This window comes from Pseudomonas sp. TSO6 (genome assembly GCF_056098905.1).
In genome coordinates this window covers 1-110,926 of the sequence record NZ_JBLZWV010000026.1, presented here as the reverse complement: position 1 = coordinate 110,926, position 110,926 = coordinate 1, and the positions used below count along the sequence as shown (strand labels likewise).

The 110,926-nt window shown below is 60.2% G+C and carries 109 protein-coding genes and 6 pseudogenes (1 of these 115 cut by a window edge); 57 read left to right on the top strand and 58 right to left on the bottom strand.

Annotation, left to right across the window (positions count from 1 at the left end; genetic code table 11):
* The 14 genes from ACN6NG_RS10275 to ACN6NG_RS10210 all read right to left on the bottom strand — a co-directional run.
* Positions 1–1,236, bottom strand: partial view of a TraB/TrbI/VirB10 family type IV secretion system protein gene (locus tag ACN6NG_RS10275; RefSeq protein ID WP_474313811.1) — the 5' portion only. Its footprint begins 42 nt before the window's first position; 1,236 of the gene's 1,278 nt are visible here — the first part of the coding sequence; the start codon lies at positions 1,234–1,236; its stop codon lies beyond the left edge, outside the window.
* A 2-nt stretch (positions 1,237–1,238) separates the two neighbouring features.
* On the bottom strand, positions 1,239–2,243 hold the full coding sequence (trbG, locus tag ACN6NG_RS10270; protein ID WP_474313809.1) for a P-type conjugative transfer protein TrbG: 1,005 nt from the start codon (positions 2,241–2,243) through the stop codon (positions 1,239–1,241).
* Positions 2,240–2,944: a conjugal transfer protein TrbF gene (trbF, locus tag ACN6NG_RS10265; protein WP_474313807.1), complete on the bottom strand. Its 705-nt coding sequence runs from the start codon at positions 2,942–2,944 to the stop codon at positions 2,240–2,242. The genes trbG and trbF overlap by 4 nt, the downstream gene beginning before the upstream one ends.
* Positions 2,945–2,961: 17 nt before the next feature.
* Positions 2,962–4,356 carry a P-type conjugative transfer protein TrbL gene (trbL, locus tag ACN6NG_RS10260; protein WP_474313805.1) on the bottom strand — a complete coding sequence of 465 codons (1,395 nt, stop codon included), beginning with the start codon at positions 4,354–4,356 and terminating at the stop codon, positions 2,962–2,964.
* On the bottom strand, positions 4,353–4,667 hold the full coding sequence (locus tag ACN6NG_RS10255) for a hypothetical protein (protein WP_474313803.1): 315 nt from the start codon (positions 4,665–4,667) through the stop codon (positions 4,353–4,355). Before ACN6NG_RS10255 ends, trbL begins: the two co-directional genes overlap by 4 nt.
* A 12-nt stretch (positions 4,668–4,679) precedes the next feature.
* Complete coding sequence (trbJ, locus tag ACN6NG_RS10250; protein WP_474313801.1) at positions 4,680–5,423, bottom strand: P-type conjugative transfer protein TrbJ; 744 nt, start codon at positions 5,421–5,423, stop codon at positions 4,680–4,682.
* Complete coding sequence (gene trbE / locus ACN6NG_RS10245; RefSeq protein WP_474313800.1) at positions 5,420–7,870, bottom strand: conjugal transfer protein TrbE; 2,451 nt, start codon at positions 7,868–7,870, stop codon at positions 5,420–5,422. Before trbE ends, trbJ begins: the two co-directional genes overlap by 4 nt.
* 12 nt (positions 7,871–7,882) lie before the next feature.
* On the bottom strand, positions 7,883–8,152 hold the full coding sequence (locus ACN6NG_RS10240; protein WP_474313799.1) for a VirB3 family type IV secretion system protein: 270 nt from the start codon (positions 8,150–8,152) through the stop codon (positions 7,883–7,885).
* Complete coding sequence (locus ACN6NG_RS10235; RefSeq protein ID WP_474313798.1) at positions 8,149–8,535, bottom strand: TrbC/VirB2 family type IV secretion system protein; 387 nt, start codon at positions 8,533–8,535, stop codon at positions 8,149–8,151. Before ACN6NG_RS10235 ends, ACN6NG_RS10240 begins: the two co-directional genes overlap by 4 nt.
* The gene (gene trbB / locus ACN6NG_RS10230) at positions 8,532–9,602 is read right to left on the bottom strand and encodes a P-type conjugative transfer ATPase TrbB (RefSeq protein ID WP_474313796.1); all 1,071 of its coding nucleotides are present in this window, start codon (positions 9,600–9,602) and stop codon (positions 8,532–8,534) included. The genes ACN6NG_RS10235 and trbB overlap by 4 nt, the downstream gene beginning before the upstream one ends.
* Complete coding sequence (locus ACN6NG_RS10225) at positions 9,599–10,075, bottom strand: CopG family transcriptional regulator (protein ID WP_474313795.1); 477 nt, start codon at positions 10,073–10,075, stop codon at positions 9,599–9,601. The genes trbB and ACN6NG_RS10225 overlap by 4 nt, the downstream gene beginning before the upstream one ends.
* A complete protein-coding gene (locus tag ACN6NG_RS10220) occupies positions 10,072–12,078 on the bottom strand; it encodes a conjugal transfer protein TraG (protein ID WP_474313793.1) in 2,007 nt (668 codons plus the stop codon). The genes ACN6NG_RS10225 and ACN6NG_RS10220 overlap by 4 nt, the downstream gene beginning before the upstream one ends.
* Positions 12,079–12,313: 235 nt before the next feature.
* Positions 12,314–12,586, bottom strand: coding sequence for an EexN family lipoprotein (locus ACN6NG_RS10215; RefSeq protein WP_474313792.1), 273 nt, complete (start codon positions 12,584–12,586; stop codon positions 12,314–12,316).
* A gap of 25 nt (positions 12,587–12,611) precedes the next feature.
* Positions 12,612–13,526 (bottom strand): LysR family transcriptional regulator, encoded by a 915-nt coding sequence (locus ACN6NG_RS10210; protein WP_474313790.1) that lies wholly within the window; start codon positions 13,524–13,526, stop codon positions 12,612–12,614.
* Positions 13,527–13,692: 166 nt separating this feature from the next.
* Here ACN6NG_RS10210 and ACN6NG_RS10205 point away from each other — a divergent pair, with 166 nt between their 5' ends.
* Together ACN6NG_RS10205 and ACN6NG_RS10200 are read left to right on the top strand one after the other, a co-directional pair.
* Positions 13,693–14,163 carry a MarR family winged helix-turn-helix transcriptional regulator gene (locus ACN6NG_RS10205; protein WP_474313789.1) on the top strand — a complete coding sequence of 157 codons (471 nt, stop codon included), beginning with the start codon at positions 13,693–13,695 and terminating at the stop codon, positions 14,161–14,163.
* Between the two features lie 65 nt (positions 14,164–14,228).
* Entirely contained in the window at positions 14,229–15,395 is a 1,167-nt protein-coding gene (locus ACN6NG_RS10200) for an MFS transporter (RefSeq protein ID WP_474313787.1), read from the top strand.
* A gap of 34 nt (positions 15,396–15,429) precedes the next feature.
* Here ACN6NG_RS10200 and ACN6NG_RS10195 read toward each other — a convergent pair whose 3' ends face one another.
* From ACN6NG_RS10195 to ACN6NG_RS10155, 9 genes are all read right to left on the bottom strand, one after another.
* Positions 15,430–17,436 carry a DUF3363 domain-containing protein gene (locus tag ACN6NG_RS10195; RefSeq protein WP_474313786.1) on the bottom strand — a complete coding sequence of 669 codons (2,007 nt, stop codon included), beginning with the start codon at positions 17,434–17,436 and terminating at the stop codon, positions 15,430–15,432.
* 448 nt (positions 17,437–17,884) lie between these two features.
* Positions 17,885–18,484, bottom strand: a complete 600-nt coding sequence (locus ACN6NG_RS10190; RefSeq protein ID WP_474313784.1) for a S26 family signal peptidase — start codon at positions 18,482–18,484, stop codon at positions 17,885–17,887.
* Positions 18,481–19,011 carry a DUF2840 domain-containing protein gene (locus ACN6NG_RS10185; protein WP_463531440.1) on the bottom strand — a complete coding sequence of 177 codons (531 nt, stop codon included), beginning with the start codon at positions 19,009–19,011 and terminating at the stop codon, positions 18,481–18,483. The genes ACN6NG_RS10190 and ACN6NG_RS10185 overlap by 4 nt, the downstream gene beginning before the upstream one ends.
* A gap of 11 nt (positions 19,012–19,022) precedes the next feature.
* A complete protein-coding gene (locus tag ACN6NG_RS10180; RefSeq protein WP_198833932.1) occupies positions 19,023–19,310 on the bottom strand; it encodes a chromosome partitioning protein ParB in 288 nt (95 codons plus the stop codon).
* The gene (parA, locus tag ACN6NG_RS10175) at positions 19,307–19,945 is read right to left on the bottom strand and encodes a ParA family partition ATPase (protein WP_198833954.1); all 639 of its coding nucleotides are present in this window, start codon (positions 19,943–19,945) and stop codon (positions 19,307–19,309) included. Before parA ends, ACN6NG_RS10180 begins: the two co-directional genes overlap by 4 nt.
* Before the next feature lie 289 nt (positions 19,946–20,234).
* Complete coding sequence (locus ACN6NG_RS10170; RefSeq protein ID WP_198833931.1) at positions 20,235–21,083, bottom strand: replication initiator protein A; 849 nt, start codon at positions 21,081–21,083, stop codon at positions 20,235–20,237.
* Between the two features lie 26 nt (positions 21,084–21,109).
* Positions 21,110–21,391, bottom strand: a complete 282-nt coding sequence (locus tag ACN6NG_RS10165) for a helix-turn-helix domain-containing protein (RefSeq protein WP_014995090.1) — start codon at positions 21,389–21,391, stop codon at positions 21,110–21,112.
* 75 nt (positions 21,392–21,466) lie between these two features.
* Positions 21,467–22,273 carry a DUF2285 domain-containing protein gene (locus ACN6NG_RS10160; RefSeq protein ID WP_339519189.1) on the bottom strand — a complete coding sequence of 269 codons (807 nt, stop codon included), beginning with the start codon at positions 22,271–22,273 and terminating at the stop codon, positions 21,467–21,469.
* A 321-nt stretch (positions 22,274–22,594) separates the two neighbouring features.
* Entirely contained in the window at positions 22,595–22,942 is a 348-nt protein-coding gene (locus ACN6NG_RS10155; protein WP_339519191.1) for a DUF2958 domain-containing protein, read from the bottom strand.
* A gap of 265 nt (positions 22,943–23,207) precedes the next feature.
* On the opposite strand from ACN6NG_RS10155, the gene ACN6NG_RS10150 reads away from it, so the two are divergent.
* Positions 23,208–23,498 carry a helix-turn-helix domain-containing protein gene (locus tag ACN6NG_RS10150; RefSeq protein ID WP_034018414.1) on the top strand — a complete coding sequence of 97 codons (291 nt, stop codon included), beginning with the start codon at positions 23,208–23,210 and terminating at the stop codon, positions 23,496–23,498.
* Between the two features lie 52 nt (positions 23,499–23,550).
* Positions 23,551–25,062: a hypothetical protein gene (locus ACN6NG_RS10145; protein WP_474313783.1), complete on the top strand. Its 1,512-nt coding sequence runs from the start codon at positions 23,551–23,553 to the stop codon at positions 25,060–25,062.
* 39 nt (positions 25,063–25,101) lie between these two features.
* Here ACN6NG_RS10145 and ACN6NG_RS10140 read toward each other — a convergent pair whose 3' ends face one another.
* The 4 genes from ACN6NG_RS10140 to ACN6NG_RS10125 form a co-directional block, all read right to left on the bottom strand.
* Complete coding sequence (locus tag ACN6NG_RS10140; protein ID WP_198833927.1) at positions 25,102–25,416, bottom strand: DUF736 domain-containing protein; 315 nt, start codon at positions 25,414–25,416, stop codon at positions 25,102–25,104.
* Between the two features lie 776 nt (positions 25,417–26,192).
* The gene (locus ACN6NG_RS10135; RefSeq protein WP_474313782.1) at positions 26,193–26,402 is read right to left on the bottom strand and encodes a hypothetical protein; all 210 of its coding nucleotides are present in this window, start codon (positions 26,400–26,402) and stop codon (positions 26,193–26,195) included.
* 60 nt (positions 26,403–26,462) lie between these two features.
* Entirely contained in the window at positions 26,463–28,547 is a 2,085-nt protein-coding gene (locus ACN6NG_RS10130; RefSeq protein WP_474313780.1) for a ParB/RepB/Spo0J family partition protein, read from the bottom strand.
* Between the two features lie 81 nt (positions 28,548–28,628).
* Positions 28,629–29,456 (bottom strand): DUF932 domain-containing protein, encoded by an 828-nt coding sequence (locus tag ACN6NG_RS10125; RefSeq protein ID WP_339519198.1) that lies wholly within the window; start codon positions 29,454–29,456, stop codon positions 28,629–28,631.
* A 724-nt stretch (positions 29,457–30,180) separates the two neighbouring features.
* Between ACN6NG_RS10125 and ACN6NG_RS10120 the strand changes: the two genes are divergently transcribed.
* Positions 30,181–31,272: a DUF3800 domain-containing protein gene (locus ACN6NG_RS10120; RefSeq protein ID WP_474313779.1), complete on the top strand. Its 1,092-nt coding sequence runs from the start codon at positions 30,181–30,183 to the stop codon at positions 31,270–31,272.
* Positions 31,273–31,311: 39 nt separating this feature from the next.
* Here ACN6NG_RS10120 and ACN6NG_RS10115 read toward each other — a convergent pair whose 3' ends face one another.
* The 12 genes and pseudogenes from ACN6NG_RS10115 to ACN6NG_RS10060 form a co-directional block, all read right to left on the bottom strand.
* Positions 31,312–32,913 carry a hypothetical protein gene (locus tag ACN6NG_RS10115; RefSeq protein ID WP_474313777.1) on the bottom strand — a complete coding sequence of 534 codons (1,602 nt, stop codon included), beginning with the start codon at positions 32,911–32,913 and terminating at the stop codon, positions 31,312–31,314.
* Between the two features lie 153 nt (positions 32,914–33,066).
* Positions 33,067–36,042 (bottom strand): TrlF family AAA-like ATPase, encoded by a 2,976-nt coding sequence (locus ACN6NG_RS10110; RefSeq protein WP_474313984.1) that lies wholly within the window; start codon positions 36,040–36,042, stop codon positions 33,067–33,069.
* Between the two features lie 159 nt (positions 36,043–36,201).
* Positions 36,202–36,586, bottom strand: a pseudogene (locus tag ACN6NG_RS10105) (transposase); the annotation flags it as partial.
* Between the two features lie 198 nt (positions 36,587–36,784).
* Positions 36,785–37,903: a hypothetical protein gene (locus ACN6NG_RS10100; protein WP_339519204.1), complete on the bottom strand. Its 1,119-nt coding sequence runs from the start codon at positions 37,901–37,903 to the stop codon at positions 36,785–36,787.
* Between the two features lie 258 nt (positions 37,904–38,161).
* Entirely contained in the window at positions 38,162–39,958 is a 1,797-nt protein-coding gene (locus tag ACN6NG_RS10095) for a DUF2326 domain-containing protein (RefSeq protein ID WP_474313775.1), read from the bottom strand.
* Complete coding sequence (locus ACN6NG_RS10090; protein WP_103458169.1) at positions 39,945–40,193, bottom strand: ABC-three component system middle component 8; 249 nt, start codon at positions 40,191–40,193, stop codon at positions 39,945–39,947. Before ACN6NG_RS10090 ends, ACN6NG_RS10095 begins: the two co-directional genes overlap by 14 nt.
* A complete protein-coding gene (locus tag ACN6NG_RS10085) occupies positions 40,162–41,142 on the bottom strand; it encodes an ABC-three component system protein (RefSeq protein ID WP_103458168.1) in 981 nt (326 codons plus the stop codon). The genes ACN6NG_RS10090 and ACN6NG_RS10085 overlap by 32 nt, the downstream gene beginning before the upstream one ends.
* A gap of 34 nt (positions 41,143–41,176) precedes the next feature.
* The gene (locus tag ACN6NG_RS10080) at positions 41,177–41,497 is read right to left on the bottom strand and encodes a helix-turn-helix domain-containing protein (RefSeq protein ID WP_103458167.1); all 321 of its coding nucleotides are present in this window, start codon (positions 41,495–41,497) and stop codon (positions 41,177–41,179) included.
* A 3-nt stretch (positions 41,498–41,500) separates the two neighbouring features.
* Complete coding sequence (locus ACN6NG_RS10075; protein ID WP_474313773.1) at positions 41,501–41,776, bottom strand: type II toxin-antitoxin system RelE/ParE family toxin; 276 nt, start codon at positions 41,774–41,776, stop codon at positions 41,501–41,503.
* A 122-nt stretch (positions 41,777–41,898) separates the two neighbouring features.
* Positions 41,899–43,113: a tyrosine-type recombinase/integrase gene (locus ACN6NG_RS10070; RefSeq protein WP_198833919.1), complete on the bottom strand. Its 1,215-nt coding sequence runs from the start codon at positions 43,111–43,113 to the stop codon at positions 41,899–41,901.
* Positions 43,114–43,337: 224 nt separating this feature from the next.
* The gene (locus ACN6NG_RS10065; protein WP_474313771.1) at positions 43,338–44,279 is read right to left on the bottom strand and encodes a p-hydroxyphenylacetate 3-hydroxylase reductase component; all 942 of its coding nucleotides are present in this window, start codon (positions 44,277–44,279) and stop codon (positions 43,338–43,340) included.
* 74 nt (positions 44,280–44,353) lie between these two features.
* Positions 44,354–45,523 carry a p-hydroxyphenylacetate 3-hydroxylase oxygenase component gene (locus ACN6NG_RS10060; protein WP_474313769.1) on the bottom strand — a complete coding sequence of 390 codons (1,170 nt, stop codon included), beginning with the start codon at positions 45,521–45,523 and terminating at the stop codon, positions 44,354–44,356.
* 305 nt (positions 45,524–45,828) lie between these two features.
* On the opposite strand from ACN6NG_RS10060, the gene ACN6NG_RS10055 reads away from it, so the two are divergent.
* Both ACN6NG_RS10055 and ACN6NG_RS10050 read left to right on the top strand, forming a co-directional pair.
* On the top strand, positions 45,829–46,899 hold the full coding sequence (locus ACN6NG_RS10055; protein WP_474313768.1) for an MsnO8 family LLM class oxidoreductase: 1,071 nt from the start codon (positions 45,829–45,831) through the stop codon (positions 46,897–46,899).
* Positions 46,900–46,903: 4 nt separating this feature from the next.
* The gene (locus tag ACN6NG_RS10050) at positions 46,904–47,347 is read left to right on the top strand and encodes a GlcG/HbpS family heme-binding protein (protein ID WP_474313766.1); all 444 of its coding nucleotides are present in this window, start codon (positions 46,904–46,906) and stop codon (positions 47,345–47,347) included.
* A 285-nt stretch (positions 47,348–47,632) separates the two neighbouring features.
* Here the strand turns inward: ACN6NG_RS10050 and ACN6NG_RS10045 are convergent, their stop codons facing one another.
* Together ACN6NG_RS10045 and ACN6NG_RS10040 are read right to left on the bottom strand one after the other, a co-directional pair.
* A complete protein-coding gene (locus ACN6NG_RS10045; RefSeq protein ID WP_474313765.1) occupies positions 47,633–48,226 on the bottom strand; it encodes a TetR/AcrR family transcriptional regulator in 594 nt (197 codons plus the stop codon).
* A gap of 10 nt (positions 48,227–48,236) precedes the next feature.
* Positions 48,237–49,457, bottom strand: a complete 1,221-nt coding sequence (locus tag ACN6NG_RS10040) for a multidrug effflux MFS transporter (protein ID WP_474313763.1) — start codon at positions 49,455–49,457, stop codon at positions 48,237–48,239.
* 289 nt (positions 49,458–49,746) lie between these two features.
* Between ACN6NG_RS10040 and ACN6NG_RS10035 the strand changes: the two genes are divergently transcribed.
* Positions 49,747–51,162 carry an APC family permease gene (locus ACN6NG_RS10035; RefSeq protein ID WP_474313761.1) on the top strand — a complete coding sequence of 472 codons (1,416 nt, stop codon included), beginning with the start codon at positions 49,747–49,749 and terminating at the stop codon, positions 51,160–51,162.
* 43 nt (positions 51,163–51,205) lie between these two features.
* Here ACN6NG_RS10035 and ACN6NG_RS10030 read toward each other — a convergent pair whose 3' ends face one another.
* Entirely contained in the window at positions 51,206–51,784 is a 579-nt protein-coding gene (locus tag ACN6NG_RS10030; protein ID WP_474313760.1) for a TetR/AcrR family transcriptional regulator, read from the bottom strand.
* Positions 51,785–52,128: 344 nt separating this feature from the next.
* Between ACN6NG_RS10030 and ACN6NG_RS10025 the strand changes: the two genes are divergently transcribed.
* From ACN6NG_RS10025 to ACN6NG_RS10010, 4 genes are all read left to right on the top strand, one after another.
* Complete coding sequence (locus ACN6NG_RS10025; protein ID WP_474313758.1) at positions 52,129–52,932, top strand: MoaF C-terminal domain-containing protein; 804 nt, start codon at positions 52,129–52,131, stop codon at positions 52,930–52,932.
* A 114-nt stretch (positions 52,933–53,046) separates the two neighbouring features.
* Positions 53,047–53,811, top strand: a complete 765-nt coding sequence (locus ACN6NG_RS10020) for an SDR family NAD(P)-dependent oxidoreductase (RefSeq protein ID WP_474313756.1) — start codon at positions 53,047–53,049, stop codon at positions 53,809–53,811.
* A 58-nt stretch (positions 53,812–53,869) separates the two neighbouring features.
* Positions 53,870–54,673: an SDR family NAD(P)-dependent oxidoreductase gene (locus tag ACN6NG_RS10015; RefSeq protein ID WP_474313754.1), complete on the top strand. Its 804-nt coding sequence runs from the start codon at positions 53,870–53,872 to the stop codon at positions 54,671–54,673.
* Positions 54,674–54,954: 281 nt separating this feature from the next.
* Positions 54,955–55,041 (top strand): hypothetical protein, encoded by an 87-nt coding sequence (locus ACN6NG_RS10010; protein WP_474313983.1) that lies wholly within the window; start codon positions 54,955–54,957, stop codon positions 55,039–55,041.
* Between the two features lie 8 nt (positions 55,042–55,049).
* Here ACN6NG_RS10010 and ACN6NG_RS10005 read toward each other — a convergent pair.
* Positions 55,050–55,250, bottom strand: a pseudogene (locus ACN6NG_RS10005) (lipocalin-like domain-containing protein); the annotation flags it as partial.
* Between the two features lie 6 nt (positions 55,251–55,256).
* Positions 55,257–55,811 (bottom strand): annotated as a pseudogene (locus ACN6NG_RS10000) (ABC transporter ATP-binding protein); the annotation flags it as partial.
* 245 nt (positions 55,812–56,056) lie between these two features.
* Between ACN6NG_RS10000 and ACN6NG_RS09995 the strand changes: the two are divergent.
* On the top strand, positions 56,057–57,139 hold the full coding sequence (locus ACN6NG_RS09995) for an aromatic ring-hydroxylating dioxygenase subunit alpha (RefSeq protein WP_474313753.1): 1,083 nt from the start codon (positions 56,057–56,059) through the stop codon (positions 57,137–57,139).
* The gene (locus ACN6NG_RS09990; RefSeq protein ID WP_474313751.1) at positions 57,136–58,086 is read left to right on the top strand and encodes a PDR/VanB family oxidoreductase; all 951 of its coding nucleotides are present in this window, start codon (positions 57,136–57,138) and stop codon (positions 58,084–58,086) included. The genes ACN6NG_RS09995 and ACN6NG_RS09990 overlap by 4 nt, the downstream gene beginning before the upstream one ends.
* 6 nt (positions 58,087–58,092) lie before the next feature.
* Here ACN6NG_RS09990 and ACN6NG_RS09985 read toward each other — a convergent pair whose 3' ends face one another.
* Complete coding sequence (locus ACN6NG_RS09985; RefSeq protein WP_474313749.1) at positions 58,093–58,806, bottom strand: GntR family transcriptional regulator; 714 nt, start codon at positions 58,804–58,806, stop codon at positions 58,093–58,095.
* 189 nt (positions 58,807–58,995) lie between these two features.
* On the opposite strand from ACN6NG_RS09985, the pseudogene ACN6NG_RS09980 reads away from it, so the two are divergent.
* Positions 58,996–59,494, top strand: a pseudogene (locus ACN6NG_RS09980) (aldehyde dehydrogenase family protein); the annotation flags it as partial.
* 113 nt (positions 59,495–59,607) lie between these two features.
* On the opposite strand, the gene ACN6NG_RS09975 reads toward ACN6NG_RS09980, so the two are convergent.
* From ACN6NG_RS09975 to ACN6NG_RS09950, 6 genes are all read right to left on the bottom strand, one after another.
* Positions 59,608–60,579: a LysR family transcriptional regulator gene (locus tag ACN6NG_RS09975; RefSeq protein ID WP_474313747.1), complete on the bottom strand. Its 972-nt coding sequence runs from the start codon at positions 60,577–60,579 to the stop codon at positions 59,608–59,610.
* A gap of 233 nt (positions 60,580–60,812) precedes the next feature.
* Positions 60,813–62,138: an NAD(P)/FAD-dependent oxidoreductase gene (locus ACN6NG_RS09970; protein ID WP_474313745.1), complete on the bottom strand. Its 1,326-nt coding sequence runs from the start codon at positions 62,136–62,138 to the stop codon at positions 60,813–60,815.
* Positions 62,139–62,155: 17 nt separating this feature from the next.
* Positions 62,156–63,049, bottom strand: coding sequence for a dihydrodipicolinate synthase family protein (locus tag ACN6NG_RS09965; RefSeq protein ID WP_474313743.1), 894 nt, complete (start codon positions 63,047–63,049; stop codon positions 62,156–62,158).
* Between the two features lie 1,140 nt (positions 63,050–64,189).
* Complete coding sequence (locus ACN6NG_RS09960) at positions 64,190–65,512, bottom strand: c-type cytochrome (protein ID WP_474313741.1); 1,323 nt, start codon at positions 65,510–65,512, stop codon at positions 64,190–64,192.
* An 11-nt stretch (positions 65,513–65,523) separates the two neighbouring features.
* Entirely contained in the window at positions 65,524–67,293 is a 1,770-nt protein-coding gene (locus tag ACN6NG_RS09955) for a GMC family oxidoreductase (protein ID WP_474313740.1), read from the bottom strand.
* Positions 67,294–67,329: 36 nt separating this feature from the next.
* The gene (locus ACN6NG_RS09950) at positions 67,330–68,049 is read right to left on the bottom strand and encodes a gluconate 2-dehydrogenase subunit 3 family protein (RefSeq protein WP_474313737.1); all 720 of its coding nucleotides are present in this window, start codon (positions 68,047–68,049) and stop codon (positions 67,330–67,332) included.
* A 476-nt stretch (positions 68,050–68,525) separates the two neighbouring features.
* Here ACN6NG_RS09950 and ACN6NG_RS09945 point away from each other — a divergent pair, with 476 nt between their 5' ends.
* The 9 genes from ACN6NG_RS09945 (at position 68,526) to ACN6NG_RS09905 (ending at position 75,632) form a co-directional block, all read left to right on the top strand.
* Entirely contained in the window at positions 68,526–69,263 is a 738-nt protein-coding gene (locus ACN6NG_RS09945) for a hypothetical protein (RefSeq protein WP_474313736.1), read from the top strand.
* Positions 69,264–69,376: 113 nt separating this feature from the next.
* Positions 69,377–69,592 carry an AlpA family transcriptional regulator gene (locus tag ACN6NG_RS09940; RefSeq protein ID WP_474313734.1) on the top strand — a complete coding sequence of 72 codons (216 nt, stop codon included), beginning with the start codon at positions 69,377–69,379 and terminating at the stop codon, positions 69,590–69,592.
* 4 nt (positions 69,593–69,596) lie between these two features.
* Positions 69,597–70,475 (top strand): ParA family protein, encoded by an 879-nt coding sequence (locus tag ACN6NG_RS09935; protein WP_474313732.1) that lies wholly within the window; start codon positions 69,597–69,599, stop codon positions 70,473–70,475.
* Positions 70,476–70,489: 14 nt separating this feature from the next.
* Positions 70,490–72,028 carry a ParB family protein gene (locus ACN6NG_RS09930; RefSeq protein ID WP_474313730.1) on the top strand — a complete coding sequence of 513 codons (1,539 nt, stop codon included), beginning with the start codon at positions 70,490–70,492 and terminating at the stop codon, positions 72,026–72,028.
* Between the two features lie 16 nt (positions 72,029–72,044).
* On the top strand, positions 72,045–72,596 hold the full coding sequence (locus ACN6NG_RS09925; protein WP_474313728.1) for a DUF2857 domain-containing protein: 552 nt from the start codon (positions 72,045–72,047) through the stop codon (positions 72,594–72,596).
* The gene (locus ACN6NG_RS09920) at positions 72,590–73,801 is read left to right on the top strand and encodes an STY4528 family pathogenicity island replication protein (protein ID WP_474313726.1); all 1,212 of its coding nucleotides are present in this window, start codon (positions 72,590–72,592) and stop codon (positions 73,799–73,801) included. Before ACN6NG_RS09925 ends, ACN6NG_RS09920 begins: the two co-directional genes overlap by 7 nt.
* 150 nt (positions 73,802–73,951) lie before the next feature.
* The gene (locus ACN6NG_RS09915) at positions 73,952–74,707 is read left to right on the top strand and encodes a PFL_4669 family integrating conjugative element protein (protein ID WP_474313725.1); all 756 of its coding nucleotides are present in this window, start codon (positions 73,952–73,954) and stop codon (positions 74,705–74,707) included.
* Positions 74,704–75,198 carry a DUF3158 family protein gene (locus tag ACN6NG_RS09910; protein ID WP_474313723.1) on the top strand — a complete coding sequence of 165 codons (495 nt, stop codon included), beginning with the start codon at positions 74,704–74,706 and terminating at the stop codon, positions 75,196–75,198. Before ACN6NG_RS09915 ends, ACN6NG_RS09910 begins: the two co-directional genes overlap by 4 nt.
* Positions 75,199–75,203: 5 nt before the next feature.
* Positions 75,204–75,632, top strand: coding sequence for a single-stranded DNA-binding protein (locus tag ACN6NG_RS09905; protein ID WP_474313721.1), 429 nt, complete (start codon positions 75,204–75,206; stop codon positions 75,630–75,632).
* Positions 75,633–75,725: 93 nt separating this feature from the next.
* Here the strand turns inward: ACN6NG_RS09905 and ACN6NG_RS09900 are convergent, their stop codons facing one another.
* Positions 75,726–75,953 carry a hypothetical protein gene (locus tag ACN6NG_RS09900; protein WP_474313719.1) on the bottom strand — a complete coding sequence of 76 codons (228 nt, stop codon included), beginning with the start codon at positions 75,951–75,953 and terminating at the stop codon, positions 75,726–75,728.
* Positions 75,954–76,212: 259 nt separating this feature from the next.
* Between ACN6NG_RS09900 and ACN6NG_RS09895 the strand changes: the two genes are divergently transcribed.
* From ACN6NG_RS09895 to ACN6NG_RS09835, 13 genes are all read left to right on the top strand, one after another.
* A complete protein-coding gene (locus ACN6NG_RS09895; protein WP_474313718.1) occupies positions 76,213–76,440 on the top strand; it encodes a hypothetical protein in 228 nt (75 codons plus the stop codon).
* Positions 76,441–76,537: 97 nt separating this feature from the next.
* Complete coding sequence (locus tag ACN6NG_RS09890; RefSeq protein WP_474313717.1) at positions 76,538–78,505, top strand: DNA topoisomerase III; 1,968 nt, start codon at positions 76,538–76,540, stop codon at positions 78,503–78,505.
* Positions 78,506–79,247: 742 nt separating this feature from the next.
* Positions 79,248–79,787 (top strand): STY4534 family ICE replication protein, encoded by a 540-nt coding sequence (locus ACN6NG_RS09885; RefSeq protein ID WP_474313716.1) that lies wholly within the window; start codon positions 79,248–79,250, stop codon positions 79,785–79,787.
* A gap of 66 nt (positions 79,788–79,853) precedes the next feature.
* Entirely contained in the window at positions 79,854–80,111 is a 258-nt protein-coding gene (locus ACN6NG_RS09880) for a hypothetical protein (RefSeq protein ID WP_474313715.1), read from the top strand.
* A 61-nt stretch (positions 80,112–80,172) separates the two neighbouring features.
* Complete coding sequence (locus ACN6NG_RS09875) at positions 80,173–80,667, top strand: JAB domain-containing protein (RefSeq protein WP_474313713.1); 495 nt, start codon at positions 80,173–80,175, stop codon at positions 80,665–80,667.
* 57 nt (positions 80,668–80,724) lie between these two features.
* Positions 80,725–81,441 carry a DUF5983 family protein gene (locus ACN6NG_RS09870; RefSeq protein ID WP_474313711.1) on the top strand — a complete coding sequence of 239 codons (717 nt, stop codon included), beginning with the start codon at positions 80,725–80,727 and terminating at the stop codon, positions 81,439–81,441.
* Positions 81,442–81,571: 130 nt separating this feature from the next.
* Positions 81,572–82,090, top strand: a complete 519-nt coding sequence (gene pilL2 / locus ACN6NG_RS09865) for a PFGI-1 class ICE element type IV pilus protein PilL2 (protein ID WP_474313710.1) — start codon at positions 81,572–81,574, stop codon at positions 82,088–82,090.
* Positions 82,087–82,755, top strand: a complete 669-nt coding sequence (locus ACN6NG_RS09860) for a hypothetical protein (protein WP_474313709.1) — start codon at positions 82,087–82,089, stop codon at positions 82,753–82,755. The genes pilL2 and ACN6NG_RS09860 overlap by 4 nt, the downstream gene beginning before the upstream one ends.
* Before the next feature lie 10 nt (positions 82,756–82,765).
* A complete protein-coding gene (locus ACN6NG_RS09855; protein WP_474313708.1) occupies positions 82,766–83,482 on the top strand; it encodes a TIGR03759 family integrating conjugative element protein in 717 nt (238 codons plus the stop codon).
* A complete protein-coding gene (locus ACN6NG_RS09850) occupies positions 83,464–84,018 on the top strand; it encodes a lysozyme family protein (RefSeq protein WP_474313707.1) in 555 nt (184 codons plus the stop codon). The genes ACN6NG_RS09855 and ACN6NG_RS09850 overlap by 19 nt, the downstream gene beginning before the upstream one ends.
* Positions 84,015–84,476 carry an integrating conjugative element protein gene (locus ACN6NG_RS09845; protein WP_280340603.1) on the top strand — a complete coding sequence of 154 codons (462 nt, stop codon included), beginning with the start codon at positions 84,015–84,017 and terminating at the stop codon, positions 84,474–84,476. The genes ACN6NG_RS09850 and ACN6NG_RS09845 overlap by 4 nt, the downstream gene beginning before the upstream one ends.
* Positions 84,477–84,485: 9 nt before the next feature.
* Positions 84,486–86,612, top strand: a complete 2,127-nt coding sequence (gene traD / locus ACN6NG_RS09840) for a type IV conjugative transfer system coupling protein TraD (protein ID WP_474313706.1) — start codon at positions 84,486–84,488, stop codon at positions 86,610–86,612.
* 35 nt (positions 86,613–86,647) lie between these two features.
* Complete coding sequence (locus tag ACN6NG_RS09835) at positions 86,648–87,376, top strand: TIGR03747 family integrating conjugative element membrane protein (protein WP_013972296.1); 729 nt, start codon at positions 86,648–86,650, stop codon at positions 87,374–87,376.
* Positions 87,377–87,436: 60 nt separating this feature from the next.
* Here ACN6NG_RS09835 and ACN6NG_RS09830 read toward each other — a convergent pair whose 3' ends face one another.
* Genes ACN6NG_RS09830 through ACN6NG_RS09820 form a run of 3 tightly spaced genes read right to left on the bottom strand, consistent with a single transcriptional unit; the run spans position 87,437 to position 89,573 of the window.
* On the bottom strand, positions 87,437–88,414 hold the full coding sequence (locus ACN6NG_RS09830) for a saccharopine dehydrogenase family protein (protein ID WP_044046990.1): 978 nt from the start codon (positions 88,412–88,414) through the stop codon (positions 87,437–87,439).
* Positions 88,411–88,812 (bottom strand): VOC family protein, encoded by a 402-nt coding sequence (locus ACN6NG_RS09825; RefSeq protein WP_013972294.1) that lies wholly within the window; start codon positions 88,810–88,812, stop codon positions 88,411–88,413. Before ACN6NG_RS09825 ends, ACN6NG_RS09830 begins: the two co-directional genes overlap by 4 nt.
* 17 nt (positions 88,813–88,829) lie before the next feature.
* A complete protein-coding gene (locus ACN6NG_RS09820) occupies positions 88,830–89,573 on the bottom strand; it encodes an SDR family NAD(P)-dependent oxidoreductase (protein WP_013972293.1) in 744 nt (247 codons plus the stop codon).
* Between the two features lie 138 nt (positions 89,574–89,711).
* Here ACN6NG_RS09820 and ACN6NG_RS09815 point away from each other — a divergent pair, with 138 nt between their 5' ends.
* From ACN6NG_RS09815 to ACN6NG_RS09750, 14 genes are all read left to right on the top strand, one after another.
* Positions 89,712–90,605, top strand: coding sequence for an AraC family transcriptional regulator (locus ACN6NG_RS09815; RefSeq protein ID WP_193384129.1), 894 nt, complete (start codon positions 89,712–89,714; stop codon positions 90,603–90,605).
* Between the two features lie 291 nt (positions 90,606–90,896).
* Entirely contained in the window at positions 90,897–91,232 is a 336-nt protein-coding gene (locus ACN6NG_RS09810; RefSeq protein ID WP_044046989.1) for an integrative conjugative element protein, RAQPRD family, read from the top strand.
* Complete coding sequence (locus tag ACN6NG_RS09805; protein WP_013972291.1) at positions 91,219–91,458, top strand: TIGR03758 family integrating conjugative element protein; 240 nt, start codon at positions 91,219–91,221, stop codon at positions 91,456–91,458. The genes ACN6NG_RS09810 and ACN6NG_RS09805 overlap by 14 nt, the downstream gene beginning before the upstream one ends.
* A gap of 15 nt (positions 91,459–91,473) precedes the next feature.
* Entirely contained in the window at positions 91,474–91,851 is a 378-nt protein-coding gene (locus tag ACN6NG_RS09800; protein ID WP_080563769.1) for a TIGR03745 family integrating conjugative element membrane protein, read from the top strand.
* Positions 91,852–91,858: 7 nt separating this feature from the next.
* Complete coding sequence (locus ACN6NG_RS09795; protein WP_044046988.1) at positions 91,859–92,260, top strand: TIGR03750 family conjugal transfer protein; 402 nt, start codon at positions 91,859–91,861, stop codon at positions 92,258–92,260.
* Positions 92,257–92,895 (top strand): PFL_4703 family integrating conjugative element protein, encoded by a 639-nt coding sequence (locus ACN6NG_RS09790; RefSeq protein WP_044046987.1) that lies wholly within the window; start codon positions 92,257–92,259, stop codon positions 92,893–92,895. The genes ACN6NG_RS09795 and ACN6NG_RS09790 overlap by 4 nt, the downstream gene beginning before the upstream one ends.
* Positions 92,895–93,701, top strand: a complete 807-nt coding sequence (locus ACN6NG_RS09785) for a TIGR03749 family integrating conjugative element protein (protein ID WP_013972287.1) — start codon at positions 92,895–92,897, stop codon at positions 93,699–93,701. Before ACN6NG_RS09790 ends, ACN6NG_RS09785 begins: the two co-directional genes overlap by 1 nt.
* Entirely contained in the window at positions 93,691–95,199 is a 1,509-nt protein-coding gene (locus tag ACN6NG_RS09780; RefSeq protein WP_474313703.1) for a TIGR03752 family integrating conjugative element protein, read from the top strand. The genes ACN6NG_RS09785 and ACN6NG_RS09780 overlap by 11 nt, the downstream gene beginning before the upstream one ends.
* Positions 95,162–95,581 (top strand): TIGR03751 family conjugal transfer lipoprotein, encoded by a 420-nt coding sequence (locus ACN6NG_RS09775; RefSeq protein WP_013972285.1) that lies wholly within the window; start codon positions 95,162–95,164, stop codon positions 95,579–95,581. The genes ACN6NG_RS09780 and ACN6NG_RS09775 overlap by 38 nt, the downstream gene beginning before the upstream one ends.
* Positions 95,581–98,322, top strand: a complete 2,742-nt coding sequence (locus tag ACN6NG_RS09770; RefSeq protein WP_013972284.1) for a conjugative transfer ATPase — start codon at positions 95,581–95,583, stop codon at positions 98,320–98,322. Before ACN6NG_RS09775 ends, ACN6NG_RS09770 begins: the two co-directional genes overlap by 1 nt.
* Positions 98,323–98,544: 222 nt before the next feature.
* Entirely contained in the window at positions 98,545–99,516 is a 972-nt protein-coding gene (locus ACN6NG_RS09765; RefSeq protein ID WP_474313981.1) for a TIGR03756 family integrating conjugative element protein, read from the top strand.
* Entirely contained in the window at positions 99,516–100,871 is a 1,356-nt protein-coding gene (locus ACN6NG_RS09760) for an integrating conjugative element protein (RefSeq protein ID WP_044046985.1), read from the top strand. The genes ACN6NG_RS09765 and ACN6NG_RS09760 overlap by 1 nt, the downstream gene beginning before the upstream one ends.
* On the top strand, positions 100,868–101,173 hold the full coding sequence (locus ACN6NG_RS09755) for a hypothetical protein (protein WP_474313702.1): 306 nt from the start codon (positions 100,868–100,870) through the stop codon (positions 101,171–101,173). The genes ACN6NG_RS09760 and ACN6NG_RS09755 overlap by 4 nt, the downstream gene beginning before the upstream one ends.
* Positions 101,174–101,182: 9 nt before the next feature.
* Positions 101,183–102,721 (top strand): conjugal transfer protein TraG N-terminal domain-containing protein, encoded by a 1,539-nt coding sequence (locus ACN6NG_RS09750; protein WP_013972280.1) that lies wholly within the window; start codon positions 101,183–101,185, stop codon positions 102,719–102,721.
* A 4-nt stretch (positions 102,722–102,725) separates the two neighbouring features.
* Here ACN6NG_RS09750 and ACN6NG_RS09745 read toward each other — a convergent pair whose 3' ends face one another.
* Positions 102,726–103,085: a hypothetical protein gene (locus ACN6NG_RS09745; RefSeq protein ID WP_044046983.1), complete on the bottom strand. Its 360-nt coding sequence runs from the start codon at positions 103,083–103,085 to the stop codon at positions 102,726–102,728.
* Between the two features lie 457 nt (positions 103,086–103,542).
* On the opposite strand from ACN6NG_RS09745, the gene ACN6NG_RS09740 reads away from it, so the two are divergent.
* Together ACN6NG_RS09740 and ACN6NG_RS09735 are read left to right on the top strand one after the other, a co-directional pair.
* On the top strand, positions 103,543–103,908 hold the full coding sequence (locus ACN6NG_RS09740; RefSeq protein WP_044046982.1) for a DUF3085 domain-containing protein: 366 nt from the start codon (positions 103,543–103,545) through the stop codon (positions 103,906–103,908).
* A 711-nt stretch (positions 103,909–104,619) separates the two neighbouring features.
* On the top strand, positions 104,620–105,558 hold the full coding sequence (locus ACN6NG_RS09735) for an ArdC family protein (RefSeq protein WP_013972278.1): 939 nt from the start codon (positions 104,620–104,622) through the stop codon (positions 105,556–105,558).
* Positions 105,559–105,644: 86 nt separating this feature from the next.
* Here ACN6NG_RS09735 and ACN6NG_RS09730 read toward each other — a convergent pair whose 3' ends face one another.
* Positions 105,645–106,010 carry a histone-like nucleoid-structuring protein, MvaT/MvaU family gene (locus tag ACN6NG_RS09730; RefSeq protein WP_013972277.1) on the bottom strand — a complete coding sequence of 122 codons (366 nt, stop codon included), beginning with the start codon at positions 106,008–106,010 and terminating at the stop codon, positions 105,645–105,647.
* Positions 106,011–106,137: 127 nt separating this feature from the next.
* On the bottom strand, positions 106,138–106,332 hold the full coding sequence (locus tag ACN6NG_RS09725) for a DUF7740 domain-containing protein (RefSeq protein ID WP_013972276.1): 195 nt from the start codon (positions 106,330–106,332) through the stop codon (positions 106,138–106,140).
* 221 nt (positions 106,333–106,553) lie between these two features.
* Between ACN6NG_RS09725 and mobH the strand changes: the two genes are divergently transcribed.
* The 4 genes and pseudogenes from mobH to ACN6NG_RS09705 all read left to right on the top strand — a co-directional run.
* On the top strand, positions 106,554–108,281 hold the full coding sequence (gene mobH / locus ACN6NG_RS09720) for a MobH family relaxase (protein ID WP_474313699.1): 1,728 nt from the start codon (positions 106,554–106,556) through the stop codon (positions 108,279–108,281).
* A gap of 177 nt (positions 108,282–108,458) precedes the next feature.
* Positions 108,459–108,569 (top strand): annotated as a pseudogene (locus ACN6NG_RS09715) (IS5/IS1182 family transposase); the annotation flags it as partial.
* A 181-nt stretch (positions 108,570–108,750) separates the two neighbouring features.
* Positions 108,751–109,491, top strand: coding sequence for a sulfite exporter TauE/SafE family protein (locus ACN6NG_RS09710; protein ID WP_044046981.1), 741 nt, complete (start codon positions 108,751–108,753; stop codon positions 109,489–109,491).
* 1,269 nt (positions 109,492–110,760) lie between these two features.
* Positions 110,761–110,926: pseudogene (locus tag ACN6NG_RS09705) on the top strand (glycine/betaine ABC transporter ATP-binding protein); the annotation flags it as partial.

The following is a 110,926-nucleotide window of genomic DNA, read 5'->3' as shown; positions in this document are numbered from 1 at the left end:
CCGCAGCACCAGATCGCGGTTGACGATGATGCGCACCGGCAAGCCAGGGCGGCTGGTCAGCGTGGGTTGGATGTTGAGGTTGCGCCGGGTCACTTCCTGGCCGACCTGGTTCACGGTGTCCTGGAGGCTGTCGCGCCCCGCGATGATGACGCGATCACCGTCCTGGCGGTTCTCGGGTGCGGCCAGTTCGGCACCGACGCCCAGCAGCGTGGTCAGCACCGCACCGGCAAAGATACGATCCCAATGCCAGTCCACATCGTCTTCCAGGCCGGCATAGCCTGCGGGGTCGGTGCCGACGAGGTTGTCGAGCGTGAGCGAAGACGTATCCGGCAGGATGATGCGGTTCCACACCACCTGCACGCGGCTCTGGCCGTAGCTGACCTGGCTGTTGTATTTGCCCAGGATGCGCGACCCCTGCGGGATCAGCAGGAACTTGCCGGTGGCCGTGTCGTAGATCGGCTCCGTCACCGTAGCGATCACGTCGCCCGGCAGGTCGGACTTGATGCCCGTGACCAGTGCCCCGGCAATGACCGTTCCGGCCATCACCTGATACGGCGAGGTGGGCATTTGCAGGTTGCCGGAGTTACGGGTTTCCGTAGAGCCGCCTGTCAGGAACGCCTCTTTCTGGTCTTGGCGGTTCTGCACGGCAGTCGGATCAGCAGGCTGGGCCGCCGTCGAGGCCGGGCCAGCGGCCAGCGGGGCGAAGGCGGCATTGGCGGCAAAGCCCGGCGCGGCGGCGATCTGCGACTGCGCCACGGGCGCAGCCTGCGGAGCGCCAGTGCGGAAGAATACCGATGAAGCCGCAGCCGCTTCTGCTTCCTTGCGCAGCGCATCGTTGGGGACATAGCCGGGCGCGGCATAGGTGGCGGCGACCGGCTGCTGCGAATTGACGATGGCTGGCCCCAGATCACCCGGCAGCGGTGGCCCCAGCTCCGGCACATCGGGCGGCAGCGCTGGCAACTTGGAATAGTCCGTGGGAAGCTGGTCGAGCCCTTCCGAGCGCGAGACGCGATCCACGTTGTACAGCTCCGTGGATTCGCCTGCGCCGCGTTGCTGCGGTTGCAGCGACCAGATCAGCGCGCCCATCACGCCAACCGACAGGCCACCGGCGAGGATCGCCAACGTGCGTCGGTTCAGGCGCGTTACCGGACGCGGTTGGGCGCGCAGCGCCACCGCCTCGGGTGCCACTTTGTCCACCTGAGGCGTGGCAAGGTCGGGGGTATCGTCCTGGCTCATGCTCAGTTCCTCCCAGCAATGCCATCCGTGCGCTCGATGCGCACCACGTCGCCCTTGTCAGCCCCCAGGCGCAGTTCAGCCGCACCGAACAGCCGATCCACGATGTAGTACGGCGAGCGGAAACGGTAGTTCACCAGTTGCCCGTCACCCTGCGCACCGATGACGAACAGCGGCGGCAGCTCGCCTTGCGCGATGCCCGGCGGGAACTGGATATAGACCTTCTCGCCGTCATCGAAGGCCCGCAGCGGTTTCCACGGCGGATTGCTGCCCGACACCGCGTAGCGGAAACGGATCTTCTCCAGCGACAGGCCGGTATCGACCGGCGCGGCGGCGCTGGCCGCCTGCGCCTGGCGCTGCAAGGCCAGCATCCGGTCTTTCGGATAGTCCCAGGACACCGACGCCATCCACGCCTTCTCGGTCGAGGTCAACTCCAGCAGGTACGTCCGGCGGCTGGTGGTGATGACCAGATTGGTTTTCAGGGCCGAGCGGATCGGTTTGACCAGCACGTTCACGCGCAGGTCGGCGCCGCTGCCGCTGGACGTGTCGCCGACGATCCAGCGCACGGTATCGCCGGCGGCGACAGTGACAAGCTCCTCGCCTGGCTGGAGCGAAACCACCGTCACACGCCCCGGCGCGGCATAGACCTGATAGAGCGCGCCGTCGCTGTACGGCCACACCTGAATCGCATTGACGTAGCCCTCGCGGGTCGGCGCGATGCGCGCCTCCGCGTTGGCCCGCGACACGCGCACTTTCTCGTCGGCCGGCTCCGGCACGGTCGGGGCCGCGTCTCCTTCGGGCAGCGGCTTCAACTGTGCTGGCAGCGCCAAGGGTTCGGGCACTGCTACTACTTCGATGGGTTTGGGCGGCTCGGGCAATGGGCGAGCCTGCACCGGCTCATCGAGCGAGATCACCCGCGGCGGTTTGCCCTGCGTCGCGCAGCCCGCAAACAGGACAGTCGATGCCAGCAGGATCACAGGCAATGCGGTTTTACGGAAATGTGTATTCATGGTTTGGCTCCTTCAGAAGAATCCAGTTCACGGCTCCACGACAGGCCATTGACGTAGATGCCCAGCGGGTTGCGGCGCAGGCGTTCTTCGGTGCGCGGGGTCTGCTGCACGATGGACACCACCGCCGTCCATCGCTCCAGCCCGGCCGCCGCTCCATTGACGTAGCGGCGTTCCGTCCAGCGCACGTTGAACGACGCATCGCTGGCGCGAACCACACTGGTGATCTGCACCGTCACCGACTCCTTGCCGATGCGGGCGAACGGGTCATTCACCCGCGCATAGTCGTTGAGCACCGCCGCGCCCCGGTCGCTGGTGTAGTCGTAGGCATCGAGCCAGTTCTGGCGCACGACGATGGGGTCGATGGACAGCGAGCGCACCAGCGTCACGAAGCGCGCGATGTGGTGTGCCGTCTGCGCATCGGTAGGCCGGTACGGCGTGGCCGCTTCGCCCACGGTGCGTACCTGGCCGGACTGATCGACCTCGATGACATAGGGCGTGACAATGGACTGCGCCGAGCGCCACACCAGGCCGCCGGCCATCAGCAACGCGAGCACCAGGCAGCCGAAGGCCATCAGCCGCCAGTTCTTGGCCTGCACGCGGGCCGAGCCGATGCGCTCGTCCCAGACCTGTGCAGCAGCTTGATACGGAGTAGCAGGCTGTGGCGTATCGGCATAGCGCACCTGCGGTCGTTTGAATCGCATGGAGTTCTCCTTGAAAGTCAGCTATCGGAATCGCGCAGGCTCGGGCCTTGGCCCGAACCGCCGCCGTCGCCACCGCGCAGCGTGTGCGCGGCCGTGGTGGTGGCCTGGGTGAGTCGTTGGCGACGTTGCAGGTTTTTGGCCCAGCCGGGTTGTTCCTGCTTCTGAGCGTTGGCCGTGTCGCCAGAGGCATCGCCTGTGGTGGTCTGCCCGGAACTGGCAGCGCCACCGCCGGAACCACCACCGGTGCCGGAGCCTTGCCAGCCTGCTTTGAATGGCGCGGCCGCCTTGGCTGCCGCCGCTTTGATGCCAGCACCGGCGCGTTGACCAGCGGCCTGTGCGCCGCCCTTGGCGACACTGCCCAGCCCTGCCATGGCGCCTTTGGCCCCGCCGCCCACAGCGGCAGAACCGGCCTGGAATGCTGACTTCGCGCTGCCAGCCGCCGAGGTCGCGGCCCGCGCGCCAGTCCCGGCGAGCTTGGCGGCAGCCGGTGCCATGCGCGCCCCAGCCATCACCGCACCGCCCACTCCAGTGGCGGCGGCTCCTAAGGCCACCGCCGCGCCTGCGGCACCAATCGCAGCACCGGCCATCGCCCCTGCACCCAACTGCGGTGCGCCGGATACCAGCCCGGTGGCGATGCCTGGCCCGAAGATCCCCAACGCCAGCAGCGTGAGCGAGGCCAGCATGATGACCACCGCATGGTCGATGGACGGCTCGGACGGATGCACCTGGAACTCGGCGAACAGACCCGAGCCGATGCCGACGATGACGGCCAGCACCAACACCTTGATGCCCGAGGACACCACGTTGCCCAGCACCTTTTCAGCGAGGAACGATGTCTTATTCCAGAGTGCGAACGGCACCAGTACAAAGCCTGCGAGCGTGGTCAGCTTGAACTCGATCAGCGTGATGAAAAGCTGGATCGCCAGCACGAAGAAACACAGGATCACCACCGCCCAAGCCAGGAACATGACCACGATGGGCGTCATGTTCACGAACACCTCGGGGAAGCCCGCCATGTCGCTGATCTGCTCAAGGATCGGCGCTGCCGCGTCGATGCCGGTCTTGGCCAGGCGTCCCGGTTGCAGGAATTCGCTCATGCTCATCGTCGAGCCACTGGCCGTCAGGCCCAGGCCCGCGAACGAGCGGAAGACGATGCTGGCCAGCCAATTGAAGTTATTGATGATGTAGGCGAAGGCACCGACGTAGAGCACCTTGCGCAGCAGCTTGGCGATTACGTCATCGCCCTGGCCGGTGGCGTGACTCATCGCCCAGTACAGTCCGGCAATCGTCATGTCGATGACGATCAGCGTGGCGGTGAGGAACGCGACTTCGCCCTGCAACAGCCCAAAGCCCGAGTCGATGTAACGCGAGAAGGTAGCGAGAAATCGGTCGATCACTGTCACGTCATTCATGGCACGCCCCCCTCGAAGGGCATGGCGCCCTGGTCACTGATGGGTGTGTCGAAGCTCGGCGGGATCGGCGGTAGATCGGCCAGCGTGCGGAACTCGTCAGGCCCGGTTTCACCGGCGAAGAAGCGCCGCCGGAAGGCTTCAGCCGCTGCCAGGCAAGCGTCTTCGCCTGCCGTCGTCCGGTCGGCTGCACACTGCGCACGCAAAGCCTTGAGTCGCACGGGATCGGCGGCCAAGGCAGCGGCCAGGTCTTCGGTCGGCTGCTGGCTGCAAGCAACCAGCAGCACGGGCAGCAGCAAGGAAACGCATCGCATGGTCGTCTCCCGTCAGTTGCCGTAGAAATCCACACGCTGCGGCGTGTATGGCGTGCCGTCGCCCAGGAAGCGGCGCGTCACTTCCCGGCCGCGTTCGACAGCCGCTGCTTGGCGTGCCAGTTCCAGCGCGGCGGCGCGTTCCTGCGTGATCTGGAGCTGCTGCGCCTGGATCGACTGCTTGGCCTGTAAGGCCAGAAGCTGGTTGGTCGCCTGCATGGCTTGCAGTGCGCCGGTGGCGGACTGACTCTGGCTGACCAGGTCGGACAGCGCGCTTTCGTCTTGCGCCAGGTTCTGCGACACCTGCGCCTGCATCCGCATCGCGGTGTGCAGACCGTTCAGCGTGTTCTTCCAGCGCTCCTGCGCATCGCGCAGCATCTGGTCGCCGCTGACCGTCGCGGCGTACTGTTCCGGGTACAGGCGCGAGAACGTGGTATCCATGCTCTGCACGTCATAGGCCAGGCCGCGTGCCTCGGCGATCAGGCGTTCGGTGGTCGCCAGCGTCGAACGCAAGCGATTGACGATGTTGAAGTCCAGATTCGCCAGATTGCGCGCCTGGTTCATCAGCATCTGCGCTTCGTTCTGGAGTTGGTTGATCTGGTTGTTGATCTGCTCCAGCGTGCGCACGGCGGTCAGCGTGTTCTGCACAAAGTTGGACGGATCGAACACCGTCAGCGCCGACGCAGGCGGTGAGGCGAGCAGCGATACCGACAGCACGGCGGCGAGCGAGACGGACAGCAAACGGGGTTGGGTCTTCATGGTGAAACCTCCGGTCGTTGAGAAGCGAGGAAAGAAGCCGCCGCCGGCGAGGACGGCAGCAGATCAGCGGCCCAATCAAGGCCACGATGGCGCAGCCACGCACCGGCAAATCCCGGTGTACCGGCGTCCAGCAGCACGCGATCCATGTCGCGTTGGTCTTGCGGGGTGGATGCACCCGCGAAGGCCAGCGTGGCTGGCCCCAGGTCGAGGTCGAACAGGCGATTGCCCAGGCGCGATTGGTAGTAGTAGTCACGCTTGGGCTGCGCGGTCGCCACGATCTCGATCTGGCGCGAGTTCAGCCCGAAGCCTTCGTAGATCGTGCGGATCTGCGGCTCGGTCGCCTGTGGGTTAGGGAGAAAGATCCGACTGGCGCAGCTTTCGATCACCGCCGGGGCAATGCTCGAATCCTTGATGTCGGCCAGCGACTGCGTGGCGAAGATGACGCTGACGTTCTTCTTGCGCAGTGTCTTGAGCCACTGGCGGATGCGGGCGGCGAACACCGGGTCATCGAGGAACAGCCAGGCTTCATCGAGGATCAGCAGCGTGGGCGCACCGTCGAAGCGTTCATCGAAGCGGGCGAACAGGTAGCCCAGCACGGCCAGCACCGCCGCTTTGCTGTGCATCAGTTCTTCCATCTCGAAGCCCTGCACGCTGCCGGAACCCAGCCGGTCGGCATCGGCGTCCAGCAGCTTGCCGTGGGCACCACCCAACACATAGGGCGCAAGCGCCTGGCGCAGTGCGTTCGATTGCAGCAGCACCGACAGGCCCGTCAGCGTGCGCTGCTCCACTGGCGCACCGGCGAGGCTGCCCAGTGCCGACCAGATCGCAGCCTTCTCGTCCGGGCCGATGGCGACACCTTCATGCAACAAGCGGCCTTCCACCCATTCGGCGGCCCAGGTGCGGTAGCCCTCTTGGTCGATGCGGGCCAATGGCTGGAAAGCAATCGTCCCGTCATTGCCCAGGTCGTAATGCTCGCCGCCCAGCCCGAGGATGGTGGCGCGCATCGAGCGCCCCATGTCGAAGGCGAAGATGCGCGAACCGGAGTAACGGCGGAACTGCATTGCCAACGTGGCGAGCAGCACCGACTTGCCCATGCCGGTCGGCCCGGCGACTAGCGTGTGGCCCACGTCGCCAATGTGCGTCACCAGCCGGAACGGCGTCGCGCCATCGGTGCGGGTGACGATCAGCGGCCGGCCATCCAGATGCGCGTTCCTCTCCGGGCCAGCCCACACGGCGGACAGCGGCATCATGTGCGCCAGGTTCAGCGTCGAGACGATGGGCTGGCGCACGTTGGCGTAGGCATTGCCGGGAATGGATGACAGCCAGGCATCCACCGCATTCAAGGTCTCGGGGATAGTGACGAAGCCCCGGCCCTGAATGACGCGCTCCACCATGCGCAGCTTTTCGTCGGCAGCGGCGGCATCCGTGTCCATGACGGTGACGGTGGCCGTCAGGTATCCGAAGGACACCTGATCGCTGCCCAGCTCCTGCAAGGCGGCATCGGCGTCGGCGGCCTTGTTGTTGGCGTCGGTATCGACCAGCGGGCTTTCCTGCTGGAAGATCGTTTCGCGCAGCAGCGCGACGACGTTCTTCCGTTTGGCGAACCACTGGCGACGCAGGCGGCCGAGTTCTTTTTCCGCCTCGGCTTTGTCCAGGCACAGAAAGCGCGTGTTCCAGCGGTATCCAAAGCCCAGGCGGTTGAGGTCGTCCAGAATTCCCGGCCAGGTCGAGGTCGGGAAGCCTCGCACTGACACCACGCGCAGGTGCTGGTCGCCCAGCATGGGCGCGAGGCCACCGACCAGGGCGGAGTCGGCCAACAGTGCGTCGATATGGAACGGCACGTCGGGCACGCCGACGCCATAACGCCGTGTGGACACCGTGGCGTGCAGGTAGGTCAGCGTTTCAGCGTCATCGAGCCAGGCGATCTCCGGCATCACGCCGCCGAGCAGGTCGAACACGCGATCGGTTTCAGCCACGAAGGCTTCCAGCCGACCCTGCCAGTCCACACCGTCGCCCGGCGCATTCTCATAGAGCATCTTGGCGGCACGGGCGCGGGATTCCTCGGGCGGCAGGTAGGCCAGCGTCAGGTGATAGGCACTCTCGAAGTGGTGGCCGGATTCCTCGAAAGCTGCACGGCGTTCTTCTTCCACCAACCAAGACAGCGGTTCGGGAAACTCGGAACGTGGATAGCCCGCCGCTGCGCGGCGCTCGGCTTCGATGAACAAGGCCCAGCCCGATCCCAGTCGGCGCAGTGCGTTGTTCAACCGCGCCGATGTGGCGATCAGCTCGCCCTGCGTGGCGCTGTCCAGATCCGGCCCACGAAAGCGTGCCGTGCGCTGGAACGAACCATCCTTGTTCAGTACCACGCCCGGCGCGATCAGCCCGGCCCAGGGCAACCAGTCGGCCAGCAGCGCGGGCCGCTGGCGGTATTCGGCAAGGTTCAGCATGTCGGCTTCTCCCTATGCGTCCAGCAGCGGCTTGTGCTTGATGTGCCGGGCGAAGACCTGCATGAACTGCGGATCGACGCGCGCACCCCAGACCGCCAGCGAATGGCCGGCGATCCAGAGCGCCACGCCGGGAATCCACAGTTGCAGGCCCAGCCCGACGGCGGCAGCCAACGTGCCGTTGGCAATCGCCACGGTGCGCGGCGCACCGCCCAGCAGGATCGGCTCGGTCAGCGAGCGATGCAGCGGCACTTCAAAGCCCGGAAGATCAGTGGCCGTGCTCATACGACGGCCCCGCCGGAGAAGCTGAAGAACGACAGAAAGAAGCTCGAAGCCGCGAAGGCGATGGACAGGCCGAAGACGATCTGGATCAGCTTGCGGAAACCGCCACTGGTATCGCCGAAGGCCAGCGCCAGGCCGGTGGCGATGATGATGATCACCGCGACGATGCGGGCCACCGGCCCCTGGATGGATTCGAGGATGGATTGCAGCGGGCCTTCCCACGGCATCGAGGAACCGGCGGCCTGCGCCGTTCCCGCCAGCAACAGCATCAGCGCGGCCAGCAGCAGCCCTTGCCCTGCGGGTCGGGCCAGGCGGTGCAGCCGCGCCAGCATGGGCAGGCGGAAAAGCGGATTTACGGAAAGACGGAAAGCATCAACGTGCGTCATGACAGTTCTCCAGGTTGGTCAGGGATTGAGGAAGGCGCAGCGGCAGCGGCTGCAAGAGGAGCCGGCGGGAGCTCGGGAAATGGCGTTTCCAGCGCATCCGCCAGGCGGTAGCCCGCGCCGTCGAAACCGACGACGCGAGAAATGGTTTCGACGTGGCGCTTGCGGCCGCGGCCTGCGATGTGGATCACCACGTTGACCGCCTCGGCGATCAGGGCACGGGGCGGATTCACCGCGACTTCGAGAATCAGTTGCTCCAGGCGCAGCAGTGCGCCCAAGGCAGAGCCAGCATGGATGGTGGCGATGCCACCGGGGTGGCCGGTGCCCCAGACCTTCACCAGATCCAGCGCTTCGCCGCCGCGCACTTCGCCGACGATCACGCGATCCGGGCGCAGGCGCATCGTGGCGCGCACCAGCTCCTGCATCGACACCACGCCCGCACGGGTGCGCAGCGGCACATGGTCACGGGCCGCACATTGCAGTTCGATGGTGTCTTCGAGCACCAGCACGCGATCGCCGGTGGCGGCGATCTCGGCCAGCAAGGCATTGGCCAGCGTGGTCTTGCCGGTACTGGTGCCGCCCGCGATCAGGATGTTGTGCCGCTCGCGCACGGCATGACGCAGAAACTCGGCCTGCCCAGCGATCAGAATGCCGTCGGCCACATAGCGATCCAGGCCGATGATGCTCACGGCCCGCTTGCGCAGCGCGAAGGCCGGGCCGGGTGCGGCGGGCGGCAAGATGCCCTCAAAGCGCTCGCCGGTTTCTGGCAGTTCGGCAGTCAAGAGCGGCTGGCCGCGATGCACCTCCGCTCCAACATGGGCAGCGACCAGGCGGATGATGCGTTCGCCATCAGCCTCGGGTAGTTCGACGCCCAGCGGCGCACGGCCAGACGACAGTCGATCCACCCACAATGTCCGGTCGGGGTTGAGCATCACTTCCACCACGTCCGGGTCTTCCAGCGCAGCAGCGATCACCGGCCCCATCGCCGTGCGCAGCATCTGGATGCGGCGATCCTGGGACGCCGCAGCGGATGAGCGTGGATTGGGCGGGATCTGTGGAACGGCACTCATGACGCACGCTCCGCTGTGCGTTCATGGGCGGCAGCCATCACCGCCGCCTCATCCATGCGCATGGGGTCGGGGTGCAGTTCTTCCACCACGTCGCGCACCAAGCTGCGGCCACGCAGCAGGTGACGGCCCAACTGTTCGACGAACTGCTCGAAACGCGCCTTGCCCTGAGCGCGAGCCGCATCCTGATGGGCTTCGGGCACCGGCGTACTGACGGTCAGGTAATAGCGGATGAACAGCGCCAGCGTTTCGATCTGAATGTTCTGGTCACGCTCCAGACGCTCGGCCTGCCGCGACAGGCGATCCAGCCGCTTGGCGATGGCGGCCTCACGCTGGTCGCCGGCATCGGGCGACAGCCAGGACGCCAAGGCAGCGGCGACGATGCTGGACTTCGAGACGCCTTTCTTGGCGGCCAGCTCGTCCAGACGCTTGGCGTGCTCGTGCTGGATGAACAGGTTCAATCGGTATTGGCTCATAGGTCGATTCCGTCGTTGGGGTCGAGAGAAGCCAGTCGCGCCGTGCGTTGCAGGGCGGGGTCGAGCTGGCCGGGAAGCACCGGGGGCATGTCGTCGTCATCGAGCAGCGACAAGTCGCTGCTCGGGGCATCCATCTCGGGGGCATAGGCGATGGCTTCGGACAGTTCGGGCTGGCGGCGTGGGCCGCCGTCGTCGGTCGAACCCGAGGCCTCCAGGTCATCGGCGGATGCGGTGGCCGGTGCCGCAGGAACCGCAGGTATTGCCAGGCCGCTCCAGTCGTCAGGTCGTGCAGGCGGCACATCGGCATAGCGGCCTGCAGTCACTGCAGGCGGCGGAATTACCCGTTGCTTGAAATTGGCGTCGGCGAAGTAGCGCAGCTTCTTCGCCTTGATCGGCGCGACACTGGACACCATCACCACCGCCTCGTCCGGCGGCAGTTGCATCACTTCGCCTGGCGTCAGCAGCGGACGCGCGGTTTCCTGTCTCGACACCATCAAATGCCCCAGCCACGGTGCAAATCGGTGGCCCGCGTAGTTGCGCTGGGCGCGCAGTTCGGTGGCCGTTCCGAGCGTTTCGGATATGCGTTTGGCCGTGCGTTCGTCGTTGGTGGCGAACGTCACGCGCACATGGCAGTTGTCCAGAATCGAATGGTTCTGGCCGTAGGCTTTGTCGATCTGGTTGAGCGACTGCGCGATCAGAAAGCTGCGGATGCCGTAGCCCGCCATGAAGGCCAGCGCTGTCTCGAAGAAGTCCAGACGGCCCAGCGCCGGAAACTCATCGAGCATCAACAACAGCTTGTGGCGGCGTTGGATGCCGTCACTGCCATCCAGCGATTCGGTGAGCCGTCGGCCGATCTGGTTGAGGATCAGTCGGATCAGCGGCTTGGTGCGCGAGATGTCCGACGGCGGCACTACCAGATACAGCGATACCGGATGCTCCGCCGCGATCAGGTCGGCGATGCGCCAGTCGCAGCGCGACGTGACTTCGGCCACCGTGGGGTCGCGGTACAGGCCGAGGAACGACATGGCGGTGGACAGCACGCCTGAGCGCTCGTTGTCGCTTTTGTTGAGCACTTCGCGGGCAGCGGATGCAACGACGGGATGCTGTGCATCGCCCAGGTGCTTGGTCGTCATCATCCGGTGCAAGGTCAGCTCGAACGGGCTGGCTGGGTCGGAGAGGAAGTTGGCAACGCCACGTAGCGTCTTGTCTTCGCCCGCGTACAATACATGCAGGATCGCGCCGACCAGTAGCGCGTGACTGGTCTTCTCCCAATGGTTGCGCTTCTCCAGCGCGCCTTCGGGATCGACCAGGATGTCGGCGATGTTCTGCACGTCGCGCACCTCATGTGCGCCGCGCCGCACCTCCAGCAGCGGGTTGTAGGCCGCCGAGCTGGCATCGGTCGGGTTGAACAGCAGGCAGTGCGAGAAGCGCGAGCGCCAGCCGGCTGTGATCTGCCAGTTCTCGCCCTTGATGTCGTGGATGACGGCAGACGCGGGCCAACTCAACAATGTCGGCACCACCAGGCCCACACCCTTGCCTGAGCGCGTCGGCGCAAAGGTCAGGACGTGTTCCGGCCCTTCGTGCCGCAGGTAGTGGCCGTCATGCTGGCCGAGAAAGATGCCAGCAGGCTGCGTCAGCCCGGCCTTGCAAATGTCGGCGGCATCGGCCCAGCGGGCCGAGCCATAGGTCGTCACCTTGCGAGCCTGGCGCGAGCGCCACACCGACATGGCGATGGCGACCGCCACGGCCAACAGGCCACTGCTTGCCGCGATCAGGCCGCCGGTGTCGAACACCTGCGGCGCGTAGGCGTCGAAGAAGAACCACCACTCGAACAGTTTCCACGGGTAATAGACCGGCGTGCCGTGGAAGTCGAACCAGGGCGAGCCCAGGCGTAGCTGGTAGCCCAATGCGGCGGCTGTCCATTGCGTGGCACCCCACACACCGGCGATCACGATGCCGAACACAGCGGCGATCTGCCCGAACAACACACCCTGAGCCTGCATACCTTAGCCTCCGATTTCTCCTGCGCTGAATCCCCGTGGAAAACGCGGCACAAAGGCGTGCCGCAGGCGTCAGGATCGGTGCCGGTTCAGTGCCGGTCAAAGACCGTTATCGGCAGCAAGGTGATGCAAAAAGCATGGTTTCATGCAGGGTCGAAACGAGTAAAAACGCCGCAGGCGTGAGCGCACTGCGACGTGTCGAGAAGGAAAAACAGGAAGTGTGGCAAGCCGCCAACAGTCAGAAGTTAGGCTGCGTCTCGGGTGCTGTGTAAGGCACCTTACCATCGCCGAAGAAGCGCTTGTTCGTCACTTCGGCTACACGGTTGCACAGCACATCGTCCATCAGCGGGCGCTCGGTCTTGCATTGGCGGCGTAGTTCTTTCAAACGCTCGGGATTGGCTGCTAGTTCGTCCACGGTAGGGACATTGCTTTGTTTTTTCGGCAGTTCAGTCGGGCCGCAAGCCGTGAGCGAGGCAACCATCAAGAATGGAAAAATCAGCTTTGTGGTCATGGCTCAGTTTCTCTTGTGGATCGCGTTAAACCGGTGGCTTGGATCGGTAGCCATCTAGTGATTCGATCGACCGCACCCGTTCGATGAAGCGAGCCAGCGAATCCGATGGCTCACCCTCCCGATGCAGTACATATGTGGTCAGCATGGGGGAGCGACCCGCCAAGGGGCGTGCAACTACGCCGGACTCGCGATTACTAGCGATTTGCGGCGCTCCGGCAAGGCCCAGAGCGAAGCCCGCAGCGACCAGCGCCATCATTAGGTCGAACGAAGCTACACGTTCAGCGACTAGCGGTTCCAAGTCCATGCGACGCAGCACGCGATCTACCTGGCGGGAGATACCCTCGCAAACCTGTGGATCGCACAACACTAATGGGTGATGCAGTACTTCTTCCAGCGGAATGCGCTTGTGCTTTAGCAGGGGGTGGCGCGCAGGAACTGCCACCATTAGTGCATCGTTCCACACCTCTTGTGCTGTGATGCCTTCGCCTACCTCGTTGGATTGCGCAAACCCTACATCGTAGAGATCGTCATGCAGCCCTTTGATTTGCTGCGACAGAGGCACTTCGAATAACCGGATCTCGATTTCGGGTTCCTCCTGTCGACACAACGCCAGCAAAATTGGCATGCGCGATGGTGTGATGCCGTCAGACAGCGCAATGCGCAACTGACCGTGAAAGCCGTTGGCCGCGGCTTTCACACTTTCGCGTGCCTGCTGCAAGGCAGTGAAGATGCGTGGCACATGCCCAAGGAAGAGCTTGCCCGCCCGTGTCAGCCGAGTGCTGCGGCTGCTACGAATGAACAACGGCTCGCCCAAGTCTTCCTCCAACTCCTTGATCGTGCGCGAAAGCGGAGATTGTTCAATGTGCAATTTTTCAGCAGCGCGGGCGAAATGTAGTTCTTCGGCCACAGCCAGAAAGCAGCGCAGATGTCGAAGTTCCACGTGTCCACTCCTAGATCGAGATGGCTAACAGCCGCTATGTCCGCCGCCACAGACCAACCTCAAGGGAAGGGTGATGCAGCCGCAGTCAACGGCAGTCAGACTTGCTCCGTGCTTGCATTATATGTGTACATGCATATAATGCAAGCGTACCCGTAAGGAGCTTCTCATGTCTTTGATACCCCCCCACGAATCGCTGGCCAAAAATCTTGACCTGATGCATGGGCTCGCCATGCATCGGGTCTTTCCGTATCTAGCGGAAACGCTCCACGGCGGCGATCTATCGTTCAGCCAATTCAACGCTCTCTATCAGCTCTATCACGACGGAGCACAAACAATTGCTAGCCTAGCAACAGCCACACATCTCTCTCATAACGCAGCCAGCCGTATGGTCGACGGACTTGTTAATGCTGGTTTCGCCGAAAGACGAGAGAGCCCGGTAGACCGCCGCCAGAAGCGCGTGGAGCTGACCAACGCAGGAAAGCAACGTTTGGACGAGATGCAGGCTTTTACGATTCAGACATATTCCCAACTGCTCTCAAATGTGCCGGTAGAAGTCCTAGAACAGTTGGCATCAGCTTTTTTGGCGCTCAAGCCGCATCTTCCAGCACATCCTATAGGAGCGTCGCCGTGCGAGTGATTGGGTGCGGAGAATGAAACTGATCGAATGTTGTAAGCGGGAAACCCGGCGAAAGGAAATTGAAAATGAACTCAAAAAAATATGGCGAAGCGAATTTGCTAACAGGGTGGACTCTGTTGAGCGTCGCATGCTTGACGATTATGGTTGGTTGCGTCCTTGTTCCTGGGCTCCCAGAAATTGCTGATCAGCTTGGTGTAACCCGCTTTGCCAGCAGTCTGGTGACAGTTCCTGCTCTAGGAGTTGTTATTTTCGGCCCCTTAATCGGGAAGCTCATCGGGCGCGTCGGTCTGTACCGCACGCTTTGTGCCGGACTTTTTCTCTATGGACTGCTCGGAGTAATGGGCGCTTGGCTGCATGGTGAAGTAGTCGTTTTCGCCGATCGCTTTCTGCTGGGCGGGGCAACCGGAATGATCATGACAGCAGGAACAGGGCTTATTTCCGCGCTTTACGACGGCAGAGCAAGGCTGTCGATGATGGCAAAACAGGGAATGTCAATCGAGCTTGGTGGAGTCATCTTCCTATTCGTCAGTGGCCTCCTGGCAACTGTCGGCTGGCGCTGGCCGTTCGCGCTTTATTTGCTCGCCTGGGCATTGCTGGTCATGGTAATAGCATTCGTACCCAAAAACATTGATGCGGAATCAGATTCCAACAGCCGTGCTAACGCAAAAGTTTCGAGCGCACTCAAAGTGGTTTACTTTGCGGCGTTTTTTACGATGGTTTCATTCTTCACTGGAATCATCATGCTTCCCATGCGGCTGCACGAAATCAATGCGAGCGCAGCCGAGATAGGTTATTTTCTGTCCTTCGTCTCGCTGGTCGCAGTCGTGGCGGCTGGAGCGCTAACCAAATTGGCCTCTCGATTCGGGGAAAATCGAATCTTGCTCGTCGGATTTGCATGCTACGCGATATCACATGCATTCTTCGCGGTTGCTGATGGTTTTGTAGCCTTCCTCATTGGAGGCATCCTGTTGGGTTGTGGCTTTGGGTTCACTGTTCCACTTGTGAACCATATGACCGTTGAAAAGAGTCATGCACAGGAAAGGGGGCGTAATCTAGCCTATCTAGCTATGGCAATTTTCTCTGGTCAATTCGCCTCATCGTTCATGGAATACGTGCCTGGTAATTCTCAGCGTGTATTCAGCGCCGCCGCTATTTTGGCCATCCTGGTTCTTATTGCCACCGCGCTTGCTCATCGCAAATTGCGCTCTCAGCGAGCTCAATCGGTATCATAAAAGTAAATCCAAGCCGACATCGGCACGCAACGCCCTATGCTATTGATGCTCCTCTTTGTCGGGCAACATCCCATGTCACCCCGTTGGCATGGGCTGTTGCGGCAATCTGCTGTCCAATTCTTTGCTCAATCACTGGTTTCCACGGCACCAGGCTGAAGCCCTTTCCGTCATCAAGCAACGCGTAGCGCCCGCTCGCCAGTATTAAGGAGCGACTGTATATCCCGGCAACGCGCTGACCGTCGACGACGGGCCGATGCTCCTGTCCGGTGTCGGCGGCAATGTCCTTGGCGGCTTGCATCAGTTCCCGATTGCGCAGCGTGCCAAGCAGATTCTTGGCGAGGATCACGCGCTGCCCGCGCCGCTGGGCCAGCCCCTGTTCGGCCAGGAAGTCGGCGCGCTGCTGCAGGGTGTTCTTGACCTCCCCGCCAAAGCCTATGTCTCCCAGCCCCTTACCGCCACCGATCAACTGCTGATCCAGCCAGGTTGCGCCGATCACGCGGGCCTGCCGCTCGATCGGTAGATGCGATTTCAGCTCGACGGCGACGCCGCCCAGTCGCTGCGCGTCGTACTGTCGGCCTCGCTCGGCCAGGTCGTCCGGCACTTTCCATAGGCCATCGGCCAGGCGCTCCACGATGCTGGCCCGGCGCAGGGCTTCCAGTCGGCGGACGTGGGCCGCGACGACTTCCTGCGGGTCGCGGCCAGGCTTGACTCTGCCATGCTCGATTGCCAAGTGATGGTCGGTACGGTACAGGCCATCGCTCGACAGCGCGGCAATACTCCTGTCGGCCGCCCGCACCTCGGCTGAGCCGCGTACCTCCACCACGGCTCCGGTGGGATAGTTCGCCAGCTCGTCGCGGGCGTTCAGTGCGACGTAGTGGGCTTTACCGTCCACCCCGTCGATGACCAGATAGCCGCGGTCGTGCAGCTCGTCGGCCAGCCCCTTGGCAGCGACGCGGCCGACAATGGTGCGGCCGCTTCCACTGGCATCCTTGCCCGGCTCGAACACCGCCAGTTCGCGCGTCTGACCGCTCATGGCCCGCTGCATGGTGCGGATGATGTCGCCACGCTCGCCCAGTGCGCGCAAGGTCTTCTCGGCATCGGAATGAATGGCCCAGATGCCTGGCTGCATTTCGTCGGCCAGGCCAAGGCGTTGCAAGCGTTGCAGGCGGCCGATCAGCAGCAGGCGCTGGCGTTGCAGCCGAGGTTCGTTGAAGCGTCCGATCTGCACCCGGCCATCCTCGTCGACCTCGCGTTGCAGCGTCCGGTCGAGGCTCGTCCACCGCTCTTGCTCCACTTCGCGCTGCAAGGTTTGCTTGATCTCCAGCTCGGTGCGCGGCCCCAGCCATTCGGTCGCCAGTTCGGCGGCCCGATAGCGGAACCCGTGAGCGATATAGTCGCCCGCGATGATGAGGTCTTTGCCGGTGTCGTCGTACCCGCGCACTATCAGGTGGGTGTGCGGGTTGTCGGTGTTCCAGTGATCGACCGCCACCCAGTCCAGCCGCGTCCCCAGGTCGGCTTCCATGCGGTTCATCAGGTGCCGGGTGTAGATGCGCAGGTCGTCCAGCTCGGGGCCGTCCTCCGGGGAGACGATGAAGCGGAAATGGTGCCGGTCGTCGGCGGCCCGCTCCTTGAACGCATCCAGGTCGGCATCGTCGGTCTGCGGCCCGTAGGCCCGGCCCGGTTCGCAATCGCGGCCCGCGCCGTCGCGCTCGATGTAGCGCAGATGTTTCGCCAGCGAATGGGGGCTGGCGTTGCGCTGATTGACCAGCAGCGTCTTGATGGTCACGCGCCGCGACATGGGCGTCAGCTTCGCGCCCGCGAAACGCGCCGCCGTGTGGCCGCGCCCAAGCCGTGAACCGGGGCGCTGGCCAGCGCGTGCGCCGCTGCCGCCGGTTGCGGAATGGCGCTTCGAGGACTTGCCGCTGCTGGCCTTGCCGGCCTGCTTGAGCACCTTGGAAACGAAGCTCTGGCCCTGGCCTTTGCCCCGGTTTTTCGGGGCGCTCGGGCGCACGCGGAAATCGTCGTCGCGGTGGTCGGTCATGGCCGCGCTCCCTGCAAGCTCTGGCGTGTCCTGTCGTGCGAAGCACGGGGACATGCCTGCATTGGCGCGGGCCTCGCGCCCCAAGCGGCACGGTGGCGAAGCCGCTCCGTGCCGCGCCACCCCCATGTGCAGACTGGCTTTCGACGCGGCCCGGTGCCGCGTCCTTTTGTCTTGCCTTCCACCTTTGCCCCTCGCTGTCGCTCAGGGCATCGGCGGCCCGGCGGTGCTGCACTGCTTGCAGCCCGCCCGCCGGCGAACGCGCCGATGGCCGCAGGCCAGGCACGTTCGAGGCAAGACGCCTGCACGCTGGACGGCTGCGCCGGATGTTGCGCGTCGTGCGGTGCGGATGCGCTCGCACGACACGCGCGACGACACGGCGACGGCCTGCAAGATGACATGCCCGATGGCACGATGAGATGCACGGTAACGTGCAGCGAATCGGAGGCCATCATGGGCGTGTCTCCAGCCAGACCGGATGCGCAATGCCGATCACGGCGGTCGCGCTGACCGGGCCGAAATACCGGCTGTCGAACGATGCAGGATTCGTCACGCTCAGCAGGAACAGCTCGCCTGGTTCTAGACGGCGGCAAAGCTGCCAGGATGGCAACGGTCGGCCAAGCCGATCGGCGGGCAGCACGGCGGCCATCGGCACGCCGTCGATGAGTACCTGACCGGCGACGATGCAAATGTGTTGTGGTGCGACAGCGCCCACACGTTTGAGCAGAGGAATGTGGGCTGGCAGGTAGCCACGCTGCGCAGCGAGTGTGGCAGCTTCAGCAGGCAATCGGGTCAGGACGATGCTGTCCACGGACAAGGGACGTGGCAGCGAGCCGGTGTCGTGGCGCAGCGGATCGACGCGATACCAGCCGACCGAAACACTGTCGGACGGGTTGTAGATCAGGCGCGGCAGCGGCTGCACGAAAGCCGCCCAGGCCAGCGCAGCGAGGCCGACGACGGCGAAGCCCGCCAGCAGGATGCGAGCGCGCAGGCGCGAGCGAGGATGCGGCGCGGCTTCGGGCGTGCGCGCGGCGGTGGAATGAGCGGTCATGGCAGCGCCCTCCCGGCCAGCCAGGCGGCGTGCCGCTCCGCGGTGTATTCGGGCAGCGGCAAATGCGCGGCGAGCCTGTTGGCGAGCGTGCGCCAGTACGCGGGCGACACGTCGATGGCAGCGATACCCAGCGCCTCGATGCCGTCGATGCGTTCCAGCACGGCGCGCACACTGGCGTCACCTTCGGCATGCAGCAGCAGGCACGCGCCTGGCTGCACGCCGGGGATGCGCTGCACGGCATCAAGCGGTGTAGCAGCCTGCATCACCATGAGCTGCCAGCGGATCGTGCCGTAGTCGTTGGCCTGCCAACGAACGCGGCAGAGGATTGCACCCGGCAAGAACATGGCACAGCGCCGCCAGCGATCGAGCTGGAGCGTGCGCGCTGGTTCGCCGAAGCGCAGGTAGAGCTTGAAACGCGGTTCGATGTAGGCGAGCGATACGCGCATCAACGGCGCGCTGCTAGGCTGGCTGGACGGTGCAGCGTGCACAGCCGTGATCGCGATGGCGGGCGGTGCGGTAGCAGACAATGCGGATGTGGTCATGGCGTGTTCTCCCTGCGGTGTTCTGGAAACTCGCGCTCCAGCAAACCGCGCAGCAGGTCGGCCACGGTCACGCCTTGCGTGAAGGCCGACACCTTGATACGTGCCCGCATGGCAGGCGTGATGTCGAGGGTCAGGCGCGCGGTGTAGAGGTCGCACTTGTTGAGCGCATCGGCGTCGCCTTGGCGAATCCACGCCTCGGCGTGCGGATTGGCGGGCGGACGCGCGCCGATGCCGACCCGCTTGGCCGGGCGTTTGCCGTTGGGTGGGTTGCTGTTGTCGCTCATGACGGCCACCGCAGCAGCTCATCGACCAGCGCGGTGATTTCCTGCGCTGCAGCGCTATCGGGAGCCGTCTCCCGCACCAATCGCCCCGCAGTCACGCTATCGGCAAAGACGATGCGCTGACGCACCTCGCTGCGCAGCGCTGGCAACGGCTGTTCGGCCAAGGCTTGCCGTGCTTCGCGCCCGATCACCGTGGTACTGACGCGCCGGTTGATGACGAAGGCCGCGCGCAGCGCAGGCCGGAACACCTGCGCCTCGCGGATCAACGCCACCATCTCGGCACTGGCCCACAGGTCGTAGGGGCTGGGCTGCACCGGGATCAGCACCCGTTCGGCCGCCAGCAGCGCGGAGCGCGCCAAGGCGGCAATCCTGGGCGGCCCGTCGATGATGACGTGATCGGCGCGGCGGGCCAGCTCTGGTGCTTCCTGGTGCAGCGTCTCGCGTGCAAGGCCCACGGCGCTGAACAGCCGGGGTAAGCCTTGCTGGCTTCTGCGCTGCGTCCAGTCCAGCGAGGAACCCTGCGGGTCGGCGTCCAGCAGCACGACGTGCTGACCACGCATCGCCAGCTCGCCCGCGATGTGGGTGGCGAGCGTGGTCTTGCCGACACCGCCTTTCTGGTTGAGCAAGGCGACGATCATGGCGCGGCCCTCCAGCTTGGAAGGCCGGACTGTTTTTGCCGTGCCGAACGGGGTGGTTTGTGCGGCTTTTCCTGGCTGGTTTTTCGGCCTGCGGTAGTTGTCCACCGCAATGCTGCTTCTCTACCAATAGTTAGAGAATTTAAGTTAGTAATGTTAGAGGGATCGCAAACCCGCGCCGTTACTGGCTTTCCGGCGTTTTCGTACTCCTGATAGCACGATAGGCGTACTCCTGATAGCACGACACCTCTTACTCCTGATAGCACGACCCCATCCACAGCTTGTCCCGCTGTTATCCCCGTGCCGTCTGCGGCACGGGCCGAAAGGTCAGCAATTCCATGTCGTCCTCGGGAATCCGCACGATGCCCAGCTCGTATCCCGGCAGCGATTGCCGGGTGACCAGCGCCCGCAGGTCGTAGGCGAAATCCGAAAACCGAGTGCTGCTGCCCGACTTGCGGTGCAGATGCCGGAAGTCGAACTGCCAGCCATATTCCTGCCTGCCGCCATGCTTGCGCACCAGGCGGTACAGCCAGCGCTCGATGCCGCCCGTGAGTCGGAAGTACGTCGGGTCGATGGTCAGCACTAGGGCGGCGTCCAGCACGCCCGCATAGAACCAGTCCGGCAGGATCAGCTCGATGCCCAACGGCGTGCCGTTGGCATCGGCCAGCTCCTTCCACTCGTTGATCCACGAAAAGCGGTGCAAGCGCCTTCCCGTCGTTTCGCGGATGGACGTGGCTACCGTGGTCGATTGCAGTCGGTCGAGCGCGGCCTTGAGACGCTGGTAGTCGCGCAGCGACTTGCCGCGCCCGATGAAGCGCAGGATCTCGTAGGGCGTGGCCTGCATCCGCCGGGACGGCTGGATGCCCGCGTCCTTGGCTTCGACGATCTGGCTGGCCGCCCAGATCAGGATGTCGGCATCCCAGATGGTGGCAATACCATGCTCCTGCGTGCCTTCCACGCGGATGGTGATGTTGCCGCTGCGGAAGTCGATCGGCGCGGTGCGCCGCGACTTCGCCAGCGAGAAGAACGGATAGGCCATCAAGTCCTGGGCATCGCGCGGTGCCATGTCCTCGCCCGGCAGTGCTCGGAACAGGTCGAGCTGTTCGCGCTGCTGCAAGGCGTGCCCTGGTGGGCGGGACATGGCGATGGACACCGGCGATGCGCCGATCAGCGCGCACGACTGTCAGCCGAGTGGTGCTCGGCATATTCAGGATCGGAAGTGGTCTCGAAGCTGCGCGTTTCCGCCCAGGCATCGAGGTCGGCCACGGCGTACATGACGCGGCGACCGAACTTTCGAAACTTCGGGCCACCACCGATGACGCGCTGTTTCTCCAGCGTGCGCGGTGACAGGCGCAGGTAATCGGCGGCCTCATCGTTGGTGAGATAGCGTTGGGGTTGTGCGGGTGTGGCAACGGGAGCGGCGGCAGGCCGCAAGGGAGCAGGTCGCATGGGATGGTCCTCCATCAAGCCCGGCCACACAGCGCAGCCGGATAGAGGCAGTCTCAAGAAACTTGGGACTCTTGCTCAGGGACGTTCTGCAGGGGATGCGAAACGTCCCCCCTCATGCGAAGTGACAGCCGGAAGCTGTGCCAGACGGCGATAGCCGCCGCGCATCAGCCTATCGCCTCGGCGTACCAGTCGCCGCACGCGGGCGCGCAAAGCACTGTCGGCGTGCCAGTCGGCGGTAACGGCATCCACACCAAACAGCCCTTCGGCGACTTCGCGCAAGGACGCGCCCGCCAGGGTCGCGTCCAGCGCCTGAAGCGTGTGCAGTTCCAGCAATGCGGACAGCGGCGGACGTGGCCGGACGGTCGCCGCAGGTACGGCGCCGGCGGCTACGGCGATCTTGTTCAATTCGCTCGCCAGGGCCGCATAGCGTTCGCAAGGCGCGGCGCAGGCCCGGATTGCATAGACGTAAGCCATGCCATCGGCCAAGTCTGGCGCGAGCACGAAACGCAGGCAGCAGCCGGGCCAGCGCGCCACCAGCACCAGGCGCTTGCCGTCATGGATCAGATGTTTGTGGCCCGGCAGCTTCCAGAACTCAAAACACAGCGCATCGGGCGGCGGATCTGCATCCGGGTAGAGCTGCACCACGGCATCGTGATCGGGAAACCAGGCCGGGTGCGCGTCCCGCGCATCCAAGGCGTGATCTTCCAGCAGGCGCAGCCCCCAGCTCTTGGCAGCATCCGGTTGGCGACGACGGCGCAGCCAGTCGCGCCGGTAGTCAGGATGGCGGCGCAGGTACTCCCAGGCCAGCGCCGGGCCATCGAGGTGCAGAACGTAGAGATATGCCGCCGTGGCATACCACGGCTCGGCACTGCGATCAGCCATAAGGCAACCTCCCTGTGCTGGGGATGCGTCGCCACAGCGAAACGGCGTGCTACGAGGCCATCGTCAAAACGTCATGGGTGAAGCGTAAACTGGCAGTGTCAAGACCGATGAACTCCGATGCGCTGCTGAAATCGTCCGAGTGCGACGGCGGCAATGCACTCCAATGGCATGCCGCGTCGGTCAGCTTGCCGCAGCCCGCGCCAGGCATCATGACCGTTTCGATCTGGCACGCACCGCTACGGTGCAACACTGCCGATTCAGACCGAACGGGTCACAGACCAGACCGAAATAGACACAATGCGCCTCGCTTCGCGGTGGCATTCAATCGTTTATCGAGCCGTTGTCTTCGGCCAGTCGCAGGTATTCCGACAGCCGCCGCACTGGCTGGAAATAGCGATCCCGTATCACGGGCTGCTGACGCGGCCCGACGATGGCGGCTAGGTCGGACAGCTTCACCGTTCCCAGCGCAGGCATGCCAATCCCCAAGTCGATCAGGCCGTGGGCAGTATCGCCATTGGCTGGGTCGAGCGAGGCTAGCAGCCAGGTAGCGTGAGCATCTGGCGTGAACAGGCGCACCACGGGCAGGGGGTCGGTGTCCTGCCCGGCAGCGCGGGCCTGGCCGTTGGACAGCAGGCGCGTGCGCTCGTCGGCGGTGATGAGCGGAGTCATGGCTGTACGTCCACAGACTCGCAGAGCAGCAGCGGCACTTTCACGCCTTCCAACGAAAGCACCAAGGCGCAACCCCACGTATCCGCAGAGACGTAGAAGCACGAAGGCACATGCACGGAAGTCAGGAAAGACACGGATCAGGCTCTCCGCTTTTGAAGAAAGCCGCAAATGCGGATTTCAGTAAAGGCACAAAAACAGGTGAGATTGGATGAATGAGTTAAATATAACGTGGTTTTAATTGTGCTGCGAATCGACGCTTCTGTCTATGCAGAAGCGAACCGTCCAGCGCGGCCGACCGGCCGGCTCCACCACCTTCGACGCCGAGCTGGCCCAGGCCTTCGGCGCGGCGGTGCGCGCACTGCGGGTCGAGCAAGGCGTGGCGCAGGAAACCTTGGCACATCAAGCCGGTATCGAGCGTTCTCACATGGGCAAGATTGAGCGCGGCGAACACATGCCCACGCTGGCGATTATTTTCAAGATCGCGCGTGCGCTGGGGCTCAGCGTCGCCCACTTGATGGGGGCCGTTGAAGAAGTCCTGGGCGAAGTGCCTAATTGACTCTGCATCGCATAGCTTCGCTTGGCGTGGTGCAACTTTGGAAAGGAACTCAATGGCGAAGACATGCATCGTGTGCGGACAGGCCGCAGGCTCTGGGGAGCACGTTTTTCCGGCGTCTCTTGGAGGCCGGCGGGTCAACTCTGGCATCTATTGCCCCAAGCACGACAACAGCTATTCGGGTCTCGTCAATGAGATTGCCGAGCAGCTCGACTTCCTCAATGCATACTTGGGCGTTCGGCCGGATCACTCCAAGCACCCCAAAACTGCCTATGGCGAGCACACGCTGACGGGAGAGACCGTTTCGATCTCTGCCAAGGAGATCAAATTCACGAAGCCCCGCGTCATCTCCCGCACCGCAGTTGGCGAAGGTGAAGAGTTGCATCTGGCATTTCCCAACCAGCAGTCCGTCAAACAGTTCGCAAAAAAGATGGAGGACGATGGACATGAATGGATGCCCTTGTCGAAGCCGTCCACTCGACCGTACATCACGGGTTCCATTCACCATAAGCGCAAATTTGGCGGTGCCTGTGGTCTGGGTGCCATCGCGTACATGACGCAGACATTCTTTGCTCAGGAGTTTCCGGAGGTCGCTCGATCAGGGGCGCTTTCTAACTTCATCGACTACACGCAAGCTATCGCCAAGGTCGCAGCGCTGGGCGGCTGCGAGCAGCAGCCGGAAGAACGCGAGGAACTGATCAAGGCACGCGCAGCAGTGACGGCTGCGCTGGAGCTCTTCGGAGGCATGGCGCCGACCTGGTGGGATTTCAGCCCGCCCGCCGGAGCATGCGCCAACAAGTTTGAATTTGGGCATCGAGTGACGGTTGGTATTGATGGCTTCGACGGCCAAATCTACGGCCGTGTCGCGCTGTTCTCCACTTTAACCTTTGCCGTACACCTGGGCAAGGCACCGCAGGGTTCCGCCACGCGAGAAGTGACCGTGGACATTGATCCTCTCGCGGAGCATCCGCCACACGATATCGGCAAACATCAGGTGCTCTCAGCGCTAGGCCGCGTTCAAGTGCCGGAACACTCTACCGAAGGGCTTGCGAATGCGCTCGCCGACGGCACGCAACAGCGTGCATTCGCAAACCTGCTGGAACGCTTGGAAGAACATCAACTCCTCAAACTGGCTCGCACCATGAGTATGGCGCTCGCGCCATGTTCCACCTTGTCGCCATTTGAAGCGCGAACACTGATCGAAAAGGAACTTGACCAACAACCACAGCAAATTTGGCGCTTGGTCACTTTTGTCGTTGAAGGCTTACGGGCGAAAATGGTCAAAGACGGCATGGAAAGCATTACCCCAGTGCTCGATAACCTGATTGCGTATGACGCTCAATCAGCAAGCGGTCTATCGCAGCATGCCGAGGCCACGTTGGCCCTGGCCAAAGCCGCATTAGTTGCACAGATGGAGCAAGACTGCGCAGCAGGCGGACTCCATGAGGAACGCATTGCGGAACTCATGGGCAGAGGCCCTGGCCTTTATGCCGTGGGGCAGTTGGTGCTGGCCCCTGTCTTGCAGGTGTTTAGTGAATCCGCTCACCCCAATGAAGTGAGCAGGTAAGCCAAGCGCCTCGCCATAGTGGTCGAGGCGCTGAGGTGGTTACGCCGCCTTGGGCTTGCTGCGCGACCAGATCAGGTCGTGTGCGCCGTCCTCGCCTTCGATCAGGCGGGCATAAACCGTTGCAGGGAACGAAGGATCGTCCAGGGTCACGGACACATAAGGGCGTCCGGCCTCGCTGGTCTTTTTCCACGCTGCTCCGATGTCGTGGCTGGCTGCTTGCAGGCGGTAGTCGGGAGCGTTCTCGTTGTCGCCCTTGTCGTTGGGAACCAGCTTGACCTTGACGTTGAGCGTCAGGGTGCGAAGCGAGCCGGTGAAGCCGTCTTTCTCTGCGGTGAAGGTGCCGATATTAGCCATGATGATTTCTCCTTTCGGGTTGAACAAGGTCGCGCCAGTGCGTCCTTGTTGTGATCCGTCCGGTGGGGGATGGGCTGGCCGCACTGCAGATCGGTCGCAACAACGTGGAGAACCTGGAGGCGAAAAGAATTTGTCCCGCGAGGAATGCGCGCAGCGCAGGGGAAATTGTTTTCGCTGCAAGGTTGCGGCCATGAAGCCCAAGGCGCAGCCGCGCCACCCCCAGGATTCACGACAAGACAAGGACGCACGGGCCGCCCGCTCCCGAATGGAAACATGGCCGACTCGGCATCCTCGCATGACAACTTCACCGGCTTGTTCCCTGACGCGGCCAGGTCAATGCCCCAGCAACAAGGTACGAGCGCTCCTGCCACAACTTGCGGCCACATGCTTGATGCGTGGCGTGGAAGCTCCAAATCGAGGCCAGGTGGCGTGTCGGTGAACCGTCCTTCGTGACGTACAGGCAACGAACCGCCAGCGTCGAGCACGGCACGCTTTCGTGCAACCTGCCGCAACAAGCCGGGGCGTAGCGCCACAAGCGCCGCCCATTGCGGCGAGGTGCTGTCGGAATGTCGGCGGCGCGTGCGCCGCTGCACTTGCATGGCTTCAATGGCTTTTGTGCACAAGGCGACTTGTGCGCGGTCCCTTTGCCGCCTGACCGAAGGCGGTAAAGGGGCGTTTTGGCTTTGAGCCTTGAAACCGGGCGCGGCCACCGCCGCGCCCGGATTTTTGGTATTCCCCGCGCCCAAGACGGAACGGCTTGGGCGCGGGGCTGCTCCCTATTCTTTGGTTTCGATGATCCACCACACGGCACGCGGCAGGGCGCGGCCCGTGACGGGGTGCCGGTCGGTCAGGTCGGCGCGGGCTGTCCAGCCGCGAGGCGGGCGGTAGCCGCGCACGTCGCCATCGCCATGCCGACGGCGAGCGCGTACCGTGCCGGGGGCGTAGGTCACGGCCATGCGTGGGCGGCTCGTGGTGTTGTGGCTCATGGGGGAATCCTCGGCATGAAAGCGCCCCGGCCGGAACCGGGGCGCTATCTGTGTGCGGGGTCAAGCGGCCAGTGCCTCCGCCTGCGTCTGCTCATCCGCCACGGCGGCGACTTCCTCCGGTGCTTCGGCTGCCTCGTCCGTCACCACCTCCTGCACGGTCTGCTGCGTGGCTTCGGCGGCGAAGATGGCAGGCATCCAGCCGGTGCCATCGGCCAGCCGTTCGGCTTCGCTGGCAATGTCGCCTTTTTTCAACTTCGCCAGCCGGGTGACATGCTGCGGTGCGAATTCGCCCACGGCTTCCAGAATCGCGACCTTCGGCACATGCTGGAAATAGCCGTCTGCGGTCGGTTGCCACCATGCCGCCATGTCCAGCGCCACGGCGTGCGCCAGTTCGGCGCCCGGCTGGTGCTGCGTGGCGCGGGGCGTCACCACATCGACCGTCGATGCCACGCATACGGCCAGCAGGCGCACCAGTTCATCCTGCGGCTTCGCCAGCAGTGCGGCGAACAGTTCGGCGCTGTCCTGCGGCAAGGCTTCACCCGCTACTTGTTGCAGTTCGCGCAGTGCCACGGCGGCGGGCGATTCCGGCCAATCCGGGGCCATGCCTTCCAGCCGATCTTGCTGGGTCAGCTTCACACCCAGCGGCAGATCGTGGCCGTAGTGGCTGCCTTGCAAGACAGCCTGCACCATGCCATGCACCAGTGCGGCCAGCGCCACCTGCGGATGCCGGGCCACTTCGATTTGCAGCGCGGCGGTACGGTGGGCGCTCAAGCGTTGCGCCAGCCGGTCGGACATGGCGGCGGGCTTAGGGGCGTCGTCGGTTTCCTCGCCGGTGTCGTCGTTCCTGGCTTCGCCCTCGCTGCCGAAACCTTGCCGCAGCCGTTCAAGCGTGCGCAGTGCCTTGGCCTCGGCTTCGCGCAGCAGGCCACGATGAATCACGGCCTCGCCGTTGCGGTCGATGGTGACGATGGCACCGGCGGCAGCTTTGACGGCTTCCCCGTAGTCCTGCAAGCCATCTTCCAGCGCCTGCAACTGTTCGCCCAGGCATTCGCCTTCTTCCTGCAAGGCGTCGGCCTTTTCTTCATCGTCGGCGTCCAGGGCTGCATCCACGGCCTCGGCCAGCGCCTGCATCTTGGTTTGCAGCTTCTCGATGCGTTGGGCTTCACGCTTGTTCGGGCTGCGGCGCTGTCTCGGGGCGCGCTGGAAGGCTTGCAGGTCGGCATGGGTCGTGCCGGGGGTGGCATCCACCCATGCCCAGCCTTCGGCCTTCACCTTGGCGGCAAGGCTGGCCAGCTTGTCCTGCGCCAGTCGTTCCAGCAGCGTGGCATCGGTCAGATACACGCCGCTATCGGCTTCCGCGAACAGATCGCGGCGGGTGCCACCGCCTGCAGCCTCGTAGGTGTCCAGCCCAACGAAGCGCACCAGCGGGTGCCGGTGGGAGTCAATCTCGCGCTCGGTCAGGCGGTCGCGCAGGTTATGCGGGCTGCGCTGCCATGTCGGCGCATCGTAGAACGCGGCTTCCTGCGCGGTGTGATCGTCGGTGATGGCAAGAGCCATCAACTGGTCAAGGCTCACGGCCTCGGCCCGGTAGTCGGCAAGCAGGCGCGGCGACACGTTGGCGAGTTTCAGGCGGCGCTGCACCACCAGCGGCGTGACGCTGAAATCTGCGGCAATGTCCTCGATGGGACGGCCTTCGGCCACCAGCGCGGCAAATGCCTCGAACTGGTCGGCGGGGTGCATGGCTTCACGCTGCACGTTCTCGGTCAGGCTGGCGGTGCGGGCGGTGCCATCGGCCACCAGCAGGCAAGGCACATCCCATTCTTTGCTGATGCGGCGCTTCTTCGCCAGCAGCTTGAGGGCGGCAAGGCGACGGCCTCCGGCCACGACTTCGTAACGCTCACCGTCAGCGGTCGCGGTCACGATCAGGTTTTGCAGCAGGCCGACACGCTGGATGCTGGCGGCGAGTTCGGGAATCGACATGCGCAGGGTCTTGCGCACGTTGCAGCCCGTGGGGCGCGATACCAGCCGCGACAGCGGCACAAGAATCAGATTCTTGCTCGGGTCGGCGGCTTCCAGCAGCACGGCAGGCGAGGCGCTGGCTGCGGCGTGGATGGCTTGGGCTTCGGTGTGGTTGATGGCGTTCATAGTGAAAACTCCTTGCGATGATGGAATGCAGCAGCGAATAACGCGGCAAGGGTTGCTGCCTGCCCCTGCCGCGCAGGGGAATCAGGCTTTCAACTGGCGCAGGCCATCGGCCAGCAGCCACAGGGCGCGATTGAGGCGGATATCAGAATCAATGCCCTGCACCGGGCGGGTCTGCTGGCGGCGTCCGTTGGCGCTGCGCCCATGCAATCCGCCTTTGGTCAGGTTCTCTTGGGTGCGGTTGAACACGCTCCACAAGTCCGGGCGGCGATCGTCGAAACGGCGCGGCATCAGGATTTGCGATTCGGTGATGGGTGTGGGCTTGTCCGGGTCGTCGTACTTGAGCGACAGCGCGGCGCGGGCGAACACTTCGGCCTCGCCTTCGTCCAGCGTGATAGCGCGCATGGCATCGCGGGAATCCTTCACCCGGTCGAAGCCGCGCAAGACTTCGTAAGCGCCTTCGATGACGTGCCCGGAAACGTCTCCTTTGTGGGGTACGCGCACATCGGCCACGGTGTCGCCGCAAACGAGGCCATTGCTGCAAACGAAGCGGAACATTCCGGCTAGCATCTGATAGCTGCTCGTGCCGTCATGCGAATTCAGCAACACGATTTCATTGGCTTCCGTTCCGTTGATCTGGCTGGCGTGCCGCAGGCGCAGCATGTGTTTCGTGTGCTCGCGCTTGCCTTCGTCGCGCACGCGGGTTTGCGTCACCATGAAAGGCTGGAAACCTTCTTTGCGAAGCTCGGCCAGCACGGCGGCGGTGGGGATGTAGGCGTACCGCTGCGAACGGCTCTCATGCGGGGCATCCGCGAAGATGGACGGGGCCACGCGCTGGATTTGATCGTCGGACAGCGGGGTGTCGCTGCGCAGCGACGGCGAACGGGAAGCGAAACGAGATGCGAGTTGCATGGCTTTTTCTCCTGACAAAGAAAGGGTTTGCTGTTCACCCGCACCGGATTCCAAGATTCGGAGCCCAGCCTTTCGGCTGTTCGGTGCGGTCGGCACGAGGAACCCGGTTGGCCCTGTTGCCACCGTCTTTCCTGAGTTCATCGCCCGCGGCCAAATGAGCGCGCGGACGGGGGCCGTCAAGGAGACAAGCGCAGGGTTGGTGCGGCCCGCAGGCGCAGCCGAGGACACGGCCCTGCGCGCCTTGACGGCACACGGGAGCGGGCTACGGTCGCGGGTAAGGTGATGAAGTCAGGGGAGACGGCTGGACAAGGCAACGGCCATCCCTGTGTGCCGACCGCACGCAAGCGAAGCGCGCAGGCCCGAAGCTGGAAGCCGGGCCGTAGGCGTCAGCCGAGCGGAGCGAGGGAACGATGGAAGCCCGTCAGGGGCGAGACTCGCGCAGCGAGGCTCGATGCGCAGCACGACAGCGCGACCGGCCATGCTTCTGGGCCGGGGACGCCCATGATTCAACGGATCAGCAGGCTTTTGGGCACACTGTGATCAAAGAGTCGTTCTTGCAACTTCAACGGGACATTGACGTTCCGCAGAGGTGGCAGGAAGACACCAACGGCCGCCAGCCCCAGGAAAGGCGCAAACGCGCCCATCCCCTAACACTAAGGTCGAGCGCGCGTTCAGAATGCGCTATACATCCGAAGACGAATCACTCCAGGGACAGCATCGAAACATGACCACCGTCTATATTGATGAAAGCGGCCACAGCGGGGACATGATCAACAGCGGCAATGCTTACGACTTCAAGGGCCAGCCCTACTTTGCCCTAGCCGGCATTGGTCTTGAGGACGGTCATGACTGGGAAGATCGCATCAATGAGCTACGAAGCCGTCACCGCATTCCTGCTGGCGAACTCAAGTCCAAGTCGCTGACAGCCAAGCCAAGATTCTCGGCCGAAGTCATCAATGGATTGCTCGATCAACGCGCTCCGCTTTTCATCGAGGTGGTCGACAAGCGCTTCTTTATCTGCACCAGCATCACCTCGTTCCAACTCTTGCCAGCATGCCTTGGCTATACCGAGTCGGTGAAGCTCCACTTCATCAAGAACACGGTGGCAGACTTCCTGTACTTCCACGCGTCCGAACGCGTCCTCGATACATTCGTCGCCTCGTGCCTGGCGCCGGGTGACGGGACGCTCCGCGCCTCATTCGCCGTGCTGCGCGACATGGCCACAGATCGGGGCTATACCGGATCGGCCGTGCAAATCGCGGAAGGCATTGCCCACATGGTGCAGGAGGCTGAAGCCGAATACGACGAGCAACGTGTTAACGGTGGCGAGGCTTGGTCGCGGTTTCTTCCGCCCCCCGACCTTAACAAACATGCGAAACAGGTCTGGATGTTGCCGAACATGACGTCATTCACGAGCATCTACGCCAGGATGAATCGTTATTACAGCAGGCGCTTGGCCGGCATCCGCTTGGTACACGACCAGCAATTGGAGGTGGAGAACATTCTGCGCCAGGGAAAAATGACGGCCGAAAACCTGTGCCACTTCGTGGATCTGCCCTACACCCCGCAGTCTGACTACCGGTTCGAGGAGGAAGCCAGCATCGAGTTTGCGCAGTCGCATGAGGCCATCGGCGTGCAGTTGGCCGACATCGTCGCGGGCACCGTGATGCGCTACTTTCGCGACACGGACGCCGGCACACCCGTGTCGAGCGAACTGCGCGAAGCCATGATGCGGCTCATTGACGAGAGCGATGAACGAAGGGGCTATGGCCTTAATCAAGTCGTAGCCACTGCCAACGTCCGGCATGCCGAATAAGTGAATCAGCCGCGATGACCGCCCCCGTGCGGCGAAGCGTCAAGGCAGCGAGGCGTCCAGCGCAGTTTTGAAGGTGGACGCGTTGTCCCGCAGAACGTGATCCAGATTTCCGAATACATTACGAAGCTCCTGCCGGTAAGCGTCCTTTGTAGGCAAATCCGATCCGACGATCACGGCCTTCAGGAATGACGCGGCTACATCGGCCATCCTTGGATCGCTCTGGAGCCTTACATAACTGCGAATAGCGATTTCCAGCAGATGCGTCTTGAATGACGCCGATAGCTTCTCACTCGGAATGATGTGTTGCAGCATCGCCCCCATTACCTTGGTGGCTTGCTTGGAGATGTAGTGGCAATCGAAATCAACGGCACAACGGGTTGCCTGTGGGATTTCGGAATCATCCATTCGCGCGCACTGCTCAGCCCAATCCGTAGCAACGCCAACCAGGCGGCCGAGAAGGTAGTGAAATGGCGTTGGCCACTCCAGATAGGCCCCGTCGTCGGATACGCCAGACATTTGCTTGAGGATCTTTTCGGCGAAGTCGTCAAAATAGTGCAGCCACATATGGTCTTGCAACCCCTGGTGGATGCCTTCGTGCACCATGATTTCAAAGAGAGTGATACCTGAATTGATTGGACAGCGAAACCGCCCCACCTCTTGGTAGGAGCCCAATGGTTCGTTGAGCTTTTCGGCCAAATGCTTGTCTTCGTCCAATCGACGGCGTACAGAATCACCTATCGCAGCCTCCACGTCGTTCTTTACCGCCATCGCTGCATCGGCGAAGAAAAAACGAAGTAGCCGATTGCTTTCCGGCAGGTAAAGACGGCTTCCGCCATTGAGGTTCTGATTGTTCTTCAGCTCAACGTAGAGGCGGCTTCCCGTGGCGTCCAACAGCGCGTCGATGTACTGCGCAATAAAGTCAGAACGTATCGCTTCGTCCGCTTCCAGAAGCTTGAGGCAGAAATGTGGGTGTGCCTGCGCCAGGTGAACGGTTAACTCAGGCGAGGTGACCAGATTCAACAGGATCTCCCGGGCTTGTAAGCTGGCCTGATCTCGCTCTGCACATCTGGATTTCAATGTGTGCAGAGAACGGCGCCACTGCTTGCGCCATGCTGAACGAGGTTTGGGGGGCTCCCGGCGCAAGAGTGCCGCCAGTTCATCCTTGGAATTACCCGCGTTGTTAATCCAGCGCACCAGCCAAGACTGTTGCCGGGTTAGGGAAATAAGAGTGGGCAGTTGGGGTTCGACCAGCAATACCAGTTCGCCATAGCGCTTGGTGAGGTGCAAGTTTTCGATCAATTCACGAAAGACGTGAACTCGCCCTCGGGCCAGCTTCGGAAAGCGTGTTCGCCAAAAGAAATACAGTGCCACCGAGAGCAGCAGCAGATACACCGCGCTGGAACTGTCGAACCCCCATTTCCAAGGTCCCAAGCTGTAGTACAGCCCAAGTTGCTCCAAGACCGGGGCGTACATCAGGTAGTGGACAAGAAAAAACACCGATCCACCCACGACCCAATCCACCCATGTCGTGCAGAAGCGAAGCCGGAGCCGATTAGTGGGAGAGATGAGCGCCCACACAGCGGCGATGACTCCCAATATGGTGAGCAGGCCAGTAGTGTCTATAGGAGCGGAGGTCGTCATCGGAGCTATTGCATCCTTCCGTTGGTCAATGGGATCGCACCCAAGTGCAATTTGCGTTCATACCGGCGCAAGGAATCGAGGTAAGAAAAACCGATGTTCGTTCCCAAACATCTGGCAATCAATCTACGCACCGAGCGTTCAATGCTGCCGCAGTTAGCGATCCAGCCTAACCCTCAATCGACGTGCGCGTTCGCGGAAGGCCTCTTCGCCGCCCTCCAGAATGTCGCAAACCGCCTTGCGAATAGCAGTGTTCTCAAGGCCACCAGATGTGTATTTGAGTGGGGGCAACCCACCAGCAGGATGAGGGCCAGCGTCGGCGACAATGATCTGGTCCGCATCGGTGTTGATGACGAGATTGGCATTGTGCGTGACCATGATTACCTGGCGTTTGGCCTTAGCCGCGATAAACAGGGCGACCAATTCCTCGAACACAGATTTGGGGTCCAAGTTCTCCTCTGGCTGATCGATGATAAGTGGCCGATCGTCAGCATCGTCCAGTGCCAAGTAGAGAAGAAGAAGTACGATACCCCGTGTTCCAGGCGACAGCTTTCGGATATCCATTCCGTCATAGACTATTTCGTATCGCACCGAGATGTGATCGGTGGCGAAAAGCCAGTGAGCGAACTGCTTCAACCAGCCACGAAACTCTGCTTGTTGATTCTGGCCAAAGGGAGCCTGGCTCAGAAGGTCGCGCATGTATTGCGAAATGAAATTCGTCATCGCTGCCTGCACGTCGGCAGCCGAACCTGTTTCCCATGCTGATCGTAGGGTTGTGTCCGCCAGAGCGATTAACGCGCCGCGGCCTTGGAATGGCCCTGCCTTCCGTCGGTCGAGAAGGTCTTCTTCAGCTACAGCTCCCCAGGCGGAAACGTCAACGACGCGACGAACCGAGAACCCGAGCTTTCGAAGAGTGCCGGTGGACGCATTTAAGCGCGCCATCAGGGGTCCATAAAGATCGGCGAGCGAATTCTGCTCGTTGATGATCGCCTGAAATACTCGGCCATAAGCCGCTTCCCGCTCGCTCTGGAGTTCCTTACGACGCGCGCCAGCGCCTTGAGCGTCGGTTAGGCGTGTTTGAAGGCTAATGAGCGCGGCGTTCTCTTGGGCGATGCGCTTTGACAGAGTGGAGTACTGACCGCGAATGACATTGTCGGCGCTTACCAGCACCTCCAGCCGGGCCATTTCAGCCAACAGCGTATTGAGGGTTAATTTAGAGAGGTCAGCAGTGTCAGGGAAGAGCGGCGTATTCGGATCGCTGGCCGAAATGGCCGGACCTGTGAGTTCTGCAATTTGCTGATCGGACCATGTGACATAGCCGGTCAAACTCGTATCGACATCGCCTTTATAGATCAGCAGGAACTCATCCCATTGCTGCTGATTGAGGCCACTGTGAACATGTCGTTCCTTGGCTTGGCGCAGCAGCTCGGGGGCCTTGGTATTGCGAGTGCTTGCCACCTCATCCTGCAGCGCAACGAATGTCCGGCGCTGATTGCCGTAGGCTTGGATCGTTCCGCGCAGCGTCTGCACGGCCTGTCCGAGCTGGGTGTGGCGATTGGCCTGAGCCTCAGTTCCCTTCACGACAAGCTTGGCGAGATCTTCGTTGTAGCTTTTGATTTGGCCGGTCTTTTGCGTGACTTGCAGCGCTAGGCCTGTGGCAGCAGCTTCCTTTTCAATCTCCGTGGCAATGCGTTCGGATAAATCGGCGATTGCCTCAGCTTCCCGTTCCCGGGCCTGCTGGAAACGGGCGGTGCGGAAATCCCTCAATTCGGCAAAGTCGATAGCGCCGTCAAGATCATCTTGTGGATGGGCATCAAAGATCACACGCTCTATCTCCGCGATGAGTCCATCGGAGACGCCAGCAGAGGAGCAAAGCTCCTCTACAAATTGCTGAGACAAGTAGCGCGCTCGGGGAAAAGCTAGATGACCGTTTGCATCGCGCCCGTCGAGGAAGCGTTTGACTGAAGCACCTCCACCCCATGTCAGCGTTGCAGTCGCCTGGCCAAGCAACTGGCGGGCACGGACGAGAAATGACGGACTGATGTTTACGCTCGCATTCCAAGCGGCTGGAGTGATTGCGTCACAGCCGGCGGCAATCATGTCAGCAAGCGCGGTCTTGCCTGAGCCGCGCGCGCCGATGATCGCGACGAGCCCAGGATTAAGTGGTATGTTCGGAGTTGATGCCCAACTCGCATCTCCGATAGTTATGTTCGAGATTACTTGGGAAGGCATGGCCGTGGACGGCGATTCGCTTCCGACATAAGCGCGACCTTCGGGGTCGATACAAGCCTGGCGCAAGGCGTCGAACTCTAGACCGCCCTTGATCCACGAATAACGCTCTTCAACCGGCTCGCCTACGGTTTTCTGGTCGTGGGCATCGCTGCCGTGGAGGCAGGGCTTGCAGCCGCCATAACGCTCCTTGAGTTGGTCGAGCGTCACACCCTTGCGACCAGACCAGAATTCGCGCTGTGCTGTACTACTTGAGAAGATGATGTGGGCGAACTTTTCGATCTCCTGACGCATGGTTGCGTCTGCGGCTTGGCGTAACCCCGAAGTTCCGTCGCCTGTCGCGCCAGCAACCGCGATGAGGATGTTGGTCTTCGCCCAATCGCTCTCTCGCATGACCCGGCGGAGCTGGTCAAAATTCACCTTGAACTGCGTGGCGCCGTGCGAAAGCGCAGCGCGGTCATCGAGGATGCTAGTGTCGGCTTTTCTGCCGAGGGAAATCAGATCCAAGCGGGTGCAGTTGAAGGTATCGCCATGCGCCTGAAACTGAAGGCGCTGAAGGATGCGGTGTAGTTCTGCGACGTGGTTCGGATCTTCAGGGCTGACTAGGAGATGCACGTTGACAAAGCCAGACTTTGCAGCGACATCTAAACGCAATTCGACGTTGGGAAAAATGAGTTGTACATCTTGCAAACGGCCAGCCGCCTTTTGCCTTACCACCTCTTCGTACGTTTCAGTAAGGTAATAGTCAGTCACAGCCAACGCCTCAATTTTCGGCGTAACTGTCTCAAGCTTTCTGAGATAGGCATCCCAAGGGGAGTCGCTGCCAAACTGATTATTTAGAACGGTTCCTGGCGCATGGATGTGCGGTTCCCAGCGACGCCATTCAGATCCACGACCAATCATTTGCTCATCCTTTGCGGCCATAGACCGTCCTTGTGACCATCCTGGAAGACTTGCTCGGCGTGACCGAAGCAAGCGTGTTTGTAACACTTTATAAGATTTCTGGAGGGATGAGCACTCAACTACACAAAGTGATGCCGGCTCAACAGGAGCTAGAGCCTGTTATGAACCACTGGCAGAAGCCAGCAGTCGCGCGGCATTGGGCAGCATGAACACGGAAAAGACGAGGAAGTGCAGTCCGCTGAGCACTTCGGGCAGCCGTTCATAGTTCCGAGACAGTCGTCGAAAGCGCGCCTGCCAACCAAAGCTACGCTAGACCACCCAGCGCCTGGGCAGCAGTACGAAGCCTTTCTTCGCTTTAGGCAGCTTCACGATCTGCAGTGTGATGTCATGTTCCTTTTCGGCCTCTCGCGCTTTCTCTCCGGTTAGCTCCGGTCGGCCCATGCCAGCTCGACTGTGTGGCCCGCGGCCGCTGCACTGCGGCGCAGATGTGGTCGACCTGGGCACGCTCGCGTTCTTCGGCCGGCGTAAGGTGCACTGCCAGCAGGTGATAGCCAGCGAAGCCATTCTTCGCCGCTGACGTCCGTCGGGTAGGGCTTGCGGCGCAACACCGCACTCTAGCCTCACTGCTATTGCGGCGCTTAAAGTTCAGAAAACGCTCTAAGTGGCTGATTGTTTCGAACGCTTTAAGCATCGGAAAAGCCGCCAGCGCGAACCGTGGCGGCTTGGTACAACGCTTTGGAGATCAGGCTATTCGTGCGTAGGTTTTTCCATCCAAGACTCGTTTCACTTGGTCCACGTCTTTCGCCCCGATGCGCACGTAAATTTCCTCGGGCGTGTGGTTTTTGGCGAGCTCGCGTATCGCCTTGACTTGGACCACCGATAAGCGCCCGTCCCGCCCGCAAATCTGCGCTATCGCCCAGTCGTTGTCCTTCCACTTTTCGGCGACCCATGGCGCCGGTAACCCCAAGCGGGGATGGTCATTCAACCACTTGTGCAGAATCTTGTCGCGGTCATCGGGCAGAGGAACGACGCCTTTCAAAAGCAATCCGTTTTCGCGCAGGTAGTGTAGGCCGCTCTTTCCGCCCGGCACCATGTTGAGCCGGCGTTCGTCGTCCCAATGCCCTTCCACCAGGAACTCTTCCGCCTCGTAGAGCTGCTCCACATCGTCGGTGATAGCCATCACCTTGTGGTGCACGTACGTGAGACGCCCACCCTCTTGCTCTTCTCGAAATCGGCGATGGAAAAGCAATGGACTGCCCGTCTCAATCGCGCGACGGTGCTCGGACCAGCGCTTTTGCCAGCTACGGGTGGACACACCCACATAAAAGGACCCGTCGTCGGGGTATGACGCACCAGCGCCGAAGATGTGCTGGTAGAGGACGTATGCGCGTTCGGGGTAGTGCTTGGGCGATAGCAGGAAGTGCGCGGGCACCGAAAATACAAGGCTAGGGCTCCTGATGGTGCTTTCGTTAATCTGCGTAGCTCCGCGCATGGCCGCAGCCAAGTACGCGGGATCAGTAACGACTTCCACCGAAATCGTAGGCTGGATAGCTAACTCGCCTTCACCTAGGGCGCCGAGACCGTACTCTGGCTTGCGGTCCACCGTTCTGTGCCCATCCATGAGCTTCCGGAACGGAGAGATGAACCCCGGACGGTCGCCCATGAAAATCATGCGCACCACGGGTATCACTTGGCCTGGCTTGAGCCTAAACACGCCGTGGGGATTCGCAGCCACCCGCGCCCATTCCCGCCCGTATTCGGAGGACCGCACGAAGTCTTCAAGCAGCTGCTCAACCTCGCGCCGCCTTCCGATCATCGACTTCGGCGCAAGATGCTCCCACCAAGCCTTGTTTAGCTTCATCGCGTCACCGCTTATCCTTCAAAATCCGGCCGGTCAATCCCATCGTTGGCGTGCCGCTTGAGAGCCAAGCTTGCACGTGTGTGGCTCCTACTTCCAAACCGGCGCCCAACGCGGCATCGCCTTGCGGGGCATCACAGCACCCCAGCCTCATTACTATTGCGGCGCTCAAAGTTCAGAACACGCTCTAACGCGCACAAGCCATCACTTTGAATGCCAGGAGCATGCCCTGAATAACTACGTGAACCAATGAGGATTGAATTACCATCCTCTCATTTTGAAGATTCGGCCGTGATCCCCCTCATCATGTAGCGTGACGACGATTTCACCCGCTGTAAAAACAGGGGCATCATCTTCTGCTCGTACTGGCAAATCGGAGTCAATCAGCGTGATGACCGGCTGCAACCCTAAATCTGCATAACGACGCACAACTGTCATCAAGTTCTCTTTCTTTCGGTCGTCCAGCGATTCCAGCACACCGTCGTGATACACAAAGCGCGGGAACTTCTCACTCAGGTGCGCACGAAGCACAGCCATATCAAAAGCAACACACAGCAGCTTTCGGTAAGTGTGTCCCAAGTCAGCGCTCGTGGCGTTGCCAGAGCCATCGAGAATTTCCGCCTTGAAATCCAGATGACCTGCCTGATTGAGCGCCACGCTCAATAGCGCCTTGCGATCAATGACTTCCTCAACAATCTCGCTGAAGAAAACGCGAATCGTGGAGAACAGGCTTGCCTGATCAGAGTTCTGCTTATCCACGTCGGCTTCGATCCGCGCCTGCAAATGGTCGCGCTCTTCCGTCAAGGCTCTAATCTCTGTACGCAACTCCTGAAGACGATGCAGATGGCCTTTCTGGTGTTCCAGCGATGTGATGTCCGCACGCAGCGTCACCATCTCATCCGAAAGTAACTTGTATTTGGTGAAAACATCCGTTCCGCTTAGGAAGGAGAGCATCTCTGAACGTTTTTTTCCCAAGGAGTTCAGTTCTGCGTTCACTCGCTTCAGTTCCCCCTCGATCTCCGAAAATTCCTCTTGGAGATAGCCGCGCCGCTCATCTGTGATAGCTCGGTTGAAGGCGATCAATTGCTGGAAATCTTTCTTGATCTGTCCCTGGAACAGCACGCCAGCTTCGCCAAACAACCTCTGGGCTTCATCAGGGCTAAACAGAATCTGATCCTCCTGCAATGATGCCTGCACCTTCTTCCTGTTTTGACTCAAAGAATAGCGTTCCGAGTTCAGCGCAGCGATGCGCTCATCAACTTCTTCCACCACCTTCTTGGTGCGATCCTTGTCTAGAGCGCGAAAATCGAAAGCATCCAGCAGCACTTGCTTCTTCTCCGCATCTTTTTGCTTGAGCAGAAGAATGCCCTCAATCTTGCTGATGTCCTCGATCGACCCCCCCAATTCATTCTTGATGGCTTGCGCCGTCTCCTGCTTTTTGGCGAGCTCATGCTCTTTTGCATAGTGCTCGGCAATAAGCTTGGCATCAAAGCCAAGAAGGTGTGCAAGGAATGGCTTCCAATCAGCATGTTTGGAAGCGAACTTGCGAAGTTGGAAAACTTCGCGGAAATCCTCTTGTGACCGCAACAGATAGCCAAGCGCTTTGCGGTACGACCATGGCTTGAGAGCACGCCAGTCGAGCAGGCCATCAAGCAGTTCTCGTGCACGTTCAAAAGGAACGTCCCGATGACCCCATTCCGCGAGCGCCAACGCCGACAAGTCCTGATGGCCTGCCTCATGCTGCTTAAAGGCGATTTTGGTCGCGTCTTCTACGCTGCGTCGGATCGTGATGAAGGAGCCGTCCTCCAGTTCAATTTCAAGGAAAAAGACGAAATCCTTGAACAATTCAAAATGCTTGAAGAGGAAGAACTTAGGGTCTTTTCCTGCCAAGAATCCGAAGTCCAAAAGACGCCCCAGCGTGGTCTTCCCAAGATTGTGTGTGTCCTTGTTCCGATTCTCCGGCAGACGGATTTCCGCCATGACGACATTCAGCCCAAGAGCAAAGTCCACGGGCTCAAACACATCCGGCTTGTTGGAATAGAGTTTAGATAGCTTCATTTGGCCCTACGTATTCGACTGCGTCCGTCTTAGGACGATATTCAATCAGGCCCATCAGATAGAGAAAATTGAGTGCAGGCAGGAAAAGCACGTCGCCGCCGACAACGTGCTTCTTTGCAAATTTGCGCAGCACATCGTATTCATCGACGCGACGATCTTTCAGCCGCGAAAGGAGCAGAAGAGAAACATTAATTACTGTGCGATCAGGATGTGAGTGCTTGGTTGGCCGCAGCATCATCCACCTCCCCGATGTCACAGTTCCAATACATGTAGAAAAGAATGGCTCTCGTCAGTCGCTTGTGGGCGTGTTGCCGAAGAACAGGGTCGCGACTGAACAACAGATCCACCAGATATTCCATGACTTCGTCGAAGGTCTGATAGTCCTTGCGCTTCGCAAGGATCTTGAGCTGAAACTCATCGACCACAGATTCGTACATGCGCAGCAATTCGATATTCTCTGGCGCAGCCAGAAAAGTGCGAATTTGCGCCGTTTCCTTCAGGTATTTACGCCGCTGCTCCTTTGCATATGCTGCCGTCATATTGTTGAGCGCGTTCTTCTCCTCATACGTCACGCGCACGGTGGGCGGGTCGTCGAGTAACGCTGTCAGGTCATCCTTTTGGCGCGCAAGCGCCTGAACAACCTCGGCAAGATCATCTGGACTGACAATCAGAGGCGAGTCCACCGCATCCAAATTCGCCTCCAGGGCCACTTCTGGAAAGCGTTTCAGCCAAAGTTCTAGTTGTTCCAGGCCGCAAAGATAGATAGACGAAGCAGGGACGCCGCATTCGGCGGCGATGTGGTCACGGATTTCTGTCTCGGAATTTCCGGTCAGGCGGCGATTCGCAAACAGCATGTAGTGGTCGAGTTGCTTGGCCTCGCGCAGCTTCTTGATGCGTGGCACTTCTTTGCCGACCACCGTGTTGCTGCTAGATGTACTGTAGAAATCCAGTTCCGAAAAGCTGCGGTTGTACCCGTTGGTATGCTTGGCCTGAACAATGACCGTGCCCACCCACGGGGCGGCCTTACTGGGGTGCAGTTCCGCCGTGCCGACAAATTTTGCGTCGCGCCCGCCATCCGGCCCTTTTGCGAATCCCTGAACGGCGATACCGAGCAAGCGTTGGCACAAGAGCACGATCAGTACCTCGAACTGATCGTCGCTCAAATCTTCATAGGCAAACTTCATTCTCCCCATCTCCCTCTATACAGACGCCACAGACTCATGCGGCAACCGTAATGCACGCCGAATGTGCATGCCGCGCAGGCTGCACCACAATCTCTACGCGCTGGTCCAGTGAAACCAGTGCCTGCATCAGCCGTTCCAGTGAAATGTTCTGGAGCTTGTAGCGGCGGACTTGAGACACTTTCGGTTGAGTCATGCCCGTGATCGCAGCAATCTCCGTCTGGCTCAGGCCGCGATGGTCAATCAATTCATTAAGCTTGAGCGCGAGCGCTGCCTTTGCCGAAAGCTCTTCAGCATCGTCAAAGCCCAAATCTCGCAGCACGTTGTCAGTGCCTTGCGGATGGTCACTACGCTTCATCGTTTATCTCCCGCTCGTCTTATGACGGGCCACCATGGCCTTCAACCGCTTCTCGATCAGTTCCACGTCCGGCTGCGGCGTGGCGATGCCGGACTTGGACTTCTTCTGGAACGCATGTAGTACATGTACCGAATCGCCCATCTTCACTGTATAGACTGCCCGGAAGGTGTCGCTTCGGTGGTCTTCCACCAATTCGTACACACCGGAGCCCAACCCTTTCCAGAGCTTGGCCGAAGGCGGCGTGCTGCCCAACTGGACGATGAACAACGCGACACCCATGTCCTTCTGTACGTCGATGGGAAACTCCTTGAAGTCCTTCTTAGAGGAGCCTTCCCAGTACAGCAGCTTGCGTTCCTGAACCAGGATTATATCCGTTCGGGTATGAATCGCAAGAAGTTGGCCTAGCTAGCCGCTGTTTCCACCGGATCAGTTCGCCGCGCCCCGGTGATGGCTTGGCGTCGGTTGGCCACCAGTTCGGCCGCCTCCCGTACCGGCTTGTCTTCTGTGTGGACGTAGCGCATGAACATCGCCACGGTCTTGTGCGCCGTCAGCGCCATGCCGACCTTGACGGGGATGCCCGAATTGGCAATGTCGGTAGCCGAGCGATGCCGGATGCCGTGCGTCCCCACATGGGTCACGCCGGCGCGCTTGAGGATGCGCGTCCAACCGCCGTAATACTCGCCCGTGGTCATGTGCTTCCCGGGATGGTTCGGGGACGGGAACACATACGGGCAACCGTCCTTCCGGGGCGCGGTAGACAGCAGACGATGGGCTTCCTCGCTCAAGGGCTTGGACATGCAGCCGGTCTTACTGTCGGGCCAGACCACGCGCCGGTTCTCCAGATCAACCCAATCCCATTGCAGCGCGACGACTTCGGAGCGGCGGCCCGCAAACTCGAATTGCAGCCGGATCGCCAGCGGCAGGATCGCGTGATCCTGCCCCAGGCCGTCGGTTTCCAGAAAGGCGAGATACCGGAACAGCTTGCCCATTTCCTCGTCGCTGATGAGGTGGGTGGCCTTGCCGTTGGGATACATCGGGACATGGCGGCACGGGTTGGTGCCGTCAAGCCGATAGCCCCACACCTCGGCCAGATTGAACATCTTACGCATGACGCTGAAAGTACGGTTCGCCTCGGCCGGCTTGTGGACCATCTTCTTCATGGCCGACGCCACGTCGGGCCGCTTCACGTCCTGCACCTTGATGCGGCCGAGCATCGGGACGATGCAACGGTCGATGACCGCCTGGTACCCGCGCTGCGTGCTGGGCTTGTTACGCTGCTTGGAGTGGTCCTCCATGAACTTCTTGCACAGTTCCGCGACCGTGGGGGCGGATCGGGCGGTTGCCTTATCGGCGCTGGGATCGCCGCCCCGGCGCACCTGCGCCAGCCACTCCTGCGCCAGCGAGCGAGCCTGCTCAACGGTCAACTCCCCGAACAAGCCCAAGGCGGGCTTGCGGCGCTCCCCGGCGTTCGTGCGGTACTGGAGCATGAAGACCTTGCGGCCCGTCGGTGTAATCTTGCACAGGAAGCCGGGCACCAGCGTGTCCCTGAGTTCGACGGCCTGCGCCTGGGGTTTCGCCGCCTCCACGGCGGACTTGGTGAGCTTGATTCTTGCCATGATGACTCCTCGGAAGGACCCGATTCCCAGGAGCCTTGTAGGGGCCAGCAGAGGGGAAGCTAGGTCAGGTTTCGGAAAGCACCGGCATATGTTGGACTCGCCTAAGTTATTGATAAACCTGCTGTATGGGGCTTCGGCGTAGTCCAGCGAAGTTCGGTACGGGAGTCATGGTGAAATAAAAAAACGGCGCAATTAGCACCGTTTTTTGCCACCACGCGTAATCTTTAAATGCGGATGACTGCTTTCAGAACCTCTTTGAAAGTCTCAACCTGTTCCTGGCTAAACTGGCCGAACACCTTCTCCTGCTGCTCACCTGCAATAGCCCAGAGTGCTTCGGTCTCGTCCACTCCCTTGACCGTCAATTTCACGCACTCGCCCGCATCCTCCACCAAGCCTTTGCGCTTGAGGTTTGCTACAGCTTCCTCAATCTCTCGGGCAGGCATCGCAACCTCACGCTGCAAATCTCCGAGGCTGAGGCCAGCGTCGTTCTCCAAGACCATGAGCATACGGGCTTCACTCGTGCGCAGGCCTGTCGAAAGCTGACGAGGTTGGTAGCTCGCCTGGTAGGCACGTAGTGCTTGAGTCATGAGGTAGTAGATGTTGTGGCTCAACCGCCCTTGGAAGTTGCTGCTAGGGGCCTGACCTTCCTCACGTTTCGTCATGCGCGTGTGTGGAAGAACCATGGAGTAGGCGCCCTGGTGGTAGAGCAGCGGTGCTCTGCCAAGATCATCGAATGCCAGTACCTTGCCCACTAAAATCCAGTGGTCACCACCATCGAGCTGCTGGTATTTCTCACAGTGGAAGCGTGCGGAGCAGTCTTCAAAAACAGGAGCGCCTCCAACACCTGCTTCATAATCGATACCTGCGAAGCGGTCTTCCTTCGGCCGAGCAAAATTGTTGGATAGGTCGATCTGGTCCGCTGCCAACACGTTAACTGCAAAATGGGACGCTGCTTCAAACACCTCATGGCTGCTTGAACGCTTATCGATGCTCCACAAGATGAGCGGAGGATCAAGCGACACTGAGTTGAAGCTATTTGCTGTCACGCCCACCTGGCGACCGCTAGGGTCACGGGCTGTGATGACGGTTACGCCGGTAGCGAAGTTACCCAAGGCGCGACGGAACGCACGCCCGTCAAACTCAAATTCTGTATTTTCAGTGGACATGCAAGACTCCCGAGCAAGCCGCGCATGGCTTGCTCTCATTGTTTTTATGGGTCAATTGGGTCGTTGATGGGCCTTCAGACCATCGATGGGTCGGGCTCAAGGCCCATCAGTTCACGGCCGAGGATCTGCGCACAAACATCGTAATCGGAGTAAGCGTGAGCGCCGGTCATGTGAGAGTCGCGGAAGAGTCGCTGCATCTCATTGCTTTCAAACCATGCGCCACCGCCAGCCGCTTCCATCAAGCGGTCTACTGCCTGGATGCACATCTTGGTCGCGTAGCCTTGATTGGTTCGCCAGAAAGCCAGAGTGCTGCGGCTCGGATACTCGTGACGTTCGCTGTGCTCGGCAATTTCGTTCCAGCTCTTCTCAAGCAGAGCACGTGCTGCTGCGACCTGGTGAGTAGATTCAGCCAACCGCATGAGCGCCGGAGTCGCTGCGCCAACTGCTGCGCCAGTGTAGGCTCGCACACGGTTCTTGGTCTTCTCTTTGAAGGCCTCCAGCATCCGCTCTGCCACACCCAAGCTGATCGTCGAGAAACCGCTGGCAAAATAAGGACGGTACGGGGCGTAGAAAATCTTGCTGTCTGGGTAGAGACCGAAGCCAGTCGAATTACCTTCCATCATATCCTTGGCCTTTTGGATACGATGTTCAGGGACAAAGGCGTTCTGGACTATGAGGGTCTTGGAGCCGCTTCCGCGCATCCCAATGGCATACCAATCATCGCGAATCTCATAATCGCTGCGGGGCAGGATTGCAAAGCAATAATCCTGGCTACCTTCGGCGTTTTTACGCCGGAAACCAAGGATGGCCCATTCAGCATGATCGCACCCAGAACTCCAGCCCATTTCTCCGCTGAACGTTACTCCTCCTTCAACCTCCTCAGTACGCCCAAACGGGGCGATACTACTGCTGGCCGTAGCGTCTGGGTCTTTACCCCATACCTCTTCCTGAAGCTTGGCAGGGAACATTGCCATTTGATGGGAGTGCGTGCACAGCAAGCTCATTGCCCAAGCGGTACTCGCGCAGGCACCGGCCAGTGCCGCGATGCACTCGGCGAAAATAGGAAGTGAAATCTCCATGCCGCCGAATTTTTTCGGTAGGAAGGCACGATGCATGCCGATACCTTTCAGCAAGGCAATATTTTCCGCTGGGACACTTCTTTCCTTCTCGGCCTTCTCAGCGTTCGCGGCGATAGTCGGGAGGATAGATTTCAGATCTTCCAGCAGCGGATTGGGCTTTTTCATGGATGGACTCTTTATTATTGGAACGTAAGCATGCGGCCGCTGGAGCCAGCCTTCGGAAAGGCATCTGTCATACCAGCCAGCCATTTTCTCGTTAACGGGTCCAGTATGTGGCGCCATCAACCACATCGAAATGCACGTTACGAGCGGAAAATTGCACTTTCCATGGGAAAGGCGATGAGCCATCGCCAGGGCCTTAGCATTTAGTTAACATTTGAACGATCAGCAGTTCTGCGACGTTGAGCCGTTGAGCCACTCGCTAAGCTCTGCCTCTCTTGTTGACGCGGTGTCCTTGCTAAGAAGGAAGCATGACAGTGACCCTACGACTCACAGTCCTTGACCAAACCCCGATTCACTGTGGTTTCACAAGCATCACGGCGCCCTCGTTTTCGGTAGAACTGGCCATTGAATGTGATCGCCTCGGCTACCACCGTTACTGGGTGGCTGAGCACCACAACAGCAATCAATTCGCTGGCACAGCTCCCGAGATCCTCTTAACCCGAATCGCGAGTGCGACCCAGCGCATGCGCGTCGGGAGTGGCGGTGTAATGCTGAGTCATTACAGCCCCTACAAAGTCGCCGAGACCTTTTCGCTGCTTGGCGGATTGTTTCCAGGACGGATTGATTTAGGCATTGGACGGGCGCCGGGAGGCAACCAATTAAGTGCGGCCGCACTGGCGGCACCGGGCTCCCTACCCCAGCGTGACGTTTTTCCTCAGCAAGCAGCCGAACTTTGTGCCTTCATCAGGGGCGATTTTCCCAGGAATCACCCTTACGCAGCACTCCGTTGCGCTAACGACTCCACGACCATGCCTTCGTTATGGATGCTTGGATCGGGAGGTGGTAGCTCCGAACTGGCCGGACATTTGGGTATGGGCCTAGCACTCGCCAGGTTCATCGCACCCAAGGTCTGCTCACCCACCATTTTCAGCCAGCACTCCTCCGTTTACGGGCAGTCGGGGTACTCAGGCAGCGCTCCACACCTACTCGCCTTGGCGGTAATTTGTGCGTCTTCGGACGCTGAAGCTCGATTCATCGCCGGGACGGCGGTTTACCGCAAAATGATGGCTGGTAGCCCTAAACGCGAGCCATTGCTGAGTCCCGCTGAAGTCAAGATGCGATATGCAAGTATGTCTGCAAGTGATCGACTTGAGTTCGATTCGACGCTAGAGGATATGGTGGTCGGCTCACCTGAAACCTGCCTGACTAAGATCAAACAACTGTCCAAGGCATTCGACTGCGACGAGATCGCGATTCTCACGGTTACATACACCAACGAGGATCGACTTAAAAGTTATCAGCTTTTAGCTAAAGTTTTTCAGCTCCACGAGGACTCAGCTCGCATCAACACTCTGCCTTCACAATTTGATAAGGCTTAAAACTATGCACTCACGGCTCAGACACGTCTCATCAATAACCCTACAATTAGCTATGAAGGGCATGCTAAGCGCTTTAGAACAAGCTGAGCAGTTAGGCGTGCAGGTCAGCCTCGTGATTGTGGATGCTGCAAGCCAGACTGTCCATTCATCTAATATGGATCGGGCGCCACGCCCATGCCATGCCATCGCGCTCAACAAAGCTCTCACCGCTGCGGGATTCGGTAGGTCGACGGCGGAGTGGACAGACCGCCTAGAGGGGTGTTCGGAAGCTGTGAAAACTGGCCTTCCCTTGCAGCCCAACATGGCACTCTTTGGTGGCGGTGAACCTTTTATCTGGAACGGTGAAGTGATTGGGGCCATCGGGGTATCCGGGGCGAGCGAAGCTAATGACACCCTGTGTGCTAAGGCAGCGGTAAACTCAGTGCTCAAACTGTTAGCGGCTGAGTGACCTCGCGGATCAAGCTATCCATCTACGAAATCCTCACAGGATTCTCACCCCACTGTCAGGCCACTATGCTCCGAATAAATACCAAGGTCACTACCTCATTACCGAATGATGGCTAATCATGGTAGTCAACAGTATTAGCCCACGCTGCTGACCCAATACATTGTCGTCAGCAGCGTAGCTTTCTGATTACTTTCTTGAGCGCCAAGGCCAGTGAATAAGAAGCCCCATCAGAACCAGACACCCCGCAATGATAAAGCCAATCGCGGGATTTTCCATTACTTCCCCTTATAGATCATGCTGACGCACGAACTCAAATAATCTTTCAAATGCCTCAACTCGCCTCTTGAAGCCTAACTCATCACCATAAATCAGCTCGATATAAAGGCTATCAACAACAGCCATGTACGCCTCAACAAGACTGCCAGTGAATTTCGGGGCACCACAGTATTTGGACAAGTCGACCAACTCTTCAATGCGGGAACGCAGGTAGCTCAAGTAACGATTGAAGCCACTCATTACCTCTTGCCTGAGCACAGCAGGCGGATAAAATGCTGAACGCAAAACAAACCGAAGAGAATCATGTTCAGTGAAGCGTTGTTGTAGCTGCCACCAATACGATAAGCCTGGGAGCGCATGTGCTTGAGCATCCGTCTGAAAATGAGATTTCACATGCAGAAGCTCAGCACTGAGAGCCAAATCAAATGAGGCCTGATAAAGGTCATCTTTACCTGAAAAATGTGCATACAACGTCGCTTTTTTCAAACCGGCCAATCCAGCAATGTCATTCATAGAAGCGGCGTCATACCCCCTATCTGCAAAATGAGGTATAGCGAGTTGAGCAAGACGCTCCGCACTAGCGCTTAGCTTGGATTCGTTCATGGTTTTCTCATTAATGTCCGGCCAAATCGTAGGTTTCATTAGCAGCATCCGGCACGCTGATTTTGGTAAGTACACATACCACGACGGCACTGGCAGCTAATAGTGCAAGCCAAGGGGTTGCGCCATACTCGACAGCCAGCCCTGCTAAAGGTGTGGCGGCTGAGGATACCGATAATTGGAAAGCTCCTAAAAGAGCAGCCGTGGAGCCCAGTGCTCTTTCTTGAGATGACATTACAAGCGATATGAGCGCCGACTCAGCGATGCCCAGCCCAAACAAAGCTATTGCCATTCCACACACCACGCCCACTAAACCTAGATCCATCCACGCTGAGCCCAAGGCAACGAAGGCTCCAGCAGGCATCAAAGCTACGCCGAGCAGGGACAGTTTTCCCAAACCGAAGCGGCTGACCATTTTGCCGGCCAACATTGCCCCGAACAGAATCGCGATCCCAGTAGCACCAAAGACGAGACCAAAATTTCTTGCGCTGAGACCGTATACCTTCTGATAGATCAGGGTTGCGCCGCCTACATAGGCGAATAGGAAGAAGAAAACTGAAGCAACAGCTAGCGTAGGCAACAGAAATTTTTTGTCATTCGCGATTACCAGGTACGTCCGGCAAGCGGCTTTGAGACGAAGCGGCTCCCGCTTGTCGTGTGCGAGAGTCTCAGGTAACGAGAAGAAGCTATTGAAGAGCACTGCTACGCCCATCAGCGCAAGAACCAGCATGACAGCCCGCCACCCGAAGAGGCTGTCAATATAACCTCCCAGAGCGGGTGCCAAAATCGGAGCCAAGCCTTCAATAGTCATCAGCATCGCAAAGAGCTTTGTGGCGGTGACCCCATGACTCACGTCTCGGACCATACTCATGATTACTACGAGAGTTAAAGCGCTGCCGAGACCCTGGAAAAATCGGAAGGTAATCAAAGTTTCCAGCGTTGGCGCCCAAGCAGCCCCGAGGGAACAAACGATAAACGTGAGCAAGCCCAACAATAACGGCGCTCTTCTACCGTAGGCGTCCACAACGGGCCCGAATAGAAGCTGACCAGCGCCCATCGCCACCAAGAAAACCGTTAGGGTCAACTGCACACTGGTGAATGTCGCCTGGAAATCATCAGCGATCTCGGGCAGACTCGACAGATACATGTCGACCGCAGAGGGGCCAAGCGCCGCGATCATGCCCAATCCTATTGCGAATCGCACTGGAACCCGCGCCGTTGTAGGCTCAGCCATAAAAATCTCCTCAGAGAGCAAAAACATGACCGACCGGTCGGTCGCAAAGAGCGGCGATCCTATGGATAAGGCAGGGCTACGTCAATGGCGCCTTTCGAGCCGCTAGCTTCATTTTGTATCCGCATGCTACCGAGCATGCTTGACAGGCCACCATTACAGCGAGGAAACCGCAGCCTCGCTTGAAACCGTTTTGGCACTGATGCGCAAGCGGCGGTCACTCTCAGTCATGTTTGAATTTACTTAGCTATGGAGTAATGGCCTCACCCTCCAATTACTGGGATGTCAGTCGATGACAAACAATGAAAATAACGCCTCCCATCTGTCCAAAACACTTCGATGGACCGACGCCTTCGCGCTTTCTATGGCGGTATCGGGCTCCATTTTCGCGTCGTTTGGCTTCGCGTTAGGTGCTCTAGGACCGATCGGTGCCATGATCCTATGGGTAGGATCAGCAGCGATAGGCGCATGTCAGAATTGGATTTTCCTTGAGGTCACCGCAATGTTTCCCGACAAACCGGGGGGCATCGCAATGATTGCGACGGAGGGCTGGAAACGTCGCTGCACCCTCGTAGGCCCCGTGGCTTCGTTTGGCTATTGGCTAGGCTGGTCTGCTGTGCTCGCGATTGTCGGCGTCAGCGCTGGCTCACTCATCCAGGCGCAGTGGTTCGCCGACCAGACATGGAGCTTTCAATTGGGCTCGGTGAGCATCGGACTGGCCCAATTCATCGGCGCTGGCCTTATCTTGGTTTTCTGGCAATTCAACCGCCTAGGCGTGCAGATGGCCGCCTCTGTGTCGAAATACATGGGTGTACTGTTGCTGATACCCATTCTGGTACTAGCGGTTGCGCCGATTTTCAGCGACGCCTGGCGGTTTGAGAATTTTGAGCAGGCGTGGGCGCAACTGCCGACAGTGGATTGGTCGACTGGACGCACAGCTCTGATGTGGCTGTTCTTGATCGCGTGGAGTGCCTATGGCACTGAAATGTGCGCGGCGTTTGGTCCCGAGTATCGTAGCAAGAGGGATATGCGTCTCTCCCTGGTGACCTCCGGCCTTTATACCGTCGCAGCCTTTGCCGCTGTGGCATTCAGCTTAGGCGGCCTGGCCGATCAACAAGCGGCAATCGACAACCCCAACGGCTTTTTCATCGGAGCATTTGATGCCGTTCTTGGCAGCGAATACAGCAGCTTCTTTGTGGGAACGCTGCTAGTCGGTCTGTTCATGGGGCTTAATGCGTCTCTTGCCGACGGCTCGCGCGCGCTTTACGGCATGGCCCTGGACGGCCTCACAATCCGCCAGCTCGGTGTATTGAACAAGCACCAAGTACCGGGTCGCTGCATGACGGTCGCTGTCATTCTAAATATCGGCATGATTTTCCTTCTATCCTCGCCACTCGCCATCCTCGTGACTGCGAATATCGGCTACGTTGCCTCGATCTTCTTCGCGCTCACCGGATTCTTGTGGTTACGGAAAGATGCCGCTCTCATGGAGCGCCCCGTAAGACTAGGTAGAGGGTGGGTTCCCATCGCGTGGGTGTTGAGCCTCCTGACTGGCCTCATTGTGCTTGTCGGGGCAGCGTCTACCGAACTGGTTGGCTACGGGGGCACCAAGGAGTTGCTGATGGGCCTCGGCATTCTCTTCCTGTCGGTCGTACTCTATGGAGTTCGCAAACTCCAGGATCGCCATCAGGTGACATATCGTACCTAAGCTGTAGCAGCTTGAAGGGCAGCCCAAACGGCTGCCCCAATGGCTATCGATCAGCAAGCATTGGTAATGCATTGATCAACGTTCCGATGTGTTTCACAGCCGCTCTGATTCTATCTGGATCACTGACCGTCAAATACTGAAGCATCAGTCCGTCCAGTGCAGAGAAGATCGCTGTCGCCACCTCTCCCCCCGTATCTCGGCCTTTGACACGCAATGCAGTCTCCACTGTGCAGGTGTAGCCGGAGTACAACTGCTCGACCGCGGCACGAACATCCGGGTTTCGCCGTGACTCCAAGAGCATCTCAAACTGAAAGAGGTGAAGCCCTGGGTCTCTGGCTACCGACGCTAGGAGCGAGTCAGCAAACGAGTCTCCCGCGTCGGCGATTCGTTCCAGTCCAGTCTCGCGGATCGATCGCTCAACTGCCCACTCCATGGTGCAACCCAATAAATTCTCGATCGAGCCGAAATGGTGGGTCACCAAGGTGTGGTTCACACCTGCGCGGGCAGCGATCGCACGATAAGTGACGCCTTTGAGGCCCTTTTCGGCGACCACCCCAATAGCTGCCGCCATCAAAGCTTCGCGACCCTCACCGTAGGAAACTCGACTCGGTTGTTGCGTCATTCGAAATCCACCTGCCTGCCTTCACTGTCTGAACCCAAGCTCCAGTCACCACTACGAGGCCGTTCCGGAGGTTAGCGGCCGGCGATGGTCTCACAATCCTTCTCCCGAAACAGCAGAAGCACTGCCTTACGCCGGCCATATGGGGCTTATCAGAGCGCGCATCGAAGCCGAAGCACTTCGTCGCGGCCCCATGAATTTCATGATTCTATGCGTTGACGCCAAAACTAAACAAACGTAGAGTTTCGATGGTGACAACGTGCATCACTGATGGCAGGCGCCTCTAGCTTCACTGCTGGAGCGAGGACAGCCCCTCCACTCGTCAATAAAAATAAGGCATCAAAATCATGGCTTTAGCATCCACTCAAGATTTCGTTCCCGAAGACCAATGGCCGTCTGTTTCCGTAATGCTTGACGGCTTCGGACAACAGACCCTTCCTGCATCTGCCGCGCTTTCCGGTACCACCCTTCGAGTAGTCGACGATTTGGGCCAGTCCGTACAGTATGTTTTCCAAGATCAAAATTCGCTGACGTGGTCTGCTGATAAAGCAGAGCGTCACCAAAGCGGATCTGCCCCGTACAAAGCGATCGAAGCTCGTCCTGGCATCTTCATCATCGACTTCGTTCGCGGCTCCAAGCTGACCTCTGAAAACGTCACCATCATCCTCGACCAGAACACAGGTGCAGTGACCACTGGTGTCTCCCGCCTGGTAGAGGTCGACGGCAAGGTTCGCGGCACAACCGATTTCTCCTACGCCAACGTCACCGGCGGAGAAGTCAAGCACGCTCGGACAGATGATCTGGTAGGTAAACGCATTTTCTATCGTTACAGCGACATCGAAACCTACGAGCACATTTATCTGAATCTCGGAACATTCACTTGGCACTGTCTGCGGGGCGGTGAAGTTGGCCTGGCGGACACCGACCACTGCAAAACCTGGAAGGTGGCTGACGATCTTTACATCTTCTTCTGGACCGAGAAGGTGATGACTGTCGAAGCCGTCCTGCTGGTCGACCTTCGCGAACAGCGCTCCATTGGTCGCATGTTCGGCTGGGATGACCAGCTCAACACTGAGCTGGTGCTGCCGTTTAACTCCCGCCTCTCCGTGCTGAATACCACGGTATACCCGGACGACCTGTCGAAGGGCTAAACCTGCCAGGGTGGTGGGCTCCCACCACCCATTCAACCTGCCCTGATTTCAGAGCAGCCCTCTCCTTGCTGCTCTGCATCACCTCTCTACCTCATCTGGTAAAGGAGGATGAATATGGATTTGCTCTTGAAGAGCCGTGTCGCCGTGATCACCGGAGGGGGTTCGGGCATCGGTCTGGCCTGCGTGAAAGCACTTCTCGCAGAAGGGGCCCGAGCGCTGATCGTGGATCGAGATATCGCTGGAATCGTAGTCGCCCACCAGCTTTCTGAGCAGGGCCACACCGTAGCGTTTATCCAAGCTGACATAACAGATGAAACGCAAGTACAGAGGGCCATGAAGTACGCCCAAGACGCTTTCGGCGGCATAGACACTCTGATCGGCTGCGCTGGAATCTCTGGACCTGTTGGTAAGAAGGCCGAAGATGTCACGGTGGAAGAATGGGACCGTGTGATGGCGGTCAACGTGAAAGGTCACTTCCTCGTCGCCAAGCATTCAATCCCTCTCTTGAAACAGAGCAAGGTCGCAACCATCGTGCTTATCGCTTCAGATTCGGCTTTGGTGGCCTTTGAAGGGATGACCCCCTACTGCACCTCCAAGGGCGCAGCGCTAATGCTTACGAAAGGACTTTCTGTCGACTATCCGGAACTGAGAGTTAACTGCCTTTGCCCTGGAGTGGTCGATACACCGATGTCCCGCACGGACCTTGGCCGACCGGACGGATTTGTCGGCACTAATCTACCCGTCATGCAGGCTAGCCAGCTGGCTCAACACGCAGCCTTTCTAGCGTCCCCAATAAGCTCGCCAATAAACGGCACCAGTATCGTCGCTGATTTCGGTTACTTGGCACGCTCAGCGTTACCTCCCCTAGAGTTTGAATGAGCAACCCGCTCAATCTCGGGCTCAACTTAAAAAAAATACCAAGAGACGGAGTACTGTCATGCAAAAACGTCCAGTGGCAATCGTAACGGGCGGCGGTACCGGCATCGGAGCTGCCACGACAATCGCTTTAACTCAAGCAGGTTGGAACGTGGTCATCTGCGGTCGCAGAATGGAGCCGCTCAAGAAAGTTGCGGATCAGTCTGGAGCATTTCCGGTAGTGGCCGACGCCTCATCCGATGAAGATTTGCACACCTTGGTCGACACGACCTTGCAGCACTTCGGGTCGTTGGATGGCTTGGTGCTCAACGCCGGGATTGTTCGACCCAATCCTGTTGGGCTGCTCTCTGACGAAGATTGGGACAATATGGTGCTCACCAATCTGACTGGTCCTTTCAAGTTGTTGCGTGCAGCTATCCCCCATCTTATTGCCTCACGAGGCACTATTGTTGGGGTTGGGTCCGCCGCGGCTCTGCGAGCGACTGGCGAGATTCCAGGATACAACGCGACCAAAGCCGGCCTGAGCATGCTTCTCCAATCGGTTGCAGTGGATTACGGTCCTCAGGGGGTTCGAGCCAATACCGTCTGCCCAGGATGGGTGAGAACTGAAATGGCAGACATGGAGATGCAGGAATACGGAGCTTCATTGGGCATGGACAGAGAGCAGGCGTATGCAAGGGCAGCAACATTCGTTCCAGCTCGTCGTCCCGCTCACGCTTCTGAGGTAGCGAATGTCATCACCTGGTTGATGTCTGACAAAGCAGCTTATATCAATGCGGCAGTCCTGCCAGTAGATGGAGGCATGATCGCTGGCGACCCTGGGTCTCTCGCTCTCGACCCAAGGTTGGCGGTCACTCCCGGTTGACCATTCGGAACGATGTTTCACTCCTAACTTTCGGGGCGTTTCCAATCACCAGGCAATCCTGACTGAGGACGACATTTGGAGGACGTTTAATCTGTATTGATACGGCTACAAGATGGAGTGAACCCGCCAACGTTGTCCAGAAACGACAACGATGGTCGATTCTGGGCATATTCACCGCCGGCGTCTCGGTTCCAAGAGACAGCTTGTTACGTGGGCACTTGGTTTGCCCCCCCAACGAATAGGTCGCGATCAGGTCGCGGCGTTGGGGGGCTGGAGGCTGCATGGTCTTTGACGACATATATCGGCATCAAGTGTGGAACGTCACAGACGGGGGTCGGGTGATGGTGACAGCAATGCACAGGCTGTGACGTTCCACCTCCCCATCCATGCGGCAAAAAGGTTGGCTGTAATAATAGGAAGCCTGCCCCTTGCCGTATTTCTCGCTGTAACCCTGATCTCCGTGCAGCACCAAGGGCCGATCACTGTGCAAGCGCAAGTCGTAGCGGAAAGCTTCGCCACCGGCGCTCATCCGCAGGCTTTCGATGCCACCGCTGCCCTGCAACGCCCAATCATTGATCCACGCAGCCTCTGCGAACAGTTGCAGCAGCAGGTTCAGCAACTCATCGCTGCTGACTTCGTCAAGGCTGCCGGTAGGCTCGTCGGCCAGCAGCCACGCCGGGTGCCCGGCCAGCGCACGGCCAATGGCAACCCGCTGTTGCTGGCCGCCAGACAACTGTTCCGGGTAGCGCGCCAACAAACCTGTCAGGCCTAGGCGTTCTGCCAGGTAGGCCACCCATTGGGGGTCATGCCGGCCGGCGAGCCTTGCCTGGAATGCAAGGTTCGTCGCCACGTCCAGGCTGCTGATCAAACCGTACTTCTGGAACACCAGGTCAATGCCCTGCCGCCGCCACTGCGCCAACGATGACTCTGAACGGCAGTCGAGCGACGTGCCATCAATCAGGATCTGGCCACTGTCGGTAGGGTCCAGGCCGGCAACCAGGTGCAGCAAGGTGGTCTTGCCGCAGCCCGATTCGCCCGTCAATGCCAGGCTACTGCCGCGCGCCAGGCTCAGGTTGACGCCCTGCAGCACAGGTAGCGGGCCTTGGGGGGTGGGGAATGATTTGTGAATCTGTTCGATGGCAAGCTTCGAGGGGCCTTGGTGGGTTGTGGGGTTTGTCTAGGAATAGCAGGTTCAGGCCGTTTCCCAGCCATTAAAACTCCCTGCTCGATCCCGAGCCGGGATCAAAACACTTATTAGTGGATCCACAAAAATCCGATAACCGCCCAAGACCTTACAAATAATGACGAAAAAAATTGACTGCGCATGAATGGAATGGCTCTAATGGATCCATTAAATAAAAACAAAACCCTGGAGAGCCTCCCATGTACCCCAAAAACACCTGGTACGTCGCCTGCACCCCCGATGAGATCGCCACCAAGCCCTTGGGCCGGCAGATCTGCGGGGAAAAGATCGTGTTCTACCGCACCCAGGCGAACACAGTGGCCGCCGTTGAGGACTTCTGCCCACACCGTGGCGCACCGTTGTCGCTGGGTTATGTAGAAGACGGCAACCTGGTGTGTGGCTACCACGGCCTGGTCATGGGCTGCGATGGCAAGACCGTGTCGATGCCGGGCCAGCGGGTGCGAGGCTTTCCCTGCAACAAGACCTTCGCCGCCGTCGAGCGCTATGGCTTCATATGGGTCTGGCCCGGCGACCAGGCGCAGGCCGACCCGGCGCTGATTCCGCACCTTGAATGGGCGGTGAATGATGAGTGGGCCTACGGTGGCGGCCTGTTCCACATCGGCTGCGACTATCGCCTGATGATCGACAACCTGATGGACCTCACCCACGAAACCTACGTGCACGCCTCCAGCATCGGCCAGAAGGAAATCGACGAGGCGCCGCCGGTCACCACCGTCACCGGCGACGAGGTGGTCACCTCGCGACATATGGAAAACATCATGGCCCCGCCCTTCTGGCGCATGGCCCTGCGTGGCAACGGCCTAGCCGACGACGTGCCGGTGGACCGCTGGCAGATCTGCCGCTTCACCCCGCCCAGCCATGTGCTGATCGAAGTGGGCGTGGCGCATGCCGGCAAGGGTGGCTACCACGCTAAGGCGCAGCACAAGGCGTCGAGCATCGTGGTGGATTTCATCACCCCGGAAACCGACACGTCGATCTGGTACTTCTGGGGCATGGCGCGCAACTTCGCCGCGCACGACCAGGCCCTCACCGACACCATTCGTGAAGGCCAGGGCAAGATTTTCAGCGAAGACCTGGAGATGCTCGAACGCCAGCAACAGAACCTGCTGGCCTACCCCGGGCGCAACCTGCTGAAGCTGAACATCGATGCTGGCGGCGTGCAGTCGCGCAAGGTGCTGGAGCGGATCATCGCCAAAGAGCGAGCGCCGCAACCACAACTGATCGCTACCAGCGCCACCCTGCCTGAGGAACAGCCGACATGATCGATGCCGTAGTGGTGTCCCGTAACGATGAAGCGCAAGGTATTTGCAGCTTCGAGCTGGCGGCAGCGGATGGCAGCCTGCTGCCGGCGTTCAGCGCTGGCGCGCATATCGATGTGCACTTGCCTGATGGGCTGGTGCGCCAGTATTCGCTGTGCAACCACCCCGAGGAGCGCCACCGTTACCTGATTGGCGTGCTCAACGACCCCGCTTCGCGGGGCGGCTCACGCAGCCTGCATGAGCAGGTGCAGGCCGGCGCACGGCTGCGCATCAGCGCACCGCGCAACCTGTTTCCGCTGGCCGAGGGGGCACAGCGCAGCCTGTTGTTTGCCGGAGGCATCGGCATTACCCCGATCCTGTGCATGGCCGAGCAGTTGTCCCACAGCGGCCATGACTTCGAGCTGCACTACTGCGCCCGATCCAGCGAGCGCGCGGCCTTTGTCGAGCGTATTCGCAACGCACCGTTCGCTGATCGCCTGTTCGTGCACTTTGACGAGCAACCGGAAACCGCATTGGATATCGCCCGGGTGCTGGGCAACCCGCAAGAGGAAGTGCACCTGTATGTTTGCGGGCCCGGCGGGTTCATGCAGCATGTGCTGGACAGCGCCAAGGGGCTGGGCTGGCAGGAGGCCAACCTGCACCGCGAGTACTTTGCTGCGGCGCCGGTGGATGCCAGCAACGATGGCAGTTTTTCGGTGCAGGTGGGCAGCACGGGGCAGGTGTTCGAGGTGCCGGCCGACCTGACCGTGGTACAAGTGCTGGAGCAGCACGGTATCGAGATTGCCATGTCGTGCGAGCAGGGTATTTGCGGCACCTGCCTGACCCGCGTGCTGCAGGGTACGCCGGACCACCGCGACATGTTCCTCACCGAAGAGGAGCAGGCGCTGAACGATCAGTTCACGCCCTGCTGCTCGCGCTCGAAAACGCCGTTGCTGGTGCTGGATATCTGAACCGGTTCACGACGAGGGCAGGATAACCTTCATGCCCGCGTCTGCCGTTGCCCCGCCAAAGGTTTCGGCGTAACGCAGGGTGGCATTGGCGTGCTCGCGCATGATGGCTTCGGCGCGGGCACCCTGGCGGTTGGTCAGGGCGTCGAACACCGCGTGGTGCTGCATATGGGCGAAGTTGAAGCGCCGGTATTCGCGGGCCAGGTCATGGCGGTCCACCGCCAGTGCGGTGACCGAGGCGAACGGCAGGTGGTCGTTGCGCGCCAGGGCATCGGCGATGGCCGGGTTGTGGCTGGCTTCGATGATCACCTGGTGAAAGCGCATATTCAGGTCGTGATAGGCCTGCAAGTCTTCTTCGGTCACGAAGCCCTTGTCGAACAGCTGGTCGCCATCGACCAGGCACTGTTGCAGCGCCGCGCGTGCTTGCGCTGACAAGCCACGCTCTGCGGCCTGGCGAGCAGCCAACCCTTCCAGTACACCGCGCACCTCGACCGCGCCAGCGATATCATCGGCACTGACCGAGCGCACCTGAAAACCCCGGCCGCCGAAGCGCACCAGCAGGCCTTCCTGCTCAAGGGTACGAAACGCCATGCGCACCGGCATGCGTGAGACGCCGAACAGTTCGGCGGTGGGGACTTCCATCAGGCGCTCGCCGGCCGCCAGCTCGCCCGAGGCGATCATCTTGCGCAGCGCAACCAGCACCACTTGACCGGGTTTGCTCATCCAGGGTACTTCCAGGGGCATGAGCGGGCATCTTAGCGCAAGGTGAGGGTTTGTTGCTGGCCTGTTCGGATTGACCGAATTACACACCCGGATCAAGGCAAACGCCGTACCTGTAGGAGCAGCCATGTACTGCGAAGAGGCCGGTACAAGCAAACATCTCGTCAGCCATTCCTGCCTCCTCGCAGCACAAAGCTGGGTGACCCGCTGGACCCGGACAACCGCCAGGGTGCCATGGTCAGCAAGTCGCACTTCGAGAAGGTGAAGTCGTACCTGGAATACGCCGCCGAGCAGAAGCTCAGCAACGTTCAGGATGGCGAAACCGAGGAAGGCGTGTTCGTGCAGCCGATCATCGTCGACAATTTTGGCCGTGACAACAAGCTGTTCGTGGAGGAAATCATTGGCCCGGTGCTGAGCGTGACCAGCTTCGAGACCCTCGACGAAGCGATCGAGCTGGCCAACGACACCGTTTACGGCCTGGCGGCTTCGGCCTACACCGGCAGCCTACGCAATGCGCTGCGCCTGTCGCGCGAAATCCGCGCCGGCGTGGTCACAGTCAACTGCTTCGGTAAAGGCGACACCTCGACGCCGTTCGGTGGCTACAAAAAGTCTGGTTTCGGTGGGTGCGACAAGTCCATCGGCACATGATCAATACACGGAGCTGAAGACCATCTGGATCAACGCTTCGTAACTCGAGCAGTACCGATGCTGTTCTGACGGAGCTCAGCACCAAACCAGCCACCGCCTCCACGCAGGCGGTGGCTACCCCTCAATGATCTCAAAACAGAAGGATTAAGCCTGGTATTACATCACTGTTGGAGCGATTCCAAACTCTTCCAGTATCCAATCTCGAACTCGAGTACAAGCATCATCACCTTTCTTCTCTTCCCTGAAGGTCAGAAAATGCTGACTATCCTTGTGAGTCAACTCCTCCTCAACGGGCCGGACGAGCAACCCCTGCTGGATAAGCGGCTCTACTAAATAATGCCAGCCCAGTGCGACTCCCTGACCAGCTACTGCCAATTGGACAAGCGAGCTGTAGTCGTTGGAGTGATACAACTGTGCACCATTCACTACGCGCGCGTTCAGGTCGACATGGTGATACTCGAACCAAACATACCAATCAACATGTTCTGCAACCTGAGACCTACCGAAGGGACTAAGATTGAGTAATGATTTTTGACTCATAATCTCCAAATCTATTAGATCAGGATTTTGGTCGAGATATTTAGGACTGCATATCGGATAAATTACATCACAAACAAGAGGATAGCTGCTGAAACCCTCTCGTATTTTTGAAACCTTATTAACAAATATGTCCGGCTGAACGCCTGGCTCCATCGTCAGGAAGTTTTGCGTAACCACCGTATTGAGATCAATGTCAGGGTTAGCTGCTAGGAATTTCGGAAGACGAGGTGTAAGCCATAAGCCCGAAAAAGCAGGTGTACAACAAATAGTAACAACACGCTTCCCACTGGTTTGCCTTCGAATACGACTTGACGCCTGAGAGATATTACTCAGCGACAATTGGACGGCATCAAAAAAGGCCGCCCCTGCCGATGTCAACTCCACCGCTCGCCCGTTCCTTATGAACAATTCCGCATTTAAGAAGTTCTCAAGCTCACGAATCTGGCGACTGATAGCAGCCTGGGTAACACACAACGACTCTGCAGCACGAGTAAAATTCAAATACTTCGCCGCTGCTACGAATGCTTTCACGGCCCGCAGTGAAGGCATGTGAATCAGAGACAAATCGGGTTCCGTATGCTTTACCATTCGCCTACACCATTTATCAAACGAAAATACGACATTTGCATCACGGCAGCCTTGATCATGCCCAACCCCCATCTTTTATTTTTCTTGTTTCGTCACACAGCTAGCCGAGCAAATACCCAACACGCTTTACACCGATTTCGTTAACATCTGCATCGGCGCGAATTCTGAACCCATAATACTGAAAAAGGGCCTTCGTGGAGGCCCTTTTTCATCTTACTGTTGAGCTAAAAGCCTTACTCGTCTCCTGCGCGAAGCTCCTTGTACTTCATGTTAGCTTTCGCGCCGATGGTCAAGAAAGGCTGCGGTGGTAGCTGCTTGGGCTTGTCATAGCCCTTCAGGATATCCACCAGCTCACTCTTCACGCCCAGAGCCAAATCCGCTGCCGCGATACCGGCTGCGGTTGACTTGGAGGCTCCGAGGCCATTGCAACCACAGGCTGAAATAACACCTTGTGCAACCTCCCCGAAAGCAGGAACGCTGTTCCAGGTCAGGGCCATAGGCCCGCCCCAGCGATACTGCATCCGGAGCCCTTTCAAGGTCGGGAAACGCGTGAGGAATTTCTCGTCGTGAACCCTGCCGGCGCTGTTCACTTGGCTATCACCGATGGTCAAGCTCGGATTGTAGGAGTACCGCCAACGCACCAAAATTCGATCGCTGTCACCATCGTTTATGCGGCGAATGGTTGTACCCATTGGCAATGCTGGTGTAGCAGCCCAAGTGCGCTGACCTGGCAGGCGTTTAGGATCAAATCGCTCAGTCAACGAGGCGTAGGTGAACACATGCAGCAGCTGCCCTTTAAAGAAGCCGAAGCTCTGCGCATGCCCATTGTTCGCCAGAATGATCTTGCCCGCAGTAACGACGCCCTTCGGCGTTTTTACTACCCACGATCCACCCACGTTCTTAAACGACAGGGCAGGCGTTTGCTCATACACGCGAACAGGATCACTGAAGCTATCAGCGAATCGACGTACGTAGTCCGCCGGCTGAATCATCACCGTACCAGGCATGAACATACCGGATGTGTAAGCAGGGCTCCCTGTTACATCTCCAATTTCTCGGGTGTTGAGCAGTTCGTACTTTTCGCCAAGAGCGTCGAGCTGCTTCCCATAGGACAAAATGTGCTCGTCACCTTGGGTACCTCGAGCAACACTGTATCGGCCACACGGATCAAAAACCTCTTTGCCCCAGCCGTGCTCGTCAGCCAACTCCATACCCAGATCAATCGCGGTGCGATAAAGCTTGATGTCGCGACGTGCTCGGTCAAGCGAACCACCACCAAGCCCTTCTGCTGAGACCTCATGGGGAAGGTCGATGATGAACCCCGAGTTTCGACCTGAAGCCCCATCGCCGACTAGGCCGGCTTCGAGAACTACTACCTTGACGGTGGGATCCAGTCGAACGATTTGACGAGCAGCGGACAGCCCGGCGAAACCACCGCCGATGACTACGACGTCTGCCATAACCGAGCTCTCCAATGCTGGCTTAGCAAAGCAGCGGGGCAACATCTCCACCCAGCCAGAGCTACCATTGTTTTTAGGCAATTTCGAAGCAACAAACATGTCGGCTTCTCCAGCGATCAGGAAGCGGAAGCTTCGCGCTCGATCAGCGGAGCCAATGCTTCACGCAGAGCACCCAGTTTATCTTCGGCCAGGCGGGCAAGCGGACGGCGTGGGTTGCCTGCGCCGTAGCCCATGATTTCTGCACCTGCGTAGACAGACTGGACGTAGTCACCTTGCCAGATCAGGGACATGACTGGAGCCAGCGACGTCCAGATCTCTTGCACATCATCCCACTTGCGTTCAACTGCGGCGTTGACCAGGGCAACACAGGTTTTTGGTGCCATGTTGGCGCCACCCCAGATCAGCCCTGCAGCACCTGCGAACAGAGCGTAAGGTACCAGCGGATCGGCACCATTCATGGTCGGCAGGCCGGTGCGCACCAAGGAAGCTTGAGCTGCGAGATCACCGCTGCTGTCCTTCACCGAGACGAAGTTTGGGATTTCGCTCAGTTGCTTGAACAGTGATGGAGTGACCTCAACGCCTACCGCCTGTGGAACGTTGTAGCCAATGATCGACAGGCCGGCAGTGGAGACCGTGGAGTAGAAGTCGATGATGCCCTGGTCATCGGTTGGGCCTTCGAAGAAGGGGGGAAGCACCATGACGCCGTCGGCGCCACAATCCTTCGCATGACGGGTACGCTCGACAACTTCGTCAGCCAGCAAGGCGGAGGTCTGAGCAATGATGCGAGCACGACCGTTGATGACTTTGGAGCCGAAAGCGACCAGCTGCTTGGACTCGTCCTTGCTCAGATACACGTGCATTCCGGTTCCGGAGCTCAGCACAAAGCCATGAACACCGGCGGCAATGTAACGCTCAAGGAGCTCTTCAAATCGCGCGTAGTCGATTTTGCCTTGAGCATCGAACGGTGTGGTGATGGCAAGGTTGACACCGGAAAAATTGAATGCAGACATCGTAAAACCCCTTATTGTTCTCAGCTGGTCGATCCAGCCAAACCATCGAGTGGTGGATGCTCTGTGAAAAAAAGGGTACGGATGAATTCAATCTGTATACAGCGACATTTCCGAAGACGACTTGATGAGGAAATGTTATGGCTACCAGCCTGTTGCGGCAGCAGCTGACAGGTTAGCTTACGAGCATTAAATCCAGCTCAATCCGACAAACGTTAAAATGTAATGAACGGAGTTTTAAACTTACCCAAGCCAGACACTTATGCCGCTGCAATTTTGCAACAGTCCGGGCCTTTCGATTTAGTTATTTCATCATAGGAGAACTTAGGCGTGAGGAGGGAAGCCCGCAGGGTTAAAGCATCACAGAATTTCGGCTTGGTTCACGACAGCCATGCCGCATGGCCGGACAGCAACGTTTGATGTCTCTATTTTTGTCATCCCACCGAAAAGGACATCTCGATCACCGAAGACTACACTTTCTAAATACATACCCCCTACTCCATATGCTTCCGCAGATATGTTGGCAGTTACGGACATGCCAAAATCCGTCTGTTTAGCTTTCGATACAGGTGTTGGCAAGGACACAGCGTGATCTTCACCCACTTGGCGCGTTGATAATGGAACTCGCTTCTTAATGCAACACCTCGAAATTCTTTGGCTCGTTTCAGTCGAGAGGCTCACCACTCCTCGTTATCGTCCCGCCCCGACCCCCTCTAAAATGTCCCTACGTTTCATCCTGCAACACGTCGTCGCCTTCATATTCGAACATGACACCGAGCCCTCTCGTACGCTTCATGCTCGCTAGCTGTCTGAAAAAGCGGCCTTCGCATTGATGCAGATCATGGTCTTCGCCACCGCACTCTGAACCTTGGCCCCAAGAGGCTGGGGGTACATTACTGATGCAGCAAAAACTAAAGTTCCATTTTCGAACCATATCCAGATATTCTTCGCCCTCGCGACCGAACGCGCTACCCGGTAGCGTAAAACTCCGCAGGGCGCTCGAGAAAGCGAGTTCGAAAATAGATACCAAATGGTGGACCATAACCTTTTGAAACAAAGCCCGCCTAAAGCGGGCTTTGTCTGAAGAACATGGCGCAACCGTAGACGTCCAAAAGTCGCAATTCCGCCATTTGAGATAGCACTTCAATGTGTATGGATCATCGACTTCCGAACCTCACGCACCTGCTCCGCTGACACTGCCGAGGCCTGGTTCGACCAGCCCTGGCGCAGGAAGGTTGCAAGTTCCGCCACCTCGGCATCATTCATGCGTTCGGCGAACCCCGGCATCGGCAGCACCGAAGGCGCACGCTCGGTAGACGGTGTTGCCGCGCCCGCCAGAATCACGTGCAGCAGTGCGTCGGCGTTGTGGGCATTCACCACCGAAGCCCCATCGAGACGCGGGAACACGCGCTGCGCACCCTCGCCAGAGACGAAGTGGCAAGCACCGCAATTGTCGATGTACAGCCGCTCGCCCAGGGTCAGGTCCTTGGCCGCGGTCAGCTTGGCGGTGGTCGCCGCGCTGCGCTCGGCCCGCTGCTGGTACGCCGGGCCCTTGGCTGGCGACAATGCCTTCAGGTAGGCGGCCATGGCCTGCAGATCGGCATCGCTCATGTGCGAGGTGCTGTTGGCGATCACGTCGGTCATCTCACCGGCCACCGAGGCCTTGGCGTTGCGCCCGCTGCCCAGGTACTCGACCAGCTCTTCCTGGCTCCAGTGCGGCATGCCGCGCAGGGCCGGTACGTTCCAGCCGTTGAGCTCGGCGCCGGTCAAGTAGGTGCCGGACGACTCGTCGAGGCCTTTTTCCTGCAAGGTCAGGGCCCGAGGCGTATGGCACGAGCCACAGTGGCCAAGGCCTTGCACCAGGTAGGCACCTCGGGCGAGCTGGGCATCACGGGTGTCGGCGACGAACGCCTGCGGCGCTGGCGAGAACATCGCTCGCCAGTACGCCAGCGGCCAACGAATCGACAACGGCCAAGGGATGTCGTTGGCCTTGTTCGGCTGCTCGACCGCCACAACACCTTTCATGAAGTAGGCGTACAGCGCCTGGGTGTCCTCGTCGCTGACCTTGGCGTAGGACGGGAACGGCATTGCCGGGTACAGCGCGCTGCCATCGTGGCCGATGCCACGCCGCACTGCGCGCTCGAACTCGCCGTAGCTCCAGCGGCCGATACCGGTCTTCTCGTCCGGGGTGATGTTGGTCGAGTAGATGGTACCGATCGGCGAAGCGATGCCCAGGCCACCGGCAAACGGCTTGCCGCCGTCGTGGGCGGTGTGGCAAGCCACGCAGTCACCGGCACGGGCCAGGTAGGCGCCCTTGTCGATCAGCTCGGGGGTAATCGCCTGGGTCAACTTGGCCTCGGCGTCGCCGCCACGGTTGAGCAGGCCGGCGACGATCCAGGCGAGCACGGTGGCAAGCACCGCCAGCGCGACCAGGATCAGCAATACGGAACGGGATCTGGCTTTCATGTTCTCGCTCCTCACGCTTGCACCAGCGGGCCAGGTTTTTTCAGGTACTGATCCTTGATGGCCTGGGCGGCGAACAGGGTCAGCGCACCGATCATCGAGGTCGGGTTAGCCTGGAAGTTCTGCGGGAAGGCGTTGCCGCCCGGTACGAACACGTTGTGCACGTCCCAGCTCTGCAGGTAGCGGTTGAGCGCGCTGGTTTTCGGCGAGTCACCCATGATCGCGCCACCGACGTTGTGAGTGGACACGTACTTGGTGATGTCCCAGTGCGAGTCCATGCCCAGGAAGCTTTCGCTGTAGCTGTCGGGATTCAGCTCCTTGGTGATGTCCAGGACGATCTTGCGCAGGTGCTGCTGCAGTTTGAGTTCGTTCTCCTTCCAGTCGAAGGTGATGCGCAGCAGCGGCTGGCCCCACGGGTCCTTGTAGGTCGGGTCGAGGTCGACGTAATGGTCGCGGTACGACATGCAGCCGGTGGAGATGCTGATCTTCATCGAGTGGCCGTACCAGTCCTGCATGCCCTCCTTCCAGCCCTGGCCCCACTCCGGGGTGCCGCCAGGCAAGGCGGTGCCGATCGGTGTGCCGGTGGCCTGCGAGCTGTGGATCTTGGCACCGCCGATGAAGCCCAGCGACGGGCCATCGTAGTTACCCGGCGAGACGTCGTTGAACATCTGCCCGGTGGCACCCGCGGTGGCGAACGGGTTGAAGTGCTTGTCCTTAAAGAACAGCGTGGCGCCGCCGTTGCTGAGGAACGCATAGTTGCGGCCGATGGTGCCTTCGCGGGTGATCGGGTTGTACGGCTTGCCGATGCCCGACAGCAGCATCAGGCGCACGTTGACGAACTGGAAGGCGGCCAGCACGACGATTTTCGCCGGCTGGAACACTTCGTTGCCCTGGCCGTCGATGTAGGTGATGCCCTTGGCGGTCTTGCCGTCCGGGTGCAGCTCGACGCGCAGGACGTTGGCATTGACCCGGTAATCGAAGTTGTCCATGCGCTTGAGCGCGTCCATCACCGCAGTTTGCGGCGAGGCCTTGGAGTAGTTCAGGCACGGGTACTTGCTGCAATAGCCGCAGTAGTTGCACGGCGCAATCTGGTTGCCGTAGGGGTTCTTCCAGGCCCGCGAGACGTTGGCCGACGGGTTGGGGAACGGGTGGTAGCCGAGCTTGCGCGCGGCATCGGCGAACAGCTTGTTGTTCAGCGTGTCTTCCAGCGCCGGCAGCGGGAAGGGGTTGGAGCGCGGGCCTTCGAACGGGTCGCCGCCTTCGATGATCTGACCACGCAGGTTACCGGTGTTACCGGACAGGCCGCAGATCTTGTCGAACTTGTCGAGGTAGGGCTCGATCTCGTCCCAGGTGAACGGAAAGTCGCCGATGGTCATGTCGCTCTGCAGAATGCCTGGCGCATAGGCCTGGTCGGCGTAGGTCTTGAGCTTGATGTCGGTCGGCGTCGGGCGGATCAGCACGCCGGTCCAGTGCAGGCCCGAACCGCCCACGCCGGTGCCAGGCACGAACGCGCCCCACTGGCGGGTCGGCAATGCCGTGCCCTTGAGGTTGTGGCGCACGGTGAGCGCGCCATCCTTGGGCGTGACCATGATCTTGTTGCGCACGCCGTAGGCGTACTGGTCAGCCGGCTTGGGGTAGGCGAAGTCGGCGTTGCTGCGGTCTTCACCGCGCTCGAAGGCGCGCACCTTCAAGCCCGCCTGGGCGAGCTCGATGCTCATCAGCGAGCCGGCCCAACCCAGGCCGACGACGGCGACGTCGACTTCGTCATTGGTAATCTGTGCCATAAAAAACCTTGAATGCTGTAACTCGGGGCGAAGGGATCAACCGCGCTGGCCGGTCAGGCTGACCGGGCCGAGGGGGTACGGAACGTTGTGCTGGGCGACCCATTCCAGGTAGCTGGCCCGGGCACCGGGGAAGCCGATGGCGATCCACGCCTTCATGCCCTTGTTGCCACCGTAGATCGGATCGGCCAACCAGCCCTGGCGGCTGTGGTTGAGCAGTTCGTTGAAGAACAGCTTGGCCTTGAGCACGTCCTCGCCGTGGGCGGCGAAGTCGACCTGGCCGGCTTGCAGCTTCTTCAGCACCTCGTCGCGTTGCTCCAGCGCCAGCAGCGCGAAGTGCTGGCCGAGGTTGGCCTGGCACCAGTGTTCCAGCGCGGCGATGCCCTTGCGGTAGATCTGCTGCGGGGTGTACGGCAGCTGATAACCCAGGGTTGCCGGCGCGTTCAGGTCGAACGGGCCCTCTAGGTAGATCTCGCTCCCCAGGTCACCGGCCAGTTGCTGATCGATGAAGATCGGCACATTGGTTTCCAGCGCACCTGGGCCGCGGCCATCGGCGGGGATCAACCGGTCGCAGGCGGCCAGGACGAAGGTCCACTCGGCGGGTGTGAAGAAGGTCGGGGTGTAGCTGTCCAGGCTCGGCGCCGCCAGCTCCGCCGCCATCGCCGCGCTCAGGCCGTTGACGGTGATGCCCATCGCGGGCAAGGCAATCAGCGAAGAAAGCAGGAACTTCCTTCGCGAGGTTTGTTTGGTTAACAACATGCAGGTCTACCTATGACTAATCACTCAGACCCGTGAAATGCTAGCGACGGCAGGTTTGGGCCCTACTCTTATGCGACTGCGAGGAATGCACTGCAAGCACTCACGCAGTCATGTAAATGACAGTCATCGTATCTCACGGAACACGAATGTTAGCAGGCTATCTAATAGGTAACAAATTGTTTTTTCGCTTGTCAACTACACTAATGTCGCACGGTGTGCTGTTCATTCCCGACCAATGATGTAAATCTTTTGCTTACTACCCGTTTATTCCCAGCTCTCGACGCCAGATGCACTCATTATTCACTAGCACGTCACAACCTGTCGCGAACACACCAATTTGGTAGAACCAACGACTAAACGCACGGTCATCCACATTGGATCCCAGATTGGTCTACTGGGATTACGGCTCGCTCGACAGAGGCCTGCAACGCCCTCGCCAGCGATTCCAGAACGAACGCAGCAGGAGGCTGTGTGCCATGATCTCGATCAGAAGCTCCTACCACCCAATTGATGCCGCGATATTGTGGTGTGACCTGAGCGACCATGAGGAAGAAATTCTACGGGTTGACCTCTCACACCCTGGCAGTCTGCTCAAGCATTTTCCACAGTGGCCTTTTCTGCATATCTATGCCGAGTGCATCTACGACGCCATCGTCAGCGGTGATTTAGCCGCGACCTGCTTGGGGCGGCCGATCACGTTGGACAACCAGGTACACCGGCAGTACTGGTCCATTCGACGCGCAGATTTGCTAGTTTGGTTTGCGCTCAACTACCCCGATGAGAAACCTGGATTCTTGTTCTCGCAGCAAACCGATCATTCGGAATGCATCAGCCTGACTACGCATCTGGTAAAGCAAGCAGAATTAGATGCTGCCGAACGTACGATCGACAAATTGCGCGAGGAGCTTGCGGGAATGGTTGAAGAAATGGCGACCCTCACCGCGCTCAAGAACGAGCTGACTACTCAACTTGAGGCTCAAGGCATCCCCTCCGAAGCATCTGCAGGTACGCACAACATGCTCGTTGGCGCTGTGCTGGAAGTGACGCTGGGCAAGTCGAAGGACGGTCGTGTGCAGTCGATCTACAGATCTCAAAGCGCCCTTGTACAGGAAATCATTCGCCGTTTCCCAGGGTTACCTAACTTGAGCAAAAGTACCCTTGATCGGAGATTTGCAGACGCACGCCGCCATTTGGCCCAAATCACCCGGGGCTAACGCCGCATTGTCAGGCAATGCTGGGCATTGCCTGACAATGTTTTTTATCTCCTCTCGACCTTCACTGACTGTCACATCCCACTGCGCACCACATGGTGCTTTGGAGTGACATCATGCAATCGATCAGACCTGCCTCCCAACTTGCCGACCGCCACATCATGCGTCGTGATGAAGTGGAACAAAAAACTGGCTTCAAACGCTCGCACATCTACAACCTGATGAAGGCTGGTCAGTTCCCACAATGCCGACGAATTGGCACCCGCGCCGTCGGCTGGGATTCGCTGGAAATCGAGCAGTGGGTCCAGGACCGACTGTCGGTCAGGGAGTAGTGCCATGGACGTCCTCTCGCTGATCTCCACCAAAGGCGGCGCTGGCAAGACCACCGTCGCCGCCAATCTGGGCGGCGTGCTCGCCGATGCAGGCTTGCGCGTATTGCTGCTGGATCTGGATAGCCAGCCGACGCTGTCCAGCTACTACGCCTTGTGCGCGTCCAGCGTGGCCGGCAGCTACGAGCTCATTGCCGAACGCCTTACCGCGCCCGGGCAGGTGATTTCCTCCACCGTCATTCAGAATCTGGATCTGGTTCTGTCCAATGACCGGGCCGGACACATCAGCACGCTGCTGCTGCATGCAGCCGACGGCCGCTTGCGCTTGCGTAACCTGCTGCCGGCCTTCCACGATCAGTACGACGTGCTCATCGTCGATACTCAAGGCGCGCGCAGTGTTGTCGTAGAAATGGTTATTCTGGCCTCCGATTGCGCGCTGTGCCCGGTACCGCCGGAAATGCTCGCCGCGCGCGAGCTGCGCCGAGGCACGCTAGGCCTGTTTGAAGAGCTGGAGCCCTACCGCTACCTAGGCGTGGCCCTGCCGTCGGTGAAACTACTGCTCAATCAGGTCAACGCCAATCGCCGCGATACGCGCTTGATCATGCAGAGCCTGCAAGCCTCCTTTCAAGCCGATCCTCATGTCAGCGTGTGCCGTACAGTAATTCCCGACCGCGTGGCTTATCCCAACGCCGCCTCGCTCGGCCTGCCTGTTCATCGTATAGAGCCAGCCGCACCGCCCGGTAGCCGGAGTCGTTGCGCCGCTGAAATCATGCAGGGATTGGCCATCGAGTTGTTTCCGCAGTGGGCCGAGCAGCTCAACGCGCTCGCTGTGCCTGCGCCTGGCTTCCCGGCCGCTGCCGAGCGCCAGCTGATACGGCGCGGCTGATCGGAGGATGAGTAATGAAGCCGCCGACCTCCGAAGACATCACGCGTCAACTGCAGCAGGCGCACTTTCCGCAGCAGTACGACCGCGACCTCGCGCTAACCCCCGTCGGCGACACGCCGATGGTGGTTACCCTTGAGCAATTGCGGCCCTACGAGCTTAACCCGCGCGTGGTGCGCAACCCACTGTATGACGACATCAAGGCCTCAATCCGCGAGCGCGGCCTGGATCAGCCGCCCGCCATCACCCGCCGTCCCGATGAATCACACTTCATCATCCGTAATGGCGGCAACACTCGCCTGAGTATCCTCGGCGAGCTGTGGCAGGAAACCCGCGAGGAACGGTTCTTTCGCATCCACTGCCTGTTCCGCCCTTGGCAGTCGGAGTCACATGCCTTGCTCGGACACCTGGCCGAGAGCGACTTACATGGCCAGTTGTCGTTCATCGAGCGGGCCTTGGCCGTGGCGAAACTCCAAGAGATGTTCCAGCACGGGAACGCCCTCCTCACACAGCGCGAACTAGCGACGCGTCTGAGTGAGGGCGGCTATCCCATCTCGCAGTCGCACATCAGCCGCATGTTTGACGCGCTTGAGCACCTGCTCCCCGTCATTCCGCAGATGCTTTATGCGGGCTTGGGCAAGCCTGCCATCGGCCGCCTCATCAACTTGCGACGGCGAGCGGAGTCGATCTGGAACCAGTATTTCGGCAGCCCCGACCAATTCCCGCTGCTGTGGTTTGAAGTCCTATCGGCATTCGACGGTGAAAAGCCCGAGCTGGATTCGAGTGAGCTGCAGGATGAACTGCTTGCCAGGATGGCGCTGAACCTGGGGCAGACACCTCGGCTATTGGCGTTGGAGCTGCATGAGGGACAGCGCCCCGCGCGGCCGCCAACAGACAGCAATCAAGCTCCTCAATCCAATCAAACTGACAAGTCGCCAGGGCACTTTTCCGCACCTAATTATTCTGCTGAAGCGTCGAACTCGCCGCCCACTCCTGAACCAGAGAAAACTGGCGGGGACACCCTACTGCAGCCAACGCCACGCTTACCTGAGATACGCCAAGCGCTGGGTGACGAACCGGTGACAGGAAAGCCGCTGACGAAGGTCGAAGATGTGCCGACTGCAGTCGTCGCCGCTCTGTCAGACCCTGCGTCACTGGATGACATCAGCGCCTTGCGTACGAGCTGCGCCGCACTGGCCGCCGACCTTGCGGCTTACGCAGAAGCCGGTGGCATGGTCAGCCCGCACACAGATGGCCTGGGCTTCACGCTTTCGCCGGAGCATGGCGAGCAACTCAGCCCGCGGCACATCGGCATCCAGCTGCTGCTCTCTGCCCTGCTGCGCCTGCAGGACGAGGTGACCTGGAAGGAGCGCCAGCAGTTGCCCGCGGCACTCTTTGGTCAGTTACTAATCGGCGCCTATGACCTGCCCTTCACGGACCGCCCAGCCCTAACTGTCGGGCTAGAACGTCTTCCCGACGCCCAACTGGAGCAACTGTTCACCCTGATCCGCCACGCCCGGCGCTTGATCGAGCTGACGCTGTCCTCCACTCGATAACGTGAGGAGCCACCTCATGAGCACGACTTTCAATCTGTTGAACCATGCCATGTTGAACCAGGTGCTGCATGAGCTGCGCCATGGCCGCCTCCAGCGCTGCAAGGCCCTGGGCCTGGCCGACGAAGACATCGAGGTCCTGCAGTCGCTGCCGCCGACCACCTTGTCCCACCTGGCGCATTCTTCGATCGCCTGGGTCGAGGTGAAGGTTGACACAACCGTGCTACGGCGCCTGATCGTCCAGGCCGAACGCGACGAGCAGAACGAACGCCTGATCAACCGGGCGCTCAAGCTCGGCGCGAGTTCGACGATCATGTACCGCTGCTTCGGCCTGGACCATTCGGAAACGGCGTTGCGCCGCCGCGTACTGAAAATCGAGACCCACCGCGGCCGGCCGGTCCAGCTCAGTGAAGCCCAGGAGCATGCGGTGTGGAACCGCTGGAGCCAACTGCGGGCAGAAGATCCAGACAACGATCCGCTGGACACCATGATGATGTTGGCCGAGGAACAACACATCAGCCTGACCCTGGTCTGGCAACAAGTTGAATTGTATGGAGGCGCACCATGCTGAGCTTCTACGAAGTGGACTGGCAGGACGTGGTGCGCCAATGCTACGACGCCCTTCGACGCCGCAATGAGTGTCAGGCCGCCCTGGCCCAACAAGCGGCGGCGGAACCGGCGCTACGCACAATCTACTATGGCGACAACAATCCCTTGCCGCAGGCCTTGTTACTCGATCGTCGACTGACCCCGCTGGAGCGCAACACCTGGCAGGTGCTGCGCTGGCTGATCACCGAACGCCAGGTTAAAACGCCCCGCTACCAGGACCTGCAACCCTACCTGGCGACCAGCCCCTGTGGCACCCAGGCGTCGCGCGAGACTATCGCCCGCGCACTGAACGTCTTGCGTACCACCCGCTGGCTCAGCCTGGTCGACCGTTCGCGCGATGCCCAAGGCTGCCTGCGCGGCTGCGTCTACGTGCTGCACGGCGATCCGTTGACGGCAGCCGAGCAGCTTGAGCTGGACAGCGGCTACGCGGGACTACTGCAACAGAACCTCAGCCATGCCACCAAGGGGGTGCGCGAGGTCACGCAGCATGTCCTTGCCGAAATCCAAGCCGACCCGCAGGTCGCCCAGGGCGACAAGGACCGACTGGGCTCACTGCCGCCGGCACAGCAACACACGCTGCCACTGATGAACGACGGCGCGCAGGCGCACCATTCCGAACTAGGCCTACGCTACCCCGTTCGGAATGCTCACGCCCCGGCCACCGATTCCGAACCCTGTGGCAAGGCACCGGTTTCGGCTGTGGTTCGGAATGCCGACGCCGGCCGTACAGTACAGAAAGACCAAAACAAAAAAAGTACGGTACTGGCACAGGTCGAGTTTGGTCGAGCACGGTGGCCTGAAGATTTACCGCTGAACCCGACCGAGCGGCGCATGGCCTCCCAGGCGATGTGTCAGCTCGAGCCGGAACAGCAACAAGCGGTGATCAATGAAGCGGCGGTGCGCTGCGCCCGCGGCGAGATCCGAAAACCTGTCGCCTACCTGATGGGCTTGATCAAACGCGCCTGCCAAGGCGAGTTCACCCTGTGGGCCGCGCGTACCGAGGAGGTCAAGACCTCAAGACCGACTTCAAATCCAGCGAGGCCTGTGCCAGCAGAACCTCCCAGCGAACGACCGAAGCGCGGCGGTCAGCGCACCGCCTCGCCCGTCGCCCTCTCCTGCCTAGAGGAACTGAAACAACGCTGCCGCGGTTCGCTTGCGCCGAGCTAGGGGTGGATCTCGGTGGAGTAGGTGCCCATGCCATTGAATCCACCGAGATCCACCGCCTGAAATTACGAGCGGACCACCTTCGCGTTGATTCGCGTCGGACCGCTCGGATCGGCTCATCGTCGGCGTCATTCCGACGGCGAGGTACTGGCGATGGTCGATCACTACCAACTCAACCTGGGGTCACTGCGCAGCAGCATCACCCTGACCCTGCACACTCACCATGCGGCTCGGCTGTGGCAGGGGCGCACCGCCCGTGAGGGCGTGCACTCGATTCTTGGCATGCCCGGTTACATCAGCGTTACCAACCTGCTCAAACACGCCAGCAGCCAGGGCGATCCGTACGCGGACTGGTTCATGCTGCAACTGGAGGAAAAGCTGCTGCAGGCCAGGGTAGACATGGCCACGCTGACGCAGCAGATCAGCCGAGTGGAACGGGCCCTGCCCACTCAGGTCGACATCGGCGACAACCTCAACATTCATCCCGTCACCCTGCCGCTATTCATCGGCAGCCAGCTGGGCTTTCTCGCGATCTACCTGCTAACCGACTACGACACCTTGGTCCGGCGGGTGCTGCTTGCCCACCACACCGCGTTGATCGGCCGGGGCGATATGGAATCCTGGATCGATGGCGGCGCTCATCTGCTACGCAGCCTGCTCGGCCTGGCGCAGCGCTACCGGCTGGCCGGAGTGAGTCGCGACGACATGGCCGCGAACAACGCACGCGCCCGCGAAGCCATCGACAAGTTTGGCATCCTTCCGCAGGACATTCTCGAAGGGACGCGCCGCTCCCAGTTTGCCCCACCAGTCGCCCGCAACAGCGCTACGCCGGAAATCGAAAGCGGCAGTGCGCCGGAGGTCGATGAACCCCCCATCCCGGACACCGCTATTAAAGGGGGTGATGCATGACCCTCGCCGAAGCCATAGCCCGGCGTCTGTCTGCAGATGCCTATCGCGAGTTCGCACAAGGTGCCTCCCTAAAAGGCCTTTTAAAGCCTTTTAAGGGTAAGGGGGAGCTGCAGCAGTTCGCCGAGACAATCCTGCGCCTCCGCACCCAGGTCGCTGAGCTGATGGCGGTGATGCTGGCGATCATGGCCCAGCCACCCTTCTCGTTGCTGAACTTGCGTCTGGTCGTCCAGCACAGCGCGACAGGCACTGATTTCCTCCGTTGGCGCAGTGCGGACTTTCAGCGTATGGGCGTGCAGGTGTGGCAGGAGGCGGTGGTTCAACCGCGCCTGCACCCGGAATTGCGGCACGCGTTGTGTCAGCTGGAGACCAACCGCGTGGTGCTGAACCTGCAGATGAGCAGCCTGCAGTCGCTGTATCGCCAGGCCATCGCTGGTGTCGGCAAGCTCGAGGTCGCCGAGCTCGCCCTAATCCGTTCCCCTACCGAGGAGTAACGCGCATGAGTACTTTGTTTGTTGGTGAAGGCAACATCGGCAGCGTTCCGGAGTATCAGGAGTTCAACAGCAACCCCGATGAACCGCGGCGCCTGCTGCGACTGAATGTCTATTTCGACAACCCAGTGCCGCGCGAAGGTGGCTACGAGGATCGCGGCGGCTACTGGGCGCCGGTCGAGCTCTGGAACCGTGACGCCGAGCACTGGAGCACACTGTACCAGAAGGGGATGCGCGTTCTGGTCGAGGGGCGCACGGTCAAGGAGGAATGGGAGGACAGCGAAGACAACGCGCGGGTGACGTTCAAAGTGGAGGCGCGGCGCATCGGTATCCTGCCACACCGCCTGGCCTCGGTGACCATGCGCGAGAAAGCCAGCGACAACGCCAGCTCATCGCGCAAGGGGGGTAGCAAGAAAGCGCCACGCAAATCCGGATAAATGCGTGGTACTCAGTGGAATCAACGCCCGCAGCGCGCTACTACTGGGACGGTGCAAACAGCTCAGCGGGCAACACTGGCTGCTGCGGTTGTTTCATTCTCGCCGGGCAGTCCTACGTCGCTCACTTTCCAGTATTTGCTTCACTTCAGCCAAGTACTGGTCTAGGGCAAGGAATGCCCGCCAGTGCGCCGGGCGCTCCTGCACCCAGGCAATCAACCGGGCGCGCGCCTCATCCTTGTCCGGCTCCAGATGGGTGGCCATGAACAGCTCGTAGGCCTTGATCGCTAGCGTATCCGCCTCACTCTGCTGGGTTCCGTGCAAGTTGTTGCCTCCGTGGTGACGCTCGTGTCATCCAACATAATTTCGGTGATACGCCTCATATCGTTGCTAGTCAACCTTATGAGTCGTTCACATCTTTGGGGTGCTGCTCGACCATATAGGTCGAATTGGAGAGCGCCCCCATTGCCCGTCAAAGAGCCTAGCCCACATCACATTGGTCGCCAGCTGGCAAAGTATCGTCGCGCCCGACGCTTGACCCAGGCGCAGGTCGGCGAAACACCTACGGATTTCCGGCGAAGCCGTGTCGCGATTGGAGCGAGGCTTCGTTGAGCTCTCGGTATCCAAGCTGCTGCAATTGGCAGACTTGTACGGCTGCCCCGCCGATGAACTACTCTTGGCAATCAGCCCTCGCCCGCAAGACTTGGGCGTGCAGATAAACGCGATCATCAAGGAGCTCAATGATGCGGATAAGCAGTTCGCTTTGGAGTCTCTGAAAACGCTGGCAAGCCACCTCGCCCAACGCAAATAGCGGTCATTCGCCGATATGAACTCGGCACCTTCAGATTTACCCTGGCATTCCGCGACCACACCCCCACCCTGTCGGTACCCACCGAGAGGGCCCATGTATGCGCCTGTTCATCTGCGAGAAACCATCCCAAGCCCGCGATATCGCCAGGGTGCTGCAGGCCAATCGGCGTGGCGATGGCTGTCTGACCGGCCAAAACATCACCGTCACCTGGTGCGTCGGACATCTGCTGGAAACCGCGCCGCCTGAATCCTATGGCGACTACAAGCGCTGGTCGCTGGACGACCTGCCGATCATTCCCAGCCGCTGGCAATTGGTATCCAAGCCGAAAGTCGCCAGTCAGCTGAAAGTGATCGACCAACTGCTGCGTAGGTGCGCCGAGGTAGTCATCGCCACCGATGCTGACCGCGAGGGCGAGATGATCGCCCGGGAGATCCTCGAGCGCTGTCAGTTCCAGGGGCCCATTCTGCGCCTGTGGCTCTCCGCGCTGGATGAGGTCTCGATCCGCCGGGCCTTGGCCAGCTTGCGTCCAGGTGAGCAGACCCTGCCGCTGTACCACAGTGCGCTCGCCCGCTCCCGTGCCGATTGGCTGGTCGGGATCAACCTGAGCCGGCTGTTCACGCTGCTCGGCCGCCGGGCAGGCTTCGATGGCATGCTGCCGGTGGGCCGTGTACAGACGCCAACCCTACGCCTGGTGGTCGAGCGCGATCGGGCGATCGCCAGCTTTGTGCCGCAGCCATTCTGGACCGTCGATGCAGAACTGGAGCAGGACGGGCTCCGCTTTCAAGCGCGCTGGGAACCCCCGGCCGCGCTCTGCGATGCGGTTGGACGCTGTGTCGACGAAACCGCCGCGCAGCAGGCGCTCAAACACCTCGCTCAAGCCGGTACCGCGCAGATCGCAAGCGTCGAAGTCGAGCGCGTGCGCGAAGGCCCTCCGCTCCCTTTTGACTTGGGCACGCTGCAGGAGATCTGCTCGGCCAAGCTGGGGTTGGGTGCACAGGAGACCCTGGCTACCGCCCAAGCCCTGTATGAGACTCACAAGGCGACGACCTATCCACGGACCGATTGCGGCTACCTTCCTGAGAGCATGCTTGATGAGGTGCCGCGTGTGCTTCACGCCCTAGCTGCCGCTGCGCCTTCACTGGGGGCAATCCTGACGGAAGTTGATCCCAGCCGCCGCTCCCGCGCCTGGAGCAGCGACAAGATCACTGCGCACCACGGCATCATTCCCACCGCCGTCAAGCTGGACTTGGCACAGCTCTCCGAGCGCGAGCAGGCGGTTTATGCGCTGATTCGCGCCCGCTACCTTGCACAGTTTCTGCCCGAGTACGAGTACTTGAAGACCCAGGCGCAGCTACACAACCAGTCCGACCAGTTGCTGGCGCGGGGCAAGCAGATCCTGGTTCGCGGGTGGAAGGCAGTGATCAACGAGGCCGACAGCAACGAGCCAGCAGAGCAAGCTCAGCGCTTACCGACGCTACGCGAATCAGCGACGGTGGTGCTGATCGACGCCACGCTCAACGCACACCGCACCCAGCCCCCCAAGGCCTACACCGAGGGCACGCTGGTCAAGGCGATGAAGAACATCGCCAATCAGGTGGCCGATCCGCGGCTCAAGCAGAAGCTCAAGGACAGCTGCGGGCTCGGTACCGAAGCCACCCGCGCGGCTATCATTCAGGGCCTGATCGATCACAGGTACCTGAGTAAGAAAAAGCGCAGCTTGGCCGCATCCGCCGCAGCCCACACCTTGATCGAAGCCGTGCCACCGGAGGTGGCCGACCCGGTCATGACCGCGCTGTGGGAGCAGGCGCTGGACCGCATCGAGTCGGGCCAGTTGAGCGTCGAGACCTTTCTCGCTAAGCAGGCGGAATGGCTGACCCGGTTGGTGCGCAGTAACGCCAACCTTACCCTGCGCCCACCAACCAACAAGGGCCCCTTATGTCCGGTGTGCCGTAGCACCATGCGCCAGCGCAAAGGTCGTACCGGCAGCTTTTGGTCGTGCGATCGCTACCCGGAATGCAAGGGCACCAAGCCGGTGGCGAAATCCAAGCGTTCGAAAAACGCATGACTTGACGGCACGCCACAGCGCTGGTGTAGTGATCTGGCCCCTCGCCGCTTGGCGACCGAGACCGATTCGCTCCGGGCAGTTCGGTCAGACTCGTAGAGTTCGGAGCCTACCTTCACCGCATCTGCGGATGTCTTTTAAGCGTTCCAAGTTCCCAAGGCGGATGACCCGTGTGGCTTGTGCCAGGCCTCAGGGTTCATCCGCTTCGGCGACGATGCTCAGCTCCGGTGCCCGCCGGCGAAACACTGGGCACCTTTTGTGCGCGGATGCGTGCCAGTTGATTCCGACCCAGGCCACGACAAGGGTCGGTTGATCCAGGTGGATCGACAGCGGAGAGCTTGCGACGGACTCCGGTGTCACATCGCCGGGTCAAGGGTGGTCCAACTCCTCCTAGCCTGATGACCGTCGGGCTATTTTTTCGCCGCCGAAATTCCACCGAGGGCCACCCGTATCCACCGGTAAAGACAGCCTCCAAACCGTGGTTGACGGGCCTTTTGTTGTATTTTATAGATGAGCTTCACACCGCTGTCGTTGACAGCACCCAGGTAGCCAGGACCTTCAAGGCTACGCCCGCTTCGGGTGGTTCTCCCACAAGTGCGACTCGCGCTCGGCAGCTCGCACGGTCACCGACCTTTCGGTGATGAGCGCCTTCTCTACCGATCACGCTTTTGCACCTCCCCTTGCGGAACTCACCAGCCGCCAGGGCCGGTGGATATCCGCGTTTCTGCTGAACAGGAGATCCACCATGACTACTGTGAGCAATAACGCCCCCACCACCTACTTCAACCTGCACACCCAAGGCATCGGTTACCTGAACCGTGTTCGCGAAGTCCCGGTTCGCCGCGGCCAAGCGTTCATGGCCTGTGACATCACTGCCTTGCACGGTGCCTCGGACGACGTCGAGTACACCCGCTTCGACTGCAAGGTCGCCAGCGGTGAAGCCGACCGGCTGATCCGTGAACACCTGGAAGACGTCCGTGCCGAACGCAAGGTGTTGATCGCCTTTCGCATCGGCGACCTCTGGGTGGATCCCTTCTTGTACGAGAAAGGCGAACGTAAGGGGCAACCCGGCGCCAGCCTCAAGGGCCGTCTGATCTTCATCGAGTGGATCAAGGTCGATGGCCAGTTCAGCTACCGTACGCCCGCCCGCACCGACGCTGCCTCTGACGCGGTTGAGCCAGCGGAGGCGGATACGGACAAGGCAGACACTGACGGTGACTCCGGTCAGCGCGAGCCGACTCCGACCGCCGCCCGTAACTCCACCGATGCATGTCAGTCTGCCTGAGGCAGTTTGACCGCCAGCAGCAGGCGCTCTCAGAGCGCCTGTTGTCCATTCACATCGGAGGTTGGCATGGAAAGCTTCTGGCTCTGCGAAGACTGTCTGCAAGCGGTCGCCTACGACGACTTCAGCGCACTGTCGCTGTACTACAGCGAGGCCGAAGTCGACCAGCGAATCGTGCAGATGCGTGAGACGGTGCAAGCGTTACTGCCGCTCAGCGCTGATTTCGATCCGGACACCGGCATCGGCATCGCCCCCCTCTCCACTCAACCCTGCGAAGGCTGTCATTCCCCATTGCACGGCACCCGTCATCGTTTCACTCGCCTGTGATCGCCTGATCCCACCCACCGGGGCCTCCTCCCGGAGGGCTCCTGCACACGAGGTTCTGCTCATGAAAACGCCATTGACCCTGGTCGAGCCCCTCGACCCCGCCCTGACCCAGCGCGCTCACGAAGATGCGTTGATCAGCGAAGCCCTGCAGTTGCTGGACCAACGCTACTTCCAGCGCGGCGAAGTGCTGATCACACCTGCCGACGCTGCCTCCTACCTGAAGCTGCGCCTGGCGCCCTACCACCACGAGGTATTTGCCTTGCTCTACCTCGATTCGCGCAACCGCGTGCTGGACTTCGAGGTGTTGTTTTTCGGCAGCATCGATGGTGCCTCGGTCTACCCTCGCGAAGTGGTGGTCAAGGCGCTGGCACATAACGCCGCCGCGGTCATCCTCAGCCACAACCACCCTTCCGGCTGCCCGGAGCCAAGCGGCGCCGATCGCGTGCTGACGACGCGCCTGATCGAAGTCTTGGCGCTGGTCGAGGTCCGCGTTCTGGACCACATCATCGTTGGTGAAGGTCAGCCCCTGTCCCTGGCCGAATATGGCTGGATTTAACCCTCTCTCTCGCCACCGCCGGCATGGGGTGGCCTTCTCTTTTCCTGGAGCGCCACCATGCTCACCTCAACCCCCAACCCCTTTGCCCGTGGCTTCCATGCGTTTTCCTGCGAACGTGTGGTACAGATCCACTACGACGACCAGTGCCCGCCCTGCTACCGTCCTTTGCACACCGCCCAATTGGACTTGGACGACGATCACATCAACTGCCAGGCTTGTGTATTCGATGACGACTGCGCCGTCATCACAGAAGGTCAGGATGTGTCTGGCTTTCTTCGCATGCAGTTGCCTGCGGACGGTGTGGTCACCACCGTGCTGTACCAGGTCACCGCCGAGCGGCTGAGTGGCCCGGTACACCTCGGCGATCTTCCCAGCCGGGAAGCGGCGGACCACTTGATGCTGCAGCTGTCCTTTGCCACCGGCCAGTACAGCCGCAGTTGGGAGATCAGCTCATCCCACCTACCGGCCGACGAGTACGCTTACCTTGAGCAGCTTGCCCGCAGCGAACGACCTGGCGGCTTCTTCGAATGCTTCCCGTTGGTCAGCAACCGCTCCGTCGGCTGCAAGCTGTACTCGACACCCTGGCACCGCAGCGCCCAAGTGGAGGGCCTCGGTTGCTCAGCGGCGGAGGTCTGCACGCGCCTGCTGGACGAGCAGGTACCGCCGGTGTTGATGACCCTGTTGCTGCTGGCCGGCCAGGCCGACACGCGTTTCCTGGTGTTTGATCCCGATGCAGCCCCGCTGGCAGGACTGCCGGTGTTTACTGACGATTGACCCGAGGCGCCCTGCAGGGCGCCTTTTTTATGTGTTAGGCCCGATAAACCGGCCAGCCAACTTCGGTTTTTCAGTGGGTACAGCTCGCGCGCGTTGCCAAGGTATCCGCAACTTCTGTCGAGACCTGCTCATGCACACGCCCGCATTTCCTTGCCTTGTCCTGATGCTCACGCTGGCGGGCTGCACCATGCCGCCTGCCATCACCCCACCGATGGCGCCAGCCGCCCCCGTAGCAGCTCCAGCTACCCCAGCCAAACCATTGTCGGTGTCACCGGCGTGGGTCCGCCAGGACCGCTACACCCTAGTCAGCACGCGACCGACGCTGGAGCAGCGTCAGCCGTTGTTCCAGCTCATCACCGTGCAGATCTCACCGGCGCTGCACGCGACGGTCGGTGATGCCCTGCGCCACGTGTTGCAGCGCTCGGGCTACTCGCTCTGCGCCAACCGCGCCGAGGTCACCACCTTGTTCAGCCGTCCCCTGCCGGCGGTCCAGCACCAACTCGGGCCGATGGCGCTGCTTGACGCCTTGACCATCCTTGGCGGCCCGGCCTGGCGGCTCGTTATCGACCCGGTCCAACGCAACGTGTGCTATGCGCTTCGCGCACCGGTGCCAGCCCCACCTCGCCCGCCCCTGGAGATCGCGCCATGAAGGTTCATCACTTTCAGGCCCTGGTGCTCGGGGCTCTGTGCCTCGGCGCCGCCGTACTGGCCGCAGTGACCTACAACCACCAGCAACAACTGACCGCGCTCCTAGTCGCCGCTGATAATGCGCCAGCCGATCCAGTCCCGTCGTTGCGGCGGGACCTCGATGCACTCGGCGCCACCTTCGGGGCACTTCCAGCTCAAATAAAAGCGCTCGGCGAGCACCAGCGCCAGCAGGACGCGACCTTCGCGACGTTGAGCAGACAGCTGGATGAGGTGAACGCTTCGCTCAAGGCCATTGAAGCCCTACCTCGAGGTCCGACCAAGTCCGATCTGGTCGCGCTGGAACAACGATTGGGCAACACCGAAACCGCCGTCCACGCCCTTGAGGCTCGACCGACTGCGCCATCCACACAACGCCAGCCTGCAGCCCCTGCCAAACCGGCCGCAAAAAACCAAAACCCGACGCAGCCATTCACCTTGCTGGGTGTCGAGACCCGGGGCGACGTCCGGTTTGTCTCGGCTCAACCAGCCTGCGCGCATGCCCTATCGACCGTCCACCTGCTGCAGCCCGGTGACAGCCTGAACGGCTGGCAGCTCAAGACCATTCGCCGGAACCGGGCCGTATTCCAGGTGCCTGGCCTCGGCGAACGTTCGCTGCCCCTGCCGTGACGAGGTGCATATGGCCCGGTTCATCACTCTCTCGCTGCTCCTATTCCCCATCTTCCTGGTGCCAGAATCGGGATGGAGTGCACCCGCCATGGTTGAAACGGAGCTGCAGTCCAGCGAGCAGGCCCCGCTGCAGCTAGAGCGGTCCGCAGCACAGGCCAAGGCCTGGGGCCTGACCGATGATGAATGGGCCAGGTTCGAGCGCCTGCAGAGCGGTCCTCGCCAGTACTGGTCTCCGCAACTCGACCCACTAACCACCCTGGGCGTGGAAGCCGATTCTGACCAGGAGCGTCAGCGCTACGCCGAGTTGCAGGTGCGCCTTGAAGCCAAGCGCGCCGAGCGCGAACTGGCCTATCAAAAAGCCTACACCGCAGCCTGGGCGCGGCTGTTCCCGGGACTGCTACCGGTGCAGGGGATGGGCGATGCAGTCTCCCCGTCGGGCCCCCCCCGCTATGCCGTGTTTGTGGAGGACCCGTGCTCGACCTGTGAGGCCAGCGTCCGCCAATGGTTGAGCACAGGCGCCCACCTGGACGTCTACCTGGTGGGCAGCCAGGGTGACGATGCGCGCATTCGACAATGGGCGCGCAAGGTGGGCATTACCCTGGCCCGGATCAGCAGCGGCCAAATCACCCTCAATCACGACCGCGGCCGCTGGTTCGCCCTCGGCGCCAGCCGCCCCCTGCCCGCACGCTTTCAACAGGTGGAAGGGAAATGGCTACGCGTCGACTGACCCTCGCCCTAGCCCTGATGGGTGTGAATTTCGCCCAAGCAGGCGGCCTCCCTCCACCGGCGTACCAGTTGGCCGCCGCCCAGGCCGGCATCCCGGCCTCGGTGCTGTTTGCCATTGCCCAGCAGGAGAGCGGCACGCCGCTGCGTGGTCGGCTTGTTCCCTGGCCGTGGACCTTGAATGTGGCCGGCACGCCGCAGCGCTTCGCCACCCGTGCCCAGGCCTGTAGCGCACTCACCGTGGCGCTCAGCCGGCATGATCCCAAGCGCATCGATGTCGGCCTGGGTCAAACCAACCTGGGCTACCACCCGGAGCGTTACCCCACCGCCTGCGATGCCCTCGATCCGCGCAGAAACCTCGCCGTCACCGCTGACCTGTTGCGCGCGCACTACGCCAACGTCGGTGACTGGGTCATCGCCGCGGGCCGCTACCACCGGCCTGCGGGCGGGCCCCCGGCGGAGCGCTACCGCATGCAGTTCAACCAGCACTGGCAGCGCCTTGAAGTCGCCACACCTAGCCGCGGAGGGCCACGTTCATGATTGAAGTTCGCCGGGGCGCACTGATCTGCGGGCTATTGGGGTCGTTGGCTACCGGGGCATGGCTTGTGCCAACGCCCCCTGCCATGGCCGCCGAATCGGTCGCGCCGGTTGAACGAGCCGACCCACGCACACTGAGCTGGGTATTGCCGGTGCACAGTGCGCGCCTCACGCCGGGTGAGGTGCCACGCAGAGCGCTGGATTTGCCAGGCATGGTCCCGCTGTTCCTGGTGGGCGCGGACGCCGCCTCATTGGCGTGGCTGGCGCAGCACGCGCCGTCGCTGAAGCGCTTGGGCGCCAACGGCCTGGCCGTTGAGGTCGCCGATGCGGCGGCGCTGCAGCGTATCCAGGCGGTAGCACCTACGTTGAGCATCTGGCCGGTCAGTGGCGACGACATCGCCGAGCGGCTGGAGCTGGAACACTACCCGGTATTGATCACACCAACCGGCCTGGAGCAGTGAGGAACCGTCATGGGCGATCATGCGATGGAATCTTTGCTGCGCCCAGCGGTGGAGTTGTACACCGTGGGGATCTGTGCCGGTGCCAGCGCGCTGTGCCTGCATTCGCCCTGGGCGGTGGCGCTGTCACCGGAGATTGGCGCTGGCATGGCCCTGGCCTATACCGCCTTCGGCCTCAAGCGCCTCAATGAAGCCCGCATTATCCTGCGCTATCGGCGCAACATCCGCCGCCTGCCCCGCTACTCGCTGACCAGCCGACAGATCCCGATCAGCAGCAAGCGCCTGTTCATGGGTCGCGGCTTTCGCTGGAACCGATTGCACACCCAGCGATTGCTGGAGGCGCAGGACCCCGCGCTCGCCCGCTACGTCAACCAGTCAGCGGCCTACCAATGGGCACGGCGCCTGGAGCACGTGCTGGAAAAAGCGCCACCAGGGCTCTCCTTCCTGCCCCGGATGACGGCCTGGGACAGCCCACTCAACCCGGTACGCCCACTGCCGCCCGTGGGCGGTTCACCACTGCTGCATGGCGTCGAGCCCAACGAGCAGGAAGCCTCCCTGCCACTGGGCGAGCGTGTAGGCCATACCCTGGTGCTAGGCACCACCCGGGTCGGCAAGACGCGGCTGGCCGAGGTCTACATCACCCAGGACATCCACCGGCCGAGCCAGGAAGTGGTGATCGTCTTCGACCCCAAAGGCGATGCCGACCTGCTCAAGCGCATGTTCGTGGAAGCACGACGAGCCGGCCGCGAACACGAGTTCTACGTCTTCCACCTGGGCTGGCCGGAGATCTCCGCACGCTACAACGCCATCGGCCGTTTCGGTCGCATCTCGGAAGTGGCCACCCGCATCGCTGGCCAGCTGAGCGGTGAAGGCAACTCTGCAGCGTTTCGCGAGTTCGCCTGGCGCTTCGTCAACATCATCGCCCGGGCCCTGATCGAGCTCGGCCGGCGCCCCGACTACCTGCAGATCCAGAGGCACGTGGTGAACATTGATGCGCTGTTCATCGAATACGCCCAGCACTTCTTCGCACGACATGATCCGCAGGCCTGGGAGACCATTGTCGATCTCGAAGCTCGGCTCAATGAGAAGAACGTGCCACGGCACATGATTGGCCGCGAGAAACGCGTGGTCGCCATCGAGCAGTACCTGACGGCCAAGCGCCTCTTCGATCCGGTGATGGACGGCCTGCGCTCGGCGGTGCGCTACGACCGCACGTACTTCGACAAGATCGTCGCCTCGCTGCTGCCGCTGCTGGAAAAGCTCACCAGTGGTAAGACAGCCCAGTTGCTGGCCCCCAACTATTCCGACCTGAACGATCCACGACCCATCTTCGACTGGCTGCAGGTGATCCGCAAACGCGGCATCGTCTACGTCGGCCTGGATGCACTCTCCGATGCCGAGGTCGCCGCAGCGGTCGGCAACTCGATGTTTGCCGACCTTGTCTCGGTGGCCGGACACATCTACAAACACGGCATCGACCACGGCCTGCCGGGTTCCTCCAGCGCGGCCGACAAGGTGCCCATCAACCTCCACGCCGACGAGTTCAACGAGCTGATGGGCGACGAGTTCATCCCACTGATCAACAAAGGCGGCGGTGCCGGCATCCAGGTCACCGCCTACACCCAGACCTTGAGCGACATCGAGGCACGTATCGGCAGCCGGGCCAAGGCCGGCCAGGTCATCGGCAACTTCAACACGCTGCAGATGCTGCGCGTACGGGAAACCGCGACCGCCGAACTGCTGACCAACCAACTGCCCAAGGTAAACGTACAGACCCGTACCCTGGTCTCCGGCGCAACCGACACCGCTGATCCCGACGCCCGCACCGACTTCACCTCCTCCTCACAGGACCGGGTCACTTCCACCGCCGTGCCGCTGATTGAACCCGCACACATCATCGCTCTGCCCAAGGGCCAGATGTTCTCGTTCCAGGAAGGCGGGCAACTGTGGAAGGTACGGATTCCGCTGCCCAAACCGGCTAGCGACGATGCGATGCCGGCGAATCTGCAGGCCCTGGCTGCGCGCATGCGCGAGTCTTACAACGCCAATGCGGGAAGCTGGTGGAGCAGTGCCGGCGGTGCGCCGACTGTCGACTTCGATCCCGACATGCCGCCACCGGGACGCAAATCGGCCTCGTGATCACCTGGTAGACAGCCAACACCTGGGAGCCTCTAATGCCTACTACCGCAACCAACCCGCCTCAGACACAACGACAACCAAGGCTGATCTTCGGCACGCTTGAGCTGTGCCTGCGATTGCTCGGCCTGCTGTTCGCCTCCTTGGTGTTCTCCATTATTGTGGAGTTCGTGGGTATCCTGTGGCTCTGGCCAGAACAAGGCTGGCATCATAGCCATAGCATGTGGCTGAAAGAGCTCGGATGGCTTAGCAGCCACTTCAGGAGCTCGCTACTCGTGCAGGAGCCGGCGCAAGCGACCGCGAAAATCCTTGAGCGCCTCAACGATTGGGTTGTGGTCCGCTCCGGTTGGGTACAATCTGACATCCAGCTGAAACTACTCACTCGCGAGCCGTCGTTGCAAGGACAGCTAGCTCAAGCGTATGTCGCTGGACAGGAATACCTGCTGGCGGCCCTGTTCACGGTCTGCACTTTCGTCGTGCGCCTGACCGTTCTCACTTTGGCCACTCCCCTGTTCTTGCTTACGGTGCTCACCGGCATAGTCGACGGGTTGATGCGCCGCGACCTCCGCAAGTTCGGGGCGGGCAGGGAGAGCAGCTTTGTCTATCACCGAGCCAAGCGCACATTACTACCGCTGTTGATCAGCCCTTGGGTAATCTATCTGTCGCTCCCTTGGTCGCTGAATCCGAACTGGGTATTAATCCCCTCTGCTGCGTTGCTGGGTTTCATGGTCGCGATCACCGCTACAACGTTCAAAAAATATCTTTGAATGGCTGATGTCACCCCATACCAGCCCATCGAACTAAACAGCGGCCCAAGCTTTTTGTGATTAAAAGTCAGTCATGTGCGTGTCCACGATGCTTTCGGCAAATCCACTCCCGAAGACTTGAGCTGGTGTTGCAAAACCTAAGTGACGCTCACCGTTCAGTACCCGTACCGCAGCTGCCACTGCGGACAAAGGCGTGTAGGTGTAACCGTTGACCGTTTCGATCACGGAGCGAGCGATTGATCCATCTGCTCCCACCACTTCTACCACTGCCCGCGCTCGATGAGCATTTCGCTCTTCAGCGCTGGGCCCATCAGGCAATCGAGACATGTCGCCTTCGGGAAATGCATCGCCTGATACATGAACGAACATCGCGATGTTCGCGATGCCAGTCGAATACCAGCCGGTTATCAGGTCGCCGAATGACAAGGGTGCGCAGAGTACCGGCCCCTCCCCAAAGTCAAAATGGCGTGGCGTGGCATCAGCCGTTGAAACGAGTTCGCCATCGACCCTGGCAAGTACGCCTGCACCGATGATTTCGTTGACGCTCATGGCCGATCCACGGGACATCGAGCCTGGTACGTGAAGCGCGATATTCAGTGCGAACGGATCTTTGACCCGTTTGGCAACGTGTACGGCAAGGGAGTCGGTGGGCACAACGTCCCAACCGACACCAGGCATCAGCATGACGGAATGGGAAACCGCCTCAGTGCCAAGCCTCTCTGCCAATCGGTAAACGTTGATCTCTGCGGTGATGTCCAGGTAGTCCACACCTGCTTTCAGGCAAGCACGCATCAACGCTTCAGCCGTATGCGCGAACGGCCCTGCGAAGTTAAGCAATACCGAAATGCCCGATAAGGACGCCACGGCGTTGGCATCGGCATTGAACACCCGAAAATGTACACCCAACTGATCAGCGAGTGACGCCAGGCGCGAACGATCGCGCCCGGCAATTTCAACATTCAGCCCAAGCGCTTTTGCCCGCTCTGCCGCCATGCGGCCGGTGTAACCCGTGGCGCCGTAGATCAGAAGTTTTTTCATTGTGCGTGCTGCCATTTCTTGTAAACGAATTCGAGGCTGTACCCGTCCGGATCCAGCACATTGGCAGCGTAGTAATCAGGGTCATAGTGCAAGCGGGCGCCAGGTGCACCATTGTCGATGGCGCCATGACGCATGGCCGCAGCATAGGCCGCGTCCACTTCAGCCTTGTTGCGGGCGACGAAGCCGACATGCACGGCGCCTCCCTCGACGATGCCTTTGCGCAGCCAGAAAAACATCCGACCGTTGGCACCGAAACCCTTGAGGTCGGGATGCCCAGGTGGCCCGTCCATGCCGTCATAATTCAGCCGCGCCATTATGCCAAGTGGCGTCAGGGCTGCGTCATAGAAGCGGATGGAACGTTCGATATTGCTTACTGAAAGGAAAATGTGGTCAAGCATTGAAAACGCTCCTGTGCTCAGATGTTGTAACCGCCGGCGACTTCAATGTTCTGGGCGCTGATCCAGGCGCCCTCGGCGGACAGCAGCGTGCCGATGACGCGCGCCACATCCTCGGGTTCGCCCACCCGGCCCAACGCCGTCTGGGACGCCAGCAACGCCTCGAACTCTTCGTTCAAACCACCGCCCAGCTCAGTTCGGATTGCACCCGGCGAAACCGAGTTGGCACGAATACGACGCTCGCCGAACTCCTTGGCCATGTAACGGGTGAGCACTTCTAACCCCCCTTTGAAGGAGGCGTAGGGCGCAACACCCGCCGTTGCCACGCGAGTAGTGGCACTGGTCAGGTTGACGATGCAAGCGTTCGCTTCCAGCAACGGCAACAAGGCCTGGGTGAGAAAGAACGGGCCTTTCAGGTGCACGCTGAGCAGCGCGTCAAACTGGTGCTCACTGACCGATTCCAGCGGGTTGAAAAGGCCGTGCCCTGCATTGTTTACCAGCCCGGCAAGCCCGCTGACGCCCCAGTTTCCTTGCAACGCCTCGATGACGGCCTCGCGAAAGCCGATAAAGCTACCGACATCAGCAACATCCAATTCCAGTGCAACTGCTCTGCCACCGAAGTGCTCAATGTCAGCGACTACCTGCCGTGCGGCAGCCGAGCTGCGCTTGTAGGTAAGGATGACACCCATGCCGCGCCGGGCCAGATGGTGTGCCGTACTGGCGCCAATGCCCCGGCTGCCGCCTGTTATGACGATAACGCCCATGTGCTACTCCGCTAGCGATCAACTAAGCCCTCACAGTAATCAGATCGCGGATTGCATACGCTCCCATTGCTGCTTCGATCCTGCCTGTTTCTGCTTTTTGCTTGCACGGCATCGCTCGCTGCCGTCAGCATGCCAGCCATGACCACTCAAATTGATGAACTGCGCGCTTTGGCCGCCAGAGCCGAAAACCGCCGCACCGAGACGGGCATCCCGCGTGTAGCCATGGTTCAGGGCAAAATCCCGGAGCACATGCTGGCTGCTGTCTACGACCCCATGATCAACTTGATCTTGCAAGGGAGTAAGTCGATGACTGTGGGCGATCGCACCCTGCGCTATGACCCTGCGACTTACTTTGTCATGTCCATCGACCTACCCTCGGTGGGCACGGTGCATGCCGCCGAGTCAGGCGCACCCTACCTGGCTGTGAGCTTGACGCTCGACCCGTTGGTATTGACGACATTGCTCGCCGACCTGCCAAGGCCGACCGGGCAGTATGAACATCAACCAGGGTTTTCCGTGGCAGCCGTCACGCCAGAGCTGATGGACGCCTTGGTACGTATGCTGCGCCTGATGGACAAGCCTGAAGAGATTGCGGCCCTTGCGCCCGTGTATGAACGCGAGATCTTGTACCGGGCGTTGCAAGGCCCGCATGGCTGGATGTTGCGGGAGATAGCCGCGCCGGATACTGCACTGGCAAGGGTAAGCCAGGCCATTCAGTACATACGCCGCCATTTTGCGGTGTCAATCAGAGTAGAGGAGCTTGCGCAGCACGCCACCATGAGTGTTTCGGCATTTCACCGGCATTTCAAAGCCGTCACCAACCTGAGCCCGTTGCAGTACCAAAAACGCGTGCGGCTGCTTCAAGCACGCACCCTCATGGTGGCCAATGCCAGAAGTGTGATGGCGGCGGCGTTCGAGGTTGGGTATGAGAGCCCCACGCAATTCAGCCGGGACTACGCCCGCCTTTTCGGCTTGCCCCCCGCAAAGGACGCGGCACGCATCGTGGAAGTAAGCAGGTCTCCAGGTCATTGACCAGTGGTGGATCATGTTGATCCCCAGACGCAGCTCTCACAAAAAGTGCTCGCCGTAACTGGCTGCTTCACGCCCTGACATTGATGGCTGGCCAGCTTCTCAGGCGTTCGCTGCAGAATTCGTGGGGCCAGCAACGCTCGCAGATTGGTCGTCCCCTGAATGGTTGAACTCCAGTCTTGCTCCACTCCTGCCAACCTCGACAGAAAGCGAAAGGCCAAGAATCCTTTTAACTCATGCCTCAACTCGCCCGCTGGGTAAAGGTGGCGACCAGAGATTGCTCTGGAGCATGCCATGAGGACTTATGCCTTCCCGATGCTTGTGATTTATCTAGCAACACTCCCGGCTGTTGCACAAGAAAGTCGCGAGCGCTCGGATCTGGGACTCGTGCAACGACAGCTCACTGCCATCGAACAGTTGGCTGATCGTGCGCAAAGCGGCTCAGAAAATGTCGCTGGAGTGCGCTATCGATTCGACTATCAGAGGGTTGCGGCGGACCTAGAACGTGTACGTGAAGGCATCCAACAATACTTATCGCCCTCCCGCGCGCAGCCGGCTGACCTGGTCGAGCTGGCCGGTCAGTACCGTGCTGAAGCACCCCACTCGAGCCCCTCCGATGAGCATGACTGACGCTCAACTCAGCGCGTTCTCGGCCGTGGCCGGGTTTTCCCCGCAACTCAGCTCGGTACTGTGGCGCTCCTCGGTGCTGTTGTTGGCGTTGCTCTGGTGCACCTGGGCCCTGTGGACCGGCTACCGCGGCTGGGCGGCCGGCAACATCAATTTTGGCTCGCTCGGCGGCAGCACGCTGCGTCTAGCCCTCGCCCTGATCGTGCTGATGTTTTTCATGCTGTCGTAACCAGGAGAACTTGCCATGAACCTCTCCCGTCATTGCCACCGCCCGCATTTTCCGCTGCGGGCTACTTGTTCGAAAATCCTGTTCGCCAGTTTGGTGCTACTGAGCTCGACACTCGCCTGGGCTGATCTGCCCACCATGGAAGCGCCCTCCCGCGGGGAGGGCTCAGGACTGATCGACACCATCAAGAACTACGCCTACGACGGCGGCATCCTGCTCGGTCTACTGATCGCAACCCTCGCCTTTTTGGGTGTGGCCTGGCACTCGCTCACGGTCTACGCCGACGTGCAAAACCAGCGCAAGACCTGGAAGGATCTCGGCGCTGTGGTCGGCGTCGGCGCGCTGTTGGTGGTGGTGATCCTGTGGTTCCTGACCAAAGCCGCGACGATTCTGTGAGGTCACCATGTCCGACGCCCCTGCTACCCTCCCCGACGGCACTCTGACCTTCCTGCCAGAACGCCTGAACCGCGATCCAGCCGTCCTTCGCGGCCTCACCAATGACGAGATGTGGGTCGCACTGATTGTCGGCGCAGTACTGGGTGTTGTCCTCGGCGCGCCGCTGGCGTTGGCCACCGCCTCTATCGCCACCCTCCCCACCTGCATGTTCCTGTGCATGGCACTGGTATTGCTTGGCGGTGGTAAGCTGCTGCGCCGGGCCAAACGCGCCCGCCCCGAGACCTGGTTGTATCGACGCCTGCAGTGGCAGCTGGCGGTGCACTGGAGCATCGGCACTGAGTACCTGATCCTGCATTCTGGCCCGTGGACGGTTCGGCGCACGCGCCGGCCTGCGAGGACCACTCCATGAGCCGCTTCCGCAACAAGGTGGATGCGCAGCAGGCGCACATTTTCAGCCTGCGCCTGGCCGTAGCGACCCTGGCACTGCTGTGCAGTGGCATCTGGTATGGCTGGCAGTCCGCACCATCCGAACTGACCATCCACGTGCCGCCGGATCTGCGCTCCGGCAGCACGCGAAAATGGTGGGATGTGCCGCCCGAGAATATCTATGCCTTCGCCCTGTATATCTTCGGTCAGCTAAACCGTTGGCCCAGCGATGGCGAGGTCGACTACCACCGCGCCATCTTTGCCCTTCAGCCCTACCTGACACCGGCGTGCAAGGCCTTCTTCGATGGTGACTTCGAGTACCGCAAGGCGGCCGGCGAACTGCGCGGTCGCGTGCGCGGCGTGTACGAAGTGCTGGGCCGCGGCTACAGCGATGATCCCGATCTGCGGGTGAAGCAGCTGGATAAGCACAGCTGGCTGGTCAAGCTCGACCTGAATGCCGACGAATACTACGCCGCCGAACCGGTGAAGCGCGTGGTCGTGCGCTATCCGCTGCGGGTGGTGCGCTTCGACGTCGACCCCGAACGCAACAAATGGGGCCTGGCCCTGGACTGTTACGAAGGCACACCGCAGAAGCTGACGCTGCCTGGAGGTGCGTGATGATGGGTGTCTTGATCCTGATTCTGGTGTCGGTGGCCGGGTGGTGTTCAGCCGCAGGCGCCGTCGAAGTCAAATACTGGGACCGCTTGCCGCTGGCAGTGCCGTTGACGGTGGGTCAGGAACGTATCCTGATGCTGGATGAGGATGTCCGCGTCGGATTGCCCGGTGCGATTACCAATAAGCTGCGTGTGCAATCGGTTGGCGGGACGGTGTACCTGCGTGCGTCGGAAGCCATCCCCCCGACCCGACTGCAGCTGCAGTCGGTAAAGTCAGGCGACATCATCCTGGTCGACATTGAAGCGCTCCAGGGCAGCGAGACGCTGGAGCCGGTCAAGATCGTGGCTCAGGCCCAGGCACCAGACGTGGAAACCGCGAAGGATGCAGCACCGGCAGCGACGCCGGTACCGGTGGTGCTGACCCGCTTCGCGGCCCAGAACCTGTATGCGCCGCTGCGCACCGTGGCGCCCTTGCCCGGGGTGCGTCTGGTCCCGCTGGGCGAGTCTTCTGGATTCAGCACGCTCCTGCCGACCGAGCACGTCTCCATCAAGGGACTTGCCGCCTGGCGGCTGGGTAATTATTGGGTGACGGCGGTGAAGATCGTCAACCGTGGGTCGGCCAAGGTCACACTGGACCCGCGTCACCTGCAGGCCACGCTGTACGCCGCTACCTTCCAGCACGAGTACCTGGGGCACGCCGGCACACCTGAAGACACCACCGTGGCGTACCTCGTCACCCGCGGCGGCGACCTGAGGCACGCGCTGCTGTTGCCACCGCCAGCGCCGGAGGCTGCCGATCATGAAAGCTAACGGTGTGCTGAAATGGCTGGTACCTGCGGTCCTGCTGGGGATTGTGCTGATCATCGGCAAATCCTGGGTATCTTCACCAGACGCTCAACCTGTCCGTGATCCCGAAAACACCGCCCTAAGCCCTGAACAGGCCAAAGCCCTCGGCATTGCCGGCGACACGCCGCGCGACACCGTGGCCACGCTGATTGGCCAAGTCAAGGCGATGCGTAGCGAGATGCTGTCGCTGAAGAAAGGCAATGAGACGCTGCAGTCCGAGAACAACCGGCTGCGCGCCCGCGAAGGCAACATCGACAGTCGCATTCAGAGCACGCTGAGCAGTGTCACCCAGCAAGTCACCGAGCAGCGCCAACAGGCCAACGATGCCCGGCAGAAGGCCGAGCAACAGCACCGCGAGACCCAGGGTTTGCTGTCCCGGCTCAAGGACCAGCTCACCAGCAAGCCGGCCGTAAAATCCGACGTACCTGTGGGCTTTGGACTCGAACCTGGTGACGAGCAACAATTCTCCGGAGCACAACTGCCGGCGGATGCGGTGCAGTGGATCGAGCCATCCAATACACGTGCTGGCCAGGAAGGAGCCAGTAAAACTGAGGGACCGTTGTCGGCGCTGACGTCAAAGTTCAAGGATCTGCATGGCCTGGACAACAACGCGATCGACCGGGGCCAGGACCATCTGCGCGCCGTGGCCAAGGGCGAGCGCGACCTGGAAAACACTGAGGCCCGGACTGAGGGTGCCAAGCCGGTCTACACAATCCCCGAGAACTCGACCCTGATGGGTTCGATTGCCATGACCGCCCTGATTGGCCGCGTGCCGGTGGACGGCACGGTGAACGATCCCTATCCGTTCAAGGTGCTGGTGGGACCGGACAACCTCACCGCCAACGGCATCGACCTGCCCGACGTTGTCGGTGCAGTCATGAGCGGGACTGCGGCCGGTGACTGGACCTTGTCCTGCGTACGCGGCCAGGTCGAGTCGATCACCTTCGTCTTCAGCGACGGCACCGTTCGCACGGTGCCACAGCCGCAGAAGGTGGTCAGCCGCAACCGCAGCAGTACCCAGACTTCGGACACCGAGAAGATCCGCGGGAGCTTGGGCTACATCTCCGACCCTTACGGCATTCCCTGCATCGCCGGCGAGCGCCGTTCCAACGCCCAACAGTACTTGGGCAGCCAGAGCCTGATCACTGCGGCCGGCGCCGGCTTCGCGGCAGCGCTGGGTAGCGAGCAAACCAACACCTCGTTCATCAACTCGGCCAGCGGCAATCTGGGGCTGTCGCAGAACAGCGGCAACAGCGCGCTGAACTCGGTCATCAGCGGTGGCATCGGCGACATTCGTGACTGGATCAACAAGCTCTACGGCGAAGCCTTTGCCGCGATCTACGTCCCGCCGGGGGCCAAGGTGGCCTTGCACCTAGATCACGAAATCAGCATCGATTACGAACCCAAAGGCCGGAGAGTGAATCATGAACGCCCATCCGTTTCGGTACTGGACCTGGATTAGCCTGCTGCTGTGCCTGCACTTGGCGGGCTGCACCACCAGCAAGGACGAAATGCTGCCCCATGGCGACCACACCATGCTGGACATTTGGAACAGCGGTGGCGCGGTCGGCACGCAGCAGCAGTTGCAGGAGGCTCGCGGCGAACTGCGTCGGCCGGTGCTCGATCCTGAGCGCCTGATCAAGGACCAGAGCGCCTACACCCGCACAGCCGCCAACGAGATCCGCGCCCAGTTTCCACGCCTGCCTAATCCCGACCTGGTGATGTACGTCTACCCGCACCTGGCCGGCACCCAGCAGGCGCCGGTGCCCGGCTACTCGACCGTGTTCCCGTTGTACGAGAAGGTCCAGTACGCACTACCCGGCGAGCGCCTGGACGATCTGTGATGGACGAGGATGCAGATCGCACATCGCAGCGCTGGCAGCCCTGGCGCGCCGCGCAGCGTCGGCGCGCAACGCGTGCGGACGAAGCTACGCAGTATGCGCACAACCCCAGCTTTACCGACCACTTACCCTGGGTCGAATACCTCGAGGAGGAGCAGTGCTTTCTACTCGACGACAACCGCTCGGTGGGCGCCGTGTTCGAGTTGCAGCCGATCGGCACCGAGGGCCGTGAGCCCGAATGGCTGATGGCGGCGCGCGATGCGTTGGAGGATGCGCTGCAGGACAGCTTAGACGAGCTCGACCAGGCGCCTTGGGTGGTGCAATTCTTCTGTCAGGACGACAGTGATTTTTCCCCGTACCTGGAGCGCCTGGAACAGTACGTTGCACCACGGGCGACAGGTACCCCCTTCACTGCAGCTTTCCTCACCTCGATGCAACACCACCTCGATGCCATTGCCAAGCCAGGCGGCTTGTTCGACGACCATGTCGTGTCGCACCTGCCCTGGCGCGGCAGCAATCGACGGATTCGGCTGGTGGTCTATCGCTGGCTCGGTGACCAGGCCGACGACGAAGGGCAAAACCCCGCTCAATTGCTGGGAAGGACCTGTGACCGCCTGATGGCCTCGTTGCAGGCCTGCGGGGTCAATCCTCGGCGGCTGACGGGGCAGGATTTCTATGCCTGGTTGCTGCCGTGGTTCAATCCGGCCCCGACTCTCACCGGTGAATCACCAGCGGCGTTCTATCGACGCGTGCCCTACCCGGAGATCGATGACGGCGATGGGCTGTCGCTACCGTTCGACCACGACTTTGCCGAGCGACTGTTCTTTCAGGAGCCACGCTCGGACAGCGAGCAGGGGCTCTGGTATTTCGATCAACAGCCGCACGCGGTGATGGTGGTCGACAAACTGCGCAGGCCACCCCACATCGGCCAGCTGACCGGCGAGACCCGCAAGGGTGAAGCGCTCAACGCTCTGTTTGACCAGTTACCCGAGCAGGCCGTCCTGAGCTTGACCTTGGTCATCACACCTCAGGATGTGCTCGAGGAGCAACTCAACCGCTTGGCGCGCAAAGCCATCGGCGAAAACCTGGCCTCGACCCAGACCCGCCAGGACGTGGAAGAGGCCCGCGCGCTGATTGGCCGCCAGCACAAGCTATACCGCGGCACCTTGGCACTGTACCTGCGTGGCGCCGATGAGCCGCAATTGCGCCAGCGCTCGATCCAGGCCGCCAACGTACTGCTCGGCGCCGGCCTGCAACCGGTGCGTGAGGGCGATGAAGTGGCCGCCTGCAACAGCTACCTGCGCTGGCTGCCGATGGTCTACAACCCCGCTCGTGATAAACGGAACTGGTACACCCGCCTGTTGTTCGCTCAGCATGTCGCCAACCTGTTGCCGCTGTGGGGGCGTAGCATCGGTACCGGCAACCCAGGGATCACCTTCTTCAACCGAGGTGGTGCGCCGCTGTCGTTCGATCCCCTATCCCGCTTCGACCGCTCCATGAATGGTCACCTGCTGTTGTTCGGCCCGACCGGCGCTGGCAAGTCGGCCACCTTGGTCTCGATCCTGATGCAAGTCATGGCGGTGTATCGGCCGCGGCTGTTCATTGTCGAAGCTGGCAACTCCTTCGGCCTGCAGGGCGACTACTTCGCCACCCTCGGCCTGACCGTCAATAAGGTTCAGCTCAAGCCCGGCAGCGGCTTGAGCCTGGCTCCCTTCGCCGATGCCCGGCGGCTGATCGAGCGCCCCGACCAGGTCGCCAGTCTGTCGACCGAAGACCTGGATGAAGACGCTTCGGGCAGTGACGAGCAACGCGATGTGCTGGGCGAACTGGAGATTACCGCTCGCCTGATGATCACCGGGGGCGAAGTCAAGGAAGAGGCCCGCCTCACCCGGGCTGACCGCAGCCTGATTCGCGAGTGCATCCTCGACGCCGCCAGGCACTGTGCGGCCAGCGATCAGCAGGTCATGACGCGCCATGTTCGTGATGCCCTTCGAGTGGTGGCCAGCGACGCCCATCTGCCCGACAAGCGTCGCGAGCGGGCCCAAGAAATGGCCGAGTCCATCGACCTGTTCTGCCAGGGCTTCGAGGGTGCGCTGTTCGACCGACCAGGCACCCCTTGGCCGGAAAGCGATGTCACGATCGTCGACCTCGCCACCTATGCCCGCGAGGGCTATGAAGCGCAGATGTCGATCAGCTACATCAGCCTGATGAACACGGTGAACAACCTTGCCGAACGCGATCAATACCTCGGTCGTCCGATCATCATGGTCACTGACGAAGGTCACATCATCACCAAGAACCCGCTGCTGGCGCCCTTCGTGGTCAAGGGTACCAAGATGTGGCGCAAGCTCGGCGCCTGGTTCTGGCTGGCAACGCAGAACCTGGCCGACTTCCCCGATGCGGCGCAGACCATGCTCAACATGATCGAATGGTGGATCTGCCTGAACATGCCGCCGGCGGAGATCGAAGAGATCGCGCGCTTCAAGAAGCTCACGCCAGCACAGAAGACCCTGCTGTTGTCAGCGAGCAAGGCCTCTGGCAAGTACACCGAGGGCGTGGTCTTGTCGAAGCAGCTGGAGACGCTGTTTCGCGCAGTCCCGCCGAGTCTGTACCTCACCCTGGCCATGACCGAACCCGAAGAAAAGGCCCAGCGCTGGCGGTTGATGGAAGCGCATCAGCTATCCGAGCTGGAGGCCGCACTTCGGATTGCGGCGGACATCGATCGCTTGCGCGGCATGTCCTGAACCTCGTGGCCCACGATGCTCTGTGGCCTGCCGATCAATAAAACCCGACAGGAGTACATATGTACTCCTTTGGTAATTTAGGACGAATTGCAGTCCTCACCATGCCGGCTGGAGAAACCGAAGGCACCAGTCTCGGTTTGTCCGCCCCACTCCTCTGCCTGATCCGTGATGCTGCAACTCGGCGCATGGATGCACACCGTTGCCACTTGCCGAGCGCTGCCGATGAACTTGACCGCCCCATGTCGTACACCACAGCCAAAGAGATCTGGCCGAGGTCGCGGCTTTATCGCGATCGTTTTGCTCGTGGCTGCCGAGCAGTGCCTGGCGATAACCACTCCCTCCATCATTGCCTCGGTCGCGTCGCTGCAGTGTCTGGAGTACCGGATCGTGGGGATCTGCTACTGGCTGCTGTGTACGCCCTTTGGTTGCACGGTGAGAACTTCGCCCAAAGTCCGTCACTTCATTCCTGAGCTGGTGGTGTCGAGCTATTCCGACACCGGCAATAACCCCTGGGGCGAGATGTCCGGTCTTTCGGCACCGACACCCCTGTCGCAAGGCGGGGGCAACCTGATCACACCCTCGCCGCAGCGCAACAACCTGCCCCGCTTCAAGAATGTCGACGGCATCGGGCACCCCGGCGGCGCGGCGCTGACGGCCCTGGCCCGCAGCTTCGGCTATGCATGTCCAAGCGGTGCGGTGCCACTTGCGCCCTATTACCTCAGTACGCTCGATCCGTTGGCTTGGCGCCACGCCATTCCCGAGTCCGTGTACCCGCAGGCGCTTGTCCCGGGCGTGCGCGAAATCGGGAGCCAGGCCCTCGGCAACATGTGGGGCAGCGTCTACCCACGCCAAGGCTTCCTGGTACAGCCCGACGACTTCAAGGCCGCTGCGGTGATGGCGCAGCGCGCCAGCGATTTCATCACCCGTGTCGGCCAGCCACACGTCTATTTGCCGCTGCAGCCGATGCCCTCTCCCGGCTATTGGCCGCCACAGCCGGTGATGGAGAACAACGTCAACAACCACCGTTGGCAGTTGCTCGCACCGATGATGCAGAGCACCTGCGCCATCTTCCCGAGCGCCACCGTCCAGAGTGCCGAGGGCGCCTACGCCTGGTCGTTGTGGCGGCCGTATCGCTGCTGCCAACGCATGGGGCAGACCTTCCTGTTCAGCATCGACTTTGATGGAGGCCAGTGATGAACGCCCTCTCGTTCGGGTTGATATGTCTTTTCGTGTGCACCGCTGGCCACGCCGCCGAGAGTGGCTACCACCTGGGCGACCAGGCCCAGGTGTTGGACGACCGCGTGATGTACACCATCGGTGGCGGATCGGCGGCAGGCGCACCCTCCTCGCTCTACCGCCCCAGCGGACTCGGCGTGGGCCTGTCCTGGCGGGCAAACATGATGTGCGGAAACATGAACCTCTCCAACACCCTGCAGAACCAGCTCAACGGTGCCACCCAGGGTTTCCAGCAGATCATGGGCAACGTCATCCAGAACGCCACCCAGGCGGTGATGTCGCTGCCGGCAATGATCATTCAGCGCGCCAACCCCGGGCTGTACGAGCTGCTGAGCAACGGCGTGCTGCAGGGGCGCATAGACTTTGACCGTTCGAAGCTCACCTGCCAGGCGATGGCGGCGAAGATGGCTGACAAGGTGGACCAGGCCGGTTGGGGAGCACTGGCGCAGAACCAGGAAATGCAGCACAACCTGGAGCAGTCCGACGGTGATGCCGTTACGGCGGTAAAGGACACCGAATCGAACAACGGCAACAACGGCGTCAGCTGGGTCGGCGGGCAGAAAGCCGGCGGTCATGGCCAGGCGCCGATCCGAGTGACCTCGGACGTGGTCAAAGCGGGCTACAACCTGCTGCACAACCGCTCGGTCGAAGACACCTCGGCCGTCGGCTCAAGTTGTCAGAATGGCGCGATCTGCCAGGCCTGGGCGAGTCCCGAGGAGGCTGCCGAATGGGCCACTCGGGTGCTCGGCGAAACCGAGGTCGAGACCTGTGACGATTGCGAGACGCTGCGCGTGAGCGCGGGCGCCGGTCTTACGCCACTGATCCAGGAAACTTACACCCAGCACCTCGAGGGCTTGCAGCGCATGTTGTCAGGCGCAGAGGAGCCCACGCCAGAGAACCTCGGCAAAGTCTCCAGCCCGTTGCTACAGGTTTCGCGCGGCGTGATTGAAGGCCTGCGTGATGACCCCGATCAGAACCTGTTGGCCCGACGTTTGGCCAGCGAGACCGCGCTGTCGAGCGTGATCTACAAAGCGATGCTACTGCAGCGCACGTTGCTCGCCGGTAGCCGTGAGCCCAATGTGGCGTCAACGCAGCCCGCCACCACCGCCCTCAACAGCAACGTCGAAACGCTGGAGCGCGAGATCCGCCTGCTGCAAACGGAGTTGCAAGTGCGCCAAACGCTGGCCACCAATACCGCCAGCCTGGTCCTCGATCGCCACGCCGGCGGCGCCGATGCCTCACGCAATATCGACCAGCGCGAGCCACGCCCAGACCGCCTGCAGCGAGCGGATCAGGGAAGGAGCACGCCATGATGCCGTTTTCTGTGATGAGCTCGGTCGTTCGGGGCCTGCTGATCCTCGGCGTCGTGATGGTCATGTTGCTGATTGCCTCGATGGCGCTGCAATTGAGCGGACCCCAGTTGGAATGGGTCAAGGAGGGACAGGGGAGTACGCCATATCTCGCCTACTGGCGAGCCCTACTGTACACCCTGATTTTCGCCGGCTGGACCGCAGCACTCCGCTTGCGGCCAACCTCGGAAGACCAGCAACGGCTCTTGCGCCTGGGCCTGATCGGCTTCAGCTCGATCATCCTGGTCGAACTGTCGCGCGTATGAGGTGCAGCCATGAACATGAGCACCAACAGCTACCTTGAGTACTACCTGTCGCTGCTGGCCTGGATCATCAACAACGGCATCTGGAACACGCTGGCGGACACCGGGCTGTTCGCTGCTCCGTTTGGGGCGATCATCCTTCAGGAGTGGTTATCCGCCCGCCAACAGGGGGCCGACGAGGGCAACAAGGGCTTGCTGTCGATCCCCCGCGTCGAGAACCGCCTGTGGATGAGCTACATCGTCATCCTGTTTGGCTGCATGCCGTTCTTCCCGTTGAACCTTTCCTCCGTGACCTTCGACGATGCGGCGAGCCAGCGCTGCGGGGTGTCGATGGCCAAGCCCGCGGACACGGCCTGGGGAACTACCTTCAACACCATCGGCGAGAAATCAGCAAATGTGCCGGTGTGGTGGTACCTGGTGCATGCCATGAGCAAGGGCGTTACCGCCGCCGCCACGGCGTCGATCCCCTGCGCACCCGACATTCGTGCAATGCGGATGGAGATCGACAGCTCGCGGATCAACGACCAGGTGCTGCTGCAGGAAGTCGCTGATTTCACCCGCGACTGCTATGGCTATTCGCGCTCGCGGCTGTTTACCAACCGCCCTGAGCTGGACGAGTCGCAGAGCTACGATGCGTCCTGGATTGGTTCGACGTATCTGCTTGACACACCGGGCTACTACGACACGGATCGCTCGCACACGCCCCGGGTTGATTGGCCGTATGACGAAACGCGGGACACCTCCCTGCCCCGGCTGGACAACGGTGCGGGCTACCCTACCTGCAAGCAGTGGTGGAGCGATGCCACGGTCGGCTTGCGCGACCGCCTGGTCGCCGAGGTCGATCCAAACCTGCTCACGCAATTGCGCGGTTGGCTGACCGGACACAGCTCCACCGAAATCGAAAACGCTACCCTGCGTGAACTGGTTAGCCCCCGCCAGCAGTCATTGAGCATGGCGCCTGGTCAGGTGTTCCAGGACTACGGCAGCAGTGCCCGAGGCGGCTCGTTGACGCAGGGGCTCAACAATCTCGCCACCAACACCGGCCTGGCCCTGGGCTCGTTCAGCAACTTCCCGGCGATGAATGCGCTACGCGCTGCACTGCCGATGGTGCAGGCCTTCCTGATCATGGGCACGATCATCAGCTTGCCACTGGTGCTGCTGATCAGTACCTACCAGCTCAAAGCACTCATGACAGTCACCTTCGCGCTTTTCACGCTGCACATGCTGACGTTCTGGTGGGAGCTGGCCCGCTGGATCGACTCGAGCATGCTGGACACGCTGTACCACCAGGTCTCTGTCACGGACCAGGCGCTTTTAACATTACCAACGGCAGGGTTCATGGATGGGACGGTCACCGCGCAGGTGATCGAGTACGTGATGGGGGCGATGTTTTTGGTGCTCCCGATGTTCTTTCTGGGAACCATGAGTTGGGCGGGGTACAACGTTGGCAGCAACGTTCAGAGCCTTCTAACTCAAGGTGCAGAGAGTGCCAAACTCCAAGCTGGGAAGGGAACATCACAAGTTGTTGGAGGCGTACAAAAGCTTAAGTAATCAGTTATCGAAGTGATCCATGTTCGTCGTACATTTCTGGATACTTGAAACGATGCTGAGGATGGCTAACCTCGAATACATCGGGCTCATCATCATTCGCTTCAATAGGCAGCGCGGCAAACGCCCATAGGGCTACCATTCCGACCGCCAGGAAGAATGCTACTGATGCGACAGCAAGCAAAAGAATCACCTTAACAATCTGCATTCCGAGCCGGCGATACCCAAACGGAACGCTCGCCAACATCGGTGAATTCAGCACGCTGGCTTCTAGCTGATTCACCAATCGACCCGCGCGAGTTGCGGCACGAATCAAATACTTGCCGAAAGAAGTACGGCTGGGGTTTGAAGACGCTGGAGTCGCCATTTCCCTACCTCCATTTACTTCACCGCACGTGCGGTCAAACCGCTGTAAACAATTTGGATCCAAGCCTTAGCTTACTCCTCTCCTGCGGATTTCCATGACCGTTGATCACTTGGTTTACGCTGCTGATCGCCAGTGGCACTGCATGGATTGATGCAGTGCACTCTTCTGAAAATCACCATTGACGTTATGCCGTCCCGCTTGATAAACCGGACAGGCAAGCGCTGGAAAACCAGCACCCCAGGTGGCCACAACCTTCAAGGCCACATCACTCCCGTGATGGTTGTCCCAAGGGCGATTAGCGTTCGGCGGCTCGCCCGGTTACCGCTTCCGCGGTGATGAGCGCTCTTTCACATCTGCCTCACGGAGCCCTGCTCCGTTGAAGCTCCTTTTCCATTTCCGTGCTGGGAATTCTTCCCGCATGGGTGGTATTCCTCCGCACTACCTGGAGGAACTCACCATGTTGCGCTTCACAGGAACTGAACTTCATGCTGTTTTGACTGAAGCGGCCGTCATCGGCTGCCGAGTCATCCTGGTCAAAGACCACGGTGTCTACCTCATGTCCGAGTTCGGCGAAAGCAAACCCGACGGAGGTAGCCGCAAACACATTGCCTACGCCATGGGTTGCAACCCTGACGTCGACGACTTTGACGCCTGGTGGAATCGCGCACGCAGTGAATTCGGCGGCGACGATTTTGCCGAGTACTTCGACCTTGATGATCCCGTTCTGGAAAGCCTACGCGGCACCAGCGGGTCGCTCGTAATCGAGGCCACATCCACCCACTTGTACATTGCTGCAGAGATTGCCCCCTCCGGGAAGTCCTGAATGCTCTCGCAACACCCACGATATCCCAGGAAAGCACGAGCCTGTGTTTCTCTGGGATATCGCTCATTTCAATCTCTACGCCAACAACAGCGAGCCATTCATCTGGAATTTTGGGATGGAAAGCCTTCGCTGGAAGCGGCTGGAAACTTGACCTGCTCGGTGCCCTAGGTTGGGCATTGACCCCACGGGCAAGCGCGTTTTAATGCCTAGACACGCTTAGTTCAAAGTGTGAGTTGTGGCGATGGGACTTCCCCCAAGTTGTTCGTGAAGCCATCGCAGGATCAGCTCCCGGGAGGCACCCGTGTCCAGGAAGCACCGCTCCTTACCCGCCATTGTCCTGAGTCCAGGAGTATGGCAATTCATCACCGAGGTTGGTACGGCTACTGACGCAGTCGAGCAATCAGGGCAGCGCTTGCAAGCCGTCTTGGGAATCGCCTTGGCTTCAGTAGGTCGTCGCCACTTGCGCCAATCGCTCGATTTGCTGCTCAGTCAGCCTTCCCAGCGCGAATCGCACTCATCGCCGGCAGCTACTCAGCTACAGGTAAATCAAATCACACCAGCGACCGGCCCTGTTTTTCTTCATATCAGGTTGCCACATGAGATCGGTATGGACATCTCATCGGCCTGAACGCCCGCACTACCACTGTCCACTTACCCCACCGGGAACCCTTCCCGGCCGGGCAGCGTTCCCCTCTTTGACTGGAGAACGTCATGTCCGATATCTACCTAGACGTCACCAACAAGATTGTCAGTGCCCTGAGCCAAGGGGTCATCCCCTGGATCAAACCCTGGACCACTTCAGGTTCCAGTGCTGACGCACCTTTCCCCATTAACGCGATCACTCGGCGACCCTACGCCGGCATCAACATTCCACTGCTGTGGGCCGAAGCCCGCCTGCGCGGGTACCGCCAGGATCGCTGGCTCACCTACAACCAGGCACGGAAAGCCGGTGGTCACATACGCAAGGGCGAACAATCGACCCTCGCAGTACTGTACAAGCCCATGAGCAAGGAAGCACACGACGAAGACGGTCAAGTCGTCCGTGATGAGCAAGGCAACGTCAAGATGGTGCAATTCGCGCTACTGCGGACGCATTGCCTGTTCAACATCGAGCAGACCGAGGGACTACCCATCGAGGAACAGCAGAACGACGAAGGTGAAGATACGATGGCGTTCATCGATCATGCACCTGCCGAGCGACTGTTGGACGCCAGCGGCGCACACATCGAGCATCGGTATGGTGATTCCGCGTTTTATCTACCGATCCGGGATCTCATTCAATTGCCCACCAAGGCCCAGTTCGTGGACGTCGGCAGCTACTACGCGACCGCGCTGCATGAGCTGACGCATTGGTCGGGTCACCACTCCCGCCTCAACCGGGAAGGCATCACGGGCTGTCACGCCTTTGGCTCTGCAGCCTACGCCTTCGAGGAATTGGTCGCGGAGATGGGTGCAGCATTTCTCTGCGCCCTCACCGGCACCCAGGGCGAGCTGCGCCACGAGGAGTACCTGGCGTCCTGGTTGAAGATCCTCAAGGAAGATAAGCGGGCCATCTTCCGCGCCAGCGGTTTGGCGCGAGAGGCATCCGAGTACCTGTTGGCGCTGATGCCGGATCAGGCTACCGAGGCAACGGAACGGCTCACGGCATAACTTTTCACCTTCAATAGAAAGGCCCCAACCGGGGCCTTTGTTTTACCTGCAACGCCAACCATCGGCCGCTGCAATTGAGCAAGTGATTACTGCAGCCAGCTCTCGACGACATCCGAGCCGTGCTCTTGCTTCCACTGCTTGAGGATCTTGTGGTTGCCGCCCTTGGTTTCGACGATCTCGCCGCTGTGCGGATGCTTGTAGCGTTTAACTTCACGCGGCTTGCGCTGAGCGCCGGTGGAGGCGCTGGAAGTGGTCACGCTCACGCCTTTGGACGGGTCAAGAATGGTGATGACCTGGCGCAGGTTCATGCCGTACTGATCCAGCAAGGCCTTGAGTTTTTGTTCGAACTCGATTTCCTGCTTCAGGCCGGAATCGTTTTTCATCGCGTCCAGCTGTTGAAGTTGAGCAGCCAGTTGAGCTTCCAGTGCTTTGAATTCGGCAAGTTTGGACATGTGAAATCTTTCCTAGGGTTGGGGCATGTGAGCCGATATTACCTGATGCACAAGTACTAGCCGAGCGTGAATTGGCTCTTCAGCTAACTTTTCATCCTTCAACATGTCCACATATCTATGTGACTAATCAGTCCGGCAAAAACTGGCAAAGGTGGCCCACTAGTTCACGAGGTGCAGCACTGTTGCCGATCTTGAACAACATGTCGCGCTGACTGCGTGGCAGCTGTTTCGCACAGCGCTTGGCTGCTGATCGAATGGCAGCATCGGTCCCATGAATCCGGTCGGCCAGTAGCACGATTAAAATGGCATCGTTCAACGTCATCAGGCTACCTTCCCCCAAATAGTGCCGAACAGTCTACCTCCCGAAAAAAGGACAGGCCATTCCCGCACCACACGTAACCCGATGCGCCAAGCTTCGAATTTACGCGTTCGCGAAAAGGGCCTAGAGGGTAAAGGATAACGGCAGCAATGGAAGGGGGCACAAGGGTAAGAGCTCTATCCGAAAAGGCAAAAGGACCTTCTGAATGCAAAGCAGGTAATGCGATGAAGCGCTGGTGGTTCAAGCATGAAAAAGGCAATGCTGTGGAGCCCATACTCGCTCCAGCACCCGAGGGATTTCTCCTCCCACTACCCGCCGAATCCCTGCTCTGTGCCGACCACCGGAAAAAGCTGCTGGAGCGCATCTGGCAATACACAGCGCTCTCCGAGCCGCAGTTCAATCAGCTCTACCTTGACCCGATCCGCCGCTACGCCGCCTATGTACAGCAACTCCCTGCCAGCGAAAGTCACCACCATGCCTACCCGGGCGGCATGCTCGACCATGGACTAGAGCTGATGGCCTGCAGCCTGAAGTTGCGCCAATCGTACCTGCTACCCAGCGGCGCCGCGCCAGAAGACCAGGCCGCGCAGGCCGACGCCTGGAGCGCGGCGATTGCCTTCGGCGCCCTGCTCCATGACATTGGCAAGATTGCCGTCGACCTGCAGGTGGAGTATCAGAATGGTGAGGTGTGGCACCCGTGGCACGGTCCTCTGGCCCAGCCCTATCGTTTTCGCTACCTGGCCGGCCGCGACTACAAGCTGCACAGCGCCGCCACGGGGCTGCTGTACACACGGATTTTGACGCCTCTCCAGCTCGACTGGCTCAGCAGCTATCCACTCCTGTGGGGCCACCTACTGTTTCTGCTGGCCAACCACTACGAGCATGCCGGTACCCTCGGGGAACTGGTGCTGCAAGCGGACCGGGTCTCCACCGCGCAGAACATCGGCGCCAACCCCACTAAGGCCCTGCTGGCACCTAAACACTCGTTGCAGCATCACCTGCTCACGGGCCTGCGTCACCTGGTTAAAAACGAGTTCAAATTCAACCAGCCCGGTGCAGCCGGTTGGCTCACCGAAGACCATCTGTGGTTGGTCAGTAAAACCGCCACCGACAAACTGCGCGCCTACCTGCTGGCTCAGACCGTGGATGGCATCCCCTCCTCCAACATCGCCTTGTTCGATGAACTGCAGTCGCATGGATTGGTGGATGCGACACCTGAGGGCAAAGCGGTATGGAATGCCAACGTAACAGACGATGACTGGCAACATCGCTTTACTTTTCTCCGCCTGCAACCGAGCCTGATCTGGGCCGATGCCCCCCGGCCAGACTACTTTAAAGGAACGGTTGAACCGATGATGAAACATCCTCTGCCGGCCGGTGAAACCTGCGAGTCGACTTTGGATCGATCGCAACCAACGCCGGAAAAAAACCAGCCCGTATCCGAGCACCAGAACCAGGATTTTGACTATCTCGACGATTTGATGGACATGTTGCAAGAACCAAGCGAGGTCGAAATTGGACCAAGCGCGGGAAGCCTGCAATCCACCACTGCGTCACCCAAGGATCCCAAGGGGCTGGCCTTCCTCGAATGGCTCCGCGAAGGAGTTCTCAAACATCGCTTGGTGATCAACGACAGCAAGGCCAAGGTCCATACCGTAGAAGGCACTTTTTTCCTAGTCACCCCAGGCATTTTCCAACGCTACGCCGCCGAACACCCCGAGTCAGCCGAAGCAGACTCTCAAAGCGACGCCTGGCGACGAATCCAACATCACTTTGAAAAGCTAGATGCTCATCTGAGAAAGCCTAATAGGCAGAACATTTGGACTTGCACTGTACGAGGCCCGCGGAAAACCACATCCCTCAACGGCTACATCCTGCGTGACGTGAATCTCCTTGGTCTGCCGCCTCCTCCAGATAACCCGTTCCTTTCTCTGCGACCTCCGATGCCCTGAGGATCTTCGTTTGTTGTCCTCCGAGCGACTGAGATCTGACGCGGTACATCGGCCAAGTGAGGTTGCCCACCGAGGTGGCTTTCCTTGAGCGCCTTTGGGGATCCGATCAAGTCAGCACAGGTCATCAGACCTGTGCTGACATAGCCCTCCAATTGCCCTCCACAAGCCCTCCATCCCATGAGTCAGATGAGCTTTTCCGATTTTGAGTACGCCGGTAAGCGCAAGCAAACCCGTCGCGAGCGTTTCCTGGCTGAGATGGAGCAGGTAGTGCCGTGGAGCGGTTTGGTGATTGAACGATGCAAGAAGCCCACGACGCTTATACCTCATGTTTTGAGTCCATCCCCTTCTATCCGAATGGCCCTTTGATCTGCAGACTACCCATCGTCGCTAAAGCTTCGTATCGCCTGACGAGATTAAGCCCCAGCGCCACGTTGATGTAGAACTCCATCGATGATCGGGTGCAGTGAATATGCTTTCTGATTTTGTGCTTGTCTCGCCGTTTGTTACTGCTTATGCCCTTGGTTGCGTTCTAGTAGCTGCGATTGCGCGAGGCTTCTCCGGCTTCGGTTTCACGCTGTTGGCCATCATGTCACTTTCGTTCGCGCTTCCGTTGTCGACGATCGTACCGGCCATATTTATTCTGGAAATTGCAGCCGGCTTGAAGCTATTGCCATCGATATGGGGACAGGTGCACTGGGGCTCCATCCGGGTTCTTGTTATCGCGTCGATCATTGCGACGCCGCTGGGAGCGTATCTGCTTGCTAAGGTACCTGGAGAGTACGTAAGGGTCGTGCTCGCGGTACTCATAATTGCCTGCTGCTTGGCCTTGATCACAGGATTCAAGCTTCAGAGGATGCCATCGTTCATGCAGACTGCTGCAACCGGTGCAGGCGCAGGGGTCCTCAATGGCTCCCTGGGGCTAGGCGGCCCTCCAGTCATCGTTTTCTTCCTTGGCTCTCCGTTGGCGCTGGAGGCAGGACGGGCTTCGATCATCGCAGCTTTTCTTGCAATGGATGTAGCGGCTCTCCCCGCTTTCTGGGCCCTTGATATGTTTGGACCAGAGTCGCTACATCTAGGATTCATGAGCCTGCCAGTGCTGGTACTTGGGGTATGGCTTGGCTCAAGGCTTGCGCAAGGTATAGAGGAAGCAAAGGCCCGAAAGGTCATCATTGTACTGCTGCTGCTTCTCGCATTAGGTAGTTTCCTATAACGGCTCGGCGCCTGGCTAAGGGCTGCAGACTCGCTGAAGTCGCCCGGTCGTCCGCCTTAGTTAAATCAGCACTGCGCCGCTGGGTGAACCAGTTCCGCCGTGAGGAACCTGTCGAATTGCTCTGCTTGGTATTCGATCGTGTTACTACGCATATTGCCATAACCGACGATTTCCGGACGTGCGCGACTGGCACTGCGGGTTTGGATCAAAGAGCTATTTACACAGAGCCGCAGTGCCACAGAGAGTCGACGCACCATGTACGAAGAGGGCATTCAGGTCGGTAGTTTCCAGGTGCAGTTGATGCTCGAAATGAAGCTGTTCAGTAAGCAACCGAGTTCACATGCCTACAAGAAGGCCACAGTTGAGCGCGGTGACACTCCGTACGAGTGGCCTCAAGGCCAGTGGCACTATGTGGCAGCAGTTATCCGCTGCCTCAAGCGCTACATCGCAAGGGAGGTCTACTGCATCCTCCAGAGATGAGAGTGCATCATCAACTAAAGCGCAGTATCCACTTGAAATTTAGAAGGGCGTCCAAGGTAACTAATAGGTAGCCGAGTTTTCGGCTGCGATTGCGGCGCTACCGCTTCAGGCAAAGCATGAGCCGTATAAGTAAATGCCGGGACAATGCGCCCATGGAGCCCTTGTCCGTGAGGAAGCAGTCTACGATCAGACCTTGTAGGTCATGCAAATCCGCTTTGCTGGCTAGCGTCGAAGGGTGCCATTCGATTTTGTCATCAGTACACCGTCAAAAATGTCGATTCAAATTAGTGGAATTCACGACTTAGACTGGCTACCAAGCAGAAGCAGATTACCAGCCCTAGGTTAAATACCAAAACACCATCTGCCACTGTGACTGCATGGCTCTAGACAAAGGTGTGCCTCGCACCGGCGTACCATCACCATGCTAGAGGGTAAAAATGACCGCCCACACTATTTCACATGGTCGAATCGCGAAACAAAAAAACAGTACAGCGTGGTCGGAATGCAGCACCGCTGAAAATCCACATCCGCGCACGCATCGCATGCCTCTAAAAGGCACGACCAACTGCGAACGCACCGTCTAATGCTAACTGCATTTTAATCTGCAGAGGTGCTCAAAAGAGCGAATAAGGACATGCTCACATAAGAATCGCAAGGACCAACCCCAAGCGCAAAACTGACTCACGTTCATATTTGAACAGACTGCCAATAAATTACCGTCTTCGCTGAATAAAAATCATCAGCAAAAACAAATTTTTGGTTATAAGCATAAAAAGAGGTCGTAGTCGTATGAACCAAACCGAAGAAATTCTATCGGTGAAAAACATTTTCAAGGTTTTCGGGCCCAACCCCGACATGGCCATGGAGATGCTCCGCAAGGGGGCCGACAAGAACGAAATCTTCAGCAAGACCGGCCATGTGGTTGGCGTGTTCGATGCCAGCTTTTCCGTCAAGC

Bases quoted from the DNA above. Each gene is read 5' to 3' on its own strand.
- trbG (WP_474313809.1), bottom strand. From the start codon at position 2,243: ATGAATACACATTTCCGTAAAACCGCATTGCCTGTGATCCTGCTGGCA.
- trbF (WP_474313807.1), bottom strand. From the start codon at position 2,944: ATGCGATTCAAACGACCGCAGGTGCGCTATGCCGATACGCCACAGCCT.
- trbL (WP_474313805.1), bottom strand. From the start codon at position 4,356: ATGAATGACGTGACAGTGATCGACCGATTTCTCGCTACCTTCTCGCGT.
- ACN6NG_RS10255 (WP_474313803.1), bottom strand. From the start codon at position 4,667: ATGCGATGCGTTTCCTTGCTGCTGCCCGTGCTGCTGGTTGCTTGCAGC.
- trbJ (WP_474313801.1), bottom strand. From the start codon at position 5,423: ATGAAGACCCAACCCCGTTTGCTGTCCGTCTCGCTCGCCGCCGTGCTG.
- trbE (WP_474313800.1), bottom strand. From the start codon at position 7,870: ATGCTGAACCTTGCCGAATACCGCCAGCGGCCCGCGCTGCTGGCCGAC.
- ACN6NG_RS10240 (WP_474313799.1), bottom strand. From the start codon at position 8,152: ATGAGCACGGCCACTGATCTTCCGGGCTTTGAAGTGCCGCTGCATCGC.
- ACN6NG_RS10235 (WP_474313798.1), bottom strand. From the start codon at position 8,535: ATGACGCACGTTGATGCTTTCCGTCTTTCCGTAAATCCGCTTTTCCGC.
- trbB (WP_474313796.1), bottom strand. From the start codon at position 9,602: ATGAGTGCCGTTCCACAGATCCCGCCCAATCCACGCTCATCCGCTGCG.
- ACN6NG_RS10225 (WP_474313795.1), bottom strand. From the start codon at position 10,075: ATGAGCCAATACCGATTGAACCTGTTCATCCAGCACGAGCACGCCAAG.
- ACN6NG_RS10220 (WP_474313793.1), bottom strand. From the start codon at position 12,078: ATGCAGGCTCAGGGTGTGTTGTTCGGGCAGATCGCCGCTGTGTTCGGC.
- ACN6NG_RS10215 (WP_474313792.1), bottom strand. From the start codon at position 12,586: ATGACCACAAAGCTGATTTTTCCATTCTTGATGGTTGCCTCGCTCACG.
- ACN6NG_RS10205 (WP_474313789.1), top strand. From the start codon at position 13,693: ATGTCTTTGATACCCCCCCACGAATCGCTGGCCAAAAATCTTGACCTG.
- ACN6NG_RS10200 (WP_474313787.1), top strand. From the start codon at position 14,229: ATGAACTCAAAAAAATATGGCGAAGCGAATTTGCTAACAGGGTGGACT.
- ACN6NG_RS10195 (WP_474313786.1), bottom strand. From the start codon at position 17,436: ATGACCGACCACCGCGACGACGATTTCCGCGTGCGCCCGAGCGCCCCG.
- ACN6NG_RS10190 (WP_474313784.1), bottom strand. From the start codon at position 18,484: ATGACCGCTCATTCCACCGCCGCGCGCACGCCCGAAGCCGCGCCGCAT.
- ACN6NG_RS10180 (WP_198833932.1), bottom strand. From the start codon at position 19,310: ATGAGCGACAACAGCAACCCACCCAACGGCAAACGCCCGGCCAAGCGG.
- parA (WP_198833954.1), bottom strand. From the start codon at position 19,945: ATGATCGTCGCCTTGCTCAACCAGAAAGGCGGTGTCGGCAAGACCACG.
- ACN6NG_RS10170 (WP_198833931.1), bottom strand. From the start codon at position 21,083: ATGTCCCGCCCACCAGGGCACGCCTTGCAGCAGCGCGAACAGCTCGAC.
- ACN6NG_RS10165 (WP_014995090.1), bottom strand. From the start codon at position 21,391: ATGCGACCTGCTCCCTTGCGGCCTGCCGCCGCTCCCGTTGCCACACCC.
- ACN6NG_RS10160 (WP_339519189.1), bottom strand. From the start codon at position 22,273: ATGGCTGATCGCAGTGCCGAGCCGTGGTATGCCACGGCGGCATATCTC.
- ACN6NG_RS10155 (WP_339519191.1), bottom strand. From the start codon at position 22,942: ATGACTCCGCTCATCACCGCCGACGAGCGCACGCGCCTGCTGTCCAAC.
- ACN6NG_RS10150 (WP_034018414.1), top strand. From the start codon at position 23,208: ATGCAGAAGCGAACCGTCCAGCGCGGCCGACCGGCCGGCTCCACCACC.
- ACN6NG_RS10145 (WP_474313783.1), top strand. From the start codon at position 23,551: ATGGCGAAGACATGCATCGTGTGCGGACAGGCCGCAGGCTCTGGGGAG.
- ACN6NG_RS10140 (WP_198833927.1), bottom strand. From the start codon at position 25,416: ATGGCTAATATCGGCACCTTCACCGCAGAGAAAGACGGCTTCACCGGC.
- ACN6NG_RS10135 (WP_474313782.1), bottom strand. From the start codon at position 26,402: ATGAGCCACAACACCACGAGCCGCCCACGCATGGCCGTGACCTACGCC.
- ACN6NG_RS10130 (WP_474313780.1), bottom strand. From the start codon at position 28,547: ATGAACGCCATCAACCACACCGAAGCCCAAGCCATCCACGCCGCAGCC.
- ACN6NG_RS10125 (WP_339519198.1), bottom strand. From the start codon at position 29,456: ATGCAACTCGCATCTCGTTTCGCTTCCCGTTCGCCGTCGCTGCGCAGC.
- ACN6NG_RS10120 (WP_474313779.1), top strand. From the start codon at position 30,181: ATGACCACCGTCTATATTGATGAAAGCGGCCACAGCGGGGACATGATC.
- ACN6NG_RS10115 (WP_474313777.1), bottom strand. From the start codon at position 32,913: ATGACGACCTCCGCTCCTATAGACACTACTGGCCTGCTCACCATATTG.
- ACN6NG_RS10110 (WP_474313984.1), bottom strand. From the start codon at position 36,042: ATGATTGGTCGTGGATCTGAATGGCGTCGCTGGGAACCGCACATCCAT.
- ACN6NG_RS10100 (WP_339519204.1), bottom strand. From the start codon at position 37,903: ATGAAGCTAAACAAGGCTTGGTGGGAGCATCTTGCGCCGAAGTCGATG.
- ACN6NG_RS10095 (WP_474313775.1), bottom strand. From the start codon at position 39,958: ATGAAGCTATCTAAACTCTATTCCAACAAGCCGGATGTGTTTGAGCCC.
- ACN6NG_RS10090 (WP_103458169.1), bottom strand. From the start codon at position 40,193: ATGCTGCGGCCAACCAAGCACTCACATCCTGATCGCACAGTAATTAAT.
- ACN6NG_RS10085 (WP_103458168.1), bottom strand. From the start codon at position 41,142: ATGAAGTTTGCCTATGAAGATTTGAGCGACGATCAGTTCGAGGTACTG.
- ACN6NG_RS10080 (WP_103458167.1), bottom strand. From the start codon at position 41,497: ATGAAGCGTAGTGACCATCCGCAAGGCACTGACAACGTGCTGCGAGAT.
- ACN6NG_RS10075 (WP_474313773.1), bottom strand. From the start codon at position 41,776: ATGGGTGTCGCGTTGTTCATCGTCCAGTTGGGCAGCACGCCGCCTTCG.
- ACN6NG_RS10070 (WP_198833919.1), bottom strand. From the start codon at position 43,113: ATGGCAAGAATCAAGCTCACCAAGTCCGCCGTGGAGGCGGCGAAACCC.
- ACN6NG_RS10065 (WP_474313771.1), bottom strand. From the start codon at position 44,279: ATGTCCACTGAAAATACAGAATTTGAGTTTGACGGGCGTGCGTTCCGT.
- ACN6NG_RS10060 (WP_474313769.1), bottom strand. From the start codon at position 45,523: ATGAAAAAGCCCAATCCGCTGCTGGAAGATCTGAAATCTATCCTCCCG.
- ACN6NG_RS10055 (WP_474313768.1), top strand. From the start codon at position 45,829: ATGACAGTGACCCTACGACTCACAGTCCTTGACCAAACCCCGATTCAC.
- ACN6NG_RS10050 (WP_474313766.1), top strand. From the start codon at position 46,904: ATGCACTCACGGCTCAGACACGTCTCATCAATAACCCTACAATTAGCT.
- ACN6NG_RS10045 (WP_474313765.1), bottom strand. From the start codon at position 48,226: ATGAACGAATCCAAGCTAAGCGCTAGTGCGGAGCGTCTTGCTCAACTC.
- ACN6NG_RS10040 (WP_474313763.1), bottom strand. From the start codon at position 49,457: ATGGCTGAGCCTACAACGGCGCGGGTTCCAGTGCGATTCGCAATAGGA.
- ACN6NG_RS10035 (WP_474313761.1), top strand. From the start codon at position 49,747: ATGACAAACAATGAAAATAACGCCTCCCATCTGTCCAAAACACTTCGA.
- ACN6NG_RS10030 (WP_474313760.1), bottom strand. From the start codon at position 51,784: ATGACGCAACAACCGAGTCGAGTTTCCTACGGTGAGGGTCGCGAAGCT.
- ACN6NG_RS10025 (WP_474313758.1), top strand. From the start codon at position 52,129: ATGGCTTTAGCATCCACTCAAGATTTCGTTCCCGAAGACCAATGGCCG.
- ACN6NG_RS10020 (WP_474313756.1), top strand. From the start codon at position 53,047: ATGGATTTGCTCTTGAAGAGCCGTGTCGCCGTGATCACCGGAGGGGGT.
- ACN6NG_RS10015 (WP_474313754.1), top strand. From the start codon at position 53,870: ATGCAAAAACGTCCAGTGGCAATCGTAACGGGCGGCGGTACCGGCATC.
- ACN6NG_RS10010 (WP_474313983.1), top strand. From the start codon at position 54,955: ATGGTCTTTGACGACATATATCGGCATCAAGTGTGGAACGTCACAGAC.
- ACN6NG_RS09995 (WP_474313753.1), top strand. From the start codon at position 56,057: ATGTACCCCAAAAACACCTGGTACGTCGCCTGCACCCCCGATGAGATC.
- ACN6NG_RS09990 (WP_474313751.1), top strand. From the start codon at position 57,136: ATGATCGATGCCGTAGTGGTGTCCCGTAACGATGAAGCGCAAGGTATT.
- ACN6NG_RS09985 (WP_474313749.1), bottom strand. From the start codon at position 58,806: ATGAGCAAACCCGGTCAAGTGGTGCTGGTTGCGCTGCGCAAGATGATC.
- ACN6NG_RS09975 (WP_474313747.1), bottom strand. From the start codon at position 60,579: ATGGTAAAGCATACGGAACCCGATTTGTCTCTGATTCACATGCCTTCA.
- ACN6NG_RS09970 (WP_474313745.1), bottom strand. From the start codon at position 62,138: ATGTTTGTTGCTTCGAAATTGCCTAAAAACAATGGTAGCTCTGGCTGG.
- ACN6NG_RS09965 (WP_474313743.1), bottom strand. From the start codon at position 63,049: ATGTCTGCATTCAATTTTTCCGGTGTCAACCTTGCCATCACCACACCG.
- ACN6NG_RS09960 (WP_474313741.1), bottom strand. From the start codon at position 65,512: ATGAAAGCCAGATCCCGTTCCGTATTGCTGATCCTGGTCGCGCTGGCG.
- ACN6NG_RS09955 (WP_474313740.1), bottom strand. From the start codon at position 67,293: ATGGCACAGATTACCAATGACGAAGTCGACGTCGCCGTCGTCGGCCTG.
- ACN6NG_RS09950 (WP_474313737.1), bottom strand. From the start codon at position 68,049: ATGTTGTTAACCAAACAAACCTCGCGAAGGAAGTTCCTGCTTTCTTCG.
- ACN6NG_RS09945 (WP_474313736.1), top strand. From the start codon at position 68,526: ATGATCTCGATCAGAAGCTCCTACCACCCAATTGATGCCGCGATATTG.
- ACN6NG_RS09940 (WP_474313734.1), top strand. From the start codon at position 69,377: ATGCAATCGATCAGACCTGCCTCCCAACTTGCCGACCGCCACATCATG.
- ACN6NG_RS09935 (WP_474313732.1), top strand. From the start codon at position 69,597: ATGGACGTCCTCTCGCTGATCTCCACCAAAGGCGGCGCTGGCAAGACC.
- ACN6NG_RS09930 (WP_474313730.1), top strand. From the start codon at position 70,490: ATGAAGCCGCCGACCTCCGAAGACATCACGCGTCAACTGCAGCAGGCG.
- ACN6NG_RS09925 (WP_474313728.1), top strand. From the start codon at position 72,045: ATGAGCACGACTTTCAATCTGTTGAACCATGCCATGTTGAACCAGGTG.
- ACN6NG_RS09920 (WP_474313726.1), top strand. From the start codon at position 72,590: ATGCTGAGCTTCTACGAAGTGGACTGGCAGGACGTGGTGCGCCAATGC.
- ACN6NG_RS09915 (WP_474313725.1), top strand. From the start codon at position 73,952: ATGGTCGATCACTACCAACTCAACCTGGGGTCACTGCGCAGCAGCATC.
- ACN6NG_RS09910 (WP_474313723.1), top strand. From the start codon at position 74,704: ATGACCCTCGCCGAAGCCATAGCCCGGCGTCTGTCTGCAGATGCCTAT.
- ACN6NG_RS09905 (WP_474313721.1), top strand. From the start codon at position 75,204: ATGAGTACTTTGTTTGTTGGTGAAGGCAACATCGGCAGCGTTCCGGAG.
- ACN6NG_RS09890 (WP_474313717.1), top strand. From the start codon at position 76,538: ATGCGCCTGTTCATCTGCGAGAAACCATCCCAAGCCCGCGATATCGCC.
- ACN6NG_RS09885 (WP_474313716.1), top strand. From the start codon at position 79,248: ATGACTACTGTGAGCAATAACGCCCCCACCACCTACTTCAACCTGCAC.
- ACN6NG_RS09880 (WP_474313715.1), top strand. From the start codon at position 79,854: ATGGAAAGCTTCTGGCTCTGCGAAGACTGTCTGCAAGCGGTCGCCTAC.
- ACN6NG_RS09875 (WP_474313713.1), top strand. From the start codon at position 80,173: ATGAAAACGCCATTGACCCTGGTCGAGCCCCTCGACCCCGCCCTGACC.
- ACN6NG_RS09870 (WP_474313711.1), top strand. From the start codon at position 80,725: ATGCTCACCTCAACCCCCAACCCCTTTGCCCGTGGCTTCCATGCGTTT.
- pilL2 (WP_474313710.1), top strand. From the start codon at position 81,572: ATGCACACGCCCGCATTTCCTTGCCTTGTCCTGATGCTCACGCTGGCG.
- ACN6NG_RS09860 (WP_474313709.1), top strand. From the start codon at position 82,087: ATGAAGGTTCATCACTTTCAGGCCCTGGTGCTCGGGGCTCTGTGCCTC.
- ACN6NG_RS09855 (WP_474313708.1), top strand. From the start codon at position 82,766: ATGGCCCGGTTCATCACTCTCTCGCTGCTCCTATTCCCCATCTTCCTG.
- ACN6NG_RS09850 (WP_474313707.1), top strand. From the start codon at position 83,464: ATGGCTACGCGTCGACTGACCCTCGCCCTAGCCCTGATGGGTGTGAAT.
- ACN6NG_RS09845 (WP_280340603.1), top strand. From the start codon at position 84,015: ATGATTGAAGTTCGCCGGGGCGCACTGATCTGCGGGCTATTGGGGTCG.
- traD (WP_474313706.1), top strand. From the start codon at position 84,486: ATGGGCGATCATGCGATGGAATCTTTGCTGCGCCCAGCGGTGGAGTTG.
- ACN6NG_RS09835 (WP_013972296.1), top strand. From the start codon at position 86,648: ATGCCTACTACCGCAACCAACCCGCCTCAGACACAACGACAACCAAGG.
- ACN6NG_RS09830 (WP_044046990.1), bottom strand. From the start codon at position 88,414: ATGAAAAAACTTCTGATCTACGGCGCCACGGGTTACACCGGCCGCATG.
- ACN6NG_RS09825 (WP_013972294.1), bottom strand. From the start codon at position 88,812: ATGCTTGACCACATTTTCCTTTCAGTAAGCAATATCGAACGTTCCATC.
- ACN6NG_RS09820 (WP_013972293.1), bottom strand. From the start codon at position 89,573: ATGGGCGTTATCGTCATAACAGGCGGCAGCCGGGGCATTGGCGCCAGT.
- ACN6NG_RS09815 (WP_193384129.1), top strand. From the start codon at position 89,712: ATGACCACTCAAATTGATGAACTGCGCGCTTTGGCCGCCAGAGCCGAA.
- ACN6NG_RS09810 (WP_044046989.1), top strand. From the start codon at position 90,897: ATGAGGACTTATGCCTTCCCGATGCTTGTGATTTATCTAGCAACACTC.
- ACN6NG_RS09805 (WP_013972291.1), top strand. From the start codon at position 91,219: ATGAGCATGACTGACGCTCAACTCAGCGCGTTCTCGGCCGTGGCCGGG.
- ACN6NG_RS09800 (WP_080563769.1), top strand. From the start codon at position 91,474: ATGAACCTCTCCCGTCATTGCCACCGCCCGCATTTTCCGCTGCGGGCT.
- ACN6NG_RS09795 (WP_044046988.1), top strand. From the start codon at position 91,859: ATGTCCGACGCCCCTGCTACCCTCCCCGACGGCACTCTGACCTTCCTG.
- ACN6NG_RS09790 (WP_044046987.1), top strand. From the start codon at position 92,257: ATGAGCCGCTTCCGCAACAAGGTGGATGCGCAGCAGGCGCACATTTTC.
- ACN6NG_RS09785 (WP_013972287.1), top strand. From the start codon at position 92,895: ATGATGGGTGTCTTGATCCTGATTCTGGTGTCGGTGGCCGGGTGGTGT.
- ACN6NG_RS09780 (WP_474313703.1), top strand. From the start codon at position 93,691: ATGAAAGCTAACGGTGTGCTGAAATGGCTGGTACCTGCGGTCCTGCTG.
- ACN6NG_RS09775 (WP_013972285.1), top strand. From the start codon at position 95,162: ATGAACGCCCATCCGTTTCGGTACTGGACCTGGATTAGCCTGCTGCTG.
- ACN6NG_RS09770 (WP_013972284.1), top strand. From the start codon at position 95,581: ATGGACGAGGATGCAGATCGCACATCGCAGCGCTGGCAGCCCTGGCGC.
- ACN6NG_RS09765 (WP_474313981.1), top strand. From the start codon at position 98,545: ATGAACTTGACCGCCCCATGTCGTACACCACAGCCAAAGAGATCTGGC.
- ACN6NG_RS09760 (WP_044046985.1), top strand. From the start codon at position 99,516: ATGAACGCCCTCTCGTTCGGGTTGATATGTCTTTTCGTGTGCACCGCT.
- ACN6NG_RS09755 (WP_474313702.1), top strand. From the start codon at position 100,868: ATGATGCCGTTTTCTGTGATGAGCTCGGTCGTTCGGGGCCTGCTGATC.
- ACN6NG_RS09750 (WP_013972280.1), top strand. From the start codon at position 101,183: ATGAACATGAGCACCAACAGCTACCTTGAGTACTACCTGTCGCTGCTG.
- ACN6NG_RS09745 (WP_044046983.1), bottom strand. From the start codon at position 103,085: ATGGCGACTCCAGCGTCTTCAAACCCCAGCCGTACTTCTTTCGGCAAG.
- ACN6NG_RS09740 (WP_044046982.1), top strand. From the start codon at position 103,543: ATGTTGCGCTTCACAGGAACTGAACTTCATGCTGTTTTGACTGAAGCG.
- ACN6NG_RS09735 (WP_013972278.1), top strand. From the start codon at position 104,620: ATGTCCGATATCTACCTAGACGTCACCAACAAGATTGTCAGTGCCCTG.
- ACN6NG_RS09730 (WP_013972277.1), bottom strand. From the start codon at position 106,010: ATGTCCAAACTTGCCGAATTCAAAGCACTGGAAGCTCAACTGGCTGCT.
- ACN6NG_RS09725 (WP_013972276.1), bottom strand. From the start codon at position 106,332: ATGACGTTGAACGATGCCATTTTAATCGTGCTACTGGCCGACCGGATT.
- mobH (WP_474313699.1), top strand. From the start codon at position 106,554: ATGAAGCGCTGGTGGTTCAAGCATGAAAAAGGCAATGCTGTGGAGCCC.
- ACN6NG_RS09710 (WP_044046981.1), top strand. From the start codon at position 108,751: ATGCTTTCTGATTTTGTGCTTGTCTCGCCGTTTGTTACTGCTTATGCC.